109 protein-coding genes (1 of these 109 only partly in view) are annotated in these 113,543 nt (G+C 62.3%); 81 read left to right on the top strand and 28 right to left on the bottom strand.

Going from position 1 to position 113,543, the window contains the following annotated elements; genetic code table 11:
* Window positions 1-103: 103 nt before the first annotated feature.
* The 53 genes from flgB to ACI7M0_RS07840 all read left to right on the top strand — a co-directional run bounded on the left by flgB (window position 104) and on the right by ACI7M0_RS07840 (window position 53,155).
* A complete protein-coding gene (gene flgB, locus ACI7M0_RS07580; RefSeq protein WP_010955103.1) occupies window positions 104-514 on the top strand; it encodes a flagellar basal body rod protein FlgB in 411 nt (136 codons plus the stop codon).
* Between the two features lie 2 nt (window positions 515-516).
* Entirely contained in the window at window positions 517-960 is a 444-nt protein-coding gene (gene flgC / locus ACI7M0_RS07585) for a flagellar basal body rod protein FlgC (RefSeq protein ID WP_003254469.1), read from the top strand.
* Window positions 961-972: 12 nt separating this feature from the next.
* Window positions 973-1,674, top strand: coding sequence for a flagellar hook assembly protein FlgD (gene flgD, locus ACI7M0_RS07590; protein WP_003254468.1), 702 nt, complete (start codon window positions 973-975; stop codon window positions 1,672-1,674).
* 28 nt (window positions 1,675-1,702) lie between these two features.
* The gene (gene flgE, locus ACI7M0_RS07595) at window positions 1,703-3,025 is read left to right on the top strand and encodes a flagellar hook protein FlgE (RefSeq protein WP_014590122.1); all 1,323 of its coding nucleotides are present in this window, start codon (window positions 1,703-1,705) and stop codon (window positions 3,023-3,025) included.
* A 70-nt stretch (window positions 3,026-3,095) separates the two neighbouring features.
* Window positions 3,096-3,287, top strand: a complete 192-nt coding sequence (locus tag ACI7M0_RS07600) for a hypothetical protein (protein ID WP_003254464.1) — start codon at window positions 3,096-3,098, stop codon at window positions 3,285-3,287.
* A 160-nt stretch (window positions 3,288-3,447) separates the two neighbouring features.
* On the top strand, window positions 3,448-4,188 hold the full coding sequence (gene flgF, locus ACI7M0_RS07605) for a flagellar basal-body rod protein FlgF (RefSeq protein WP_010955101.1): 741 nt from the start codon (window positions 3,448-3,450) through the stop codon (window positions 4,186-4,188).
* A 47-nt stretch (window positions 4,189-4,235) separates the two neighbouring features.
* Window positions 4,236-5,021, top strand: a complete 786-nt coding sequence (flgG, locus tag ACI7M0_RS07610; RefSeq protein WP_129932589.1) for a flagellar basal-body rod protein FlgG — start codon at window positions 4,236-4,238, stop codon at window positions 5,019-5,021.
* A gap of 36 nt (window positions 5,022-5,057) precedes the next feature.
* Window positions 5,058-5,753 (top strand): flagellar basal body L-ring protein FlgH, encoded by a 696-nt coding sequence (gene flgH, locus ACI7M0_RS07615; RefSeq protein ID WP_003254461.1) that lies wholly within the window; start codon window positions 5,058-5,060, stop codon window positions 5,751-5,753.
* Window positions 5,754-5,765: 12 nt separating this feature from the next.
* The gene (locus ACI7M0_RS07620) at window positions 5,766-6,875 is read left to right on the top strand and encodes a flagellar basal body P-ring protein FlgI (RefSeq protein ID WP_004575771.1); all 1,110 of its coding nucleotides are present in this window, start codon (window positions 5,766-5,768) and stop codon (window positions 6,873-6,875) included.
* Between the two features lie 11 nt (window positions 6,876-6,886).
* Complete coding sequence (gene flgJ, locus ACI7M0_RS07625) at window positions 6,887-8,041, top strand: flagellar assembly peptidoglycan hydrolase FlgJ (protein ID WP_104961043.1); 1,155 nt, start codon at window positions 6,887-6,889, stop codon at window positions 8,039-8,041.
* A gap of 12 nt (window positions 8,042-8,053) precedes the next feature.
* On the top strand, window positions 8,054-10,096 hold the full coding sequence (gene flgK, locus ACI7M0_RS07630; protein ID WP_129932588.1) for a flagellar hook-associated protein FlgK: 2,043 nt from the start codon (window positions 8,054-8,056) through the stop codon (window positions 10,094-10,096).
* Window positions 10,097-10,109: 13 nt separating this feature from the next.
* Window positions 10,110-11,672, top strand: a complete 1,563-nt coding sequence (locus ACI7M0_RS07635) for a flagellar hook-associated protein 3 (RefSeq protein WP_129932587.1) — start codon at window positions 10,110-10,112, stop codon at window positions 11,670-11,672.
* A 499-nt stretch (window positions 11,673-12,171) separates the two neighbouring features.
* Window positions 12,172-13,101: a ketoacyl-ACP synthase III gene (locus ACI7M0_RS07640; RefSeq protein WP_003254453.1), complete on the top strand. Its 930-nt coding sequence runs from the start codon at window positions 12,172-12,174 to the stop codon at window positions 13,099-13,101.
* 392 nt (window positions 13,102-13,493) lie between these two features.
* Complete coding sequence (locus tag ACI7M0_RS07645; protein WP_129932586.1) at window positions 13,494-14,933, top strand: flagellin; 1,440 nt, start codon at window positions 13,494-13,496, stop codon at window positions 14,931-14,933.
* A 76-nt stretch (window positions 14,934-15,009) separates the two neighbouring features.
* Window positions 15,010-15,366 carry a flagellar protein FlaG gene (locus tag ACI7M0_RS07650; RefSeq protein WP_060545056.1) on the top strand — a complete coding sequence of 119 codons (357 nt, stop codon included), beginning with the start codon at window positions 15,010-15,012 and terminating at the stop codon, window positions 15,364-15,366.
* An 83-nt stretch (window positions 15,367-15,449) separates the two neighbouring features.
* Window positions 15,450-16,838 carry a flagellar filament capping protein FliD gene (gene fliD / locus ACI7M0_RS07655; RefSeq protein ID WP_129932585.1) on the top strand — a complete coding sequence of 463 codons (1,389 nt, stop codon included), beginning with the start codon at window positions 15,450-15,452 and terminating at the stop codon, window positions 16,836-16,838.
* A gap of 127 nt (window positions 16,839-16,965) precedes the next feature.
* On the top strand, window positions 16,966-17,367 hold the full coding sequence (gene fliS, locus ACI7M0_RS07660; protein WP_019438376.1) for a flagellar export chaperone FliS: 402 nt from the start codon (window positions 16,966-16,968) through the stop codon (window positions 17,365-17,367).
* Window positions 17,368-17,383: 16 nt separating this feature from the next.
* Window positions 17,384-17,677, top strand: a complete 294-nt coding sequence (locus ACI7M0_RS07665) for a hypothetical protein (protein WP_014590131.1) — start codon at window positions 17,384-17,386, stop codon at window positions 17,675-17,677.
* A 168-nt stretch (window positions 17,678-17,845) separates the two neighbouring features.
* Window positions 17,846-19,321, top strand: a complete 1,476-nt coding sequence (gene fleQ / locus ACI7M0_RS07670) for a transcriptional regulator FleQ (RefSeq protein ID WP_003254443.1) — start codon at window positions 17,846-17,848, stop codon at window positions 19,319-19,321.
* A gap of 202 nt (window positions 19,322-19,523) precedes the next feature.
* Window positions 19,524-20,741 carry a PAS domain-containing sensor histidine kinase gene (locus ACI7M0_RS07675; protein WP_064491810.1) on the top strand — a complete coding sequence of 406 codons (1,218 nt, stop codon included), beginning with the start codon at window positions 19,524-19,526 and terminating at the stop codon, window positions 20,739-20,741.
* Window positions 20,741-22,096, top strand: a complete 1,356-nt coding sequence (locus ACI7M0_RS07680; protein ID WP_129932584.1) for a sigma-54 dependent transcriptional regulator — start codon at window positions 20,741-20,743, stop codon at window positions 22,094-22,096. The genes ACI7M0_RS07675 and ACI7M0_RS07680 overlap by 1 nt, the downstream gene beginning before the upstream one ends.
* A 264-nt stretch (window positions 22,097-22,360) precedes the next feature.
* Window positions 22,361-22,693: a flagellar hook-basal body complex protein FliE gene (gene fliE / locus ACI7M0_RS07685; protein WP_003254438.1), complete on the top strand. Its 333-nt coding sequence runs from the start codon at window positions 22,361-22,363 to the stop codon at window positions 22,691-22,693.
* 15 nt (window positions 22,694-22,708) lie between these two features.
* The gene (gene fliF / locus ACI7M0_RS07690) at window positions 22,709-24,487 is read left to right on the top strand and encodes a flagellar basal-body MS-ring/collar protein FliF (RefSeq protein WP_104961049.1); all 1,779 of its coding nucleotides are present in this window, start codon (window positions 22,709-22,711) and stop codon (window positions 24,485-24,487) included.
* On the top strand, window positions 24,480-25,499 hold the full coding sequence (gene fliG / locus ACI7M0_RS07695; protein WP_003254434.1) for a flagellar motor switch protein FliG: 1,020 nt from the start codon (window positions 24,480-24,482) through the stop codon (window positions 25,497-25,499). The genes fliF and fliG overlap by 8 nt, the downstream gene beginning before the upstream one ends.
* Window positions 25,500-25,661: 162 nt before the next feature.
* Window positions 25,662-26,453: a flagellar assembly protein FliH gene (fliH, locus tag ACI7M0_RS07700; protein WP_064491807.1), complete on the top strand. Its 792-nt coding sequence runs from the start codon at window positions 25,662-25,664 to the stop codon at window positions 26,451-26,453.
* Window positions 26,443-27,798: a flagellar protein export ATPase FliI gene (gene fliI, locus ACI7M0_RS07705; protein ID WP_010955088.1), complete on the top strand. Its 1,356-nt coding sequence runs from the start codon at window positions 26,443-26,445 to the stop codon at window positions 27,796-27,798. Before fliH ends, fliI begins: the two co-directional genes overlap by 11 nt.
* Window positions 27,799-27,804: 6 nt before the next feature.
* Window positions 27,805-28,257 (top strand): flagellar export protein FliJ, encoded by a 453-nt coding sequence (gene fliJ / locus ACI7M0_RS07710; protein WP_129932583.1) that lies wholly within the window; start codon window positions 27,805-27,807, stop codon window positions 28,255-28,257.
* A gap of 309 nt (window positions 28,258-28,566) precedes the next feature.
* A complete protein-coding gene (locus tag ACI7M0_RS07715) occupies window positions 28,567-28,872 on the top strand; it encodes an STAS domain-containing protein (protein ID WP_129932582.1) in 306 nt (101 codons plus the stop codon).
* An 8-nt stretch (window positions 28,873-28,880) separates the two neighbouring features.
* Window positions 28,881-30,572 (top strand): fused response regulator/phosphatase, encoded by a 1,692-nt coding sequence (locus ACI7M0_RS07720; protein ID WP_129932581.1) that lies wholly within the window; start codon window positions 28,881-28,883, stop codon window positions 30,570-30,572.
* A 48-nt stretch (window positions 30,573-30,620) separates the two neighbouring features.
* A complete protein-coding gene (locus ACI7M0_RS07725) occupies window positions 30,621-30,968 on the top strand; it encodes an Hpt domain-containing protein (protein ID WP_004577674.1) in 348 nt (115 codons plus the stop codon).
* Between the two features lie 71 nt (window positions 30,969-31,039).
* Window positions 31,040-32,305, top strand: a complete 1,266-nt coding sequence (locus ACI7M0_RS07730) for a flagellar hook-length control protein FliK (protein ID WP_129932580.1) — start codon at window positions 31,040-31,042, stop codon at window positions 32,303-32,305.
* 218 nt (window positions 32,306-32,523) lie between these two features.
* The gene (fliL, locus tag ACI7M0_RS07735) at window positions 32,524-33,021 is read left to right on the top strand and encodes a flagellar basal body-associated protein FliL (RefSeq protein WP_064491804.1); all 498 of its coding nucleotides are present in this window, start codon (window positions 32,524-32,526) and stop codon (window positions 33,019-33,021) included.
* A gap of 9 nt (window positions 33,022-33,030) precedes the next feature.
* The gene (gene fliM / locus ACI7M0_RS07740) at window positions 33,031-33,999 is read left to right on the top strand and encodes a flagellar motor switch protein FliM (RefSeq protein ID WP_003254418.1); all 969 of its coding nucleotides are present in this window, start codon (window positions 33,031-33,033) and stop codon (window positions 33,997-33,999) included.
* A 47-nt stretch (window positions 34,000-34,046) separates the two neighbouring features.
* Window positions 34,047-34,511, top strand: a complete 465-nt coding sequence (fliN, locus tag ACI7M0_RS07745; RefSeq protein WP_003254417.1) for a flagellar motor switch protein FliN — start codon at window positions 34,047-34,049, stop codon at window positions 34,509-34,511.
* Between the two features lie 12 nt (window positions 34,512-34,523).
* Entirely contained in the window at window positions 34,524-34,958 is a 435-nt protein-coding gene (fliO, locus tag ACI7M0_RS07750) for a flagellar biosynthetic protein FliO (protein ID WP_050545952.1), read from the top strand.
* A complete protein-coding gene (gene fliP / locus ACI7M0_RS07755; RefSeq protein WP_003254415.1) occupies window positions 34,958-35,713 on the top strand; it encodes a flagellar type III secretion system pore protein FliP in 756 nt (251 codons plus the stop codon). The genes fliO and fliP overlap by 1 nt, the downstream gene beginning before the upstream one ends.
* Window positions 35,714-35,734: 21 nt before the next feature.
* Window positions 35,735-36,004, top strand: a complete 270-nt coding sequence (gene fliQ / locus ACI7M0_RS07760) for a flagellar biosynthesis protein FliQ (protein ID WP_014590156.1) — start codon at window positions 35,735-35,737, stop codon at window positions 36,002-36,004.
* 7 nt (window positions 36,005-36,011) lie between these two features.
* Window positions 36,012-36,788, top strand: a complete 777-nt coding sequence (gene fliR / locus ACI7M0_RS07765; protein ID WP_010955080.1) for a flagellar biosynthetic protein FliR — start codon at window positions 36,012-36,014, stop codon at window positions 36,786-36,788.
* 2 nt (window positions 36,789-36,790) lie between these two features.
* The gene (flhB, locus tag ACI7M0_RS07770) at window positions 36,791-37,933 is read left to right on the top strand and encodes a flagellar biosynthesis protein FlhB (RefSeq protein ID WP_104886512.1); all 1,143 of its coding nucleotides are present in this window, start codon (window positions 36,791-36,793) and stop codon (window positions 37,931-37,933) included.
* Between the two features lie 976 nt (window positions 37,934-38,909).
* On the top strand, window positions 38,910-41,039 hold the full coding sequence (flhA, locus tag ACI7M0_RS07775; RefSeq protein WP_104961056.1) for a flagellar biosynthesis protein FlhA: 2,130 nt from the start codon (window positions 38,910-38,912) through the stop codon (window positions 41,037-41,039).
* Window positions 41,040-41,050: 11 nt separating this feature from the next.
* Window positions 41,051-42,358 (top strand): flagellar biosynthesis protein FlhF, encoded by a 1,308-nt coding sequence (gene flhF, locus ACI7M0_RS07780; RefSeq protein ID WP_020191819.1) that lies wholly within the window; start codon window positions 41,051-41,053, stop codon window positions 42,356-42,358.
* 93 nt (window positions 42,359-42,451) lie between these two features.
* A complete protein-coding gene (fleN, locus tag ACI7M0_RS07785) occupies window positions 42,452-43,285 on the top strand; it encodes a flagellar synthesis regulator FleN (protein WP_003254408.1) in 834 nt (277 codons plus the stop codon).
* The gene (fliA, locus tag ACI7M0_RS07790) at window positions 43,282-44,022 is read left to right on the top strand and encodes an RNA polymerase sigma factor FliA (RefSeq protein WP_003254406.1); all 741 of its coding nucleotides are present in this window, start codon (window positions 43,282-43,284) and stop codon (window positions 44,020-44,022) included. The genes fleN and fliA overlap by 4 nt, the downstream gene beginning before the upstream one ends.
* A 107-nt stretch (window positions 44,023-44,129) precedes the next feature.
* A complete protein-coding gene (locus ACI7M0_RS07795) occupies window positions 44,130-44,504 on the top strand; it encodes a chemotaxis response regulator CheY (RefSeq protein ID WP_010955070.1) in 375 nt (124 codons plus the stop codon).
* 23 nt (window positions 44,505-44,527) lie between these two features.
* Window positions 44,528-45,316, top strand: coding sequence for a protein phosphatase CheZ (locus ACI7M0_RS07800; RefSeq protein WP_010955069.1), 789 nt, complete (start codon window positions 44,528-44,530; stop codon window positions 45,314-45,316).
* Window positions 45,317-45,328: 12 nt separating this feature from the next.
* A complete protein-coding gene (locus ACI7M0_RS07805) occupies window positions 45,329-47,572 on the top strand; it encodes a chemotaxis protein CheA (protein ID WP_104961058.1) in 2,244 nt (747 codons plus the stop codon).
* A 46-nt stretch (window positions 47,573-47,618) separates the two neighbouring features.
* Window positions 47,619-48,731 carry a chemotaxis response regulator protein-glutamate methylesterase gene (locus ACI7M0_RS07810; RefSeq protein WP_010955067.1) on the top strand — a complete coding sequence of 371 codons (1,113 nt, stop codon included), beginning with the start codon at window positions 47,619-47,621 and terminating at the stop codon, window positions 48,729-48,731.
* Window positions 48,731-49,471, top strand: a complete 741-nt coding sequence (locus ACI7M0_RS07815) for a flagellar motor protein (protein ID WP_014590163.1) — start codon at window positions 48,731-48,733, stop codon at window positions 49,469-49,471. The genes ACI7M0_RS07810 and ACI7M0_RS07815 overlap by 1 nt, the downstream gene beginning before the upstream one ends.
* Window positions 49,472-49,474: 3 nt before the next feature.
* Window positions 49,475-50,332: a flagellar motor protein MotD gene (gene motD / locus ACI7M0_RS07820; RefSeq protein ID WP_010955065.1), complete on the top strand. Its 858-nt coding sequence runs from the start codon at window positions 49,475-49,477 to the stop codon at window positions 50,330-50,332.
* Window positions 50,333-50,555: 223 nt separating this feature from the next.
* Window positions 50,556-51,344: a ParA family protein gene (locus ACI7M0_RS07825; RefSeq protein ID WP_104961060.1), complete on the top strand. Its 789-nt coding sequence runs from the start codon at window positions 50,556-50,558 to the stop codon at window positions 51,342-51,344.
* Entirely contained in the window at window positions 51,344-52,237 is an 894-nt protein-coding gene (locus tag ACI7M0_RS07830; protein ID WP_129933539.1) for a CheW domain-containing protein, read from the top strand. Before ACI7M0_RS07825 ends, ACI7M0_RS07830 begins: the two co-directional genes overlap by 1 nt.
* Window positions 52,238-52,278: 41 nt before the next feature.
* The gene (locus ACI7M0_RS07835) at window positions 52,279-52,758 is read left to right on the top strand and encodes a chemotaxis protein CheW (RefSeq protein WP_003254393.1); all 480 of its coding nucleotides are present in this window, start codon (window positions 52,279-52,281) and stop codon (window positions 52,756-52,758) included.
* A gap of 1 nt (window position 52,759) precedes the next feature.
* Window positions 52,760-53,155 carry a DUF2802 domain-containing protein gene (locus ACI7M0_RS07840; protein WP_010955062.1) on the top strand — a complete coding sequence of 132 codons (396 nt, stop codon included), beginning with the start codon at window positions 52,760-52,762 and terminating at the stop codon, window positions 53,153-53,155.
* A 106-nt stretch (window positions 53,156-53,261) separates the two neighbouring features.
* Here the strand turns inward: ACI7M0_RS07840 and ACI7M0_RS07845 are convergent, their stop codons facing one another.
* From ACI7M0_RS07845 to ACI7M0_RS07855, 3 genes are all read right to left on the bottom strand, one after another.
* Window positions 53,262-55,973 (bottom strand): dermonecrotic toxin domain-containing protein, encoded by a 2,712-nt coding sequence (locus ACI7M0_RS07845; protein ID WP_129933537.1) that lies wholly within the window; start codon window positions 55,971-55,973, stop codon window positions 53,262-53,264.
* A gap of 68 nt (window positions 55,974-56,041) precedes the next feature.
* Complete coding sequence (locus ACI7M0_RS07850; protein WP_104886507.1) at window positions 56,042-56,380, bottom strand: EscU/YscU/HrcU family type III secretion system export apparatus switch protein; 339 nt, start codon at window positions 56,378-56,380, stop codon at window positions 56,042-56,044.
* Window positions 56,377-57,933, bottom strand: a complete 1,557-nt coding sequence (locus ACI7M0_RS07855; RefSeq protein ID WP_129933535.1) for a flagellar hook-length control protein FliK — start codon at window positions 57,931-57,933, stop codon at window positions 56,377-56,379. Before ACI7M0_RS07855 ends, ACI7M0_RS07850 begins: the two co-directional genes overlap by 4 nt.
* A gap of 238 nt (window positions 57,934-58,171) precedes the next feature.
* On the opposite strand from ACI7M0_RS07855, the gene ccmA reads away from it, so the two are divergent.
* Genes ccmA through ACI7M0_RS07905 form a run of 10 tightly spaced genes read left to right on the top strand, consistent with a single transcriptional unit; the run spans window position 58,172 to window position 65,517 of the window.
* Window positions 58,172-58,804, top strand: coding sequence for a cytochrome c biogenesis heme-transporting ATPase CcmA (gene ccmA, locus ACI7M0_RS07860; protein ID WP_003254385.1), 633 nt, complete (start codon window positions 58,172-58,174; stop codon window positions 58,802-58,804).
* Window positions 58,801-59,469 (top strand): heme exporter protein CcmB, encoded by a 669-nt coding sequence (gene ccmB, locus ACI7M0_RS07865; RefSeq protein WP_012273477.1) that lies wholly within the window; start codon window positions 58,801-58,803, stop codon window positions 59,467-59,469. The genes ccmA and ccmB overlap by 4 nt, the downstream gene beginning before the upstream one ends.
* Window positions 59,470-59,515: 46 nt before the next feature.
* Window positions 59,516-60,283: a heme ABC transporter permease gene (locus ACI7M0_RS07870; protein WP_129933533.1), complete on the top strand. Its 768-nt coding sequence runs from the start codon at window positions 59,516-59,518 to the stop codon at window positions 60,281-60,283.
* Window positions 60,280-60,456, top strand: a complete 177-nt coding sequence (gene ccmD / locus ACI7M0_RS07875) for a heme exporter protein CcmD (protein ID WP_003254380.1) — start codon at window positions 60,280-60,282, stop codon at window positions 60,454-60,456. Before ACI7M0_RS07870 ends, ccmD begins: the two co-directional genes overlap by 4 nt.
* Window positions 60,453-60,908, top strand: a complete 456-nt coding sequence (ccmE, locus tag ACI7M0_RS07880) for a cytochrome c maturation protein CcmE (protein WP_014590169.1) — start codon at window positions 60,453-60,455, stop codon at window positions 60,906-60,908. The genes ccmD and ccmE overlap by 4 nt, the downstream gene beginning before the upstream one ends.
* Window positions 60,905-62,893 (top strand): heme lyase CcmF/NrfE family subunit, encoded by a 1,989-nt coding sequence (locus tag ACI7M0_RS07885; protein ID WP_010955057.1) that lies wholly within the window; start codon window positions 60,905-60,907, stop codon window positions 62,891-62,893. The genes ccmE and ACI7M0_RS07885 overlap by 4 nt, the downstream gene beginning before the upstream one ends.
* The gene (locus tag ACI7M0_RS07890; RefSeq protein ID WP_014590171.1) at window positions 62,890-63,426 is read left to right on the top strand and encodes a DsbE family thiol:disulfide interchange protein; all 537 of its coding nucleotides are present in this window, start codon (window positions 62,890-62,892) and stop codon (window positions 63,424-63,426) included. Before ACI7M0_RS07885 ends, ACI7M0_RS07890 begins: the two co-directional genes overlap by 4 nt.
* On the top strand, window positions 63,423-63,899 hold the full coding sequence (locus ACI7M0_RS07895) for a cytochrome c-type biogenesis protein (RefSeq protein WP_014590172.1): 477 nt from the start codon (window positions 63,423-63,425) through the stop codon (window positions 63,897-63,899). The genes ACI7M0_RS07890 and ACI7M0_RS07895 overlap by 4 nt, the downstream gene beginning before the upstream one ends.
* Window positions 63,892-65,088 (top strand): c-type cytochrome biogenesis protein CcmI, encoded by a 1,197-nt coding sequence (ccmI, locus tag ACI7M0_RS07900; protein ID WP_129933531.1) that lies wholly within the window; start codon window positions 63,892-63,894, stop codon window positions 65,086-65,088. Before ACI7M0_RS07895 ends, ccmI begins: the two co-directional genes overlap by 8 nt.
* Window positions 65,089-65,100: 12 nt before the next feature.
* Window positions 65,101-65,517: a hypothetical protein gene (locus ACI7M0_RS07905; RefSeq protein WP_014590174.1), complete on the top strand. Its 417-nt coding sequence runs from the start codon at window positions 65,101-65,103 to the stop codon at window positions 65,515-65,517.
* Between the two features lie 472 nt (window positions 65,518-65,989).
* On the opposite strand, the gene ACI7M0_RS07910 is transcribed toward ACI7M0_RS07905, so the two are convergent.
* Entirely contained in the window at window positions 65,990-67,291 is a 1,302-nt protein-coding gene (locus tag ACI7M0_RS07910; RefSeq protein WP_010952894.1) for an IS4-like element ISPpu8 family transposase, read from the bottom strand.
* Between the two features lie 257 nt (window positions 67,292-67,548).
* Here ACI7M0_RS07910 and ACI7M0_RS07915 point away from each other — a divergent pair, with 257 nt between their 5' ends.
* The 8 genes from ACI7M0_RS07915 (at window position 67,549) to ACI7M0_RS07950 (ending at window position 73,969) form a co-directional block, all read left to right on the top strand.
* Window positions 67,549-68,727, top strand: a complete 1,179-nt coding sequence (locus tag ACI7M0_RS07915; RefSeq protein WP_012053106.1) for an integrase core domain-containing protein — start codon at window positions 67,549-67,551, stop codon at window positions 68,725-68,727.
* A 155-nt stretch (window positions 68,728-68,882) separates the two neighbouring features.
* Window positions 68,883-69,077 (top strand): hypothetical protein, encoded by a 195-nt coding sequence (locus ACI7M0_RS07920; protein WP_405314567.1) that lies wholly within the window; start codon window positions 68,883-68,885, stop codon window positions 69,075-69,077.
* 38 nt (window positions 69,078-69,115) lie between these two features.
* Complete coding sequence (locus ACI7M0_RS07925; protein ID WP_129933325.1) at window positions 69,116-70,054, top strand: 2-hydroxyacid dehydrogenase; 939 nt, start codon at window positions 69,116-69,118, stop codon at window positions 70,052-70,054.
* Window positions 70,055-70,104: 50 nt separating this feature from the next.
* Window positions 70,105-70,893, top strand: coding sequence for a PhzF family phenazine biosynthesis protein (locus ACI7M0_RS07930; protein ID WP_010955053.1), 789 nt, complete (start codon window positions 70,105-70,107; stop codon window positions 70,891-70,893).
* Between the two features lie 67 nt (window positions 70,894-70,960).
* Window positions 70,961-71,368 (top strand): GFA family protein, encoded by a 408-nt coding sequence (locus ACI7M0_RS07935; RefSeq protein WP_004577113.1) that lies wholly within the window; start codon window positions 70,961-70,963, stop codon window positions 71,366-71,368.
* 127 nt (window positions 71,369-71,495) lie between these two features.
* Window positions 71,496-71,834, top strand: coding sequence for an FKBP-type peptidyl-prolyl cis-trans isomerase (locus ACI7M0_RS07940; protein WP_104961068.1), 339 nt, complete (start codon window positions 71,496-71,498; stop codon window positions 71,832-71,834).
* A gap of 234 nt (window positions 71,835-72,068) precedes the next feature.
* A complete protein-coding gene (locus ACI7M0_RS07945) occupies window positions 72,069-72,731 on the top strand; it encodes a histidine phosphatase family protein (RefSeq protein ID WP_064493261.1) in 663 nt (220 codons plus the stop codon).
* Window positions 72,732-72,775: 44 nt separating this feature from the next.
* Window positions 72,776-73,969, top strand: coding sequence for a D-amino acid dehydrogenase (locus ACI7M0_RS07950; protein WP_129933326.1), 1,194 nt, complete (start codon window positions 72,776-72,778; stop codon window positions 73,967-73,969).
* Between the two features lie 118 nt (window positions 73,970-74,087).
* On the opposite strand, the gene ACI7M0_RS07955 is transcribed toward ACI7M0_RS07950, so the two are convergent.
* The 3 genes from ACI7M0_RS07955 to ACI7M0_RS07965 all read right to left on the bottom strand — a co-directional run bounded on the left by ACI7M0_RS07955 (window position 74,088) and on the right by ACI7M0_RS07965 (window position 77,299).
* A complete protein-coding gene (locus tag ACI7M0_RS07955) occupies window positions 74,088-74,816 on the bottom strand; it encodes an aspartate/glutamate racemase family protein (protein ID WP_010955048.1) in 729 nt (242 codons plus the stop codon).
* A gap of 16 nt (window positions 74,817-74,832) precedes the next feature.
* Window positions 74,833-76,365, bottom strand: a complete 1,533-nt coding sequence (locus tag ACI7M0_RS07960; RefSeq protein ID WP_020193562.1) for an NCS1 family nucleobase:cation symporter-1 — start codon at window positions 76,363-76,365, stop codon at window positions 74,833-74,835.
* Between the two features lie 496 nt (window positions 76,366-76,861).
* Window positions 76,862-77,299 (bottom strand): Lrp/AsnC family transcriptional regulator, encoded by a 438-nt coding sequence (locus tag ACI7M0_RS07965; protein WP_003254357.1) that lies wholly within the window; start codon window positions 77,297-77,299, stop codon window positions 76,862-76,864.
* A gap of 133 nt (window positions 77,300-77,432) precedes the next feature.
* Here ACI7M0_RS07965 and ACI7M0_RS07970 point away from each other — a divergent pair, with 133 nt between their 5' ends.
* Window positions 77,433-78,356 carry a DMT family transporter gene (locus ACI7M0_RS07970; RefSeq protein ID WP_129933327.1) on the top strand — a complete coding sequence of 308 codons (924 nt, stop codon included), beginning with the start codon at window positions 77,433-77,435 and terminating at the stop codon, window positions 78,354-78,356.
* Window positions 78,357-78,387: 31 nt separating this feature from the next.
* Window positions 78,388-79,314, top strand: coding sequence for a class I SAM-dependent methyltransferase (locus ACI7M0_RS07975; RefSeq protein ID WP_371920365.1), 927 nt, complete (start codon window positions 78,388-78,390; stop codon window positions 79,312-79,314).
* Between the two features lie 13 nt (window positions 79,315-79,327).
* On the opposite strand, the gene ACI7M0_RS07980 is transcribed toward ACI7M0_RS07975, so the two are convergent.
* Window positions 79,328-80,326, bottom strand: a complete 999-nt coding sequence (locus ACI7M0_RS07980; RefSeq protein ID WP_020193435.1) for a sulfate ABC transporter substrate-binding protein — start codon at window positions 80,324-80,326, stop codon at window positions 79,328-79,330.
* Between the two features lie 211 nt (window positions 80,327-80,537).
* Entirely contained in the window at window positions 80,538-81,359 is an 822-nt protein-coding gene (locus ACI7M0_RS07985) for an ion transporter (protein ID WP_129933332.1), read from the bottom strand.
* 155 nt (window positions 81,360-81,514) lie between these two features.
* Between ACI7M0_RS07985 and ACI7M0_RS07990 the strand changes: the two genes are divergently transcribed.
* Entirely contained in the window at window positions 81,515-82,357 is an 843-nt protein-coding gene (locus ACI7M0_RS07990) for an RHS repeat-associated core domain-containing protein (protein ID WP_129933334.1), read from the top strand.
* Between the two features lie 7 nt (window positions 82,358-82,364).
* Here ACI7M0_RS07990 and ACI7M0_RS07995 read toward each other — a convergent pair whose 3' ends face one another.
* From ACI7M0_RS07995 to gcl, 6 genes are all read right to left on the bottom strand, one after another.
* On the bottom strand, window positions 82,365-83,231 hold the full coding sequence (locus tag ACI7M0_RS07995; RefSeq protein ID WP_129933336.1) for an urea transporter: 867 nt from the start codon (window positions 83,229-83,231) through the stop codon (window positions 82,365-82,367).
* A gap of 206 nt (window positions 83,232-83,437) precedes the next feature.
* Window positions 83,438-84,853 (bottom strand): pyruvate kinase, encoded by a 1,416-nt coding sequence (pyk, locus tag ACI7M0_RS08000; protein ID WP_129933338.1) that lies wholly within the window; start codon window positions 84,851-84,853, stop codon window positions 83,438-83,440.
* Entirely contained in the window at window positions 84,850-86,124 is a 1,275-nt protein-coding gene (locus tag ACI7M0_RS08005) for a glycerate kinase (protein ID WP_003254348.1), read from the bottom strand. Before ACI7M0_RS08005 ends, pyk begins: the two co-directional genes overlap by 4 nt.
* A gap of 233 nt (window positions 86,125-86,357) precedes the next feature.
* A complete protein-coding gene (locus ACI7M0_RS08010; RefSeq protein ID WP_064493251.1) occupies window positions 86,358-87,251 on the bottom strand; it encodes a 2-hydroxy-3-oxopropionate reductase in 894 nt (297 codons plus the stop codon).
* Window positions 87,252-87,403: 152 nt separating this feature from the next.
* Window positions 87,404-88,186 (bottom strand): hydroxypyruvate isomerase, encoded by a 783-nt coding sequence (hyi, locus tag ACI7M0_RS08015; RefSeq protein ID WP_129933340.1) that lies wholly within the window; start codon window positions 88,184-88,186, stop codon window positions 87,404-87,406.
* A gap of 54 nt (window positions 88,187-88,240) precedes the next feature.
* Window positions 88,241-90,016, bottom strand: a complete 1,776-nt coding sequence (gene gcl, locus ACI7M0_RS08020; protein WP_010955038.1) for a glyoxylate carboligase — start codon at window positions 90,014-90,016, stop codon at window positions 88,241-88,243.
* Window positions 90,017-90,273: 257 nt separating this feature from the next.
* On the opposite strand from gcl, the gene ACI7M0_RS08025 reads away from it, so the two are divergent.
* Window positions 90,274-90,714, top strand: a complete 441-nt coding sequence (locus ACI7M0_RS08025) for a heme-binding protein (RefSeq protein ID WP_010955037.1) — start codon at window positions 90,274-90,276, stop codon at window positions 90,712-90,714.
* A 120-nt stretch (window positions 90,715-90,834) separates the two neighbouring features.
* Here ACI7M0_RS08025 and ACI7M0_RS08030 read toward each other — a convergent pair whose 3' ends face one another.
* The gene (locus ACI7M0_RS08030) at window positions 90,835-91,446 is read right to left on the bottom strand and encodes a TetR/AcrR family transcriptional regulator (RefSeq protein WP_010955036.1); all 612 of its coding nucleotides are present in this window, start codon (window positions 91,444-91,446) and stop codon (window positions 90,835-90,837) included.
* Between the two features lie 132 nt (window positions 91,447-91,578).
* Here ACI7M0_RS08030 and ACI7M0_RS08035 point away from each other — a divergent pair, with 132 nt between their 5' ends.
* The gene (locus tag ACI7M0_RS08035; RefSeq protein WP_129933342.1) at window positions 91,579-92,493 is read left to right on the top strand and encodes a DUF808 domain-containing protein; all 915 of its coding nucleotides are present in this window, start codon (window positions 91,579-91,581) and stop codon (window positions 92,491-92,493) included.
* Between the two features lie 135 nt (window positions 92,494-92,628).
* On the opposite strand, the gene ACI7M0_RS08040 is transcribed toward ACI7M0_RS08035, so the two are convergent.
* The 7 genes from ACI7M0_RS08040 to puuE form a co-directional block, all read right to left on the bottom strand.
* Window positions 92,629-93,411 carry an outer membrane protein OmpK gene (locus tag ACI7M0_RS08040; RefSeq protein ID WP_003254339.1) on the bottom strand — a complete coding sequence of 261 codons (783 nt, stop codon included), beginning with the start codon at window positions 93,409-93,411 and terminating at the stop codon, window positions 92,629-92,631.
* Window positions 93,412-93,764: 353 nt separating this feature from the next.
* Complete coding sequence (locus ACI7M0_RS08045) at window positions 93,765-94,550, bottom strand: outer membrane protein OmpK (RefSeq protein ID WP_003254337.1); 786 nt, start codon at window positions 94,548-94,550, stop codon at window positions 93,765-93,767.
* Window positions 94,551-94,689: 139 nt separating this feature from the next.
* Window positions 94,690-96,045 (bottom strand): nucleobase:cation symporter-2 family protein, encoded by a 1,356-nt coding sequence (locus ACI7M0_RS08050; RefSeq protein WP_010955033.1) that lies wholly within the window; start codon window positions 96,043-96,045, stop codon window positions 94,690-94,692.
* Between the two features lie 185 nt (window positions 96,046-96,230).
* Window positions 96,231-97,559 (bottom strand): urate hydroxylase PuuD, encoded by a 1,329-nt coding sequence (locus tag ACI7M0_RS08055; protein ID WP_129933344.1) that lies wholly within the window; start codon window positions 97,557-97,559, stop codon window positions 96,231-96,233.
* Between the two features lie 44 nt (window positions 97,560-97,603).
* Window positions 97,604-98,107, bottom strand: a complete 504-nt coding sequence (locus ACI7M0_RS08060) for an ureidoglycolate lyase (RefSeq protein ID WP_003254333.1) — start codon at window positions 98,105-98,107, stop codon at window positions 97,604-97,606.
* 49 nt (window positions 98,108-98,156) lie between these two features.
* Window positions 98,157-98,672, bottom strand: a complete 516-nt coding sequence (uraD, locus tag ACI7M0_RS08065; protein ID WP_010955031.1) for a 2-oxo-4-hydroxy-4-carboxy-5-ureidoimidazoline decarboxylase — start codon at window positions 98,670-98,672, stop codon at window positions 98,157-98,159.
* A complete protein-coding gene (gene puuE / locus ACI7M0_RS08070; protein WP_020193280.1) occupies window positions 98,672-99,598 on the bottom strand; it encodes an allantoinase PuuE in 927 nt (308 codons plus the stop codon). Before puuE ends, uraD begins: the two co-directional genes overlap by 1 nt.
* 399 nt (window positions 99,599-99,997) lie before the next feature.
* Here puuE and uraH point away from each other — a divergent pair, with 399 nt between their 5' ends.
* Window positions 99,998-100,351, top strand: a complete 354-nt coding sequence (uraH, locus tag ACI7M0_RS08075) for a hydroxyisourate hydrolase (RefSeq protein ID WP_003254328.1) — start codon at window positions 99,998-100,000, stop codon at window positions 100,349-100,351.
* 820 nt (window positions 100,352-101,171) lie between these two features.
* On the opposite strand, the gene ACI7M0_RS08080 is transcribed toward uraH, so the two are convergent.
* Window positions 101,172-102,521 (bottom strand): NCS2 family permease, encoded by a 1,350-nt coding sequence (locus tag ACI7M0_RS08080; RefSeq protein ID WP_010955029.1) that lies wholly within the window; start codon window positions 102,519-102,521, stop codon window positions 101,172-101,174.
* Window positions 102,522-102,801: 280 nt separating this feature from the next.
* On the opposite strand from ACI7M0_RS08080, the gene ACI7M0_RS08085 reads away from it, so the two are divergent.
* Together ACI7M0_RS08085 and aqpZ are read left to right on the top strand one after the other, a co-directional pair.
* Complete coding sequence (locus ACI7M0_RS08085; protein ID WP_014590204.1) at window positions 102,802-103,557, top strand: GntR family transcriptional regulator; 756 nt, start codon at window positions 102,802-102,804, stop codon at window positions 103,555-103,557.
* Between the two features lie 151 nt (window positions 103,558-103,708).
* Window positions 103,709-104,407: an aquaporin Z gene (gene aqpZ / locus ACI7M0_RS08090; protein ID WP_014590205.1), complete on the top strand. Its 699-nt coding sequence runs from the start codon at window positions 103,709-103,711 to the stop codon at window positions 104,405-104,407.
* Here the strand turns inward: aqpZ and guaD are convergent.
* The 4 genes from guaD to xdhA form a co-directional block, all read right to left on the bottom strand.
* Window positions 104,404-105,708, bottom strand: a complete 1,305-nt coding sequence (guaD, locus tag ACI7M0_RS08095) for a guanine deaminase (protein ID WP_010955026.1) — start codon at window positions 105,706-105,708, stop codon at window positions 104,404-104,406. The genes aqpZ and guaD overlap by 4 nt on opposite strands.
* Window positions 105,709-105,718: 10 nt before the next feature.
* Entirely contained in the window at window positions 105,719-106,564 is an 846-nt protein-coding gene (gene xdhC, locus ACI7M0_RS08100) for a xanthine dehydrogenase accessory protein XdhC (RefSeq protein WP_064493458.1), read from the bottom strand.
* 119 nt (window positions 106,565-106,683) lie between these two features.
* A complete protein-coding gene (gene xdhB, locus ACI7M0_RS08105) occupies window positions 106,684-109,083 on the bottom strand; it encodes a xanthine dehydrogenase molybdopterin binding subunit (protein ID WP_064493457.1) in 2,400 nt (799 codons plus the stop codon).
* Window positions 109,076-110,530 carry a xanthine dehydrogenase small subunit gene (gene xdhA, locus ACI7M0_RS08110; RefSeq protein WP_129933255.1) on the bottom strand — a complete coding sequence of 485 codons (1,455 nt, stop codon included), beginning with the start codon at window positions 110,528-110,530 and terminating at the stop codon, window positions 109,076-109,078. The genes xdhB and xdhA overlap by 8 nt, the downstream gene beginning before the upstream one ends.
* A 268-nt stretch (window positions 110,531-110,798) precedes the next feature.
* Between xdhA and ACI7M0_RS08115 the strand changes: the two genes are divergently transcribed.
* Both ACI7M0_RS08115 and smc read left to right on the top strand, forming a co-directional pair.
* Window positions 110,799-111,458: a GntR family transcriptional regulator gene (locus ACI7M0_RS08115; RefSeq protein ID WP_064493455.1), complete on the top strand. Its 660-nt coding sequence runs from the start codon at window positions 110,799-110,801 to the stop codon at window positions 111,456-111,458.
* Window positions 111,459-111,461: 3 nt separating this feature from the next.
* Window positions 111,462-113,543 carry the 5' portion of a chromosome segregation protein SMC gene (gene smc / locus ACI7M0_RS08120; RefSeq protein ID WP_129933253.1) on the top strand. 1,407 nt of this gene lie beyond the right edge of the window, so the window shows 2,082 of its 3,489 coding nt (coding positions 1-2,082); the start codon lies at window positions 111,462-111,464; its stop codon lies beyond the right edge, outside the window.

Here is a 113,543-nt window from a genome sequence, read left to right on the forward strand (position 1 = left end):
TGCGCCGCAAAACCCCATAAACACGGGCTTTTCAGTGGTTGGCACAGCCCTTGCTATACCTTGCTCAACGAAATTCCGGTCAACCTCTGAAGGTTTCCCTGACATGAGCATCAGCTTCGACAAGGCGCTTGGTATTCACGAAAAGGCACTGGGCTTCCGCGCCCAGCGCGCTGAAGTGCTGGCCAACAACATCGCCAACGCCGACACGCCCAACTACAAGGCCCGTGACATGGACTTCGCCTCGGTGCTCGCAGCCGAAAGCGACAAGCAGCAGAGCGGCGGCCGCTTCAACCTTGACCGGACCAACAGCCGGCACATCGAAGCTGAGGGCCTGGCCATGGCCGATGAAACCCTCAAGTACCGCACGCCGCTGCAGCCGTCGATCGACCAGAACACCGTGGATGCGCAGATCGAGCAATCGAACTACACGGAAAACGCGATTGGCTTCCAGGCCAGCTTCACCTTGCTCAACAGTAAATTCAAAGGGCTGGTTTCCGCCCTGCGGGGAGAATGACCATGTCCCTTTCCAGTGTCTTCAACATTGCCGGTAGCGGCATGAGCGCACAGAACACGCGTCTGAACACCGTGGCGTCCAACATCGCCAACGCCGAGACCGTGTCTTCGAGCATCGACCAGACGTACCGCGCCCGCCACCCGGTGTTCGCCACCACCTTCCAGAATGCGCAGGCCGGCAGCAGCCAGTCGCTGTTCGAAGACCAGGGCGAGGCAGGGCAGGGCGTGCAGGTAAAAGGCATCGTCGAAGACCAGAGTACCCTTGAAGCACGCTACGAGCCGAACCACCCGGCGGCGAACAAGGACGGCTACGTCTACTACCCGAACGTCAATGTGGTCGAGGAGATGGCTGACATGATCTCCGCCAGCCGCGCGTTTCAGACCAACGCTGAACTGATGAACACGGCCAAGAACATGATGCAGAAAGTGCTGACCCTGGGGCAGTGATAGGAAGCCGACATGACTACCACCAATTCCACTACAGACGTCGGCAGCGCATACCTGACCTCGCTGCAGAAGCAGACGTCCAAGACTGACAGCTCTACCGGCGCCGCCGGCAGCGCGCTGGGCAAGGACGCGTTCCTGCAGTTGCTGGTCACCCAGATGCAGAACCAGAACCCGCTCGACCCGCAGGAAAACGGCGAGTTCGTGGCCCAGTTGGCGCAGTTCAGCAGCCTGGAAAGCATGCAGTCGCTGAACGACGCTGTGACCTACATCGCGGCCGGGCTGCAATCTTCCCAGGCCTTGCAGGCCTCCTCGCTGGTCGGGCGCAATGTCATTGTCCAGACCGACAAGGCCGTGGTCGATACCAGCAAGGACATGAAGGGCTCGGTCAACCTGACGTCGTCCAGTACCTCCACCTCGGTGGGGATCTACGACAAGGACGACAAGCTGGTGCGCACCATCGAACTCGGTACCCAGAAGTCTGGCAGCATCGACTTTACCTGGGATGGCCTGAACGATGACGGTGAAGTCGCGGCCGCCGGGACCTACACCTTCAAGGCCACCGCCTCGATCGATGGCAAGGCCACGGCCATGACCACCAACCTGCCGGCCTCGGTTACCAGTGTGACCATGGGTAGCAACGGTTCGGAGATGACGCTCAACCTGGCCGGGCTGGGCAGTGTTGCGCTTTCCAAAATCCAAAGCATCGGCATCTAGGGCCTGAGCAAAACGACAGGAGTTACACATGTCTTTCAATATCGGCCTTAGCGGCCTCTATGCAGCAAACAAGGCCCTGAACGTTACCGGCAACAACATTGCCAACGTTGCCACCACCGGCTTCAAGTCGTCGCGTGCCGAGTTCGCCGACCAGTACTCCAACTCCATCCGCGGCACCAGCGCGGGCAAGACCGTGATCGGCACCGGGGTAAAGACTGCCGCGGTTTCGCAGCTGTTCACGCCAGGCAACATCAATGCCACCGGCCAGGCGCTGGACATGGCTATCGATGGCAACGGCTTCTTTGCCCTGAACGACAACGGCTCGAAGATCTACACCCGTGCGGGCGCTTTCTACAGCGACAAGGCCGGTTATGTGGTGAATGCTTCGGGTGCCAACCTGCAGGGTTATGCGGTTGGCGAGGATGGCAAGATCATCCAGGGCATCCTGACTGACCTGCAGATCGATACTTCCAACCTGACGCCGAAGCCGACCAGCCTCATCACCGAGAAAATCAACCTGAACTCGGCCGCGACCTCCCCGTCGGTGACGCCCTTCGATCCCACCAATGCCAGTTCCTACAACTTCACGTTCAATACCCCGGTGTACGACAGCCAGGGTAATGAACACCAGATGAATCAGTACTTCATCAAGGACGACGCGACCAATACCTGGTCCATGCACACCACTATCGATGGCCGCAACCCGGCCAATCCGGCTTCCACCACGCCGCTGGTCAACGCCGTGCCGTTCAAGTCCGATGGTACGCTGGACAAGGATGCAATGACTGCGGGTGACGTCGCGGGCGGCCTGAGCATTGGCGAAGACAAGATCTTCCAGCTCAACGACTGGATCCCGGCGCAGAAAAACGCCGCTGGAGAGTGGTCGGCCAATGGCGCCATCGCCAACGCGGACGGTGTGAAGCTGGACATGCTGGGTGCCACCCAATACAACGCGTCGTCCGCAGAAATCGCCAAAACCCAGGATGGCTTCGCCACCGGTGAGCTGTCGGGGCTGAGCATCGACCAGAACGGCTACCTGTTTGCCAGCTTCACCAACGGCAAGGACAAGGTGATCGGCCAGGTGGCGATTGCCAACTTCGCCAACCTGCAGGGCCTGACGCCGATTGGCGGTACCAACTGGAAAGAGTCCTATGCCTCGGGCGTGCCGGTGATCGGCGCTCCGGACACCGGTACCCTCGGCCAGATTTCCGGTGGTGCACTGGAGGACTCCAACGTCGACCTGACCGGCGAGCTGGTCAACCTGATCAAGGCGCAGAGCAACTACCAGGCCAATGCCAAGACCATTTCCACTGAAAGCACCATCATGCAGACCATCATTCAGATGACCTGATGATTGTTTTTGCTGTGGTGTTTGTAATTGGGGCCGCAAAGCGGCCCCAAGAATGTGAAGGTTCATGCGAATGAAGCGGCTGTCGTTACTGGCCTTGTTCCCCCTGCTGGTGCTGGTTCTGCCGGCCCCCGCTGCCCCCGCCCCGTTCTATCAATGGCAAAGCCTGGTCACCGGCCGCTACCTGTGTTCGGCCCACAACCCGGGCAAAGGCTGGGTGCGCCACTCTGGCCCCTACAACAACGCCGCCTGCCGCGCCCATTGAGCAAGCCCTTGCCGCAGGCGGCAAACATCCGCCGACAAACTGACGGTTATTGCCCCTTGCCGCGCTGAAAGCCCCGTAAACCGGGTGTTTCAGACTTGGTTCAATTATTGCTTGGAACCTGCCCAGTGACAGCGCGGCAGCTACGCGCAGAGGAGAAACTGTGGACAAGTTGCTTTATGTGGCCATGACCGGCGCCAGCCAGAACGCGCTGGCGCAGAAGGCCCACGCCAACAACCTGGCGAACATTTCCACCAACGGTTTTCAGCGCGACCTGGAGCAGGCCCGCTCGATGCCGGTGTTCGGTGACAGCTTTCCGGCGCGTGCATTCGCCATGACCGAGCGCCCGGCCACCGACTTCAGTGAAGGCCCGTTGGTCGAAACTGGCCGCGACCTTGACGTGGCGGTGACCGGCAAAGGCTTTATCGCCGTGCAGGCGCCGGACGGCAGCGAAGCCTATGTGCGTACCGGTAGCCTGAACATCGATGCCCTCGGTGTGCTGCGTGCCGGCAATGGCATGCCGGTGATCGGCAACGGTGGCCCGATCGCCATCCCGCCGGAGCAGAAAGTGGAAGTGGGTGCCGACGGCACCATCAGCATCCGCTCCATGGGTGAAGACCCGCGGGTGATGGCCGAGGTCGACCGCATCAAACTGGTCAACCCGGACACCAAAGGCCTGACGAAGGGTCTGGACGGTCTGATCCATACCACTTCCGGCCAGCCGGCCGATGCCGACGTCAACGTGCGGGTGGTGGCTGGCTTCCTGGAAGGTAGCAATGTCAACGCTGTCGAGGAAATGACCTCGGTGCTGGCGCTGTCCCGCCAGTTCGAACTGCACGTCAAGATGATGAATACGGCCAAGGAAGGCGACGAAGCCATGGCTCGGGTTTTGCAAATCGGCTAATCACTTTTGAACGGGTGCCGTAAAACAGGCGCACGAGGAGAACTCACATGCTTCCGGCTCTTTGGGTCGCTAAAACCGGCCTGTCCGCTCAGGACACCAACCTGACGGTCATTTCCAACAACCTGGCCAACGTCTCGACCACCGGCTTCAAGCGTGATCGCGCCGAATTCGCAGACCTGCTCTACCAGATCAAGCGCCAGCCTGGTGCCCAGTCGACCCAGGACAGCGAGCTGCCCTCGGGCCTGCAGGTCGGTACCGGTGTGCGTATCGTGGGCACCCAGAAAAGCTTCGTTGCCGGCAGCCTGCAAACCACCGACAACCCGCTGGACATGGCAGTCAACGGCCGCGGTTTCTTCCAGATCCTGCAGCCGGACGGCACCGTGTCGTATACCCGTGACGGTACCTTCCACCTGAACTCCGACGGCCAGATCGTCACTAACAACGGCTACGCTCTGGAGCCTGCCATTGTCGTGCCTAACGACGCCCAGACCTTCACCGTTGGCCAGGACGGCACCGTGTCGATCACCACCGCCGGCAACCCGGCTGCACAGGTGATCGGCAACATCCAGACCGCCGACTTCATCAACCCGGCCGGCCTGCAGGCGATCGGCGACAACCTGTTCCTCGAGACCGCCGCCAGTGGCGCACCGCAGGTCGGCACCCCAGGCCTGAACGGTTTTGGCACCACCTTGCAGCAGACGCTGGAGAACTCCAACGTCAGTACCGTGGAAGAGCTGGTGAACATGATCACCACTCAGCGTGCCTATGAGATGAACTCCAAAGTCATTTCCACGGCCGACCAGATGCTGTCGTTCGTTACTCAACAGCTCTAAGCCCTGTCACTCAGCTGCGCCCGTGAGGTAAGTGTCATGAATCGTCTGTTGTCCGTTTTCGCCCTGGGGGGGGCGGTGTTGCTGGCAGGTTGCGTCGCACCGACGCCCAAGCCCAACGACCCGTACTATGCGCCGGTGTTGCCGCGCACCCCGTTGCCGGCAGCGGCCAACAACGGTTCGATCTACCAGGCCGGTTTCGAGCAGAACCTGTACAGCGACCGCAAGGCGTTCCGGGTGGGTGACATCATCACCATCACGCTCAATGAGCGCACGTCCGCCAGCAAGAACGCGGGCTCGCAGATCGCCAAGACCAGCAAGACCGACATCGGCCTGACTTCGCTGTTTGGTAGCACGCCCAACACCAATAATCCGTTCGGTGGCGGCGACCTTTCGCTGGAGGCCGGTTATAGCGGCGATCGCGCGACCAAGGGCGACAGCAAGGCCACCCAGGGCAACACGCTGACCGGTTCGATCACCGTCACCGTGGCCGAGGTGCTGCCCAACGGCATCATCGCCGTGCGCGGCGAGAAGTGGCTGACCCTGAACACCGGCGAAGAGCTGGTGCGCATTGCCGGCATGGTTCGCGCTGACGATATCGCCACCGACAACACCGTGCCGTCCACCCGTGTGGCCGACGCGCGCATCACCTACTCCGGTACCGGTTCGTTCGCCGATGCCAGCCAGCCCGGGTGGCTGGACCGCTTCTTCATCAGCCCGCTTTGGCCTTTCTGAGTACGGATGACCATGTTCAACGTGAGGCAGCTGATTGCCACAACCCTGCTTTTGTCCTGCGCCTTCGCTGCCCAGGCCGAGCGCCTGAAGGACATTGCCAGCATCTCTGGCGTACGTTCCAACCAGTTGATTGGTTACGGCCTGGTGGTGGGCCTCAATGGCACGGGTGACCAGACCACCCAGACGCCGTTCACCCTGCAAACTTTCAACAACATGCTGTCGCAATTCGGCATCAAGGTGCCGGCCGGTTCCGGCAACGTGCAGCTGAAGAACGTTGCCGCAGTGTCGGTGCATGCCGACCTGCCACCGTTCGCCAAGCCGGGCCAGGTGGTGGACATCACCGTGTCGTCGATCGGTAACTCGAAGAGCCTGCGCGGCGGCAGCCTGTTGATGACCCCGCTCAAGGGTATCGACGGCAACGTTTACGCCATTGCCCAGGGCAACCTGGTCGTAGGTGGCTTTGACGCCGAGGGCCGTGACGGCTCGAAGATCACTGTCAACGTGCCGTCGGCTGGCCGTATCCCAGGTGGTGCCAGTGTCGAGCGTGCGGTGCCGAGTGGCTTCAACCAGGGCAATACCCTGACCCTGAACCTCAATCGCCCCGACTTCACGACCGCCAAGCGCATCGTGGACAAGGTCAACGACCTGCTCGGCCCTGGCGTGGCCCAGGCCGTGGATGGTGGTTCGGTACGGGTCAGCGCGCCGATGGACCCAAGCCAGCGCGTGGATTATCTGTCGATCCTCGAAAACCTCGAAATCGACCCAGGCCAGGCGGTGGCCAAGGTCATCATCAACTCGCGTACCGGCACCATCGTCATCGGCCAGAACGTCAAGGTGTCGCCGGCGGCGGTTACCCACGGCAGCCTGACCGTGACCATCACCGAAGACCCGATCGTCAGCCAGCCGGGGGCCTTCTCCAATGGCCAGACTGCCGTGGTGCCACGCTCGCGGGTCAATGCCGAGCAGGAAGCCAAGCCGATGTTCAAGTTCGGCCCGGGCACCACGCTGGATGAAATCGTCCGCGCGGTGAACCAGGTGGGCGCAGCGCCCGGCGACCTGATGGCGATCCTCGAAGCCTTGAAGCAGGCCGGCGCCTTGCAGGCCGACCTGATCGTGATCTGAGGACGGCGCGGATGAATATCAAAAGCCAGGTATCCGGTAGTGCCGACAGCGGCGCCTATACCGACCTCAACCGCCTGAGTGCCCTCAAGCACGGCGACCGCGACAGCGAAGCCAATGTGCGCAAGGTGGCCCAGGAATTCGAGTCGCTGTTCATCAGCGAAATGCTCAAGGCCTCGCGCAAGGCCAGTGACGTGCTGGCCGACGACAACCCGATGAACACCGAAACGGTCAAGCAGTACCGCGACATGTACGACCAGCAGTTGGCCGTGAGCATGTCCCGCGAAGGTGGCGGCATCGGCTTGCAGGACGTGCTGGTGCGCCAGCTGACCAAGGGGCGCAGTGCGTCGATCAATACCAGCCCGTTCCCGCGCGTCGATAGCGGTGGCCCGGCATTGTGGGGCAACAAGGTGGCGGAGCCAGCGCATGCCATGGCCTCGTCCGCTACGCGCAACGACGTTGCTGCACTCAACGCGCGGCGCCTGGCCCTGCCCAGCAAACTCACCGACCGCCTGTTGGCCGGTATCGTACCGTCGGCGGAAACTGCCAATAACGCCGCCGTGCCTGCCCGTGACGGTCAGCCAGTCGCCAAGGCCTTCGCCGTGCCGGACAACGGCCTGCGCATTGTCGGCCGTGCCGTGGCCCAGCCACCGCTGGCGCCGAACAAGGCTTTCACCGACAGCGACGCCTTCGTCGCCACCATGCTGCCAATGGCCGAGCAGGCCGCCAGGCGCATTGGTGTCGACCCGCGCTACCTGGTGGCCCAGGCCGCGCTGGAAACCGGTTGGGGCAAGTCGGTGATGCGCAACAGCGACGGCAGCAGCAGCCACAACCTGTTCGGCATCAAAGCCACCGGCAACTGGCAAGGCGAGCAGGCGCGGGCGATCACCAGCGAATTCCGCGATGGCCAGTTCGTCAAGGAAACCGCGGCGTTCCGCAGCTACGACTCCTACCAGGACAGCTTCCACGATCTCGTTACCTTGCTGCAGAGCAATGCTCGCTATCAAGGTGCGCTGGATGCGGCCGATAACCCTGAGCAGTTTGCAAGAGAGCTGCAAAAAGCAGGTTATGCGACCGACCCGGGCTATGCGAAGAAGATCATCAGCATCGCCCAGCAAATGCAGTCAACCCCGCAATACGCCATGGCTGGCAGAACCACGAACTTATAAAAGGACTAAATCATGTCGAGCCTGATTTCCATCGGCCTGAGTGGCCTGAGTGCCAGCCAGGCGGCCTTGTCGGTAACCAGTAACAACATCGCCAACGCCGCGACCAGTGGCTACTCGCGCCAGCAGACGGTTCAGGCGGCGGGGCCTTCGCACAACATAGGCGCAGGGTTCCTGGGTACCGGGACCACGCTGGCGGATGTGCGTCGCATCTACAGCTCCTACCTGGACAACCAGTTGCAGACGGCCACCTCGTTGCAGGCAGACTCGCTGACGTTCCAGGATCAGATCACCAGCGTCGACAAGCTGCTGGCCGACCGTGACACCGGTATCAGTTCGGTCCTTACCGCCTTCTTTTCGGCGCTGCAGACTGCAGCGGCGAAGCCGGGTGACGTTGCCTCGCGTCAGCTGCTGCTGACCCAGGCGCAAACCCTGAGCAACCGTTTCAACGCGGTGAGCACCCAGCTGACCCAGCAGAACGCCACGATCAACTCCCAGCTCGACACCATGGCCGGCCAGGTGAACAAGCTCACCGCCAACATTGCCGAGTACAACAAGCAGATCACCGCCGCCAGCGCCTCCGGCAACAGCCCTAACAGCCTGCTGGATGCGCGCAGCGAAGCCGTGCGCCAGCTCAACGAGCTGGTAGGGGTGACGGTGCAGGAGCGTGATGGCAACTACGACGTGTACCTGGGCAGTGGCCAATCGCTGGTCACCGGAACCAAGGCCAACACCTTGTCGGTGGAGCCGGGTGTGGCCGACAAGAGCCAGGTTTCCCTGCGCATCAACTATGACTCGTTCAGCTCGGACGTGACCTCGGTGGTGTCCGGTGGCGCCATTGGTGGCCTGTTGCGTTATCGCCAGGACGTGCTGACGCCGTCGATGAACGAGCTTGGTCGCGTTGCCCTGGTAGTCGCCGACAGCATCAATAGCCAGCTGGGGCAGGGCCTGGATGCCAACGGCCAGTTCGGCAGCTCGCTGTTCTCCAGCATCAACAGCGCCACCGCCATTGCCCAGCGAAGCCTGGCCTCGTCGAACAACAGTGCAGGCTCCGGCAATCTGGATGTCACCATCGCCAACAGCGGTGCGCTGACCACCTACGACTACGAGGTGAAGTTCACCAGCGCCAACCAGTACAGTGTGCGCCGCTCGGACGGCACCGACATGGGCAGCTTCGACCTGAATGCCGACCCGGCACCGGTGATCGACGGTTTCAGCCTGGCGTTGAAAGGCGGCGGCCTGGCGGCCGGCGACAGCTTCAAGGTCATCCCCACCCGTGCAGCTGCCGGGAGCATTACCACGACCTTGACCGATGCCAACAAGCTGGCCTTCGCCGGCCCTGTCAGCGCGACCTCGGGCAGTGGCAACAGCGGTACTGGCACCATCACCCAGCCGACCCTGAGCGAGTCGCTGGACATCTACGGCGGTGCCGATACCGCGCTGATCCAGCAGTCGATTCGCGATTCGATGCCGGTGCGCGTGGTGTTCGATGCTGCCAGTGGCGGCTCCCAGGGCTACAAGCTGTTCGATGCCAAGGGCACCCAGATTGGTACCGGCAGCGTTGTACCCGGTACCGACAACAAATTGTCGGTGACCGTGCCGATGCTGGATGCGGCCGGCGACCCGATTCTGGATGGCAGCGGCAACCCGCGCACGTTCGCCGTCGAGACCACCATCGGCGGCAGCCCTGCGGCCAATGACAGCTTTACCCTGTCGTTCAATGCCGACGGCAAGGCCGATAACCGCAACGCAACGGCGCTGCTCGACCTGCAGACCAAATCGACGGTGAACACCGGTTCCGGCGGCGGGACCAGCTTCACTTCGGCCTACGCCTCGCTGGTCGAGCGCGTGGGTGCCAAGGCAAACCAGGCGTCCATCGACAGCACCGCGACCGAGGCGGTGCTCAAGTCCGCCAGCGAAAGCCGCAGCGCGGTGTCCGGGGTCAACCTGGATGACGAAGCGGCCAGCCTGGTCAAGTTCCAGCATTACTACACGGCGTCCTCGCAGATCATCAAGGCGGCGCAAGAAACCTTCAGCACCCTGATCAACGCTTTGTAAGGAGTAGACTATCGTGCGTATTTCCACTGCTCAGTTCTATGAGGCCAGCGCCAGTAGCTACTCCAAGAACTTCTCCAGCATGAACAAGACCAACGACCAGGTGACGTCGGGTATCCGTATCCAGACCGCTGCCGATGACCCGGTCGGTGCTGCGCGCCTGCTGCTGCTGCAACAGCAGCAATCGTTGCTGGACCAGTACAGCGGCAACATCAACACCGTGAGCAACTCGTTGCTGCAGGAGGAGAGCGTGCTCTCCACCATCAACGAGGCCATGCAGCGCGCCAGCGAGTTGGCGATCCGTGCCGGTGGCGCCGGGGTGACCGATTCTGACCGCGTGGCCATCGGCACCGAGCTGAAAGAGATCGAGGCCAACATCTTTGGCCTGCTCAACTCGCGCGATGCCAACGGCGACTACATGTTCGGAGGCTCCAAGAGCACCACGCCGCCCTATGTGCGTAACTCCGATGGCACCTATAGCTACCACGGCGACCAGACCCAGCTGAGCCTGCAGGTATCCGATACCCTGAGCCTGGCCACCAACGACACCGGTTTCAGCATCTTCGACTCGGCCAGCAACAAGAGCCGCACCCAGTCGACCCTGCTGGTGCCGGCGACTGACGACAGCGTGGTCGGGGTGTCGTCCGGTCTGCTGACCTCAAGCACCACCTACAACAACAGTTTCACGGCAGGCCAGCCCTACAAGCTGACCTTCACCAGCGCGACGCAGTACACCATCACTGACGCCAACGGTAATGACATCACCTCGGAAACGCCCACCAACGGTACCTTCGACAGCAAGACCGAAGGTGCCAACAAGATTGCCCTGCGTGGGGTGGAATTCGAAATAACCGTTACCTTGGAGGAGGGGGCCGATGCCGACGCCGCCGTGGGCGGTCGCGAGTTCTCTCTGGAAGCACGCCCGGATTCGTTCAATACCACCCGAAATGGCAGCAACACCTCCAGCGCCCAGGTCACCAGCAGTAGTGTGACTGATGAGTCCGCCTATCGCAGCACGTTCCCCAGTAATGGTGCGGTGATCAAGTTCACGGGGCCGGGTGCTTACGAGTTCTATGCCCAGCCGCTGACGGCCGACAGCAAGCCGGTCGCCAAAGGTACCTTCACGGCACCGTCGTTGACGGTGGCCGGGGTGACCTACCAGGTGTCCGGTTCGCCGGAGGCAGGCGACCAGTTTGCGGTCACGGCCAATACTCACCAGAACCAGAACGTGCTGGAAACCCTCAGCCAATTGCGGGCGGCACTGGAAACACCGGTGACCGGCGCTGGCGCGGCGAATGCGCTGAAAGATGCGGCGGCCTCGGCCATTGCAAACCTGGCCAGTGCCCGTGAGCAGGTCGATATCACCCGTGGCTCGATCGGTGCTCGCGGCAACTCGCTTGAGATTCAGCGCCAGGAGAACACCAGCCTGGGTCTGGCCAACAAGACCACCCAGAACGCCATCGGCAACACCGATATGTCGCAGGCGGCCATCACCCTGACCTTGCAGCAGGCGATGCTGGAGGCCTCTCAGCTGGCCTTTTCGCGTATTTCCCAGCTGAGCCTGTTCAACAAGCTCTGACCTGCCTGCCTGATCCTGGGGCTGCTGCGCAGCCCTATCGCGACACAAGGCCGCTCCCACAGGTCCTCCTCTCTCCTGAAGGTGGGGTATTTGGACTGCTCCCAAGGGTTGGATTGGTGTCCATCTTCTTGGGGCATTCCCGGTACTCCTCTCTTCTGTAGGTGGCGTATTCGTGGGAGCGGCCTTGCGTCGCGAAAGGGCCGCGAAGCGGCCCCATCGATATCTGCTGCGAAGCTGATCATTCGGGGTCCAGTGCCCGCCCGGTCATTCCAAAAATTCCCCAGTCCCCACACCCTCGCCACGGCTTTCGTAGCATTTCAATGTGACCAATGAGTCAAAACGCTCATCTTCCCTGTATTCTATGCAGCAGCTGTTGCAGCATTTTGTTACCGGTGCGCAGGCGAGCCCTGGCTACAACCCCTGGCGGTGACCGCTCCGGTATTTGGCGCCCTCAATTCATCGAGTGGTGGTCTTTGGCTGTTTTCATTGGGAAGCCAGAATGATTGGCATCAAAAGCATTGCGAGTTACGTGCCCACCGCTGGCCTGGACAACTACGTTCAGGGTGCGAAGTTCGGCAAGGACGAAGAGTTCATGTTCGGCAAGATCGGTGCGTCGTTCCTGCCGCGCAAGGCCGAAGAGCAAGAAACCTCCGACTTGTGCGTAGAAGCCGCCCAGGCGCTGTTCGCCAGCAACCCCGACCTTGATCCGCAATCGATCGATGCGTTGATCGTGGTCACCCAGAACGGCGACGAAGAAGGCCTGCCGCACACCGCAGCCATCGTCCAGAGCAAACTTGGCCTGTCTACCCGCGTGGCGGCGTTCGACGTGTCGCTGGGCTGCTCCGGCTATGTGTATGGCCTGTATGCGATCAAAGGCTTCATGGAGGCGGCAGGCCTGAAGAACGGCCTGCTGATCACCGCCGACCCGTATTCGAAGATCGTCGACCCGGAAGACCGCAACACCACCATGCTGTTCGGCGACGCCGCCACGGCAACCTGGATGGGTGAAAACGCGGTTTGGAACCTGGGCCAGGCGCGTTTCGGCACTGACGGTTCCGGTGCCGAGCACCTGAAAGTCAGTGACGGCAAATTCTTCATGAATGGCCGCCAGGTATTCAACTTCGCCCTGATCAAAGTGCCAGCGCACCTGCACGAGCTGCTGGATGCCAGCGGCCTGAAGTCGTCGGATATCGACGCCTTCTGCATCCACCAGGGCAGTGCGGCGATTGTCGACGCCGTGGCGCGACGCTTTGAAGAGCAACACCCGGAGAAGTTCGTCAAGGACATGCTGGAAACCGGCAATACGGTGTCCTCCAGTGTTCCGCTGCTGCTGCAGAAGCACATGCTCGATGGCAGCTGGAAGCGCGTGGCGATCAGTGGCTTTGGCGTGGGCCTGTCGTGGGGCTCGGCCATCCTGTACCGCGACTGATCCCAGTCAGCCCCTAAAAGCGCCCGGCGGCCACCGCCCGGCGCTTTTTTTCTGCCGAAAATAAATGTCTGCCTGACGCAGCCCATTGTTGGAGCGGGTTCACCCGCGAAGAAGGCAGCTCGGTCTATGGCACCGGCTTCGCCGGTGTTCGCGGGTGAACCCGCTCCTACAGACGGGATGAGGCATTCAGCCCAGTTCGAACAGTTTTTGACGCCAATAAACCGCCCTTAACCCCTTGATTTCTCAGGGCTGGCCCCATGCCAGTATTTTTTTTTTGAAAAAGCCCTCAAGCAACCCGCGCACCCGACGATAACCATTACGAAGGTTCTCTAGGCCAATCCGGCGGTTGCCAAGGCCGGAAGCCGCAGTACCCATCCAACGAGGATTTCGTCATGGCTTTAACTGTAAACACCAACATTGCGTCGATCACCACCCAGGGCAACCTGACCAAGGCGAGCAACGCCCAGACCACTTCGATGCAGCGTCTGTCCTCGGGTCTGCGCATCAACAGCGCTAAAGACGACGCTGCCGGCCTGCAGATCGCCAACCGTCTGACCAGCCAGATCAATGGCCTGGGCCAGGCTGTGAAAAACGCCAACGACGGTATCTCGATCGCCCAGACCGCTGAAGGTGCAATGCAGGCTTCGACCGACATCCTGCAGAAAATGCGTACCCTGGCCCTGTCCTCGGCTACTGGCTCGCTGAGCGCCGACGACCGTAAGTCGAACAACGACGAATACCAGGCTCTGACCGCTGAGCTGAACCGTATCTCGGAAACCACCACCTTCGGTGGCCAGAAGCTGCTGGACGGTTCCTACGGCACCAAGGCCATTCAGGTCGGCGCCAACGCCAACGAAACCATCAACCTGTCGCTGGATAACGTTTCGGCGAAGAGCATTGGTTCGCAGCAGATCAAGTCCGGCACCATCGCGCCTACCGCAACTGGTCTGGCTGCTGCTGACCTGGTTGTTACCGGTAATGGTCAGACCAAAACCGTGAACTACGCCGCTGGTGCTTCCGCCAAAGACATCGCTGCCCAGCTCAATGGTGCAATCGGTGGTCTGACTGCTGCTGCCAGCACTGAGGTCAAGCTTTCGGTGGGTGCCGCGGCTGCAACCACTCCAGCCAACTTCGATCTGACCGTTGGTGGCAGCACTGTCAGTTTCATCGGTGTGACCGATACTGCCAGCCTGGCCGACCAACTGAAGTCCAACGCCGCCAAACTGGGCATCAGCGTCAACTACGACGAGTCGACCAAGAGCCTGGAAGTCAAATCCGACACCGGTGAGAACCTGACCTTCAAATCGCAGGCTGGCGCTGACGCCATCTCTGTTGGTGCCAAAAACGGTAGCGGTGCCTATGCTGCTCTGACTGCGCTGTCGGCAACTGCTGGCGACGATGCTATCGTGACTGGTCAGGTTTCGCTTGACTCTGCGAAAGGCTACTCCATTGCTGATGGTGCTACCGGTACTGGTGCAACCGACCTGTTCGGTGCTGCCTCTGTATCCTCCACCAAGAAAACCATCGCCGATACCGATGTGACCGACGCCACCAACGCCCAGAACGCTCTGGCTGTTATTGACAAAGCAATCGGCTCCATCGACAGCGTCCGTTCGGGCCTGGGTGCTACCCAGAACCGTCTGCAAACCACCGTCGACAACCTGCAGAACATCCAGAAGAACTCCACCGCTGCCCGCTCCACCGTGCAGGACGTGGACTTCGCTTCGGAAACTGCCGAGCTGACCAAGCAGCAGACTCTGCAGCAGGCTTCGACTGCGATCCTGTCGCAGGCTAACCAGCTGCCATCGTCGGTCCTGAAACTGCTTCAGTAATTCAGGCGCTTGAGTGAAGGGTGAAAGGGCGCGTTTACGTGCCCTTTCACCCTTTTTGACATGAGGAGTTCGAAACATGGACATGAGTGTCAAGCTGAACCAGGTGTATCCAACCGTGTTACCTCAGGTGCCAGGAGCTGATCGCGAGCGGGACCCGGCTATGCCTGCCAAGGTGCAGGAAGCCGCTGCCTCCGATAATCAGCCGCACTCGCGCGAGGACCTGGAAAAAGCGGTTGGCGAAATTCGTGATTTCGTCCAGTCGAGCCAGCGCCAGCTGGACTTTTCCATTGACGATTCCACGGGCCGGATTGTAGTCAAGGTGATTGCTACCCAGTCCGGTGAGGTAATCCGGCAACTTCCGTCGGAAGCTGCGCTGAAATTGGCGCAGAGCCTCAGTGAAGCCAGCAGCCTGCTGTTCGACGGTCAGGCATAGGCTGGCATGATTTTTGTTGTTGTCGACTATTTGATGGATTTATCCGCCAAGGATCCGGCAGCTACTGAACAAGGAGAGCAATGATGGCAGGTACAACAGTCAGCGGTATTGGCTCGGGCATCGATACCCAGGCGATCGTCGATTCCCTGGTGGCCGCGCAAAAAGCGCCCAAGCAGGCCCAGATCAATACCCAAACGCTGAAGGCAACCACCACGTTGTCCTCTATTGGCAAGATTCAGTCGGCGCTGGATGCATTCCGCGGCGCTTTGACCAACATGACCGATACCAACAGCTTTGGTGGCCTGAGCCTCAAGTCTTCGGATGAAAAAGTCGCGACCGTCACCATGGGGACTGGGGCTGCGAACGGATCGTTCAAGCTGATCGTCGACAAGTTGGCGACTGCGTCAAAAGTTTCGACCAAAGTGTATGCAGATGGTGCGGGATCGGTAGTCAATAGTGGCAGTACACCGACTACGCTGACCATCAGTCAGGGCGGCAAGGACTTCGACCTCAGTGTGCCCGCCGGCGCCACATTGCAGCAGGTGCGCGACAGCATCAATAGCCAGTTTGGCGTAGCGGGCCTTAGCGCCAACGTGCTGACGGATGCCAATGGTTCTCGCCTGATCGTCACCTCGACGAAAATGGGGGAGGGCTCTGACATTACCCTTTCCGGTAATTCGGGCATCGATACCGGCTATACCGTTGTCGATGAGCCGACGGACGCCGAGTACACCCTGGACGGCATTGCCATGAAGTCCAAGACCAATGACATTACCGATGCTGTCAGTGGTCTCAATATTAAGCTGGTGGGTGTTTCACCGATAAACACTACCAGTGGCGAGCCTACGGCGACCATCCTCTCCCTGACTACCAGTTCCACAACGTTGAAGTCGGGCCTCAAAGGTTTCATCGATACCTACAACGCATTGTTGACGGTGATGAACGCCGAAACCAAGGTGACCAAGAATGCCGATGGCACCATGACGGCTGCGGCGCTGACGGGTGATGCCTCGATGCGCACATTGATGAACTCCATTCGTGAGGAACTCAATGCGGTAGCAGGCAACGGTACCTTGAAGTCGCTCGCTGCTTTTGGTGTCACTTCGGCCCAGGACGGCGGTGCGCTGAGCCTGGATGACAAGAAGTGGGACAAGGTTGCTTCCACCAACGCGGCGGACCTGACCAGTATTTTCAATGGCAAGGATGGCCTGCTGGCGCGTCTGCAAAAAGTCACCGAGCCATTCGCCAAGGCCGCAACCGGCACCCTGGCCGAGCGCTCCAAGGTTCTGAGCGAAAGCCTGACCAAACTCAAGACCGAGCAGGACACCCTGGACGCCCGCATGGAAGCCCTGCAAAAAAGTCTGCAGGACAAGTACAACAACATGGATACCCTGGTCACCCAGCTGCGCCAGCAGCAGGACTCGGTGCTGAGCACCCTCAATGCACTGAACAAGGCGAACAGCGACGATTGATCCGTGAACCTTGCATGAAGTCCGTGCAAGATGCCGGGCTTCATGTCATCGGTCGGTAAAGTTTTTCGCTGCCTGCCCGATACAAGGAATATCTCCCCTTTAAGCCTGCCCGTCACGAGGTCGCAAGATGAATCCCATGAGAGCCCTTCGTCAGTACCAGAAGGTCAATTCCCATGCCCAGATTTCCGAAGCCACGCCCCATCGCCTGGTGCAGATGCTGATGGAAGGCGGCCTCGATCGCATGGCGCAGGCCAAGGGTGCGATGGCGCGTGGCGACATTGCGGAAAAGGGCCTGATGCTGGGCAAGGCGATCGATATCATCATCGGCTTGCGCGATGGATTGTCGCCTGAAAAGAGCGAAAACCCGGAGTACGTCGAAAAGCTCGACGCCCTCTATGTCTACATGACCAATCGCCTCATGCAGGCCAATGTGGATAACGATGCCAGCATTATCGACGAAGTTGCCCAGCTGCTGATTACCGTGAAAAGTGGCTGGGACGGCATTGCCGACGCCCAGCCTGCCAGCTGATGGCAAGGAGATTACCGTGACCGCACTGCAACGCCTCGATGACACCTGCGATGCCCTGATCGGGGCCTTGGGTGAGCGTGACTGGGAAGCCATTGCCAAGCTGGATGTGGCGTGCCGCGCGTGCATCGACGAGGTGCTGGAAACCCATGCGATGGACCAGGCGTTGCTGCGCGAGAAGCTGGAAGGGGTGCTGCGGCTCTACCGTAACCTGATCGATGTGACAACCGGTGAACGCCAGGCAATTGCCGAAGAGATGATGCAGATCAATCAAGCGAAAAATGCATCGAAGGTTTACCATCTCTTCAGTTAAGATGCGCACGACTTAACAAAAGGCGCCATAAATTTGACTGTGTGGGCCTTTTTGACTTTACTAGTGGCTGTTTTCGAATTTCAGACGTCCGAACACTGACCATTCAGTCGGAATGATGTCGAGCACGCCCCTGCAGGGCGCCGATATGACTAGGGAAGTTGCTATTGCATGTGGCGTGAAACCAAGATTCTGCTGATCGATGACGACAGCGCGCGCCGCCGCGACCTTGCGGTGGTGCTGAACTTCCTCGGCGAAGAAAACCTCGCGTGTGCCAGCCATGACTGGCAGCAGGCGGTCGAGCCATTGTCCTCGAGCCGCGAAGTGCTGTGCGTGCTCATCGGCACCGTAAATGCTCCGGGCAATCTGCTTGGGTTGCTTAAGACAGTGGCTACCTGGGATGAGTTCCTTCCGGTTCTGCTTTTAGGTGAAATTTCTTCTGCCGAGCTGCCGGAAGACCTTCGCCGCCGGGTGCTTTCCAACCTGGAAATGCCGCCAAGCTACAGCCAGCTGCTTGACTCGCTGCACCGTGCCCAGGTCTACCGCGAAATGTATGATCAGGCGCGCGAGCGCGGTCGCCAGCGCGAGCCCAATCTGTTCCGTAGCCTGGTTGGCACCAGTCGTGCCATTCAGCACGTGCGGCAGATGATGCAGCAAGTGGCGGATACCGACGCCAGCGTGCTGATCCTGGGTGAGTCGGGCACCGGCAAGGAAGTGGTGGCGCGTAACCTGCACTACCATTCCAAGCGCCGCGAAGCGCCGTTCGTGCCGGTCAACTGTGGCGCGATCCCGGCTGAGCTGCTGGAAAGCGAACTGTTCGGCCACGAGAAGGGCGCCTTTACCGGGGCCATCACCAGCCGTGCCGGGCGTTTCGAGCTGGCCAACGGCGGTACCCTGTTCCTCGATGAAATTGGCGACATGCCGTTGCCGATGCAGGTCAAGCTGCTGCGTGTGCTGCAGGAGCGTACCTTCGAGCGCGTGGGCAGCAACAAGACCCAGAGCATCGACGTGCGCATCATCGCTGCGACGCACAAGAACCTCGAAACCATGATCGAGGACGGCACCTTCCGCGAAGACCTGTACTACCGCCTGAACGTGTTCCCTATCGAAATGGCGCCGTTGCGTGAGCGGGTGGAAGACATCCCGTTGCTGATGAACGAGCTGATTTCGCGCATGGAGCACGAGAAGCGCGGTTCCATTCGCTTCAATTCCGCCTCGATCATGTCGTTGTGTCGTCACGGCTGGCCGGGCAACGTGCGCGAGCTGGCCAACCTGGTCGAGCGCATGGCGATCATGCACCCGTACGGGGTCATTGGCGTGTCGGAACTGCCGAAGAAATTCCGCTATGTCGATGACGAAGACGAGCAGATGGTCGACAGCCTGCGCAGCGACCTGGAAGAGCGCGTGGCGATCAATGGCCACACACCAAACTTCAGCAACCACGCCATGCTGCCGCCCGAAGGCCTGGACCTCAAGGACTACCTGGGTAGCCTGGAGCAGGGCCTGATCCAGCAGGCGCTGGACGATGCCAACGGTATCGTTGCGCGCGCGGCTGAACGTTTGCGTATTCGCCGTACCACCCTGGTCGAGAAAATGCGCAAGTACGGCATGAGCCGCCAAGGTGGCGAGGAACAGGCGGAAGATTGAAGCCTGGCGGTTGCCTGTGCCGGCCTCTTCGCGGGCACGCCCGCTCCCACAGGATCGATACACATCTTCAATTCGGTGATATCCCTGTGGGAGCGGGCTTGCCCGCGAAGAGGCCGGTACAAATCCCTATCTCCGGCACGGCTATTGCTACACCGCTGGCAACACACCGTTTTTATGACGGTCAGCCACGCGAGAGAGCACGATGCCCCAGGCCGCCCACGTATCCCGAGCCCCCGATCAGCAGGGGCAAACCCCGGTCGCGCAGGACAGCGGCCAGGGTATCGCGCAAGCCTTTGCCCTGTTCAATCAGGTGTCCAGCCAGCTGAGCCAGTCCTACAGCCTGCTTGAAGCCCGGGTCAGTGAGCTCAAAGGTGAGCTGGCCGTGGTCAGCGCCCAGCGCATCGACGAACTGAGTGAAAAGGAACGCCTGGCCAACCGCCTGCAGAACCTGCTGGACTTGCTGCCTGGCGGGGTGATCGTGATCGATGGTCAGGGCCTGGTGCGCGAAGCCAACCCGGCCGCCTGCGAGTTGCTCGGTGAGCCTCTGATCGGCCAATTGTGGCGCCAGGTGATCGCCCGTAGCTTTGCCCCGCGCAAGGACGACGGCCACGAAGTCTCGCTGCGCGACGGTCGCCGCCTGTCGATCGCCACCCGCTCGCTGGATGCCGAGCCTGGCCAATTGGTGCTGCTCAACGACCTGACTGAAACCCGTCGCCTCCAGGACCAGCTGGCTCGCCACGAGCGGCTGTCGTCGTTGGGGCGCATGGTTGCCTCGCTGGCCCACCAGATCCGCACACCGCTATCGGCAGCCATGTTGTATGCCAGCCACCTGGCCGATAGCGAGCAAGCGCTGAGCGCGGAAACCCGCCTGCGTTTCGCCGCGACCTTGAAGGAACGCCTGCACGAGCTGGAACACCAGGTGCGCGACATGCTGGTGTTTGCCCGTGGCGAGTTGCCGCTGGGGGATCGGGTTACCCCGAAAGCGCTGTTCCAGGCCCTGCAGCAGGCGGCCCAGGCGCATGTGCAGGGGCACGCCGTGCGCTGGCAGTGCGACAGTCATCTGGGTGAGCTGCTGTGCAACCGCGACACCCTGGTCGGCGCCTTGCTCAACCTGATTGAAAATGCCCTGCAGGCCAGCGATGGCCCGGCGCGGCTGAAGGTGCACCTGTACCGCCGCGAACGTAGCTTGCACCTGTGCGTCAGCGATGCCGGCAGCGGCATCGATGCAGGCTTGCTCGGCCGTTTGGGCGAGCCGTTCCTTACCACCAAGGCAACCGGTACCGGCCTGGGCCTGGCCGTGGTCAAGGCGGTGGTGCGTGCGCACCAGGGCACGATCAACCTGCGCTCGAAAGTCGGCCGTGGTACCTGCGTGCGGGTAGAGCTGCCGTTGATCGACGGGCAATTGGCGGAGGGGGTGTAATGGCAATCAAGGTGCTGCTGGTCGAGGATGACCGCGTATTGCGCCAGGCGCTGGGCGATACCCTGGAAATCGGCGGTTTCGCCTACCAGGCAGTGGGCAGTGCCGAAGAAGCGCTGGAGGCCGTACTCGAAGACGCGTTCAGCCTGGTGGTCAGTGACGTCAACATGCCCGGTATGGACGGGCACCAGTTGCTGAGCCAGCTGCGCCGCCAGCAGCCACAGTTGCCGGTGCTGTTGATGACGGCGCATGCCGCCGTCGAGCGTGCAGTCGAGGCCATGCGCCAAGGCGCCGCCGACTACCTGGTCAAACCGTTCGAGCCCAAGGCGCTGCTCAGCCTCGTGGAGCGGCATGCCGCCGGGCGTGTGACCGGCGAAGAAGGGCCGGTGGCCTGCGAGCCGGCCAGTCGCCAGTTGCTGGAGCTGGCGGCCCGTGTGGCGCGCAGTGACTCGACCGTGCTGATTTCCGGCGAGTCTGGTACTGGCAAGGAAGTGCTGGCGCGCTACATTCACCAGCAGTCGCCGCGTGCGGCGCAACCCTTCGTGGCGATCAACTGCGCGGCGATCCCCGACAACATGCTCGAGGCCACCCTCTTTGGCCACGAGAAGGGTGCCTTCACCGGTGCTATCGCGGCTCAGGCGGGCAAGTTCGAGCAGGCCGAAGGCGGCACCCTGCTGCTCGACGAAATCTCGGAAATGCCCATGGCCTTGCAAGCCAAGCTGCTGCGTGTGCTGCAGGAGCGCGAGGTGGAGCGGGTAGGCGGGCGCAAGCCGATCAGTCTGGACATTCGGGTGCTGGCCACCACCAACCGCGACCTGGCCGGCGAGGTGGCGGCCGGGCGCTTCCGCGAAGACCTGTACTACCGCCTGTCGGTGTTCCCGCTGGCCTGGCGCCCGCTGCGTGAGCGGCCGGGCGATATCCTGCAGTTGGCCGAGCGCCTGCTGGCGCGCCATGTGGCCAAGATGAAGCATGCCCCGGTGCGCCTCTCGCCAGCGGCTCGGGCCTGCCTGCAGGCATATGCCTGGCCGGGCAACGTGCGCGAACTGGACAACGCCCTGCAGCGGGCGTTGATTCTGCAGCAGGGTGGCGTGATCGAGGCGGCGGATTTTTGTCTGGCAGGCGCCATTCCATTGTCGTCTGGCACCGAGCCATCTCTCGAGGTGGTTGCTGATGCCGGCGGCCTGGGGGATGACATGCGTCGCCACGAGTACCAGATGATCATCGACACCCTGCGCGCCGAGCGCGGCCGCCGCAAAGAGGCGGCCGAACGCCTGGGGATCAGTCCGCGGACGTTGCGCTACAAGCTGGCGCAGATGCGCGATGCCGGGTTTGACGTCGAGGCCAGCCTGTTCGGCTGACTGGCAAATCATCTGCAACTGGCGCGGACCTCTGTGGGAGCGGCCTTGCGTCGCGAATGGGGCGCGAAGCGGTCCCAGGTCTTCAGCTCCGCCGCAAAGATCGCCGGGGCCGCTCTGCGGCCCTATCGCGACGCAAGGCCGCTCCCACAGGAATTGTGTGATCTCTGGGCAAATGAGTTGCGAAGGCTGGCACCTTTGTTGCTTTAGGTAGGTCATTCGCCGCATGACTGTCAAAAAAATGCGGCCGCAGGAGAGAGAAGGGTCATGAGCCAAGGTGTTGAATTCAATCGTCTGATGTTGGACATGCGGGCCATGCAGGCCGATGCCATGTCGCTGCCCAAGGTAACTGCCGCCCCCGAGCTGGCGCCAGGGCAAAGCACCTTCGCCGACATGCTCGGGCAGGCCATCGGCAAGGTGCATGAGACGCAGCAGGCCTCGACCCAACTGGCCAACGCGTTCGAAATCGGCAAGAGCGGCGTCGACCTGACTGACGTGATGATCGCTTCGCAAAAGGCCAGCGTGTCGATGCAAGCCATGACCCAGGTACGCAACAAGCTGGTCCAGGCGTACCAGGACATCATGCAGATGCCGGTTTGAGGACGGATGTAACCCATGGCTGAAGCAGTCGTCGAAAACGCCCCCGCCAAAGCTGGCTCGCCAGCGGCCAAGCCGCCGCTGTTTGGCATGGCGTTTCTGGAAAACATCTCGCAGATGCCCATGCTGCGCCAGATCGGCCTCCTGGTCGGCCTGGCGGCCAGCGTGGCCATCGGCTTTGCCGTGGTGCTGTGGTCGCAACAACCCGATTACCGTCCGTTGTACGGCAGCCTGTCGGGCATGGACACCAAGCAGGTCATGGACACCCTGGCCGCTGCTGACATCCCCTATAACGTGGAGCCCAACTCGGGTGCCCTGCTGGTCAAGGCCGACGACCTCTCCCGTGCGCGCCTGAAACTGGCAGCCGCCGGCGTGGCGCCGAGCGACGGCAATGTCGGCTTCGAGCTGCTCGACAAGGAGCAGGGCCTGGGCACCAGCCAGTTCATGGAAGCTACCCGCTACCGCCGCAGCCTGGAAGGCGAACTGGCCCGTACCGTTTCCAGCCTCAACAACGTCAAGGCCGCGCGCGTGCACCTGGCCATCCCGAAAAGTTCGGTGTTCGTGCGTGATGAACGCAAGCCCAGCGCCTCGGTACTGGTCGAGCTGTACCCAGGCCGGGCACTGGAAGCCGGGCAGGTGATGGCCATCGTCAACCTGGTCGCTACCAGCGTGCCGGAACTGGACAAATCCCAGGTCACCGTCGTCGACCAGAAAGGCAACCTGCTGTCCGAACAGATTCAGGATTCCGCGCTGACCCAGGCCGGCAAACAGTTCGACTACAGCCGCCGGGTGGAAAGCATGCTCACCCAGCGTGTGCACAACATTCTGCAGCCGGTGTTGGGCAACGACCGCTACAAGGCCGAAGTGTCCGCCGACCTCGACTTCAGCGCGGTCGAGTCCACCTCCGAACAGTTCAACCCCGACCAGCCGGCGTTGCGCAGCGAGCAGTCGGTTGACGAACAACGTGCCAGCAGCCAAGGCCCTCAAGGCGTGCCTGGCGCGCTGAGCAACCAGCCGCCAGGCGCCGCTTCGGCACCGCAGACCACCGGTGGCGCGGCTACCCCGGCTGCCGCCATTCAGCCTGGCCAACCGCTGGTGGATGCCAACGGCCAGCAGATCATGGACCCGGCCACCGGTCAGCCGATGCTCGCGCCGTACCCGTCAGACAAACGTCAGCAGAGCACCAAGAACTTTGAGCTGGACCGTTCCATCAGCCACACTCGCCAGCAGCAGGGGCGCATGACCCGCCTGTCGGTAGCGGTGGTGGTGGACGACCAGGTCAAGATCGACCCGGCCACTGGCGATACCACGCGTGCGCCATGGGGCGCCGAGGACCTGGCGCGCTTTACCCGCCTGGTGCAGGACGCAGTTGGCTTCGATGCCAGTCGTGGCGACAGCGTGACGGTGATCAACGTGCCGTTCGCCGCCGACCGTGGCGAGGAAATCGCCGATATCGCCTTCTACCAGCAGCCGTGGTTCTGGGATATCGTCAAGCAGGTGCTGGGCGTGGTGTTCATCCTGGTGCTGGTGTTCGGCGTGCTGCGGCCAGTGCTGAACAACATTACCGGGGGCGGCAAGCAGGCTGCCCCGGACAGTGACATGGAGCTGGGCGGCATGATGGGTCTGGATGGCGAACTGGCCAACGACCGCGTCAGCCTGGGTGGCCCGACAAGCATTCTGCTGCCTAGCCCGAGCGAGGGTTACGAGGCACAGCTCAACGCAATCAAAGGCCTGGTGGCCGAAGACCCGGGCCGTGTGGCTCAGGTCGTGAAAGACTGGATCAACGCCGATGAGTGATAACCGAGCCGTTACCGCCAAGCTGAGCCGCGTCGACAAGGCGGCGATCCTCCTGCTCTCGCTGGGCGAGACCGATGCGGCCCAGGTGCTGCGGCACATGGGCCCGAAGGAAGTGCAGCGGGTGGGTGTGGCCATGGCGCAGATGGGCAATGTGCACCGTGACCAGGTCGAACAGGTGATGAGCGAGTTCGTCGACATCGTCGGCGACCAGACCAGCCTGGGCGTCGGTTCTGATGCGTACATCCGCAAGATGCTCAACCAGGCCTTGGGCGAGGACAAGGCCAACGGCCTGGTCGACCGCATCCTGCTCGGCGGCAATACCAGCGGCCTGGACAGCCTCAAGTGGATGGAACCGCGTGCCGTGGCCGACGTGATCCGCTACGAGCACCCGCAGATCCAGGCCATCGTGGTCGCCTACCTCGACCCCGACCAGGCCGGTGAAGTGCTGAGCAACTTCGACCACAAGGTGCGCCTGGACATCGTCCTGCGCGTGTCATCGCTGAACACCGTGCAACCCGCGGCGCTGAAGGAGCTGAACCAGATCCTCGAGAAGCAGTTCTCGGGCAACTCCAACGCCGCGCGCACCACCCTGGGTGGCATCAAGCGTGCTGCCGACATCATGAACTTCCTCGACAGCTCGGTGGAAGGCGCACTGATGGACGCGATCCGCGAAATCGACAGCGACCTGTCGGAGCAGATCGAAGACCTGATGTTCGTCTTCAACAACCTGGCCGACGTCGACGACCGGGGCATCCAGGCGCTGTTGCGCGAAGTGTCCTCCGACGTGTTGGTGGTGTCGCTCAAGGGCGCCGACGAGCGGGTCAAGGACAAGATCTTCAAGAACATGTCCAAACGTGCTTCGGAGCTGCTGCGCGACGATCTGGAGGCCAAAGGGCCGGTACGGGTCAGCGACGTGGAAACCGCGCAGAAAGAAATCCTCACCATTGCCCGGCGCATGGCCGAGGCCGGCGAGATCGTGCTCGGCGGCAAGGGCGCCGAGGAAATGATCTAAGGTATTCGCGATCCCATAGCCGACGCCGCCTTTTGTTGGAGCGGGTTTACCCGCGAAGGCGTCGGTCCTGGCAATCGAGGTTGTCGCTGCCGACGCATTCGCGGGTGAACCCGCTCCTACAAGGGACCGTGTCGGCCAAACATGGTTTGAGAACATGACAGCATGCCCACCAAAGAACACCACCCCAGCGACCTGATCCGTGCCCGCGACCTCGAGGGCGTGGATGTGTGGACGCTGCCAAGCTTCGACCCGGAACCGGAGCCCGAACCGGAGCCTGAGCCTGAGCCCGAGGTCATCGAGGAAGTCGAGGAAGTGCCGCTGGAAGAAGTCCAGCCACTGACCCTGGAAGAGCTCGAAGCCATCCGTCAGGAGGCTTACAACGAGGGCTTCGCAACCGGTGAGCGCGAGGGCTTCCACAGCACCCAGCTCAAGGTTCGCCAGGAGGCCGAAGAGGCCCTGAAAACCAAACTCGACAGCCTCGAGCGGCTGATGGCCAACCTGATGGAGCCGATTGCCGAGCAGGACACGCAGATCGAGAAAAGCCTGGTGCACCTGATCGCGCACATGAGCCGCCAGGTGATCGGCCGCGAGCTACGCAACGATTCCAGCCAGATCACTCAGGTGCTGCGCGAAGCGCTCAAGCTGCTGCCCATGGGCGCGGACAATATCCGCATCCACCTCAACCCGCAGGATTTCGAGCTGGCCAAGGCCCTGCGCGAACGCCATGAGGAGAACTGGCGGCTGCTGGAAGACAGCGCGCTGCTGCCGGGTGGTTGCCGCATCGAGACGGCCCACAGCCGTATCGATGCCACCATGGAAACGCGTATCGAAAAAGCGGTGGCGCAGCTGTTCGACCAGTTGCACGATCATTCCCTGCACCCGGCGGCGCCAGACATGTCGATAGACCTGGACGCGCCGGTCGAGCGTACCGTGGACAGCCCAGATGCGCCTTGAACGCACCAGCTTCGGCAAGCGCCTGGGCACTTACGCTGAGGCCATCGAGCTGCCGGCCCAGCCCATCGTCGAAGGCCGCTTGCTGCGTATGGTCGGCCTCACCCTGGAAGCCGAAGGCCTGCGTGCTGCAGTGGGCAGCCGCTGTCTGGTGATCAATGACGACAGTTACCACCCCGTGCAGGTCGAGGCCGAAGTCATGGGCTTTGCCGGGCCCAAGGTGTTTCTGATGCCGGTGGGCAGCATCGTCGGGATTGCCCCAGGGGCCCGGGTCGTCCCGCTGGATGACGGCGGCCGTCTGCCCATGGGCATGAGCATGCTGGGCCGGGTGCTCGACGGCGCCGGCCGTGCGCTGGATGGCAAGGGCGGGATGAAGGCCGAGGACTGGGTGCCGATGGACGGCCCGGTGATCAACCCGCTCAACCGCGACCCTATAAGCAAGCCGTTGGATGTGGGCATTCGCAGTATCAACGGCCTGCTTACCGTCGGCCGTGGCCAGCGGTTAGGCCTGTTCGCCGGTACCGGTGTGGGTAAATCGGTATTGCTGGGCATGATGACCCGTTTCACCGAAGCCGAAATCATCGTGGTCGGCCTGATCGGGGAGCGGGGGCGCGAGGTGAAGGAATTCATCGAGCACATCCTCGGTGAAGAGGGCCTCAAGCGCTCGGTGGTGGTGGCTTCGCCGGCCGACGATGCGCCGCTGATGCGCCTGCGCGCCGCCATGTATTGCACACGCATTGCCGAGTACTTCCGCGACAAAGGCAAGAATGTGCTGTTGCTGATGGACTCGTTGACCCGTTTCGCCCAGGCCCAGCGGGAAATTGCCCTGGCCATCGGCGAGCCGCCAGCCACCCGGGGTTACCCGCCCTCGGTGTTCGCCAAGCTGCCCAAGCTGGTGGAGCGGGCAGGCAATGGCGAACCTGGCGGTGGTTCGATCACTGCGTTCTATACCGTGCTGTCTGAAGGCGACGATCAGCAAGACCCGATCGCCGACTCGGCGCGGGGCGTGCTTGACGGCCACTTTGTACTGTCGCGTCGGCTGGCTGAGGAAGGCCATTACCCGGCCATCGACATCGAAGCGTCGATCAGCCGGGTCATGCCCCAAGTGGTCGATGCCGACCACTTGCGCCAGGCGCAGAAGTTCAAGCAACTGTGGTCGCGCCTGTCGCAAAGCCGCGACCTGATCAGCGTGGGCGCCTATGTAGCCGGCGGTGATCCGGAGACCGACCTGGCCATTGCCTTGCAATCGAAGCTGGTTGAGTTTTTGCGCCAGGGCCTGCGCGAGAACGTGGGCATGGCGCAGAGCCGCGAACAGCTGGGGGCGATTTTCACGCCCCCGGCAGGTTGATAAGCCATGGCGCTGCCCGGACGTGCCGCGCGCCTGGCGCCGGTGGTGGACATGGCCGAAGAGGCCGAGCGCAAGGCGGCTCAGCGCCTTGGCCATTTCCAGCAGCAGGTGGCCACGGCCCAGACCAAGCTGGCCGAGCTGGAGCGCTTTCGCGAGGATTACCAGCTGCAGTGGATCAACCGCGGCGGGCAAGGGGTCAATGGCAGCTGGCTGGTCAATTACCAGCGCTTTCTGGGGCAGCTGGAAACGGCCATGACCCAGCAGCGCCAGAGCCTGGTCTGGCACCAGAACAACCTCAATAACGCCCGTGGTACATGGCAGCAGGCCTATGCCCGGGTGGAAGGTTTGCGCAAGCTGGTACAGCGCTACCAGGACGAGGCCCGGCGCGCTGAAGACAAGCGCGAGCAGCGCTTGCTGGATGAGCTGTCGCAGCGCCTGCCGCGGCAAAACCAGCTATAGGTGTTCGCCGCAGGCCTTGCAGCGGAATAATTGGCCCGAAACAAATGAGAGGTCTTGCCCGCGAATGCGGTGGCGGCTGCGACGGTGTATGACCGGGTATATTGGCTGGCAGGTCCGGCCTATTCGCGGGTGAACCCGCTCCTACCACGGTATTGGGCGACACCACCGATTGATTGTAGGAGCGGGTTCACCCGCGAAGAGGCCGGCACAGGCCATCAACGCCCTGAGCCTGCATCCGCTTGCCTCCCCCACCATCGCCTGCTAAACCTTAAAGCAGTTGCATCCGCCATCATCGAAGGAATCGCTAGCATGGCAGTCGAGACTGATTTTTCGCAGGACGGGAAAAAGCTGACCATCAAGATCAAGGGGCGCTTCGATTTCGGCAAGCATCAGGAGTTTCGCGACGCCTACGAACGCCAGCCCAGGCGGCCGGATTCGGTGGTCGTCGACCTGAAGGACACCACCTACCTCGACAGCTCCGCGCTCGGCATGCTGCTGTTGCTGCGCGACCACGCGGGCGGCGACGAGTCGGATGTGCGGGTAGTGCATGCCAGCTCCGATGTGCGCAAGATTCTCGCCATCTCCAATTTCGAAAAACTCTTCAATATCAGTTGAGCGCCGACATGCCGGCCGAACAGGCGTTAACCGTGCTGGTCGCCGAAGACAGTGCTGTCGATCGCCTTCTGCTTGCGCAGATCGTGCGCCGCCAGGGGCATCAGGTATTCACCGCTGAAAACGGTGAGCAGGCGGTAGCGCTGTACCTCGAGCGGCGCCCGCAACTGGTGCTGCTGGACGCCCTGATGCCGGTCATGGATGGCTTCGAGGCGGCGCGGCAGATCAAGGCATTGGCTGGCGAAGCGCTGGTGCCGATCATTTTCCTGACGTCGCTGAATGAAGAAGAAGGCCTGGTGCGTTGCCTGGAGGCGGGGGGCGATGATTTCATGGCCAAGCCCTACAGCGCGGTGATCCTGGCTGCCAAGATTCGCGCCATGGACCGCCTGCGTCGCTTGCAGGCAACGGTACTGGAACAGCGTGACCAGATCACCCGGCATCACCATCACCTGCTTAACGAGCAGCGGGTCGCCAAGGCGGTGTTCGACAAGGTGGCCCACTCTGGTTGCCTTTCTGCGCCCAACATTCGCTACCTGCAATCGCCTTACGCGCTGTTCAATGGCGACCTGATGCTGGCGGCATTTACCCCGGCCGGCGACATGCGTGTGCTGCTTGGCGATTTCACCGGTCACGGCCTGCCGGCGGCGGTCGGCGCCATGCCGATGGCTGAGGTGTTCTACGGCATGACCGCCAAGGGCTACGGCATGGCGCAGATCCTGCGCGAGATGAATGCCAAGCTCAAGCGCATCCTGCCGGTGGATATGTTCTGCTGTGCGCTACTGCTCAACCTCAGCATGCAGCGCGGCTCGGTGGAGGTGTGGAATGGCGGTATGCCTGATGGCTATCGCCTGTCGGTGGATGGCCAAGTGCTGTCGGCACTGAGTTCGCGGCACCTGCCGCTGGGCATTCTGGCCGCTGAGCGTTTCGATGACAGCACGGAGGTGTTGCCGCTGGCACCGGGCGAGCGCCTGTTGCTGCTGTCAGACGGTGTGATCGATACCGCCGACGACCAGGAATGCCTGTTTGGCGTACAGCGCCTGCGAGCGGTGCTGGCCGACAACCGCGACCCGGTGAAGTTGTTCGATGAGCTGATGCTGGCCCTGGAGCGTTTTGGTGGGCAGCCACGCGATGACATCAGCTTGTGCGATATTCGCATGTTCACTGCCGAGGAGCGGGTGGCGGCCCCGATGATCTACTCTGATAGTGGCCGCTCCAGCCCGCTGGACTGGTCGCTGAGCTTCGAGGTGCGTGGCGAAAGCCTGAAACGCTTCAACCCTGTGCCGTACCTGGTGCAGTTGTTGCAAGAAATTCATGGCCTGCGCGCACGTACCGGCAACCTGCACAGTGTGCTTAGCGAGTTGTATTCCAATGCGCTGGAGCATGGTGTGCTGGGCCTGAACTCGCAGCTCAAGCGCGATGTGCAAGGCTTTACCGACTATTACCAGGAGCGTGCCCGGCGCCTGGGTTCGCTGACCGAAGGCTTTGTAAGCATCGATTTCAAGGTTGAACCGCATGGCGGCGGTGGGCGTCTGATGATCGAAGTGCGCGACAGCGGTGCCGGCTTCGACGTGCAGCGCGTGCTTGCGCGGCCTTCGCCGGACCAGGGGCTGAGCGGCCGCGGTCTGAATCTGGTGCGGCAGTTGGCCAGTGACGCGCGCTGGAGTGAGGGCGGGCGTTGCGCGCATGTGGAGTTCGTATGGTGAGCCACGGGTTGGCTCGGGCATAATCTGGCTTGATCAAGGAGTGAACAAGTGACTGACATGCATATTGACCACAAGGTACTCAGTGACCTGCGTGAGGTCATGGAAGATGGCTACCTGCAGTTGGTGCAGACTTTTCTGGACGACTCGGAGCGGCGTCTTGGGCAGTTGCACGCGGCCAAAAGCGCCGAGGAGCTTGGCGCGGCAGCCCACAGTTTCAAGGGCAGCAGCAGCAACATGGGCGCGGTGGCCTTGGCCAGCCTGTGTCAGCAGCTCGAAGAGCGCGCGCGGCGGCCCCCGTTGTACGGTATTGAAGACTTGATCAGCCGCATCGACATGGAATTCGTCGTGGTGCAGCACTTTTACCGTGGTGAGCAGCAACGTATTTCCGCAGGCTGATACGCGAGTTGGCGCGAGTCTTGCCTGTCTCTGCCTGAATGATTTTTTGTTTCTGGCGCGGAGACCGCTCGATGCCTGTCGCACCCAACCCTTTGCTGCAAGCCAATGCCATTGCCAAAACCTCGCGTTCGGCCACCGTGCAGGCGGACAAACCGTTGCAGGCGCTGGGTGACAAGGGCGATGCCTTTGGCCAGGTGATGGCCAGGCAGGGCCGCGACAAGGTTACCGGGCAGGACGACAAGGTCGCTCAGGCCAAGCCCAAGGACAAACCTGATGCGGCAGCTGGCGGCAAGAAAGACCCGGCTGGCAAAGCTGCAGTTGCCGATGACGGCAACAAGTTGCCAGAAGAGGATTCGGCCCAGGCCGATACGGGTGTGCGTGATGCCAGCCTGGTGGCCGGTCAGGTCACTGATGCCCAGCCTGGCGCACAACTGATCCAGGCGCAGGCCGAGGCGGTGGCGCCCGTGCTGCAGGCGGCCACGGCGCAAACCCAGGTTGCCGCGGCACTGCCTGGAGAGCCGTCCGCCGAGGAAGCCTTCGATCCGGATGCTGACCCCCTGGCCAACCTGCCGACCCTGCGCCTGGCGCTGGAGCACAGTGCCCAGGCCAAAGGTGGCACCTCTGCACATGCCCTTGATGCTGCCCAGGCTCAGGGCGAGGAAGGGCAGGCAGCCGTCAATACCTTGGCGAATCTGGTCGAGGATACCGATGGCGAAAGCGCTGAATCCGGTGGCAAGGCCTTTGGCGCCTTGCTTGAAGACGGCCTGAAAGACACCAAGAGCGCCAGCAGCGACACCCGCATCGATGATTTTGCCAACCGCCTGGCCAGCCTGACCCAGGCGGCCACGGCCAAGACCGCCAACGCCGTACCGGCCACTTCGAACCCGCTGCATCAGCCATTGCCGATGAACCAGAACGCTTGGGCCGAGGGCCTGGTCAACCGGGTCATGTACCTGTCCAGCCAGAACCTCAAGTCGGCTGATATCCAGCTGGAGCCGGCAGAACTCGGTCGCCTCGACATTCGCGTCAATGTTGCGGCGGACCAGGCCACCCAGGTCACCTTCATCAGCGGCCACGCCGGCGTACGTGACGCCCTCGACAGCCAGGTGCACCGCCTGCGCGAACTGTTTGCCCAGCAGGGGTTGGCGCAGCCGGATGTCAACGTGGCTGACCAGTCGCGCGGGCAGCAACAACAGCAGGGGCAGGCCCAGGGCAGCAACCTTTCCGGGGTGGCGGCGCGCCGGGCCGAGCAGGGTGGGGCCGAAGCGGTCGATAGCGCCCGGCCTTTGGAGCAGCAGGTGGTTGTCGGCGACAGTGCGGTCGATTACTACGCCTGATAACTGTTGGCCTGTGCTGGCTTCTTCGCGGGCGAGCCCGCTCCCACAGGAATCTCGTTGATTTCGAACCCTGTGCAGTACCTGTGGGAGCGGGCGTGCCCGCGAAGAAGCCAGCACCGCAAAACCTGCTGGAATCCATCCCCTGCAAAATCTGGCATAACACTTGCTCAAGCCAAGCCATTCTCCTTTGAACCCCCGATGGACGACGGATTATTGGCATGGCGAAGAGCGAAGCAGTCAAAGACCCCGCCACTAAAGGCAAACTCAAGCTGATCCTGCTGGCTGTCGTCGGCCTGTTGCTGGCGATCGGCCTTTCGGTGGGCGCTACCTGGTTCATCATGCACAAGAGCGAGCCGGCTCCGGCCGCCGAGGCCACCGCCAGCAACGTCAAGCCAGCGGCGATCTACGAGGCGCTGACCCCTGCCTTCGTGGTCAACTTCAACCAGAACGGCCGCCAGCGCTACATGCAGCTGAGCATCACCCTGCAGGCGCGTAACCAGGCCGACTTGGATGCCCTCAAGGTGCACATGCCGGTGATCCGCAACAACCTGGTGATGATGTTCTCCGGGCAAGGGTTCGACACCCTCGCCAGCAGCCCGGTAGGGCAGGAGATGCTGCGCCAGAAGGCCACCGCGGTGGTCCAGGAAGTGGCGCAGAAGGAAGTCGGCAAGCCGGTCATCGACCAGTTGCTGTTCACCAATTTCGTATTGCAGTAGGAGTCCGCAATGGCCGTACAGGACCTGCTGTCCCAGGATGAAATCGATGCCCTGTTGCACGGTGTCGACGACGGGCTGGTGCAGACCGAGAGTGCATCCGAGCCTGGCAGTATCAAAAGCTACGACCTGACCAGTCAGGACCGTATCGTGCGGGGTCGCATGCCGACCCTGGAAATGATCAACGAGCGCTTCGCCCGCTATACCCGTATCAGCATGTTCAACCTGCTGCGCCGCTCCGCTGACGTGGCCGTGGGTGGCGTGCAGGTCATGAAGTTCGGCGAATACGTGCACTCGCTGTACGTGCCCACCAGCCTCAACCTGGTCAAGATCAAGCCGCTGCGCGGCACTTCGCTGTTCATCCTCGACGCCAAGCTGGTGTTCAAGCTGGTGGACAATTTCTTTGGCGGCGATGGCCGCCACGCCAAGATCGAAGGGCGTGAGTTCACCCCGACCGAACTGCGTGTGGTGCGCATGGTGCTGGACCAGTGTTTCGTCGACCTGAAGGAAGCCTGGCAGGCGATCATGCCGGTCAGCTTCGAGTACATGAACTCCGAGGTCAACCCGGCCATGGCCAACATTGTCGGCCCCAGCGAAGCGGTGGTGGTGTCCACCTTCCACATCGAACTGGACGGTGGCGGCGGCGATCTGCACGTGACCATGCCGTACTCGATGATCGAGCCGGTGCGGGAAATGCTCGATGCCGGTTTCCAGTCGGACCTGGACGACCAGGACGAGCGCTGGGTCAAGGCCCTGCGCGAGGACGTGCTGGATGTGGCCGTGCCAATGACCGCCACGGTCGCCCGACGCCAGCTGAAGCTGCGCGACATCCTGCACATGCAGCCGGGTGACGTGATCCCGGTCGAGCTGCCCGAGCACCTGGTGCTGCGCGCTAACGGGGTGCCAGCGTTCAAGGCGCGGCTGGGCTCGCACAAGGGCAACCTGGCCCTGCAGATCATCGACCCGATCGAACGCCGCTGACGGTGTGCCGGTCGCTTATAACGAATTGAATGCCTGTCGAGGAAATCATGGCTAACGAAAACGAGATCACCTCCCCGGAGGACCAGGCACTGGCCGATGAGTGGGCCGCAGCGTTGGAAGAAACCGGTTCTGCCGGCCAGGCCGACATCGATGCGCTGCTGGGCGGGGACACCGGCAGCAGCGGCCCGGGCCGCCTGCCGATGGAAGAATTCGCCAGCTCGCCGAAGCCGAACGAAAATGTCAGCCTCGAAGGCCCGAACCTGGACGTGATCCTGGACATCCCGGTGAACATTTCCATGGAAGTGGGCAGCACCGAGATCAACATCCGCAACCTGCTGCAGCTCAACCAGGGCTCGGTGATCGAGCTCGACCGCCTGGCCGGCGAGCCGCTCGACGTGCTGGTCAACGGCACGCTGATCGCCCATGGCGAAGTGGTCGTGGTCAACGAAAAGTTCGGCATCCGCCTGACCGACGTGATCAGCCCCAGCGAACGTATCAAGAAGCTGCGCTGAGTGAAGGGCACGATGCGCGCCATCGCTGCGGCAGCGGTGCTGTTCGCCAGCCACGCCTGCCTGGCTGCGGCCACGCCAGCAGCCACCCCGGCGGCTCAACCTGGCAGTCTTGGCGGGCAGCTGGCGCAGATGGTCTTGGGCCTGCTGCTGGTGGTGGGCCTGATCTTCTTTCTGGCCTGGCTGCTGCGGCGCCTGCAGAGCACCGCAGTGAAGGGCGGGCAGGTGATCGAGATTGTCGGCAGCCGTGCCATCGGCCCGCGTGACCGCCTGCTGCTGGTGCAGGTGGGCAAGGAGCAGATCCTGATCGGCCATACCCCGGGCAGTATCGAAGCGCTGCACGTACTGGCCGAACCCGTGGAAGTGCCGGCAAGCGTCCGTCAGGCGACGCCGGAGTTTGCCCAGCGGCTGATGGAGCTGATGGGCAAGGACCCTAAGGACAACAAGTGATGAGCGGCGCGCTGCGTACGTTGTTGACTCTGGCGCTGCTGCTGGCTGCGCCGCTGGCCCTGGCCGCCGACCCGCTGTCGATCCCGGCCATCACCCTGTCCAACACCCCGGACGGGCAACAGGAATATTCGGTCAGCCTGCAAATCCTGCTGATCATGACCGCGCTGAGCTTCATCCCGGCGTTCGTCATCCTGATGACCAGCTTTACCCGCATCATCATCGTGTTCTCGATCCTGCGCCAGGCCCTGGGCCTGCAGCAGACCCCGTCCAACCAGTTGCTGACCGGCATGGCGCTGTTCCTGACCATGTTCATCATGGCGCCGGTGTTCGATCGGGTGAACCAGGACGCGCTGCAGCCTTACCTGAAGGAGCAGATGACTGCCCAGCAGGCGATCGACAAGGCCCAGGGGCCGCTCAAGGACTTCATGCTGGCGCAAACCCGGCAAAGCGACCTTGACCTGTTCATGCGGTTGTCCAAGCGTACCGACATCGCCGGCCCCGACCAGGTGCCGCTGACGATCCTGGTGCCGGCGTTCGTCACTTCCGAGTTGAAGACGGCGTTCCAGATCGGTTTCATGATCTTCATCCCGTTCCTGATCATCGACATGGTCGTGGCCAGTGTGCTGATGGCCATGGGTATGATGATGCTGTCGCCGCTGATCATCTCGCTACCGTTCAAGATCATGCTGTTCGTGCTGGTCGACGGTTGGGCGTTGATCATGGGCACCCTGGCCAGCAGTTTCGGCGGCGTCTGACGCCGTCAAGGAGAGCCGCCGATGACACCTGAAGTCGCTGTCGACCTGTTTCGTGATGCCCTGTGGCTGACCACCCTCATGGTCGCCGTGCTGGTGGTGCCGAGCCTGTTGGTGGGCCTGGTGGTGGCGATGTTCCAGGCTGCCACGCAGATCAACGAACAGACCTTGAGCTTTTTGCCGCGCCTGCTGGTGATGCTGATCACGCTGATCATCGCCGGGCCGTGGCTGGTGCAGAAGTTCATGGAGTACTTCACCACCCTTTACACCAACATCCCGCAGCTCATTGGTTGACGCGGCGATGCTGGAGCTGACCGACACGCAGATTGGCACCTGGGTCGCCACCTTCATCCTGCCGTTGTTCAGGGTGACTGCGGTGCTGATGACCATGCCGATCTTCGGTACCCGCATGTTGCCGGCGCGGATTCGCCTGTACGTGGCGGTGGCGGTGACCGTGGTGATCGTGCCGGCATTGCCGCCGCTGCCCGAGTTCGACCCGTTGAGCCTGCGCGGTATGCTGCTGTGCGCCGAGCAGATCATCGTTGGTGCGCTGTTTGGCCTGGCCTTGCAGTTGCTGTTTCAGGCTTTCGTGGTTGCCGGGCAAATCGTCGCGGTACAGATGGGTATGGCGTTCGCGTCGATGGTCGACCCCGCCAACGGGGTCAACGTCACGGTAATCAGTCAGTTCATGACCATGCTGGTGAGTGTGTTGTTCCTGTTGATGAACGGCCACTTGGTGGTGTTCGAGGTACTGACCGAAAGTTTTACCACCTTGCCGGTGGGGAGTGCGCTGGTGGTCAATCACTTCTGGGAGCTGGCCGGGCGCATGGGCTGGGTGTTCGGTGCCGGCCTGCTGTTGATTCTGCCGGTGATCGCTGCGCTGCTGGTGGTGAACATTGCCTTTGGCGTAATGACCCGCGCCGCGCCACAGCTGAACATTTTCTCCATCGGCTTCCCGCTGACCTTGGTCATGGGCATGTTCATCTTCTGGGTCGGCCTGGCCGATGTCCTGTCCCACTATCAGGCATTGGCCAGCGAAACGCTGCAATGGCTGCGTGAGCTGGCGAGGGTGCGCTGAGCATGGCAGAAAGCGAGAGCGGTCAGGACAAGACAGAAGACCCCACCGAAAAGCGCAAGCGCGACGCCCGCGAGAAGGGCGAGGTCGCCCGCTCCAAGGAGCTGAACACGGTGGCGGTGACCCTGGCGGGTGCCGGTGGCCTGCTGGCGTTTGGCGGCCACGTGGCCGAGACATTGCTTGCGTTGATGCGCATGAACTTCAGTTTGACCCGTGACATCATCGTCGATGAACGGGCCATGGGTGCCTTCCTGCTGGCCTCGGGCAAGATGGCCATATGGGCGGTGCAGCCGGTGCTGATCCTGCTGTTCGTGGTTTCCTTCGTGGCGCCCATCGCGCTTAGCGGCTTCTTGTTCTCGGGTAGCTTGCTGCAGCCCAAATTCAGCCGCATGAACCCGCTGGCGGGGATCAAGCGCATGTTCTCGATGCAGGCCCTGACTGAATTGCTCAAGGCGCTGGCCAAGTTTTTCGTGATTCTGGTGGTGGCGGTGGTGGTGCTCTCCGGTGATCGCCAGGCCTTGCTGTCGATTGCCAATGAGCCGCTGGAGCAGGCGATCATCCATAGCTTGCAGGTGGTGGGCTGGAGTGCCTTGTGGATGTCAGCCGGGCTGTTGCTGATTGCCGCGGCAGATGTGCCGTTCCAGCTGTACCAGACGCACAAGAAAATGAAGATGACCAAGCAGGAAGTGCGCGACGAGTACAAGGACAGCGAGGGCAAGCCCGAAGTCAAGCAACGTATTCGCCAACTGCAGCGCGAGGTGTCGCAGCGGCGCATGATGGCGGCGGTGCCGGATGCAGACGTGATCATCACCAACCCGACGCATTATGCGGTGGCTTTGCAATACGACCCGGAGAAAGGCGGTGCGGCGCCGTTGCTGCTGGCCAAGGGTAGCGATTTCATGGCGTTGAAGATTCGTGAAATTGGCGTGGAGCACAACATTCAGATCCTCGAATCGCCGGCGCTGGCGCGGGCGATTTATTACTCCACCGAACTTGAGCAGGAGATCCCGGCGGGGCTGTACCTGGCGGTGGCGCAGGTGCTGGCGTATGTGTTCCAGATTCGCCAATACCGCGCCGGCAAGGGCAAGCGCCCAGAGCCGCTGAAGGACGACCTGCCGATCCCGCCGGACCTGCGCCGCGACAGTTGATCTTGTGTCACGGCTTCTGGCCCTTTCGCGGGTAAACCCGCTCCTACCACGGTGGTGGACACATGTCGGTGGTTGGGCACAGGCCGCGTGTAGGAGCGGGTTCACCCGCGAAAGGGCCGGGCCTGCTGGCCAATTTCCACCCGCCGCTCACCGTTGCCGCCGCTACCGTATTCGCGGGTAAACCCGCTCCTACGCCGGATCGGGGGTGGACACAGGTCGGTGGTTGGGCACAGGCCGCGTGTAGGAGCGGGTTCACCCGCGAAAGGGCCGGGCCTGCTGGCCAATTTCCACCCGCCGTTCACCGTTGCCGCCGCTACCGTATTCGCGGGTAAACCCGCTCCTACGCCGGATCGGGGGTGGACACATGTCGGTGGTTGGGCACAGGCCGCGTGTAGGAGCGGGTTCACCCGCGAAAGGGCCGGACCTGCTGGCCAATTACCACACGCCGTTCACCGTTGCCGCCGCTACCGTATTCGCGGGTAAACCCGCTCCTACGCCGGATCGGGGGTGGACACAGGTCGGTGGTTGGGCACAGGCCGCGTGTAGGAGCGGGTTCACCCGCGAAAGGGCCGGGCCTGCTGGCCAATTTCCACCCGCCGTTCACCGTTGCCGCCGCTACCGTATTCGCGGGTAAACCCGCTCCTACGCCGGATCGGGGTGGACACATGTCGGTGGTTGGGCACAGGCCGCGTGTAGGAGCGGGTTCACCCGCGAAAGGGCCGGGCCTGCTGGCCAATTTCCACCCGCCGTTCACCGTTGCCGCCGCTACCGTATTCGCGGGTAAACCCGCTCCTACACCTATCGGGGGTGGACACACATTGGTGTTTGGGCACAGCCCGTCGTAGGAGCGGGTTTACCCGCGAAAGGGCCGGTACCAGCAACATAAATCTCTCGCCGAGCAAAGTTGGAAAGCTTCTTGCAAAGCCACGCCCAGGCGCCCCCTGGGCGTCAAAGTTTTGCATCAAGAGGACTCGCGGTGGATCGCACTCAGTTAATCAGCAACGCCCGCAACAACCTGGCCGGGCTCGGCCGGGGCAACCTGGGTGTGCCGCTGTTGCTGCTGGTGATGTTGGCAATGATGATGTTGCCGATACCGCCGTTCCTGCTCGACGTGTTCTTCACCTTCAACATCGCCCTGTCGATCGTGGTGCTGCTGGTCTGTGTATACGCCTTGCGCCCGCTCGACTTTGCCGCGTTCCCGACCATCCTGCTGGTGGCCACGTTGTTGCGCCTGGCCCTGAACGTCGCGTCCACCCGTGTGGTCATGCTGCATGGCCAGGAGGGCCATGGCGCTGCCGGTAAAGTGATCCAGGCCTTCGGTGAGGTGGTGATCGGCGGTAACTACGTGGTCGGTGCCGTGGTATTCGCCATCCTCATGATCATCAACTTCGTGGTGGTGACCAAGGGTGCCGGGCGTATCTCGGAAGTGAGTGCGCGTTTCACCCTCGACGCCATGCCTGGCAAGCAGATGGCCATCGACGCCGACCTCAATGCCGGCCTGATCGACCAGGCCCAGGCTAAGCACCGCCGTGCCGAGGTGGCGCAGGAGGCCGAGTTCTACGGTTCGATGGACGGTGCCAGCAAGTTCGTGCGCGGCGACGCCATCGCTGGCTTGCTGATCCTGTTCATCAACCTGATCGGCGGCATATTGATCGGCATGATGCAGCACGGTATGAGTTTCACGGAGGCCGGCAAGGTGTACGCCTTGTTGACCATCGGTGACGGTTTGGTGGCGCAATTGCCATCACTGCTGTTGTCCACTGCCGCCGCGATCATGGTGACCCGCGCGTCGGGTTCCGAGGACATGGGCAAGCTGATCAATCGGCAGATGTTCGATTCGCCCAAGGCCCTGGCGGTGTCTGGCGCGTTGATGATCGTCATGGGGCTGGTGCCGGGCATGCCGCACATTGCCTTCCTCAGCCTCGGCCTGATGGCTGCCGGCGGCGCCTACCTGGTGTGGAAGAAGCAGCAGCAGGCCAAGGTCAAAGCCCAGCAAGAGGCGCAGCGCCAGCAGGACCTGCTGCCCTCGCCACAGCGCGCGCTGGAAACCAAGGAGCTGGGTTGGGACGACGTCACCCCCATCGACATGATCGGCCTAGAGGTCGGCTATCGGCTGATCCCGCTGGTCGATCGCAACCAGGGCGGCCAGCTGCTGGCGCGGATCAAGGGCGTGCGCAAGAAGCTGTCGCAGGACCTGGGTTTCCTGATGCCCACCGTGCACATTCGTGACAACCTCGACCTGCAACCCAGCGCGTACCGCCTGACCCTGATGGGGGTGATTCTGGCCGAGGCGGAGATCTATCCGGACCGCGAACTGGCGATCAACCCTGGGCAGGTGTTTGGCACCCTCAACGGTATTGCCGCGCGCGACCCGGCGTTTGGCCTGGAGGCGGTGTGGATCGACGTCGGCCAGCGCTCACAGGCGCAGTCGCTGGGTTACACCGTGGTCGATGCCAGCACCGTGGTGGCCACCCACCTCAACCAGATCCTGCAGAAGCACTGCCACGAGCTGATCGGCCACGAAGAGGTTCAGCAGCTGCTGCAGGTGCTGGCCAAGGCATCGCCTAAACTTGCAGAAGAGTTGGTCCCGGGCGTCATTTCCTTGTCGGGGCTGCTCAAGGTGCTGCAAGCCCTGTTGTCGGAACAGGTGCCAGTGCGCGATATTCGCAGTATTGCCGAGGCCATCGCGAACAACGCGGGCAAGAGTCAAGATACCGCCGCGCTGGTGGCGGTGGTGCGCGTCGGATTGTGTCGCGCCATCGTGCAAAGCATTGTCGGCGTTGAGTCGGAGCTACCAGTGATTACCCTGGAGCCAAGGTTGGAACAGATTTTGCTGAATAGTCTGCAAAGGGCCGGGCAGGGTCAGGAAGACGGTGTTCTTCTGGAACCTAGCATGGCCGAGAAGCTGCAACGTTCGCTGATCGAGGCGGCCCAGCGCCAGGAAATGCAGGGTCAGCCGGCCATTCTGCTGGTCGCCGGCCCGATCCGCGCCATGTTGTCGCGTTTCGGTCGCCTGGCTGTACCGAATTTGCATGTTCTGGCGTATCAGGAAATACCTGACAACAAGCAAGTCACCATCGTTGCCACCGTGGGCCCTAACGGCTGAGGTAGGGGATAATGCAAGTTAAGCGATTTTTCGCCGCCGATATGCGTCAGGCCATGAAACTGGTCCGTGACGAGCTGGGCGCCGATGCCGCGATCATTGGCAACCGCCGCATTGCCGGTGGTGTCGAGCTGACGGCCGCGCTGGACTACAAGCTGTCCGCCCTGGCCCCGCGTGTGCCCAACGCCGAGCTGGAAGAAGAGCTGCGCAAGACCCATACGCGCATTGCCACTGCCCAGGCCGAGCTGGACCAGCGCCAGGACAGCAGCGACAACAACCGCCAATTGTTCGCCGGGCAATCTTTGACCGCTGCCGAACCGTTGATCGAGCCGCACGTCGAGGCCCCGGAGGCTGCCGCCGTACCGGCTGCTGCGCCGGTTGACCCACGCCTGTTCGATGCCATGCGCTCGGAGCTATCGGGCCTGCGCGAGCTGCTGGAGGTGCAACTCGGCTCGCTGGCCTGGAATCAGCTGCAGGGCAGCAAGCCGCAGCAGGCCAACCTTTGGCGCCGCCTGCAGCGTATTGGCCTGTCCGGGCCGATCGCCCGCGAGCTGCTGGACCTGACCGCCGAGATCGAAGAGCCGCGCCAGGCCTGGCGCATGCTGTTGGCTCACTTGGCGCGGATGATCGAAGTGCCTGAAGTCGAGCCGATCGAAGAGGGCGGGGTGATCGCCATGGTCGGCCCGGCGGGCATGGGCAAGACCACCACCCTGGCCAAGCTGGCCGCGCGCTACGTGCTCAAGTACGGCGCGCAGAACCTGGCGCTGGTGAGCATGGACAGCTTCCGTATCGGCGCTCAGGAACAGCTCAAGACCCTGGGCCGCATCCTCAACGTGCCGGTGACTTACGTCGACCCGGGCCAGTCGCTGGCAGCAGCGCTGGAACCACTGCTGCGCAAGCGTGTTGTGCTGATCGATACTGCCGGCCTGCAAGCCAGCGACCCTGCGCTGCGCATGCAGCTGGAAACCTTGGCCGGACGTGGCATTGCCGCGAAGAACTACCTGGTGCTGGCCACCACCAGCCAGAAGCAGGTGCTGACCGCCGCCTACCACAGCTACAAGCGCTGTGGCCTGGCCGGCTGCATCCTGACCAAACTCGATGAAACGGCAAGCCTTGGCGATGTGTTGAGCCTTGCCATCAGTCATGAACTGCCAGTGGCCTATCTTACCGATGGCCCACGCATTCCTGACGACCTGCACCTGCCGCGGGGCCACCAGTTGGTCACGCGGGCGGTGAATGTGCAGCAGCAGGACGAGCCCAGCGAAGAGGCCATGGCCGACATGTTCGCTGATCTCTATCACAACCCACGGCGAGCGGGTTGACCATGAAGCGTGTGCAAAGTCGCTATGCCAAGGGGCACGCAGAATTGCCCTACGTGTGGCCTGAGTCCCAGCGAGACAAGGTAAAGAACAGACATGGGTAGCATGCATCCCGTACAGGTGATCGCCGTGACCGGTGGCAAAGGTGGCGTCGGCAAGACTAACGTTTCAGTGAACTTGTCCCTGGCGCTGGCCGAGCTTGGCCGCAGGGTCATGCTGCTGGACGCCGACCTGGGCCTGGCCAATGTCGACGTGTTGCTGGGCCTTACCCCCAAACGTACCCTCGCCGATGTGATTGAAGGGCGTTGCGAGCTGCGTGACGTGATGCTGCAGGGCCCCGGCGGTGTGCGTATCGTACCGGCAGCCTCGGGCACCCAGAGCATGGTGCATCTGGCCCCGGCCCAGCATGCCGGGTTGATCCAGGCGTTCAGCGAGATCGGCGACAACCTCGATGTGTTGGTGATCGATACCGCTGCGGGTATCGGTGACTCGGTGGTCAGCTTCGTTCGCGCCGCCCAGGAAGTGCTGCTGGTGGTGTGTGATGAACCTACCTCGATTACCGACGCCTACGCGTTGATCAAGCTGCTCAATCGCGACTATGGCATGAACCGTTTCCGCGTGTTGGCCAACATGGCGCAGAGCCCGCAGGAAGGGCGCAACCTGTTTGCCAAGCTGACCAAGGTCACCGACCGCTTCCTTGACGTTGCCCTGCAGTACGTGGGTGCCGTGCCGTACGACGAGTGCGTGCGCAAGGCGGTGCAGAAGCAGCGTGCCGTCTACGAAGCCTTCCCTCGCTCCAAGTGCGCGCTGGCCTTCAAGGCGATTGCCCAGAAGGTCGACAGCTGGCCGTTGCCGGCCAATCCGCGCGGCCATCTGGAGTTCTTTGTCGAGCGCTTGGTGCAACCCACCAGCGCGGGACCCGTACTATGAACGCCAGCGGCTTCAAGATGTACAGCCGGGCGGCGAAGGACGCCCAGTACGAGCTGATCGAACGCTACGCGCCGCTGGTCAAGCGCATCGCCTACCACCTGTTGGCGCGCTTGCCGGCCAACGTGCAGGTCGAGGACCTGATCCAGGCCGGCATGATCGGCCTGCTGGAAGTGGCCAACAAATACGACGCCAGCAAGGGCGCCAGCTTTGAGACCTACGCCGGCATCCGCATCCGCGGGGCCATGCTGGACGAAGTGCGCAAAGGCGACTGGGCGCCGCGTTCGGTACACCGCAACACCCGTATGGTCAGTGATGCCATGCGTGCGGTTGAAGCCAGAACAGGCCGTGACGCTAAAGATCATGAAGTTGCTGCCGAACTCCAATTGAGTCTCGATGATTACTACGGGATCTTGAACGATACCCTGGGCAGCCGCCTGTTCAGCTTCGACGACCTGTTGCAGGACGGCGAGCACGAAGGGCTGCATGAGGATGGCGCCAGTGGCCAGGTCGAACCTGCGCGCGGCCTGGAGGAGGAGCGCTTCCAGGCTGCCCTGACCGAGGCTATCGCCAACCTGCCGGAGCGTGAGCGCCTGGTGCTGGCGCTGTACTACGACGAAGAGCTGAACCTCAAGGAAATCGGTGAGGTGCTGGGTGTCAGCGAGTCGCGGGTCAGCCAGTTGCACAGCCAGTGTGCCGCGCGCCTGCGCAGCCGCCTGGGGGAATGGCGGGCGCGTTGAGCCCACTATCGTTGCAGTCGTTTTCCACGTTGTACCGAATTGAATGAGTGCGTGCTCGGTAGGCCGAGCGCGTTTGAGACTGCTTGGAGGTCTAATTGGACAAGAACATGAAAATCCTCATCGTTGACGACTTTTCGACGATGCGGCGGATCATCAAGAACCTGTTGCGTGACCTGGGTTTCACCAACACCGACGAAGCCGATGACGGCACCACGGCGTTGCCGATGCTGGAAAACGGTCACTACGACTTCCTGGTGACCGACTGGAACATGCCGGGCATGTCCGGCATCGACCTGCTGCGTAAAGTGCGTGCCAGCGACAAGCTGAAAAGCATGCCGGTCTTGATGGTGACCGCTGAAGCCAAGCGCGACCAGATCATTGAAGCGGCCCAGGCCGGCGTCAATGGTTACGTGGTCAAGCCGTTCACCGCTCAGGTGCTCAAAGAGAAGATCGAGAAGATCTTCGAACGCGTCAACGGCTGAGTCACGTCAGGGGGGGGCGCGTCATGGATTCATCACAAACGTCTTTGGGCGAGTTCGAGTCGACCCTGAAGAAGCATGCCCAGGAGTTGGTCGAAAGCCTGGAGCGGGGCCGTTTCGGCGAGGCGGTGCAGTTGATTCACGAACTGAACCAGACCCGCGACCGCGGCCTGTACCAGGAAGTCGGCAAGCTGACTCGCGAGCTGCACAGTGCCATCGTCAGTTTCCAGATCGACCCCACCATGCCGCAGGCAGAAGAGGTGTCGCAGATTACCGACGCCACCGAGCGCCTGTCGTATGTGGTCAAGCTGACCGAGGGCGCGGCCAACCGCACCATGGACCTGGTCGAGGAAAGCACACCGGTGCTCAATGAGCTGGCCAACGAGGCCAAGGCCCTGAGCACCGACTGGCAGCGCTTCATGCGCCGCGAAGTGGCTGCGCCGGAATTTCGTGATCTGGTCAAGCGAGTCGACAGTTTCCTGACGCACAGCGCCGAGGGTAACCGCAAGGTTTCCGGGCACCTCAACGACATTTTGCTGGCCCAGGACTATCAGGACCTGACCGGCCAGGTGATCAAGCGCGTCACCACACTGGTGACCGAGGTGGAAAGCAACCTGCTCAAACTGGTGCTGATGGCCAGCCAGGTCGACCGCTTTGCCGGTATAAAACATGACCACGATCAATTGCGTGCAGAAAAAGATCGAGAAAAACATCCGACTCGGGGTGAAGGTCCGCAGATTCATGCCGATAAGCGTGAAGACGTCGTGTCCGGTCAGGACGATGTCGATGATCTGCTGTCCAGCCTTGGTTTTTAAGGAGCACGTTTGATGAGCTTCGGCGCCGATGAAGAAATCCTCCAGGATTTCCTGGTAGAGGCCGGCGAAATACTTGAGCAATTGTCCGAGCAACTGGTCGAGCTGGAAAGCCGACCTGACGATGCCGACCTGCTCAATGCGATCTTTCGCGGTTTCCACACTGTAAAAGGGGGCGCCGGCTTCCTTCAGCTGAACGAGCTGGTGGAGTGCTGCCATATCGCCGAGAACGTGTTCGACGTCCTGCGCAAAGGTGAGCGCCGGGTCGATGCGGAACTGATGGATGTGGTGCTCGAGGCACTGGATACGGTCAACAGCATGTTCGGCCAGGTGCGCGAGCGTGCCGAAGTGACACCGGCCACCCCCGCACTGCTGGCAGCGCTGTCGCGCCTGGCCGAACCTGGCGCAGCTGAAGCTGTTGCAGCGCCCGCACCGGCACCGGTTGCCGACGTGGTGGCTGCAGCGCCGGCCGAGGCCGAGGAGCAACACCAGGACATCACTGACAGTGAGTTCGAGCAGTTGCTCGATTCGCTCGATGCGATCAAGGCGCAAGCGGCGGCCGACGAGCAGATGCAGGGCGAGACTGTCAGCGGTGCTGGTGATGAAATCACCGACGCCGAGTTCGAATCGCTGCTCGACCAGTTGCACGGCAAGGGCCAGTTCAATGCCGAGGTCGCCGCGCCGCCGGTTGCGATCAGCAGCGAAGCGGTCAGTGATGAGATCACCGACGCCGAATTCGAATCGCTGCTCGACCAGTTGCATGGCAAGGGCACCTTCCAGGCTGGCGCCTTGCCAGCCGCCCAGGCACCAGCGCCTGCCGCACCCGACAACAGTGCCGCCAGCGATGAAATCAGCGAGCACGAGTTCGAAGCCCTGCTGGACCAGTTGCACGGCAAGGGCAAGTTCGGTGGCGATGTTGCCGCTGTAGAAGCCCCGGCTGCTGTCCAGGCGCAAGCGCCTGCTGCCGCCAAGGCCGAAAGCCAGCCGGTGGCCAAGCCCGCTGCCGCGCCAGCGCCTTCGCCGGCCAGCAAACCTGCCGCGGCGCCTCGCGCGCCGGCCCCGGCCGCCGAAAAGCACGCCGCCAGCGAAGCGGAAACCACCGTGCGCGTCGACACCGCGCGCCTGGACGAGATCATGAACATGGTCGGCGAACTGGTGCTGGTGCGTAACCGCCTGGTGCGCCTGGGCCTGAACAGCGGCGACGAGGCCATGTCCAAGGCCGTGTCCAACCTTGACGTGGTCACCGCCGACCTGCAGACCGCGGTGATGAAAACCCGTATGCAGCCGATCAAGAAGGTCTTCGGCCGCTTCCCGCGCCTGGTCCGCGACTTGGCGCGCCAGTTGAAGAAAGAGATCAATCTGGAGCTGGTCGGCGAAGAGACCGACCTTGACAAGAACCTCGTAGAAGCCTTGGCCGACCCGCTGGTGCACTTGGTGCGCAATGCGGTCGACCACGGTATCGAGATGCCCGACGAGCGTGAAGCGTCTGGCAAGGCGCGTACCGGCCGCGTAGTGCTGTCGGCCGAACAGGAAGGCGACCACATCCTGCTGTCGATCTCGGACGACGGCAAGGGCATGGACCCGAACATCCTGCGTGCCAAGGCCGTGGAAAAGGGCCTGATGGACAAGGACGCCGCCGAGCGCCTGAGCGAGTCGGACTGCTACAACCTGATCTTCGCCCCTGGCTTCTCGACCAAGACCGAGATTTCCGATGTGTCCGGGCGTGGCGTGGGCATGGACGTGGTGAAAACCAAGATCTCCCAGCTCAACGGCTCGATCAACATTTTCTCGGCCAAGGGCCAAGGCTCCAAGATCGTCATCAAGGTGCCGCTGACCCTGGCGATCATGCCCACCCTGATGGTGATGCTGGGCAACCAGGCGTTTGCCTTCCCGCTGGTCAACGTCAACGAGATCTTCCACCTCGACCTGTCGCGTACCAACGTGGTCGACGGCCAGGAAGTGGTGATCGTGCGCGACAAGGCGCTGCCGCTGTTCTACCTCAAGCGCTGGCTGGTCCAGGGCCAGGTGCACGAAGAGCAGCACGAGGGCCACGTGGTGATTCTGTCGGTCGGCACCCAGCGCATCGGTTTTGTCGTTGATCAGCTGGTGGGCCAGGAAGAAGTGGTCATCAAGCCGCTGGGCAAGATGCTGCAAGGCACCCCGGGCATGTCCGGGGCCACCATTACCGGCGACGGTCGCATCGCGTTGATTCTCGACGTCCCGAGCATGCTCAAGCGTTACGCCGCGCGGCGTATTTGATTTCGGTGGCGCGCCCTGGCGGGTTGCGCCGCCTAATGGAGTGTTTATGGCAGTCAAGGTCCTGGTGGTGGATGATTCTGGTTTCTTCCGCCGCCGTGTCTCGGAAATCCTCTCGGCGGATCCAACGATCCAGGTAGTGGGTACCGCGACCAACGGCAAGGAAGCAATCGACCAGGCGCTGGCGCTCAAGCCCGATGTGATCACCATGGACTACGAAATGCCCATGATGGATGGCATTACCGCCGTGCGGCACATCATGCAGCGCTGCCCGACGCCCGTGTTGATGTTCTCGTCGCTGACCCATGAAGGCGCCCGCGTCACCCTCGACGCGCTGGATGCCGGCGCAGTGGACTACCTGCCGAAAAACTTCGAGGACATCTCGCGCAACCCTGACAAGGTCAAGCAGTTGCTGTGCGAGAAGGTGCACACCATTTCGCGCAGTAACCGCCGGATCGGCAGCTATGCCAGAACGGCGCCGGTCGCCGCGCCAGCGCCGGCCAGCACCTTTACCAGCCAGGCGCAGACGCGCCCGGCAGCGCCTGCCCGTGCAGCGGCCCCGACGCCGGCGGCCTCGCAGTCGCCGGCACCCAAGCGCAAACCCTACAAACTGGTGGCCATCGGTACCTCCACGGGGGGGCCGGTGGCGCTGCAGCGGGTACTGACCCAGCTGCCGGCCAATTTCCCGGCGCCGATCGTGTTGATCCAGCACATGCCGGCGGCCTTCACCAAAGCGTTTGCCGAACGCCTGGACAAGCTATGCCGCATCAGCGTCAAGGAAGCAGAAGACGGCGACATGCTGCGCCCGGGCCTGGCCCTGCTGGCCCCCGGTGGCAAGCAGATGATGATCGATGGCCGCGGCACGGTGAAGATCCTGCCCGGCGACGAGCGCCTGAACTACAAACCGTGCGTGGACATCACCTTCGGTTCGGCGGCCAAGTCGTACGGTGACAAGGTGTTGTCGGTGGTGCTCACCGGCATGGGCGCCGATGGCCGCGAGGGCGCGCGCCTGCTCAAGCAGGGGGGCAGCACGGTGTGGGCCCAGGATGAAGCCAGCTGCGTGATTTATGGCATGCCCATGGCCATCGTCAAGGCGAACCTAGCGGATGCCGTGTACAGCCTGGACGAAATCGGCAAGCACCTGGTGGAGGCGTGCGTCTGATGGACGTCCTCAGCCTGATCGGTCTGATCCTGGCTTTCGTTGCCATTGTCGGTGGCAACTTCCTTGAAGGCGGTCATGTCGGTGCTCTGGTCAATGGCCCGGCGGCTCTGATCGTGCTGGGAGGCACCCTGGCGGCGGCGCTGTTGCAGTCGCCGCTGTCGTCGTTCAAGCGCGCCTTGCAGATTTTGCGTTGGATCCTGTTTCCTCCGCGGGTCGACCTGGCGGGCGGCATCGACCGCGTGGTGAACTGGAGCCTGACCGCTCGCAAAGAAGGCCTGCTGGGCCTGGAAGGGGTAGCGGACAGCGAGCCCGACCCCTATGCGCGCAAGGGCCTGCAACTGCTGGTGGATGGCGCCGAGCCGGAAGCCATCCGCAGCATCCTCGAGGTCGACCTCCTTACCCAGGAGGGCCGTGACATCCAGGCAGCCAAGGTATTCGAAAGCATGGGCGGCTATGCGCCGACCATCGGCATCATCGGTGCGGTCATGGGCCTTATCCATGTGATGGGCAATCTGGCCGACCCGTCGCAACTGGGCAATGGCATTGCCGTGGCTTTTGTCGCGACCATTTACGGTGTGGCCAGTGCCAACCTTGTGCTATTGCCGGTCGCCAGCAAGCTCAAGGCCATCGTCATGCGCCAGTCGCGCTACCGCGAAATGCTGCTCGAAGGCCTGCTGTCGATTGCCGAAGGTGAAAACCCGCGCTCGATCGAGCTGAAGCTGCAAGGCTTCATGGAGTAACCCATGCGTCGCCGTCGTCATACCGAGGAACACGAAAACCACGAGCGCTGGCTGGTGTCGTACGCCGACTTCATCACGTTGCTGTTCGCCTTCTTCGTGGTGATGTATTCCATTTCCTCGATCAACGAGGGCAAGTACAAGGTTATTTCCCAGGCCTTGCTCGGGGTATTCAACGACCCCGAGCGCAGCATGAAGCCGATCCCGATTGGCGATGAGCAGCCGCTGAGCGTGCGCCCGGCCGAACCGCTGGTCAAAGACAGCGAGCAGACCGAAGCGGGCCTGGCGGCGACCAATGTCGACCCGTTGAAAACCATCAGCGATGACGTGCGCGATGCCTTCGGCGACCTGATCAACAGCGACCAGATGACCGTGCGCGGCAACGAGCTATGGATCGAGATCGAGCTCAACTCGTCGCTGCTGTTTGGCAGTGGTGACGCGATGCCCAGTGACAAGGCGTTTGCGATCATCGAGAAGGTGGCCAGCATCCTCAAGCCGTTCGCCAACCCGGTGCACGTCGAAGGCTTCACCGACAACCTGCCGATCCGCACCGCGCAGTACCCCACCAACTGGGAGTTGTCCTCGGCGCGCGCGGCCAGCATCGTGCGGCTGCTGGCCATGGAGGGCGTCAACCCGGCACGCATGGCTTCGGTGGGCTATGGCGAGTACCAGCCGGTGGCCAGCAACGATACCGCCGAAGGGCGCGCACGCAACCGCCGGGTGGTGCTGGTGATTTCCCGTAACCTGGAAGTGCGCCGCAGCCTGACCGGCTCGGGCAGCGCCAATGCCACACCGGATGCCGCATTGCGCCGGGCTGGCACACAAAGTGCACCGGCAATACAAGCAACGGTAGCGAGGCCGTGATACGTCAATTCCCCGTCGCTGATACGAACACGATTTTGAATGTGCCGCCGTCCTCTGTGGCAGCGGGCATGCCCGCGAAGCCAGCGACTCGGTGAATGGCACCGGCTACGCCGGTGTTCGCGGGCTTGCCCGCTCCCACAGAGGGGCGTGCGAGCTTTGAAGTTTTGCGCATGACGGTTGTTTCTACAGTGTCCCTGCCAAATCAATAGATAGAGTTTGCTTGATGAGAGTCTGGGCAGTAGCCAATCAAAAAGGTGGTGTCGGCAAGACCACCACTACCATTGCCCTGGCCGGCTTGCTGGCCGAGGCCGGCAAGCGCGTGGTCGTCGTCGACCTCGACCCGCACGGCTCGATGACCAGCTACTTCGGGCACAACCCGGATGCCCTGGAGCACAGCTGCTACGACCTGTTCCTGCACAAGGGCACGGTGCCCGAAGGCTTGCCCGGGCAACTGCTGCTGCCCACCAGCGATGAGCGCATTTCGCTGTTGCCGTCGAGTACCGCGCTGGCGGTGCTGGAGCGCCAGTCGCCAGGGCAGAATGGCCTGGGCCTGGTAATCGCCAAGAGTCTGGCGCAGCTGTGGCAGGATTTCGACTATGCCCTGATCGACAGCCCACCCTTGCTGGGTGTGCTGATGGTCAATGCCCTGGCCGCCAGCCAGCAGCTGGTGATCCCGGTGCAAACCGAATTCCTTGCGGTGAAGGGCCTGGAACGCATGGTCGGCACCTTGGCCATGGTCAACCGTTCGCGCAAGCAGGCGCTGCCGTACCAGATCGTACCGACCCTGTTCGACCGTCGTACCCAGGCGTCGCTGGGCACCCTCAAGCTGCTGCGTGACACCTACGGGCAGCATGTATGGCAGGGCTACATTCCGGTGGATACGCGCCTGCGCGATGCCAGTCGCAAGGGCGTCACGCCTTCGCAGTTCGACAGCAAGAGCCGCGGGTTGGTCGCCTACAGGGCGCTGCTCAAGCACCTGCTCACCTACAAGAACGCAGTGCAGGTAGCCTGATGACTCAAACCCGGCAAACCAGCACCCGGCCCCAGATGGCCCTGCAATCGTACCTGGACGGCTTGCTGCAGGAGGCCACCGAGGCCGAAGACCTGAGCGAGCAGCCGGCAGTGGCGGATGAATTCGCCGAGGCGGTGCGCGAGGAGCAGGCACGCGATGCCCGACAGCCAGCCCGGCCTGAGCCCGCCGAAGCCGCCGCCAGCTTTGCCCCGCGGCCATTCGCCGAACCCCGGCTGGCGGTACTGCCCAGCGTGATGCCGGTGGAAGCCCCGGTGGTGACGGTGGTCGAGCAGGAGATCGTGGCCGAAGCCAGCATCCCGGTACTGATCGAAGAACAAACCGTGGAACCGGCTGTGCCGCTGGTCGATGTGCATCTGCCGGCGCCCAACCTGCCCGTACCCCCGGCCACTGTCGACGGTCGTCCGGTGTGGGCGGCCGAGCCGTTCGAATGCCTGCTGTTCGACGTTGCCGGCCTGACCCTGGCGGTGCCGCTGGTGTGCCTGGGCTCGATCTACACCCTGGCTGGCCAGGAGCTGACACCACTGTTCGGCCAGCCCGACTGGTTCCTCGGCATCCTGACCTGCCAGGCCGGCAACCTGAAGGTGCTGGACACTGCGCATTGGGTAATGCCCGACCGCTACCGCGATGATTTTCGCCAGGGCCTGCAATACGTGATTTCGGTGCAGGGCTATGAATGGGGGCTGGCGGTGCATCAGGTCAGCCGCTCGCTGCGCCTGGACCCGTCGGAGATCAAGTGGCGCAGCCAGCGTGGCCAGCGCCCGTGGCTGGCCGGCACCGTAATCGAACACATGTGCGCACTGCTCGACGTCGCCGCACTGGCCGAGCTGATCGCCAGCGGTGCGGTCAAGCAGATGCACGCCAAACAGAAATGACACAGAACATACCGCCAACGGCGGATTTTGAGGGTAGGGGAATGAAAAAGTCGTCTGCACAAGGTTCCGAAGATCCGATCCTGCAGTGGGTTACCTTCCGTCTGGACAACGAGTCCTACGGCATCAATGTGATGCAGGTGCAGGAAGTCCTGCGCTACACCGAGATTGCCCCGGTGCCGGGTGCGCCGAGCTACGTGCTGGGCATCATCAACTTGCGCGGCAACGTGGTGACGGTGATCGACACGCGTCAGCGTTTTGGCCTGATGCCGACCGAAGTGACCGACAACACCCGTATCGTCATCATCGAAGCCGACAAGCAAGTGGTCGGCATCCTGGTCGACAGCGTGGCCGAAGTGGTTTACCTGCGCCAGTCCGAAATCGAAACCGCGCCGAACGTGGGTAACGAAGAGTCGGCCAAGTTCATTCAAGGCGTGTGCAACAAGAATGGCGAACTGCTGATCCTGGTCGAACTGGACAAGATGATGACCGAGGAAGAGTGGTCCGAGCTGGAGAACATCTGAGTTGATCCTAGAGGTTGCTGTCATCTTCCTGGCGCTGGCCTGGGCGCTGAGCCTGTGGTTTTTCCTCAACTACAGCAAGCGCCAGCGCGAGCTGGCTGCGCAGCAGGCCGAGGGCGATGCGCTGCGTGACCAGCGCATCAAGGACTTGGCCAAGCGTCTGGATGACTACCAGAACGGCACGGTGCGCATGGGTGAGGCCATCCATGAGCTGCGTGCGGCGGTGGCCACCCTGCCGGACCGGCTGGAGCGCCTCGAGCAGCGCGACCCCAGCAACGTTACTTTCAGCCAGGCGGCCAAGCTGGTGGGGATGGGGGCGAGTATCGATGAGTTGACCCAGAGCTGCGGCTTGACCCAGGCCGAGGCGGAGTTGATGAGCAAGGTGTACCGGGCTCCTTGACGGGGTACCCTCGGCAGCAGGTTCGTCGCCTGGGAAATCGAGCGGCGCCCATGCTCCGCTCGATCTGAAAGGTGTCGCCAGGCCCGTTCAGTATCCGCTGTTCATTTCAATTGCGAACCCAGGAGTGATTGCCGCCCACGCCGGCGAACCGGTTCAGGGGCAGCAGTTGCTTCAGGGCTGTATTGGCTTGCGAAGGGTTGATGAATGGATAGGTGTTGACGCGTGGCATGGTGTGCAGGTTGATGATCTGGCGCAGGGTCCGCAACCCGGGTAGATGGCGATCGACCACTTCAGTGAGCAGTGCCGGCCCGGTTAGGTAGCTGAGCGTGTTGGCATAGCGGTAGAAACCGCTCGGGTCCTGTTCCAGGCTCGGTCGGCTTTCGTAGAAGTCTGCATGGGTCTGGAAACGTGCGAGCATTTCATCGGAGATCGCATCCAGCAGTGGGTTGCCTGGGTGGCTACCAATGAGGCTGGTGTTGTACAGGCAATTCATGCTCATTTTCTCGTTGGACATCGGCGGTGGCAGCAGCAGCCCATCGGGTGGGGTGCGCAGCTCGACCTGATCGATCGTTTCGCCCTTGCCGTCCGGCAGCAGGAAGTCGTCCACGTCCATGTACAGCCCACCCTCATGGTGCAGCATCCGGTAGCGCAGCACATCGGTCGCAGACGCGTAATTGGTGGCGATGCCACCGTTGCCATCCAGCGCTGCCTCGTACTGCGCGTAATAGCGGCTCTGGCGGAAGGCCCGGAAGAAGCCTTGCTCTTCAAGCGGCAATACCTGCAGCCCTGGCGCCCGGGCTGCCAATAGCCTTGCGTTCTGTTCGTAGGCGGTAGGCGAAGCCTTCGACAGAAACAGGCGCATGCTGTATTCACTGTCGCTCAGGCGCGCGGCGTTGGCGGCAAGGTTGGCCAGCAATGGCTCGCTAATGACTTTGTCGCCGACCCAGAGGCTGGAGATAAGTTTGGGGATGGGGGCGCTGTCCGGGGCCGGTGTCGGAATGGTGACTGGCAGTGGCAGGTCGACACCCAGCGCGCGCAAGGTGCGGGTGCGCATGGCGTCGGTGACTGGGCGCTGCCTGTCGAGCGCCACAAGGTCACGGCTCCCAGGCACTGCGATGTAGGCTTGCGGCTCGACCTCGTTGACGGTTTCCCTGATGATGAATGCGTCGTGCTCCAGGTCATAGACCACGCGTGCATTGTAGGTTTCGATGCTGCATTCCAGGTCGTCCAGTTCGCCATCGTAGTGTGGCAAGCGTATCACCGCGCCGGCAACAGCCGGGTCGCCTTCGTCAAGCGGTGTAATCGGCTCGTGGTGGTGGAAGTACTCCGCGCCTTCTGGCTCTGGAAGCCGCGGTGGACTGGTCGGGCTCAACGGATAGCCGAGCTGCTCGTTGACCTCGCGCGGCATGACAAAACCATCGCTTTTGAACTCGAACAGGGCCTTGATGCCTGCGCTGCCCTCCGTTGCCAGCGGTACGGCGTTGAACAACCCCCAGGCGATGTCGCCAACCCCGTCCTGTTTGGCTTTCAGGCTGTGGCCGTTGATCACCTGATCCAGGCCCAGGCCCAACTGGGCAATGCCACCGACCGCCAGCAGTGGCGCCAGCCCCGGCACCACCAGGCACAGTGGCGCCAGCAGGTTGAGCGTGTTGGCGAGGTAGCCACGCCATTTGGCTTTGGTAACCTGGCTATCGGTGGTGATGACAAAATCGGCGTCGTCGTAGCTGCGCTGGCGCTGGCGCTCGGTCAGGGCTGCGAACATATCCCCGGTCAGTTTGGGGTTGTATTTGCCAGGTTTGTAGTTCACGTAGGTTCTGGGGGGCCAGACGCCATCATCGTTGAAATAACCGTGTTCAGGCGGCAGCCGGTGCCGGTCCGGATAGTCGCCAAGGCCCTCGAGCGCGGTGTCCAGGCCACTGAAATCGAGGCCCTGGGGGCGGTCGGCGAGCCTGAAGTGTTGCTTTAGCGCTTCGCGTCGGGCGGGGTCCTTGCACTGATCGCCCACCCAGTCCTTGAGCAGGTTCTCGCTGGCGAATTCGAGCAAGGGCGAGCTGTTACCTGGCATGTACAGCAGGGTCAGATCGCTGTGGGGGGCATTGATGTACAGCAGGTCGGTGGCCGCATAGCCATAGATGCTCAGCGTGCTGACCCGTATCTTGAAGCGCTGCGGCATCATGCCGGCGGCTTGCCATGCCAGCTCCCTGGCGGCATCGCTCAGGCGCCCCTGGCTGACCTGGGCGTTGCAGGCGGCGATGAAATTGAGCTTGCTGGCCAGGCGGTGAGTGTCCTGATGCTCCCGCCAGTAAGCGTCGAGCATGGCTTTGAACGGCTGGTGAAAGTCCAGCGCTTCGATGAACCGCTGGAAGGCTTCAGCCGGAACCTGAATGTGGGTCGAGGCATCGTAACGGGCGGGGGACGATCGCTGGAACAGGCCGTTATACACCTCGAAGGCGGCGCCCTGATGGCCAAAGCCCAGCGTTGGCAGGCGATCGACCAGCTTCAACGGCCCTTGGGGGAAGGTGCCTGCCCAAGGGTTGGCGAACAGTGCGCCGATGAGGTTGTTATCGGACTCCCCTTGCCAGTTGCCCAGCAGCGCCTGGGTCATGCTCTGGGTCTGCTGGACCGCTGCCACATACCCTTGGTCATCCGGCCGGTAGTGCAGGGTGACCACATCGACGCGATCGGGGTCGATATGCACACCTTGCCCGGCAAGCCACTGCCGGATCAAGCGATGGGCTTCGCGGTCCGGGCGTGGGATGTTGGCCAGATGGTCTACTACGAACTGCACGCCTTTGGCGTTGATTCTGCTGTCGATCATGACGGTACACCTTGTACGTGGGAGGCCGACAAGGTTGGGCGCATGGAGGGGGAGGGGGTGGTAGATAGTTACTGGCCAGTGCCGGGCAGCGGGGGCAATGGTGGGGTGATATCGCGCTCTGCCGGGCGCGGATCATCGAAGCCGGCGGGTACCTTGCCGCGCAGGTGCCAGGCGAAGGCGATGATCTCGGCAATGGTCAGGTACAGCGCCTCGGGTATTTGCTCGCCCAGCTCCAGCCGCGCCAGCAGCCGCACCAGCTCGGCGTTTTCGTAGATCGGCACTTCGTGTTCGCGGGCGAGCGCAAGGATGGCCTCGGCCAGGTCCTCGTCGCCCTTGGCGGTGAGGGTCGGTGCCTGATGGCCGTCGTAGTTCAGCGCTATGGCTTGGCGTGGTGTCGTATCGTTCATGCGGTTTCGTCCACCCAGCGTTGTTCCATCCGTGTGCGTGGCCCCTGCGGCGGGATGCCCGGGTGGCACTCCAGGTCGCCGACTTCCAGGCCCCGGGCCAGCAGGCGCGCGCGCAGCGCGCCAAGCTGGGTGTCGATCAACCGCGCGGTCTGCTCGCGCTCCGCCCATAGCTGCCCGCTCAGGCGGCCCTCGCTCAGTTGTGCCTGCACTTGCATGGGGCCGAGCGGGGACAGGTCGAAGGCCAGCTCGATGCGCCACAGGGCTTGTCGAGGGTCTTGGGCTTCATGTTGGCGGTCGGCCTGTTGTTGTGGGGTTTCTTCGCGCTGCAGTTTGACTTGCAGCGGGATGAAGTCCTGGCCGTGGCGGATCGGCACTTCAGTTTGCCAGGTGGTCTGCAGGTTGCCGTTTTCCAGCGTGCCGGTTTGTTGCAGGCTGCTCATGGCGTGGCTCTGCAAGCGTGAAACGGCAGCGGCAGCCAGGCGCAGCAGCTGTTGCAGGTCGCCTTCCTCTTCCAGGGCCTTGAGCAGGCGCGACGGTAATGGGAACGCGCCCGGCTGCGGCTTGGGGCTGACCCGCTCGAGCATGCCCAGTGCGCTGCGCGCCAAAGCCGGCATAGTCACGGCCAGGCTGGCGGGGTTGAGATTGGCAGTGCTTGCCGGGAGGGCAGGGGCCTGGGCCATCAGCCGCAGCAAATGCGCCTTGAGGTCGGTGGCGACGCTGGCGGTGGACCCGCTCAGCAGCTTCGCTTCGAGAAAGCTGCCGCTGTTGTTCAGGGCCTGGGCCACTGCCTTGGCGTCGCCCAGTTGTCGGGCGTCCGGCAGGCCGGCCAGCAGGCGTTCGGCGCTGGCGCGCAGGTCGCCATCGACGCCTGGGTCGCGGGTGAGCTGTTGCAGGGCGTTGAGCAGGCCGGGTAGCGAGGCTTGGCGGTTTTGCTGGGTCAGCAGCTGTTGGGCAATGCTGAGTTGGTCCTGCCTGCCGCTGAGCGGCACGAAGCGCAATGACTGATCACCCTGCACCAGGGCGCTGAGCAGGCTGCCAATGGCCAGCGGGCGCGGGCTGTCGATGCTCAGTGTGGCACCGGCCTGGTTGCTGTTGAGCAGGCTGACCAGCGCCCGGTACACGGCCGGTTGGCCGGGTGCCTGGGCCAGCAGCTGGTTGGTCAGGACCTTGCCTTGCAGCAAGGTGCCGACCGGCACCTTGCTGGTGTCCAGCTGGGTGAGGGTGGCGACCTGGCTGGCGCTGGCCTGTTGCAGCATGATCGCCAGGCGGTTGCTTTCGGTCTGACTGACGGTGATCTGGCTGCCTTGTGGCAGCGGCTGGCTGGCGTTGGCCTGAAGCTGGGTCTGGACGCCGTTGGCCTGCATCAGCCGTAGCACCAGCTGAAAGTCCTGGCCCGTCTGGCGCAACGATAAAACCTCGGCTTGCGCGGTTTCGCCAGGAGCCAGCAACCCAGGCTGCGCCTGGATCAGGCGCAGCAGATCGCCGGTCATGCCCGCCTTCATGGCTTGGCTGTTGATCGCGGTTTGTGCGCCGAGACTATTGATTTCAGTCATGATTGTATACAACCTGTCGAGCCCGGCCTCTTGGCAGCGCGGCGGCGCGTGTAATAATGCCGCGCGCCTGTGGTTGCCAGTATAACGGCAGCGCGCGGGGCGACTTGAGACACAAGGGCTTTGGAGCGGTGTTGGCTGCTTCGCGGGTGAACCCGCTCCTACAGGGTTCTGTAGGAGCGGGTTCACCCGCGAAGCAGGCGACGCCGCCCCAATGCCCTACTAAAGATAAGGCGAAACCGTGACCCTTCACCTCCAAGCCGCAGGCCTGGCCTGCGAGCGCGACTGGCGCCTGCTGTTCGAACAGCTCGATTTCGAGCTGGGCGCCGGCGACATGCTGCAGATCAGTGGCCCCAACGGCAGCGGCAAGACCAGCCTGTTGCGCCTGCTGGCCGGGCTGATGCAGCCGACGGCCGGGCAGATTCTGCTGGGTGGCAAGCCCCTGGCAGAACAGCGTCATGCCCTGGCCAGCGCCCTGCTGTGGATTGGCCACGCCGCCGGCATCAAGGACTTGCTCACCGCCGAGGAGAATCTCACCTGGCTGTGCGCCCTGCACCAGCCGGCCAGCCGCGAGGCAATCTGGGCGGCGCTGGAGGCTGTCGGCCTGCGCGGTTTCGAAGACGTCCCCTGCCATACCCTGTCGGCCGGTCAGCAGCGCCGTGTGGCCCTGGCCCGGCTGCACCTGGCTTGTCCGCCGCTATGGATTCTCGACGAGCCGTTCACCGCGCTCGACAAGCAAGGCGTGGCGCAGCTTGAAGCGCACCTGGCAGCCCACTGCGAGCAGGGCGGGACGGTGGTGCTGACGACTCATCACACACTGGAACGCAAGCCCTCCGGTTATCGAGAATTGAACCTGGGGCAATGGGCTGCATGAGCGTATTCATTTTGTTGCTGCGCCGCGAAGCGCGCCTGCTGTTCCGTCGCCCGGCCGAACTGGCCAACCCGTTGGTGTTCTTCGCCATTGTCGTGGCCCTGTTCCCGCTGGCGGTCGGCCCGGAAAGCCAATTGTTGCAAACCTTGTCGCCGGGCCTGGTCTGGGTGGCAGCGTTGCTGGCCGTGTTGTTGTCGCTGGACGGCCTGTTCCGCAGCGATTTCGAAGACGGCTCGCTGGAGCAATGGGTGCTGTCGCCGCACCCACTGGCACTGCTGGTGCTGGCCAAGGTGCTGGCGCACTGGATCTTTTCCGGGCTGGCGCTGGTATTGTTGGCGCCACTGCTGGCACTGATGCTGGGGCTGCCAAGCCATTGCCTGCCGGTGCTGCTCGGTTCGCTGCTGCTGGGTACGCCGGTATTGAGCTTGCTGGGCGCGGTAGGTGCGGCGCTGACAGTCGGCCTTAAACGCGGAGGTTTGTTACTGGCGTTGCTGATTCTGCCGTTGTATATCCCTGTATTGATCCTGGGCAGTGGTGCGTTGCAAGCGGCGTTGCAAAATATGCCGGCAACCGGCCATCTGCTCTGGCTCGCCAGCCTGACGGCCCTGGCCGTTACCCTGGCACCCTTTGCGATAGCGGCCGGCCTGAAGATCAGCGTCGGCGAATAACGAGTCCCGGGCTCTCAAGCCCGGCAAATACCCTGGATGTACCCTGATGAAAATAAGCTGGACGTGGTTCCACAAGCTGGGCTCCCCGAAATGGTTCTATGCCATCAGCGGCCGCATGCTGCCGTGGCTGGCCGGTACTGCCGTGTTCCTGCTGCTGGTCGGCATCACCTGGGGCCTGGCCTTCGCCCCCCAGGACTACCAGCAGGGCAACAGCTTCCGCATCATCTATATCCATGTGCCGGCGGCGATGCTGGCGCAGTCCTGCTATGTGCTATTGGCGGTGGCCGGGGTGGTTGGGCTGGTGTGGAAGATGAAACTGGCCGACGTCGCCCTGCAGTGTGCCGCGCCCATTGGCGCCTGGATGACCGCCGTGGCGCTGGTTACCGGCGCCATCTGGGGCAAGCCGACCTGGGGCAGCTGGTGGGTGTGGGATGCCCGCCTTACGTCCATGCTCATCCTGCTGTTCCTGTACTTCGGCATTATTGCGCTGGGCCAGGCGATCAGTAATCGTGACAGTGCGGCCAAGGCCTGTGCGGTGCTTGCGATTGTCGGTGTGGTGAATATCCCGATCATCAAGTATTCGGTGGAGTGGTGGAACACCCTGCACCAGGGGGCCACCTTCACCCTTACCGAAAAGCCGGCGATGCCGGCCGAAATGTGGCTGCCGCTGTTGTGCACGGCGCTGGGTTTCTACTGTTTCTTCGGCGCCGTACTGCTGCTGCGCATGCGCCTTGAAGTGCTCAAGCGCGAAGCACGCGCCAGTTGGGTCAGGGACGAAGTATTGAACAGCCTGGGGCGGAGGGCCGCACAATGAGCTTTGCCACCTTCGGTGACTTTCTCGCCATGGGCCACCATGGCCTGTACGTGTGGTCGGCCTATGGCATCTGCCTGGCGGTGCTGGCGCTGAACGTTGGTGCGCCACTGCTGGCCCGTCGCCGCTATTTGCAAGAAGAGGCGCGCCGTTTGCGCCGGGAGAACAACCAGTGAATCCGCAGCGCAAGAAACGCCTGTTGCTCATCGTCGGCCTGCTGGTCGGCGTCGGGGTTGCCGTCGGCTTTGCCTTGAGCGCATTGCAGCAAAACATCAACCTGTTCTATACACCGACCCAGATCGCCAACGGCGAAGCCCCGCTGGACACGCGCATCCGCGCTGGCGGCATGGTCGAGAAAGGCTCGGTGCAGCGCTCGGCCGACTCGCTGGACGTGCGTTTCGTGGTAACCGACTTCAACAAGTCGGTACCCATCACCTACCGCGGCATCCTCCCCGACCTGTTCCGCGAAGGGCAGGGTATCGTCGCCCTTGGCAAGCTCAACACCGAAGGTGTGGTGGTAGCCGATGAGGTGCTGGCCAAGCACGACGAGAAATACATGCCGCCCGAAGTCACCAAGGCCCTGAAGGAAAGCGGCCAGGCCGCTACCGGCGGGGAGACGAAGCCATGAACGCAGCACTGGTAGTCCCCGAACTGGGCCAGTTGGCGATGATTCTGGCCATCTGCTTTGCCGTCGTGCAGGCCAGTGTGCCGTTGCTTGGCGCGTGGCGTGGCGACAGCCTGTGGATGAGCCTGGCGCGGCCGGCAGCGTGGGGGCAGTTCGCCTTCCTGGCGTTTGCCTTTGCCTGCCTGACCCATGCCTTCATGACAGACAATTTCTCGGTCGCCTATGTGGCCAGCAATTCCAACAGCGCCTTGCCCTGGTACTACAAGTTCAGTGCGGTGTGGGGCGCCCATGAGGGTTCGTTGCTGCTTTGGGCGCTGATCCTCGGCGGCTGGACCTTTGCCGTGTCGGTGTTCTCCCGGCAGTTGCCGCAGGTGATGCTGGCCCGCGTGCTGGCGGTAATGGGCATGATCAGCGTGGGCTTCCTGAGCTTCCTGATCATTACTTCCAACCCGTTCCAGCGCCTGCTGCCGCAGGTGCCGACCGATGGCCGTGACCTCAACCCGCTGTTGCAGGACTTTGGCCTGATCGTGCATCCGCCGATGCTGTACATGGGCTACGTGGGCTTCTCGGTGGCCTTCGCGTTCGCGATTGCCGCCTTGCTCGGCGGCCGGCTGGACGCTGCCTGGGCGCGCTGGTCGCGGCCGTGGACCATCGTCGCCTGGGCGTTCCTGGGTGTTGGCATCACCTTGGGGTCGTGGTGGGCCTACTACGAACTGGGCTGGGGTGGCTGGTGGTTCTGGGACCCGGTGGAAAACGCCTCGTTCATGCCTTGGCTGGTGGGCACCGCACTGATCCACTCGCTGGCGGTGACCGAGAAACGCGGGGTGTTCAAGAGCTGGACCGTGCTGCTGGCAATTGCCGCATTCTCGCTGAGCCTGCTGGGTACCTTCCTGGTGCGTTCCGGGGTGCTGACCTCGGTGCACGCGTTTGCCGCCGACCCGTCGCGGGGCATCTTCATCCTGTTTTTCCTGCTGTTCGTGGTCGGCGGGTCGCTCACCCTGTTCGCCCTGCGCGCACCGGTGGTCAAGAGCCAGGTCGGTTTCGCCCTGTGGTCGCGTGAAACGCTGCTGCTGGCCAACAACCTGGTGCTGGTGGTCGCGGCTTCGATGATTCTGCTTGGTACCCTGTACCCATTGGTGCTCGATGCCCTGACCGGGGCCAAGCTGTCGGTCGGCCCACCCTACTTCGACGCCTTGTTCCTGCCGCTGATGGCGCTGCTGATGGTGGTGCTGAGCGTGGGCGTGGTGGTGCGCTGGAAGGACACCCCGGGCAAATGGCTGGTCAGCATGATGACCCCGGTATTGATCGGCAGTGCCATCCTTGCCCCGGTTGCCGGCTTTATCGTCGACGACTTCGATTGGCCGACGCTGACGGCCTTCGCCCTGGCCGCCTGGGTAGTGCTTGGCGGGCTGCGTGACATTTTCGACAAGACCCGCCACAAGGGCCTGGTCAAAGGCCTGCCGGGCCTGGGCCGCAGCTACTGGGGCATGCAACTGGCGCACCTGGGCCTGGCGGTGTGTGCGCTGGGCGTGGTGCTGTCCAGCAACAACAGCGCCGAGCGCGACCTGCGCATGGCGCCGGGCGAAAGCGTGGAGCTGGGTGGCTACCACTTCCTGTTCCAGGGCGCCAAGCACTTCGAGGGGCCGAACTTCATCTCTGACAAGGGCACCATCGTGGTCAGCCGCGAGGGCCGTGAAGTGACCACACTGTACCCGGAGAAGCGCCTGTACACCGTGCAGCAGTCGATGATGACCGAAGCAGGCATCGACGCCGGCTTTACCCGCGACCTGTACGTCGCGCTTGGCGAGCCACTGGAGAATGGCGCCTGGGCTGTGCGCGTACATATTAAGCCTTACGTCCGCTGGATCTGGCTGGGCGGTCTGCTGACCGGCCTGGGCGGGTTGCTGGCGGCCCTCGACCGGCGCTACCGCGTCAAGGTCAAGACCCGGGTGCGTGATGTCCTGGGCGTGTCTGGAGCAGCTGCATGAAGCGTTGGATCATGGTAGTGCCCCTTGCAGTGTTCCTGCTGGTGGCGGTGTTCCTCTACAAGGGGCTTTTCCTCAAGCCCGACGAGCTGCCTTCGGCAATGATCGGCAAACCGTTCCCGGCGTTTTCCCTGGCGTCGACACAGGGGGACCGCACCCTGACTCAGGCCGACTTGCAGGGGCGCCCGGCACTGGTCAACGTGTGGGCCACCTGGTGCCCGTCGTGCAAGGTCGAGCACCCGTACCTGAACCAGCTGGCACAGCAGGGTGTGGTGATCCATGGGGTCAACTACAAGGATGACAACGCCGCCGCGCAGAAGTGGTTGGCCGAGTTCCACAACCCCTATCAGCTGGATATTCGTGACGAGCAGGGCAGCCTGGGCCTGGACCTTGGGGTGTATGGGGCGCCGGAAACCTTCCTGATCGATGCCAAGGGCATCATCCGCTACAAGCACGTAGGCATCGTCGATGCCACGGTCTGGCGTGAACAGCTGGCGCCGTTGTACCAGGGCCTGATCGACGAGGCCAAGCCATGAGGCGTTGGCTGGCAGCTGCGGTGCTGGGCATGAGCCTGGCCGGTGTGGCCAAGGCGGCTATCGACACCTACCAGTTTCGCGACGAGGCCGAGCGCGAGCGTTACCAACAGTTGACCAAGGAACTGCGCTGCCCCAAGTGCCAGAACCAGGATATTGCCGACTCCAACGCGCCGATTGCTGCCGACCTGCGCCGAGAAATCTTCCGCATGCTCGGCGAAGGCCAGAGCAACCAGCAGATCATCGACTTCATGGTCGACCGCTATGGCGACTTCGTGCGCTACAAGCCGGCGCTCAGCGGGCGTACCTGGCTGCTGTGGTTTGGCCCGGGGATCTTGCTGGCCGGTGGCTTCGTGGTGCTGGCGGTGATCGTACGCCGGCGCCGTGCTACGGCCGCGCAAGGCGCCGATGAGTTGTCTGCCGAAGAACGCGAGCGTCTCGCCAAACTGCTGGAAAAAGAACAGACCCATGATTGAATTCTGGCTTAGCGCGGGCCTTCTGCTGCTCGCTGCCCTCAGCTTTTTGCTGCTCCCGATCCTGCGTGGCCGCCGTCGCCAGCAGGAAGAAGACCGCACGGCCTTGAACGTGGCCCTTTATCAGGAACGTGTCGCCGAACTGGCGGCCCAGCAAGCCGCCGGTGTGCTCGATGAGGCGCAGATGGCCAAGGGCCGGGACGAGGCTGCCCGCGAGCTGCTGGCCGATACCGAAGGTGCCGAGGCCCCGCGCCAGGGGCATTTGGGCAAGGCCCTGCCGCTGCTGGCTGCGGTACTGGTGCCGCTGATGGCGCTGGGGCTGTACCTGCATTTTGGGGCGGCCGACAAGGTGGCGCTGACCCAGGAGTTTGCCGAGGCACCCAAGTCGATGGAAGAAATGACTACGCGCCTTGAGCGCGTGGTGCAGGCCCAGCCGGATTCGGCCGAGGCCATGTATTTCCTTGGCCGGGCCTACATGGCCGAGCAGCGCCCGGCCGATGCCGCGCGTACGTTCGAACGGGCCGTGGCCTTGGCTGGCCGCCAGCCCGAGCTGCTGGGGCAGTGGGCCCAGGCCCAGTACTTTGCCGCCAACAAGCAGTGGAGCCCGCAATTGCAGGCGTTGACTGACGAAGCGTTGAAGGCTGATCCCAACGAGGTGACCAGCCTGGGCCTGCGCGGTATTGCTGCGTTTGAAGGCGAGCGTTATCAGGAAGCCATCGACTACTGGAAGCGTTTGCTGGCGCAGTTGCCAGAAGGTGATGCATCGCGAGCGGCGTTGCAGGGTGGTATCGACCGCGCCGCCGAGCGCTTGGGTGGGGTGCCAGCAGAGGCGACCGAGCCTGCACCTGTGGCGGCTCGCCTGAAAGTGCGGGTGGAACTGGCGGCTGCCTTGAAGGACAAGGTCAAGCCGGACGACACGGTGTTTATCTTCGCTCGCGCCAGCAATGGCCCGCCGATGCCGCTGGCGGCCAAGCGGGTGACCGTGGCGCAGTTGCCGATCGAGGTGGAATTGTCTGATGCTGATGCGATGATGCCGCAGATGAAACTGTCGCAGTATGCCGAAGTCCAACTGGTTGCACGTGTTTCACGCGCGGGTCAGCCTACCCAGGGTGAGTGGGTTGGCCGGGGTGCTCCGTTGTCTAGCGCCACCCAGGCTACCCAGCGCCTGACCATCGACACTCCAGACCAGTAAGAGAGCAATGCCATGCACAGCACCGTCCGCCTGACCCTGATTACCCTGGCCTTGGGTTTGTCTGCGTGTACGGTGCATGAGCCGTACGAGCAGCCTGCGCCACCGATCGAGCGTGTGCCGCCGTCGGGGCCGGTGGTCAAGCCCTTGCCGGGCAGGCAGCCTGCCACTCAGCCGAGCAAGCCGGCGGCGATACCCAAGCCCATGCCGCGCACCTCGGCCAGCTTTGCGCCACCGCCTGGCGGGGCAAGCCACTGGGATCCCAAGCTGGGTGTATATGTATTGGAGAAGCAGCCCAATACCTTCTACCGGCAGCGTACCTACTATCGGTTTGATAACGGCTGGAGCTGGTCGTTGAGCCCGAATGGGCCTTGGCAGGAAACTGACAGCAGTGGTGTACCAGGTGGGTTAGGGCGGGCGTTCGCACAGTAACGCTATTTCTGTATCTGCTGCTTCTGCTTCTGCTTTTGCTTTTGCTTGTAAGCGCGCGGTAGTTCAGGCGACGCAGATTGCGACTTCAGGAGGCCGAGCGCAGGGCTTGCGAAGGGAGGTGACGGGCATGGATGCCCGTCAAGCGCTGAGGCCCCATGGATGGGGCCTGCAGCGCGTACTCCCGGGAGCAAGACCGTAGCGAGGGAACCCCGGAGCGTAGCGCAGGGGCCGGATGATAGGAGCCAGCGTTTTTTGGTTACTTTTTGTCGCGTTTGACAAAAAGTGACCCGCCGTAAGGGCGGAAAGGTGACTATGCGCCACCTGCGTGAATGAATACCTACTCGATGTGAGTGCCCACATCCAAGAAGCAAGAAGCAAGAAGCAAGATGCGAACTCGTCTGTTTTGACTCAGCGAACCGTCCGTTTGCGATGGCGACGCTGACTCACCTTTTCGCCCTTACGGCCATCCCTTTCAAGGTCTTTTGGTTTTGGCGGCCTTGATGACCCGATCCGTCGAAACATGAGCATGTACAGCCGTCCCTTGCACCCAGGCCTTCGCTTTGAGCACCTTGGGGCCTCGTGGGCTTTTCGCAACCTGTCTGGGCTGGATGTTTCTGGCCAGCTCCAGCAGGCGCTGAGCCAGGTTTTCCATCGGAACAACGGGCATGTACTCGGATGGCAGGGCAATCTGCATGCCTTCGTAACCCCCTCTGATCTGCACCGCCAAGTGATAGATCGAGGCTTCCCAATTCTCGGGCAAGGCATCGCGGTGAGCCTGTTCAACACTTCGCTTGAGCAAGGCCAGAACGTTGTATGCCAGCACGGCAGTGGTGAATCCAAGCAAGGCGGCTCGCGGACTGCCGAGGGTTTCAATTTCACTTTCCAGAATTGCTTCCAACCGCTGGAACATCCCTTCAATACTCCAGCGGCGCCGATAGAAGTCTGCGATCTGTTGCGCACTGATGCTCTCGGGCAGGTTGCTCCAGAACATCAAGCTGTTATCACCTGAGTCGTTTGGTGAATGAAGCGTTAACTCGACACGTCGCCAACGGTGCCCGCCTTTTACTTCGATGGATTGCTCGCGCACAGTGCCTGTGGCGACGGGCATCGGTGCTTGCCACTCACCTTCCTGGATCAAGCGTGGATGCTTGGCCTGCTGGCGAATGACAAATGATGTCTTCACCTGTTCGCACGCCTCCATTACAGGCAGCGTGCAGTAGAGACGGTCAGCGATCCAAACCTGATTGGTCTTTGCTTCAGCCAGCAACGGCAAAACACAAACTCGTTCGCTTGCGTAGGCGTCCTCGCACGGCTGGAGGTCAATTACCTGATCCAGGTCGGGGTCGTAAACCACCACCGAAAACCCGGGGCGAGCCGCTCCGCGCTCTTGGCGCAGCGCGCCAAGACGCTTTTCGGTAGAGGCCAAGTGGCTGCCATCGACCACCCGAACTTGCCAATCAGGAAGCATGGCTGAGCAGCCCAACTCATGGATTGTCGGCGCCAAGCGCTGCGCGCAGCCTGTCACCAGAGCACGCAACAGGGCAGGTTCGGTTCGACTGATCTTGTCGTACAGAGCTGCCAGGCTGACGGGAAGGTCGTCCAGTTGTCTTGCCGCAGCATGCAGCGATGGCTTCAAGCCCAATGAAACAAGCGACATCAACTTGATAATGGTCGAGAACAGCAGCTCGCGAGAATACTGCCGTTGGCGGTGCTCCTCGAAAACCTGATCGACCCACTCCGGCGCAATGGCCTGCTCCAAGGCAAGTTTGGCCATTACGCTGGCGGGTGCTTTTTTCTCGAATCGCGCTAGTACATCAGCCCACATCGCTCGGGTCTTCCTGACTGGATTTCAGCGAATTCTACCGAAGACCTTGAAAGGGATGGCCCTTACGGCGAGTCACTTTTTGTCAAACGCGACAAAAAGTAACCAAAAAACGCTGCGGGTATGACTCACCCACATAGGTTACAAATCAGTTCACGCACATAGGTAACAGTCTTTAACTGGCAAGGTCGGTTTTCGAGGATCTGACCATGCCTTGGCGAGAGCTGAAACCTATGGACCTGAAAATGCTTTTCATCGCGGATTACCTGCAAGGGCCGCCCAGCTTCAGCGCCCTGTGCCAGGCCTACGAGATCAGCCGTAAGACCGGCTACAAATGGGTCGAGCGATATGAGAAAGAGGGGCCTTCGGGGCTGGAAGAACGCAGCCGCCGCCGGTTGACGCAGAACTGGGTCGTCCCCGCTGCAGTTCGCGAAGCCATCATCGAACTGCGCAGTCGAGGCGAAACGGAACCTGGTCCGAAAAAGATCCAGGCTGCGCTGCAGGAGCGCTTCCCTGATCAGGCGCCACCTTCTAAGACAGCGATTTACAACATCCTCAAGAAGGCCGAGTTGGTCAACCCACGCCGTTTACGTCAGCGTGTAGCGGTCTACCCCAAGCCACTGGAGAAGGCAGAGTCGCCTAACCAGCTGTTCAGTGCTGACTACAAGGGCCAATTTCTGACAGGCGCAGGCGTCTGGTGCTATCCACTAACGATCATGGATCACGCCAGCCGCTTCCTGCTCGCCTGCCACAGCATGCCTAATACCAACCTTCTGGAAACGCAGGCCGTTTTCACCCAGGTGTTTCGGGAAAATGGCCTGCCTGAGCGTATTCGTACCGATAACGGTGTGCCGTTTGCCAGTAAAGGACGTGCAGGACTTTCTCAGCTGTCCATCTGGTGGCTGCGTCTAGGCATCATTCCTGAGCGCATTGCACCTGGAAGGCCTGAGCAAAATGGCCGCCACGAACGCATGCATCGGACACTCAAAAGCACGCTGCCATCACCGCCGGCAGTGGCCTGGGAAGCTCAACAGCGGCATTTTGATCGCTTTCGACAACACTACAATTACGAGCGCTTGCATGAAGCACTGAAACAGAAAACACCGGCGTCTTGCTACCAGCCCTCACCACGCCCATTCCCTGAAAAACTTCCTGAGATGACCTACCCCAGCCATGTCGAGAGTTTACCGGCGGATAGCTGCGGCATCATTAACCGCCGTGGCCTGAGGATCTACGTAGGTTACGTGCTCAAGCACCAGACCATTGGGCTGGAGCAAGTCGGAGATGGCATTTGGGATGTTATTTTCGGTCCCATCATCCTTGGTAGAGTCGATGTGCGGGATGCCACTGATGGTTATGTAACACTTAAGGTGTTGTCACCTATGTGAGTGAACTTTTGTGTAACCCATGTGGGTGACCCGTACACTGCGCTCCCATCATCCGGCCCCTGCGCTGCGCTCCGGGGTCCCCTCACTCCGGCCTTGCTCCCGGCAGGACCGCGCCGAAGGCCCCATCCTGGGGCCTCAGCGCTTGACGGGCATCCATGCCCGTCACCTCCCTCCGCAAGGCCTGCGTTCGGCCTCCTGAAGTCGCGAAGATCAAGATCAAGATCAAGATCAAGATCAAGATCAAGATCAAGATCAAGATCAAGATCAAGATCAAGATCAAGATCAACAGCAACAGCAACAGCACAGTACAGTTTTGCCTTGTTATTTCCATTGACTGTACTGGCCGGTGACTCCGCATAATGACGCCTCTAATTCACCCGGAGGTGGCATGAGCAAGACAGTCCTGGTACTGGTGGAAACCGTCGACGATTACCTGCCCATGCTGGAGCAGGCCGGTTACCACCTGATCCGTGCCCCTTCGCCGCAACTGCGCGCCGATGCCATTCATCGCCACGCCGAAGAAATCGATGCGGTACTCACCCGTGGGCCGCTGGGGCTATCCGCCGCCGAAATTGACGCATTACCCAGATTGCAGATCATCTGCGTGATCGGCGCCGGCTACGAGCAGGTCGACCTGGCCGCCGCCGCCGCACGCGGCATAACCGTCACCAATGGCGCCGGGGCCAATGCCGCAGCCGTCGCCGACCACACCCTGGCCCTGCTGCTGGCGCTGCTGCGCGACATCCCCCGTGCCGATGCCAGCACGCGGCGCGGTGAATGGAACCGGGTGATCAGCCCCTCGGTGAGTGGCAAGCGCCTGGGCATTCTCGGCCTTGGCGCAGTAGGGCTGGCGATCGCCAAGCGGGCCCACTTGGGCTTCGACATGCACGTCAGCTACCACAGCCGCACAGCACGCCAGGATGTGCCCTATGCCTGGTACGACAGCCCCCGACACTTGGCTGAAGCCGTCGACATTCTGGTGGTGGCCACCCCCGGTGGCGCCAACACCCGGCATCTGGTTGATGCCCACGTCCTTCAGGCCCTGGGGGCTGACGGCTATCTGGTGAACATCGCCCGTGCCAGCGTGGTCGACACCCAGGCCCTGATTGCTGCATTGCAGCGTGGCCAGCTGGCTGGCGCCGCGCTGGATGTATTCGATGACGAGCCGACAGTGCCCGATGCACTCAAGGCCTTGCCCAACACCGTGCTCACACCCCACGTGGCTGGCCAATCGCCAGAAGCCGCGCGCGACACGGTGGACTTGGTGCTGCGCAACCTGCAGGCGTTCTTTGCCGGTGAGCCAGTTTTGACCCCGGTACGCCCGTAACCTTTTCCAGATATCTGCCCGGCAGCGCCCGGGCAACAAGGAGTGTGTGCATGCAACTCGAAATATTCCAGGTCGATGCCTTTTCCACTGAACCGTTCGGTGGCAACCCGGCCGCAGTGATCCCGCTGGACAGCTGGCTGCCGGACGATGTGCTGCAGCGCATCGCTGAAGAAAACAACCTGTCAGAAACAGCCTACTTCGTGCGCAAAGGCGAAACGTTCGACCTGCGTTGGTTCACCCCCACCGTGGAAGTCGACCTGTGCGGCCATGCTACCTTGGCCTCGGCTTACGTGCTGTTCGAGCAACTGGGTGAGCAGGCGCAAGTGCTTCGCTTCAATACCCGCAGTGGCGAGTTGCGCGTCAGCCGTGGCGCTGATGGCCTGCTGGCCATGGACTTCCCCGCCAAACAACCCGTAGCGGTCGACATGCCAGCGGGCCTTTTGCAGGCGCTGGGCTTGAGCCAGGCGAAGGCGGTGTACCTTAGCGACGATTATGTCGTGGTGATCGATGACGCCATGCTGCTCGAAACGTTGAAACCAGACTTTGTTGCGCTGTCGGCCTTCGACGTCCGTGGCATTGCCGTGACCGCGGCAGGGCGTGGCTTTGACTTCGTCACCCGCTGGTTCGGCCCGCGGGTTGGTGTGAATGAAGACCCGGTAACCGGTTCGGCACACACCTCGCTGGCGCCGTTGTGGGCCCAAAGGCTGGGCAAGAACGTGCTGAGCTGCGAGCAGGGCGGGGCACGCAAAGGGCAGTTGCAGTGCGAAGTGCCGGGCAATGGCCGCGTGATTATCAGTGGGCGGGCGGCGTTGTACCTGCGGGGCAATGTGTACATCTAGTACGGCGTGCGATGCCCTGGCGGGCTTCTATAATTGCAGGCCCATCTTTCCGTTCAAGGAGCCACCCATGGCCCTGGAAAAACACGGCACCTGCCTGTGCGGCGACACGCGGCTGACGGTCACCGTCGACAATACCCATATCAGCGCTTGTCATTGCAGCATGTGCCGCAAGTGGACCGGCGGCCCGCTGCTGGTGGTCCACTGCAGCAAGCCTCCGCTGATCGAGGGGCGTGCGCCGAGCGTCTATGATTCGTCCGACTGGGCCCAGCGTGCTTTCTGTGGCCGCTGTGGTACGCACCTGTACTACCGGCTCAAGGCCAACGACTTCCATGCCGTGCCGGTCGGCCTGCTCGATGGCGACCAAGCCTGGGATTTCGACCTGCAGATCTTCGTCGAAGAGAAACCCGCGTGGTACTGCTTCGCCAATCAGACCAAGGAGCTGTCCGGCCAAGAGGTGTTCGAGCAGAACAGCTGATTCAACGTCATATCTGTACGGAGGCATTCCGTCGGCGAATGCCTCCGTACAATTCTGCGTGAACTTGCCAAACCGGTGCATTCCTGAGAAAAGGGCGGTTTTGTTTTTCAGCGTTTGGAGTGTACCCGTGAGCCAAGAACTGCAGATCATCGACCTGGTCGAGGGAGACGGCAAAGCCGCCGTCAAAGGTGCCCTGATCACCACCCAGTACACCGGCTGGCTGGCCGATGGCAGCGAGTTCGACTCGTCCTGGTCGCGCGGTAAGCCGTTCCAGTGCGTGATCGGTACCGGCAGGGTAATCAAAGGCTGGGACCTAGGCCTGATGGGCATGCGCGTTGGCGGCAAGCGCAAGCTGCAGGTACCGGCACACCTGGGGTATGGCGAACGCAGCGTAGGGAAGATCCCGCCGAATTCGGACCTGACCTTCGAGATCGAACTGCTGGAAGTGCTCACGCGGGATGATTGAGTGTTCGCGTTGCAACCCGAGGTTCTTGCACCTTACACAATTGCGCAACACCCAGCCCCTAACTTAGGCCTTGCCTAGGGAACGGCAATCACCTCCAGGGAGGAACCAAACGGGTTCGGGGCACTCTGACCCTCACGCGTTGCCAAGGATGGCATTCACTGCACGGGCGCCCTGCAACTGGCCGGGTGATGTGGCGGGTAAACCCGATTTTCTCTGCCACACGAGCCTGCCTTGATGAAGTTGCCAACATTCTTTCGCCGTCGCCGTCACTTGCTGCTGAGCCTGGTGCTCACTGCCATCGCCGCGCCGTTGGCGCTGGAGGCTGTCGAAAGCCGGGCACAACCGGTGGATGGCACCCAGACCCTTGTGTTTCTGCGTCATGGCGAGAAGCCGGGCGAGGGGCTCGGGCAGTTGAACTGCCAAGGCCTCAACCGTGCGCTGGACCTGGCCACTGTACTGCCCGAGCGCTTCGGCAAGGCCGACTATGTGTTTGCCGCCAACCCCACGCGGCATGTCGAGGAAGGCAGCCGGGACGAAAGCTACAGCTATATCCGCCCATTGATGACCATCACCCCCAGTGCCATCCGCCTCGGCTTGCCGGTGAATATCGACTACGGCGCCAACGACACCGCTGAACTGGCCGATGAGTTGCTGAGCGACAAATACCGCAATGCGACCATCTACACGGCCTGGTCCCACGGCTACCTGCCGGAACTGATCAACACCGTGGCCGGCAAGGCCCTGGGGGAGGAGCGGGTGATCACCGAGGACTGGAGCGGCGAAGACTTCGACACCCTCTACGTATTGACCCTGACCTGGCGCGATGGCAAAGCCAGCCTGCTGAGCCGCAATGTGCGCCAGGGCCTGAATGACGGTGCGCATAGCTGCCCGACCTGATCCGCTGGTACTGTTTGGCAAGGAAGCCGGAACAGGGATGAGCGATGAAGCAGCGGGTAACAGTGATCGGTGGTGGAGTGGTGGGCCTGGCGACGGCTTACGCGCTGGTGCGGGAAGGGTGGTCGGTTGACCTGATCGAGGCACGCGACAGCCTGGCGTCGGCCACCAGCTTCGCCAATGGCGGGCAATTGTCCTATCGCTATGTAGCGCCGCTGGCTGATGCCGGGGTGCCGTGGCAGGCGCTGGGCTGGCTGTTGCAGGGCGAGTCGCCATTGCGCCTGCGCTTGCGCATGGATCCGGCCCAGTGGCGCTGGCTGCTGGCATTCACCCTGGCTTGCCGGCGTAGCGTCAATCGCCGTAATGCCGGGCACTTGCTTGAGCTGGCGCTGTACAGCCAGGCCGTTCTGGCGCAGTGGCGCGAAGACCATAACCTGGGGGATTTCGCCTGGCGGCGCAATGGCAAGCTGGTGGCTTTTCGCAGTGAACGGGCCTTTGCCCAAGGCCGGGAACAGTTGACGGACCCGGCCAGTCAGCAGGTGCTGGCGGCTGCCGAGCTGCGCGGGCTGGAGCCTGCCCTGGATGGCGCACCGTTTGTGGGTGGCGTGTTCACGGCTGGCGAAGAGGTTGGCGATTGCCACGTGTTTTGCTTGCGGCTGGAAGCGCTGTTGCGCGCGTCGGGCCAGTGCCGTTTCCTGCTTGGCCGGCCGGTGACGCAATTGGTTCAGCGCCAGGGCCAGGTCGTGGCACTGCAACTGGGCGATCAGCAGCTGGACGTGGAGCAGTTGGTGCTGTGTGCCGGGCATCGCGGCCCAGGCTTGGCATTACCGGGGGTGCAGATACCGGTTTACCCGTTGAAGGGCTACAGCCTGACCGCACCGATCAGCGCCGGGCACCTGCCCCCGGAGGTGAGCCTTACCGACTATGAGCGCAAGATTGTCTATGCACGCCTGGGGCAGCAGCTGCGGGTAGCGGCGATGGTGGACATTGTCGGCTTCGACGAGTCGGTGGACATGCGCCGTTTGCAGAGCATGCGGCGGCTGGCGCTGGAGACGCTGCCAAGGGCGGCGGATTATGGCCAGGCGGTGGAGTGGGCGGGGATGCGACCAGCGACACCGACCGGGGTGCCGATCATAGGTGGGACGGTGTACCGCAACCTGTGGCTGAACCTGGGGCATGGGGCGTTGGGATTCACCTTGGCCTGTGGCAGTGCGCAGCGTCTGGCCAGGATGATGCGTTAAGCGGGCCGGCCTCTTCGCGGCTAAAGCCGCTCCTACGAGGACCCCACGGTATTCAGGCTTGTGCTGGTCCGGTAGGAGCGGCTTCAGCCGCGAAGAGGCCGGTACAGGCGAAGGATGTCTAGCGGCCGAAGCGCATCGGCCAGCCCACCACTTTCTTCGCCCGTGGCGTCGCATAGGTGCGCACTTTGGACGTGCTCAAACCCATGCGCACCAGCGATTCGGCAATGGTCACCGCTGCACTCACACCATCCACCACCGGCACGCCGGTGCGTTGGCGAATCTGCTCGTCCAGCCCGGCCATGCCGCCACAACCCAGGCAGATCACCTCGGCCTTGTCGTCGCGCACGGCGCGTTCGGCCTGCTCGACAATCGCCTCCACGGCCCGCAGCGGGTCGGCTTCCAGTTCCAGCACCGCCAGCCCGCTGGCTCGCACCGAGGCGCAGCGGTCATACAGGCCCGAGAGCTTCAGGCGGTCCTCGATCAGTGGCACGGTGCGGTCGAGCGTGGTTACTACGGAATAGGCGTGGCCCAGGTACATTGCCGTGCTGGCGGCGGCGTCGGTAATGTCCACCACAGGCACGTTGAGCAGTTCCTGCAGGCCTTCGCGGCCATGTTCGCCATAACCGGCCTGGATCACGGCATCGTAGGGCCCTTCAAAGGCCAGGACCCGGTCCATCACCGCGATGGCCGCCAGGTAGCTTTCGAAGTTGCCCTCCACCGATTCGGCGCCGAACCAGGGTGTGAGGCCGACGATTTCGGTACCGGGTGCGGCCACCGCACGGGCCTGTTCGGCAATGGCGTGGGTGATGGCTTCGGTGGTGTTGACGTTGGCGATCAGAATGCGCATGGGCAGTCCTCCCTGACTAATGGCTGCTGTGGTCGACGGCGATGCACTCGCCGCTGACGTCGTGGTAATGGCGGTTACGTGGCGCGATCAACAGGTACAGGGCGGCGGCGATGCCGGCACCGATCAGCCAGGAGAACGGCGCGATACCCTGGAAGTTGGGCACCAGGGCCAGCACGATGGCCAGCAGTGCGGCCGGCACGAAGGCGGCCACGGCGCGCAGGTTGATGCCCTTGCTGTAGTGATAGGCGCCGGCCGGGTGCTCGGTATACAGCTCCGGCACGTTGATGCAGCCTTTGCGCAGCAACCAGTAGTCGGACATGATCACGCCGTACAGCGGGCCGAGCAGGGCGCCCAGGCCCGACAGGAAGTACACGATCACCAGCGGGCTGTTGTACAGGTTCCAGGGCAGGATCAGCACCGCCAGGGTGGCGCTGATCAGCCCGGCACGGCGGAAGTTCAGGTGGCGCGGCGCCAGGTTGCTGAGTACGAAGGCCGGGGCGACGAAGTTGGCCATGATGTTCACCGCTACGGTGACGATCAGGAAGGCCAGGCAGCCGAGCACCAGGAATGGCGTGCTGGGTATGGCGGCAACGATCTGCGTCGGGCTGTCGATGATCTGACCGTTGATCTGGAATTGCGCGCCGCACAGCACCACGGTGATCACGGCGAATACCAGGATGTTTACCGGCAGGCCCCAGAAGTTGCCGACGCGGATGGTCTTGCGGCAAGGCGAGGAGCGGGCGAAGTCACAGAAGTTCAGCACCAGGGTGCCGTAGATCGCCAGCCACAGTGCGCCGCCGGCAAAGATGTTGCGCCACATCTCGTAGCCGGTCAGCGGGGTTGCCACCGACCAGGCAATGCGCGCGTCGGCCTTGAAGTACATGAACACCGCCAGTGCGGCGACGGTCAGCAGGATCACTGGCCCGGCAAAGGCCTCGTAACGGCGCACCATCTCCATGCCGTAGGCCAGGATCACCAGCTGCACCAGCCAGATCGACACGAAACACACCCAGCCCAGGCTGGACAGGCCGAGGATGCTGTCATGGTCGTAGGCTGCCAGTTGCGGCCACACGGCGGTGAGCAGCACCCGCAGCACCACCGATGCCAGGTAGGTCTGGATGCCGAACCAGGCGATGGCGATGACGGCACGGATCAAAGCCGGGATCTGCGCGCCATGGATGCCGAAGGCAATGCGGCTGATGACTGGGAACGGTACCCCGGTTTTCTGCCCCATGTAACCCGACAGGTTCATGAAGAAGTACACCAGTGCCGCGCCGATGGCCAGCGACAGCAGAATTTGCCAGCCACCCAGGCCGAGGGCGAACAAGCCCATGGCGAACGAATAGTTGGCGATATTGTGCACATCGTTTGTCCACAACGCGAAGATGCTGTAGCCGCCCCAGCGACGGCCTTCCATACGCGTTGGCGCCAGGTCGCGGTTATGCAGGCGCGGGCTGAGAACAAGGTCCGGCTGGTGGCCGGCAAGCGTGGACGCGGGGTGTGTGCTGGCGACGGATAGTTCAGGGGCAAGGTCGAGGCTGCTACTCATTCCGGCGGGCTCCTGATGCACATGGACTGCGATGAGCGGGCATGCGCACGGGCTCGCCATCTCGTCGGTGCAGCGTTGGCATCACAGGGTTGTGGGCGCGGCGGCTGACATTGGGTCGGCGTCGCGGATTCTTGTGTATCTATGTTTTGTTTAAGTTGTATACAAAACACGAACACACAAAAGCGAGTTCCATGCCAAGGGAAGAGCAGGTTTCAACAGGCGATGATTTCGAACTTATCTTGTTAAACGGTAAGTTAATGAAATACAGAGAATATAAGCTGACCAAATGAACAAGTTATATTTTTTGAAAGATTGATTAGTTGATCATTTGGTCAAAATATAAGGTGGAAAGTGTGTAACGAATTGGGGCGCTACTGAAGAAAGTGCACACAAAAATGGCACCTATGGTTACGTTTTTGTGTACAAAAAATAGTCAGCTTTTCCTGTGCTGGCCTCTTCGCGGGCACGCCTGCGAGGAGGCCAGTACAGGGGCCGATCAATCCATTGGCGGCAACCGCCGCTTGACCGGAGTCTTCTTGATGATCGCGGTATTGGTCTCAGCCAGCACATTCATGAGGTCGAGCAGCGTGTCCAGCTGCTCCATCGAGCGCACATGCAGTCGGGCGACGAAGCAGTCTTCGCCAATGACCTTGTCGCATTCGGTGAACTCAGGGATGGCAATGATCTGGCGCTCCACTTCTTGCAGCTTCCCCGGCAACGGACGGATGCGCACGATCGCCTGCAACTGGTAGCCAAAGGCGCGCGGGTCGACCTCCACGGTGTAGCCGCGCAGCACGCCACGCTCTTCCAGCCGGCGCAGGCGCTCGCTGACGCTAGGTGCGGACAGCCCGCTGACCTGCGCCAGAGCCTTGAGCGAGCGGCGCGAGTCCTCCATCAGTGCGTTGATCAATAATTGGTCAATGGCATCGGTCATGCTCACCTCATCAGGTAATTCGTGTTATCTGCCTTGATAGTAAAGGCAGGTTGGCGAAAATGCCTTGGTTATCCGCTGGATGGCCAGGCTGCCGCCTTTGCATACTGTGGCCATTATCAAAGGGAGGTTTGAGATGGACAGTTCATTGCGCCGCGGCTCGCTGGAAATGGTCGCCGCCATGCTGATTTCCGGGACCATTGGCTGGTTCGTGCTGGTGTCCGGCCAGCCGGTGCTGGATGTGGTGTTCTGGCGCTGCGTGTTCGGTGCCGTGACCTTGCTGGCGATTTGCGCCGCGTTTGGCTTTCTGCGCCCAGGCGTGATCAGCCGCACGGCATTTTTGCTGGCGATTGCCAGCGGGGTGGCCATTGTCGGCAACTGGCTGCTGTTGTTCGCTTCGTACGCACGGGCGTCGATTGCCATCGGCACGGCGGTGTACAACGTGCAGCCGTTCATGCTGGTGGGGCTGGCGGCGCTGTTTCTGGGCGAAAAGATCACCTTGGCCAAGGTGACCTGGCTGAGTGTGGCGTTCCTCGGCATGCTGGCCATCGTCAGTGCCCATGGCGCTGGGCAAAGTAATGGCGAGGACTATCTGCTGGGGATTGCCCTGGCGCTGGGGGCGGCGTTTCTGTATGCAATCGCGGCCTTGATCATCAAGCGCCTGAGTGGCACGCCCCCGCACCTGATTGCGTTGATTCAGGTAACCACGGGTGTGTTGCTGCTGGCGCCATGTGTCACGCTTGGCGGGTTGCCGGTCGAAGTGCCGGCGTTGGCCAGCTTGTTGACACTGGGGATGGTGCACACCGGCCTGATGTATGTGCTGTTGTACAGCGCCATCCAGCGTTTGCCCACGGCCTTGACCGGTGCGCTGTCGTTCATTTACCCGATTGCGGCAATTCTGGTGGACTGGGTGGCGTTCGGGCACCGCCTGGTGCCGCTGCAGTGGCTGGGCGTGGGGTTGATCCTGCTGGCGGCAGCGGGCATGCAGCAGGGGTGGTGGTTCCGATCGGCGCAGCATCCTGTAGGCGCGGGTTTACCCGCGAAGAGGCCCGCAAGGTAGAATGCCGCTTTTTGCCAGCCTGCGATCCGCCATGACCTCGCCCATCGACACCCTTGAGCAACACCTGCTTGCCGCCCTTGACCCTGCACCACGGGAAACCCGCCGCCTGTTTCACGGCCGCGGCCGCTGCTGGCAGGGCCTGGAGCAGGTTACCGTCGACTGGCTGCAGGGCGTGCTGTCGGTCGCCTTGTTCCGTGAGCCGCCCGAGGGCCAGCTCGCCGAACTGGAAGCCATGTTGCGCAGCTTGGCCGCGCGCCCGCAGTGGACTGGGCAGGCAGTCATCATCCAGCACCGCTACCTGCCCGACAGCCCGGGCCAGTGGCTGCTGGGCGAGCCGTGCCAGCAGCGCGAAGTGATCGAGGACGGCCTGACCTACCTGCTGGACCTGGGCGTGCGGCAAAACAATGGCCTGTTTCTCGACATGCGCTATGGCCGCCGCTGGGTGCGCGAGCAGGCGGCGGGCAAGCGCGTGCTGAACCTGTTCGCTTATACCTGCGGCTTTTCCGTGGCAGCGATTGCCGGTGGCGCTGAGCAGGTGGTGAACCTGGACATGGCCAAATCGGCCCTGTCGCGGGGCCGGGACAACCATCGCCTCAATGGCCACGATGCATCACGGGTGGCGTACCTGGGGCATGAACTGTTCAAGTCGTGGGGCAAGGTGCGCAAGTACGGGCCTTATGACCTGATCATCATCGACCCGCCAACCTTCCAGCGTGGCAGCTTTGTGCTGACCCAGGATTACGCAAAGATCCTGCGGCGTTTGCCGGAGTTGTTGAGCGAAGGCGGGACGGTGCTGGCGTGTGTCAACGACCCGGGGATCGGGCCGGAATTCCTGATCGAGGGAATGGCAGAGCAGGCGCCTTCGCTGGCTTATGTCGAGCGCCTGGAAAACCCGCCGGAGTTTCCGGACGTTGACCCGGCGGGGGGGCTGAAGGCCTTGGTGTTCCGCCGGGTTTGATGTTGCTTGTGCGTTACTGACCGGTATAGATCTGGTCAAACACCCCACCATCATTGAAGTGGGTCTTCTGCACGGTACGCCAGTCACCGAAGGTTTTCTCCACCGACAGGAAGTCCACTTTCGGGAAGCGGTCGGTGTACTTGGCCAGGACCGTCGCATCACGCGGGCGCAGGTAGTTGTTGGCGGCGATCTCCTGGGCTGCTGGTGACCACAGGTACTTCAGGTATTCCTCGGCCACGGCCTGGGTGCCTTTCCTGGCCACCACCTTGTCGACCACCGTCACCGGTGGCTCGGCTTCGGCCGATACGCTTGGGTAGACCACTTCGAACTGATCGCGGCCGAACTCGCGGGCGATCATCTCGGCTTCGTTCTCGAAGGTGACCAGCACGTCACCGATCTGGTTGGTCATGAACGTGGTGGTGGCGGCACGGCCACCGGTGTCCAGCACGGGTGCCTGCTTGAACAGCTTGCCGACGAAGTCACGGGCTTTGCTTTCATCGCCGCCTTGCTTGAGTACGTAGCCCCAGGCCGACAGGTAGGTATAGCGGCCATTACCCGAGGTTTTCGGGTTGGGCACGATCACCTGTACACCGTCCTTGAGCAGGTCGGGCCAGTCTTTCAGGGCTTTCGGGTTGCCCTTGCGCACGATGAACACAGTGGCCGAGGTGAACGGCGCGCTGTTGTTCGGCAGGCGGGTGACCCAGTTGTCGGGCACCAGCTTGCCGTTGTCTGCCAGGGCGTTGATGTCGGTGGCCATGTTCATGGTGATGACATCGGCCGGCAGGCCATCGATCACCGCACGGGCCTGCTTGCTCGAGCCGCCGAAGGACATCTGCACGTTGACCTTCTCATTGTGCTCGGCTTCCCAGTGCTTCTGGAAGGCCGGGTTGTAGTCCTTGTAAAAGTCGCGCATCACGTCGTAGGAAACGTTGAGCAGGGTGGGGGCGGCCTGGGCGAGGTTGCCCAGGGCCAGGCCTGCGGCGAGCAGCGAGGCGGTGAAGAGTTTTTTCACGTTGCTTCCTTGTTCTTGAAGGGTATTGGGGCAGATTGCCAGCGACTATAACGGGTGGGTTTATACGGGTTAAAGAACAAAAAATGCTTTGGTTATGCTTCTGCCTGTGCCGGCCTCTTCGCGGGTAAACCCGCTCCTACGGGGGACCGCGCACGGTCCGGGCCTGTTGGTAGGAGCGGGTTTACCCGCGAAGAGGCCGGCGCAGGCGCTTTCACGCTCTCGGAAACAACCCATTCCCACAGCGAGAACAGAACGCCGCCCCCTGCTCGTGGGTCTTCTTGTGGCAGGTCGGGCAATCATGCTGCAGCTGCTCCCCACGCATGGCATTGGCCAGCTCGGCGGTAAAGATGCCGGTCGGCACGGCAATGATCGAGTAACCGGTAATCATCACCAGCGACGACAGCACCTGCCCCAGCGGGGTCTTCGGCACGATGTCGCCAAAGCCCACGGTGGTCAGGGTAACGATGGCCCAGTAGATGCCTTTGGGGATGCTGGTAAAGCCATGCTCAGGCCCTTCGATCACGTACATCAGCGTGCCGAACACGGTCACCAGCGTCGATACCGTCACCAGGAACACGATGATCTTCTGCTTGCTGCCGCGTAGCGCCTCCATCAGGTAATGGGCCTGCTTGAGGTACGGGCTGAGCTTGAGTACACGGAAGATCCGCAGCATCCGGATGACCCGGATGATGAGCAGGTACTGGGCGTCGCTGTAGTACAGCGCGAGGATCCCCGGCACGATCGCCAGTAAATCGACCAGGCCGTAGAAACTGAAGGCATAGCGTAACGGCTTGGGCGAGCAGTACAGGCGGGTGATGTATTCGGCCAGGAAGATCGCGGTAAAGCCCCACTCGATGCCGGCCAGCAGGCCGGCGTAGCCTTGGTGCACCTCGTCGATGCTGTCGAGAATGACGGTGACCAGGCTGGCCAGGATGATCAGCAGGAGGATCTTGTCGAAGCGGCGACCGGCTACGGTGTCGGTCTGGAAGACCATGATGTAGAGGCGTTCGCGCAGGGATTGCGGGGTGGACATGGGGCTCAGGTTCCGCGATCTGAAAAAGGCAAGCCTAGAGGGTCTGGGTCGATGACGGGAAGGGGAGAATGGTCTACCTGACAAAAATGATAGTTTTCCGCTGCTGCGGCAGGAACCATCATGGGTATCAGATCGATTGAAAAGGAGCGAGCAGAATGCCTGAAATTCCTACTTCGCCACAGCGTGCAAGCGAGGCCTTGCTGTCGCAGGGTGATGGTGTCAGTAATATCCACGTCGAGCGAAGTTTGCGCCAACGGCAATGGTCTTTCGGGCCTTATGGACAGCTTCCCCCACAAGGGGCCGTCGGCGGGCTGCGGTTTGTGGGGCAGTGGTTCGACCCCGTAGTTCAGGGTTATCTGCTGGGTAACGGGCATCGATTGTATAGCCCAGCCATTATGCGGTTCCTGAGTCCTGACGGCTTGAGCCCCTTTGGTGCGGGTGGGATCAATGCCTATGCATACTGCTCTGGCGATCCGGTCAATTTCCACGATCCTTCCGGCCAAGTTGTTACCAAAACTGGACTTACCAAACAGTTGAATAGTTTAAACCTATCGAAGGAGCCGCTGAGGAATTTTCTCAAGCCGCTGGCTTTGCCCGAAAATTCCAAGGAAACGCGATTGGTATATAAACTGAAGAACCACCAATTTGAAACGTACGTGTTCAAGCAGAAGAGCAAATCTGAAATCCAGACGGCCAAGCAGAAGGCAAACAGGATCATTGGAGAACGAGGCGAGAACAGTTCGGGCTTTTGGGAATACGCCAATTCCGAAACGTTTTATCGGCATAACGATTTATTTATTCCAGGGCGGCATCTTCCCGAGGAAGCGGTCGAGGGGCTTCTGGCGGCTGGTTTTGAGACATTCAAGTTCACCGAAAACAGTTTCGTTGAGCTCATGGTACCTGGCGGGTGGCAGTCCGGCTCGCAGGACGGGGGCAACATTTACAGCGCGGAGCCGACCCGTGCAGGGCCCAGCATCAGAAGTACACAACCGCGCTAAGTGGCCTTCACAAACGTTGCGTGAGGTTGTGATGCGATCGATGTTGAGCCTGCACGGTGTCAAGGACCCAGCAGGCGACGACGAAGGGCGCGGTCAGACCAGCTACCGGCAACAGTTTGAACAGCGGTTGCAGCAGCAGGGCCAGGGCGATTGCCAGCAACGTCACCCATGGTTTTTCCCCCTGGCGGCTGAACGCTAATGCAGCCAGCGCGGCATTGAATCCATACAAACCCAGCCACGCCCCCTGTGCCTGATCGGCGAGCAGCGCCACACCGCCGCCAATGGCCGAGCCGATCACCGCCCACATCGCCGCATAGGGGTTGGCGATGAACATGCCGACGATGATCAGCAACCCGGCCAAGGGCTGGTCGAGCAGGAAGATCTGGCCTATGCCGCGGGCCAACGCATACAGCGGGTCGGCTTCGACGAAGCCGCTGGGCGAGGGGCTGGCGATTAGCAGTGTGGCCCAGCCGAGCATGACGAAGGGGGCGGTGTAGGCGACCAGCAACTTGCCGCCGCGCTTGCGCCACTGGTGGGTGATGATGCTGGACAGGCCGCCGGCGGCGATGATCAGGGGGGGCAATATGGCCGACCAGGGCAGCACGGCGCTGATCAGGATGCCGATCAGTACGCCGTTGTAGCAGTACAGCCCGGCCTGGCGGTCGGCACGGTCATAGCCGCGTGCCTGGGCGGTGAGCAGGCCGGCCAGGGCGCCAAGCAGCGCGCCGCCGACCAGGTTGGGTGCGGTCAGCAGGATGGCCAGCAGGCAGCACAGGCCGCACAGGGGGTTGCGCAGCAGCAGCACCTGGCTGAAGCCGTTGAGTAACGCCGTGGCCCAGTCGGGGCACGGGTTGACGAAATTTTTGGTGTACATGGGGCAGTCAGTGAGGTTGATGGGGGAGCGGTGGGCCTCTTTGGGCCTCGGTTTTCCGCGATCGGGTAGAGCGGTATTCGGGGAGGGCTTTGCCCTCCAATCGCGACACAAGGCCGCTCCCACAGGGATTGCATTCCCTTGTGCCAGCGTGGCCCTGTGGGAGCGGCCTTGTGTCGCGAAAGGGGCGCAACGCGCCCCCGGCAATCTCAGATCAAAGTCTCGATCCGCAGCGTGTTAGTCGTACCCGGCTTGCCGAAAGGCACGCCAGCGGTGATCAGCAGCGTGTCGCCACGGCTGGCCATGCCTTGCGCCTGGGCAATCTCCAGAGCGGTGGAAACCACCTCGTCGACCTGACGCAGGCGGTCGTTGACCACCGAATGCACGCCCCAGGCCACGCTGAGGCGGCGCGCGGTGTTCAGGTTCGGCGTCAGGTTGAGGATCGGTGCCCGTGGCCGCTCGCGTGCAGCCCGCAATGTCGAGGCGCCCGACTCGCTGTAGTTGACCAGCACTGCCACCGGCAGGATGCCGCTGATGCGGCGGATGGCGCAGCTGATGGCATCCGACACGGTCGCTTCGGCCTTTGGCCGGCCGACGTCGAGCTGGGCCTGGTAGTCCGGGCCATTCTCCACCTGGCGGATGATCTTGCTCATCATCTGCACAGCTTCCAGCGGGTAATCGCCCGAGGCCGTCTCGGCCGACAGCATCACAGCGTCGGCACCTTCAGCCACGGCGTTGGCCACGTCGGTGACTTCGGCACGGGTTGGCGCTGGCGAGAAACGCATGGATTCGAGCATCTGCGTGGCCACCACCACGGGTTTGCCCAGCTGGCGGCAGGTGCCGATGATGCTTTTCTGGATCTGCGGCACGCTTTCGGCCGGTACTTCCACGCCCAGGTCACCACGGGCCACCATTATCGCGTCTGCCAGCTCGGCGATGGCTTGCAGCTGCTCGACTGCCGATGGCTTCTCGATCTTGGCCATCAGGTAGGCGCGGTCACCGATCAGCTGGCGCGCTTCGACGATGTCTTCCGGGCGCTGAACGAACGACAGGGCGACCCAGTCCACACCCAGCTCCAGGCCAAAGGCCAGGTCGCGGCGGTCTTTTTCGGTGAGCGGGGAGAGGTCGAGCACCGCTTGCGGTACGTTGACGCCCTTGCGGTCGGAAAGCTCGCCACCGTTCAGCACCTCGGTGTCGATGGCGTCGCTGTGCTTGTCGGTCACCCGCAGGCGCAGCTTGCCGTCGTCCAGCAGCAGGTCCATGCCGGGTTCGAGGGCGGCGATGATTTCGGGGTGCGGCAGGTTGACCCGGCGGCTGTCGCCCGGGGTTTTGTCCAGGTCCAGGCGCAGGGACTGCCCGCGCTGCAACTGCACCTTGCCTTCGGCGAAGCGGCCAACGCGCAGCTTCGGTCCTTGCAGGTCCATGAGGATGCCCAGCGGGTAGTTCAGCTGTTGCTCGACTTCGCGGATCCACTGGTAGCGCAGGGCGTGGTCGGCATGCTCGCCATGGCTGAAGTTGAGGCGGAAGATGTTCACCCCGGCTTCGACCAGCTGGCGGATATCGTCGATGCCGTTGATCGCAGGGCCAAGGGTGGCGAGGATCTTTACTTTTTTATCAGGCGTCATGATTGGGCAGTCTCGAGGATCAGGATGGCGCGGAAGTCGTTGACGTTGGTGCGGGTCGGTTCGGTGACGATCAGCGCATCCAGCGCGGCGAAGTAGCCGTAGCCGTTGTTGTTGTCCAGCTCGTCGCTGGCCGACAGGCCCAAGGCTTCGGCGCTGGCGTAGCTGGCCGGGGTCATGAAGGCACCGGCGTTTTCTTCCGAGCCATCGATGCCGTCGGTGTCACCGGCCAGGGCGTACACGCCCGGCAGGCCTTTCAGGCTTTCGGTGAGGCTGAGCAGGAACTCGGCGTTACGCCCGCCACGGCCATTGCCGCGCACGGTCACGGTGGTTTCGCCACCCGACAGGATCACGCAGGGCGCTTTGAGCGGCTGGCCGTGCTGAACGATTTGCCGGGCGATACCGGCATGCACCTTGGCCACTTCGCGCGATTCACCTTCCAGGTCGCCGAGGATCAGCGGGCTGAAACCGGCCTGACGGGCTTTGACCGCGGCAGCCTCCAGCGACTGCTGGGGTTTGGCGATCAACTGGAAGTGGCTGCGGGCCAGGGCCGGGTCATCGGCCTTGACGGTTTCCGAGGCCGGGTTGTTCAGCCAGTCGATGACCGCTTTGGGCGCTTCGATGTTGTAGCGTTTGAGGATGGCCAGGGCGTCGGCCGAGGTGCTCGGGTCGGCCACGGTGGGGCCGGAGGCGATTACCGTGGCGAGGTCGCCCGGTACATCGGAAATGGCATAGGTGTAGACCGTGGCCGGCCAGCAGGCCTTGGCCAGGCGCCCGCCCTTGATCGCCGAGAGGTGCTTGCGCACGCAGTTCATCTCGCCGATGGTGGCGCCGGATTTCAGCAGTGCCTTGTTGATCTGCTGCTTGTCGGCCAGGGTCAGGCCTTCGGCAGGCAGGGCCAGCAGCGCCGAGCCACCGCCAGACAGCAGGAAGATGACGCGGTCTTCTTCGTTGAGGTTGCTGACCAGTTCCAGCACGCGCTTGGCCACCGCCAGGCCGGCAGCGTCCGGGACCGGGTGGGCGGCTTCGACCACCTCGATCTTCTGGCAGTTGGCGCCGTGGCCGTAACGGGTCACGACCAGGCCGGAGACTTCGCCCTGCCAGCTTTTCTCGACCACTTCGGCCATGGCGGCTGCGGCCTTGCCGGCGCCGATGACGATAACCCGGCCGCTGCGATCGGCGGGCAGGTAGGGTTCGAGGACTTGACGGGGGTGGGCGGCGGCGATGGCTGTGTCGAACAGCTCGCGGAGAAGTTTTTGCGGATCGACCGACATGGCAGGCTCCCAATTATTGTTTTTCTACAGAATCAAAAACGCCCCTGGAACTGCCTCCGTGCAGGCCGAACCAGGGGCGGGTGTTGCTCGGGGTCACCCCTGAGCCTGTGGTCGCAGGTTCAGCGGTGTTGGCTTCTTCGCGGGCTTGCCCGCTCCCACAGGTACTGCACAGGTTTCGAGGGTGGTGCGATCCCTGTGGGAGCGGGCGTGCCCGCGAAGAGGCCGGTAAGGTCTTACTTGTCGCCGCGGATCGAGAAGTTGGCCATGTGCTCCAGGCCTTTGATCAGCGCCGAGTGGTCCCAGTTGCCGCCGCCCAGTGCCTGGCAGGTGTTGAACACTTGCTGGGCATTGGAGGTGTTGGGCAGGTTGATGCCCAGTTCCTTGGCGCCTTGCAGGGCCAGGTTCAGGTCCTTCTGGTGCAGGTTGATGCGGAAGCCTGGGTCGAAGGTGCCCTTGATCATGCGCTCGGCGTGCACTTCGAGGATTTTCGACGAAGCAAAGCCGCCCATCAGTGCTTCGCGCACCTTGGCAGGGTCGGCGCCGTTCTTGGCGGCGAACAGCAGGGCTTCGGCCACGGCCTGGATGTTCAGGGCGACAATGATCTGGTTGGCGACCTTGGCGGTCTGGCCGTCACCGTTGCCACCGACGCGGGTGATGTTCTTGCCCATGGCTTCGAACAGCGGCAGGGTGCGCTCGAAGGCGTTCGGGCAGCCACCGACCATGATGCTCAGGGTCGCCGCCTTGGCGCCGACTTCACCACCGGACACCGGGGCGTCCAGGTAGGCGGCACCGGTAGCCTTGATCTTCTCGGCGAAGGCTTTGGTGGCGGTTGGCGAGATCGAGCTCATGTCGATCACCACCTTGTTCGGGCCAACGCCTTCGGCCACGCCGTTTTCACCGAACAGGACGCTTTCGACCTGCGGGGTGTCGGGGACCATGACGATGATGAATTCGGCTTCCTGGGCAACCTCTTTCGGGTTGGCCAGGGCCACGGCACCGGCAGCGATCAGGTCGGCTGGCGCGGCGTCGTGGTGGGTGGAAATGAACAGGCTGTGACCTGCCTTTTGCAGGTTCTGAGCCATGGGCTTGCCCATGATGCCGGTGCCGATGAAACCGATTTTAGCCATGAGAAATTACCTCTTTGTAATTGTGATATCTCAAGCAAGCTTTGGCCCCCTGTGGGAGCGGGCTCGCCCGCGAAGCAGACAACTCGGTGGATGGCACCGGCTTTGCCGGTGTTCGCGGGCGAGCCCGCTCCCACAGGGTCCCGAGTTGTTCCTCAGATTGCGTTATGGGTTTTCAGCCAGCCCAGGCCCGCTTCGGTGGTGGTCAGCGGCTTGTACTCCGCGCCCACCCAGCCCTGGTAGCCGATGCGGTCCAGGTGTTCGAACAGGAAGCGGTAGTTGATCTCGCCGGTGCCTGGTTCATTGCGGCCTGGGTTGTCGGCCAGCTGGATGTGGTTGATCAGCTTCAGGTTGGCTTCCATGGTGCGAGCCAGGTCACCTTCCATGATCTGCATGTGGTAGATGTCGTACTGCAGGAACAGGTTGTCGCTGCCCACTTCGGCCTGGATTTCCAGCGCCTGCTGGGTGGTGTTCAGGTAGAAGCCGGGGATGTCGCGGGTGTTGATCATTTCCATGACCAGACGGATTCCGGCGGCTTTCAGCTTGTCAGCGGCGTAGCGCAGATTCTCGACGAAGGTCTTGCGCACGGTGGCGCAGTCCGGACCTTGTGGGCGGATGCCGGCCAGGGCGTTGACCTGGGTATTGCCCAGTACCTTGGCGTACTCGATGGCCTTGTCGACACCGGCACGGAACTCTTCGATGCGGTCGGGGTGGCAGGTGATACCGCGCTCACCTTTGGCCCAGTCGCCGGCCGGCAGGTTGAACAGCACCTGGGTCAGGCCGTTGGCCTCCAGCTGCTGCTTGATTTCAGCTGCGCTGAAGTCATAGGGGAAGAGGTATTCGACGCCGCTGAAGCCAGCGTCGGCGGCAGCCTTGAAGCGGGCCAGGAAGTCCTGTTCGGTGAACAGCATGGACAGGTTGGCAGCGAAGCGAGGCATGAGTTGTCTCCTTGCGATGAAGGCCCCCAGGGCGTGCCTGGGGGCGTCAGGCGATCAGTCCAGCAGCGAGATGGCGGTTGGCGCGTCGTTGCCGACCAGGGCCAGGTCTTCGAACTCGTTGACCGCGTTGATCTCGGTGCCCATGGAAATGTTGGTCACACGCTCGAGAATCACTTCAACCACCACCGGCACGCGGAACTCTTCGGCCATCTTCTGTGCCTTGATCAGGGCAGGGGCGATTTCTGCTGGCTCGAACACACGGATGGCCTTGCAACCCAGGCCTTCGACCACAGCGACGTGATCGACACCGTAGGTGGCAGCGTCGGTCGAGTTGATGTTCTCGAACGCCAGTTGTACACAGTAATCCATGTCGAAGCCACGCTGCGCCTGGCGGATCAGGCCCAGGTAGGCGTTGTTCACCAGTACGTGGACGTACGGCAGGTTGAACTGCGCACCTACCGCCAGTTCTTCGATCATGAACTGGAAGTCGTAGTCACCCGACAGCGCGACAACCTTGCGCTTCGGATCGGCTTTGACCACGCCCAGCGCGGCAGGGATGGTCCAGCCCAGCGGGCCGGCCTGGCCGCAGTTGATCCAGTGGCGAGGCTTGTACACATGCAGGAACTGTGCGCCGGCAATCTGCGACAGACCGATGGTGCTGACGTAGCAGGTGTCCTTGCCGAATACCTGGTTCATTTCTTCGTAGACGCGCTGCGGCTTGACCGGCACGTTGTCGAAGTGGGTCTTGCGCTGCAGGCTCGACTTGCGCTCCTGGCACTCTTCCAGCCAGGCCTTGCGGCACTTGAGCTTACCGGCGGCTTTCCACTCGCGGGCCACTTCCAGGAACACGTCCAGTGCCTTGCCAGCATCGGAAACAATGCCCAGGTCCGGGGTGAACACGCGGCCGATCTGGGTCGGTTCGATGTCGACGTGTACGAACTTGCGGCCTTCGGTGTAGACATCGACGGAACCGGTGTGGCGGTTGGCCCAGCGGTTACCGATACCGAATACCAGGTCGGACTTCAGCAGGGTTGCGTTGCCATAGCGGTGCGAGGTCTGCAGGCCGACCATACCAACCATCTGTGCGTGGTCGTCCGGGATGGTGCCCCAGCCCATCAGGGTCGGGATTACCGGTACGCCGGTCAGTTCGGCGAATTCGACCAGCTTGTCGCTGGCGTCGGCGTTGATGATGCCGCCACCGGCTACCAGCAGTGGGCGCTCGGCGTCATTGAGCAGGGCCAGGGCTTTTTCGGCCTGTACGCGAGTGGCGGACGGCTTGTGCACGGGCAGCGGTTCGTAGGCGTCGATGTCGAATTCGATTTCGGCCATCTGCACGTCGAACGGCAGGTCGATCAGCACCGGGCCTGGGCGGCCGGTACGCATTTCGTAGAAGGCCTTCTGGAAGGCGTAAGGCACCTGGCCTGGCTCCAGAACGGTGGTCGCCCACTTGGTCACCGGCTTGACGATGTTGGTGATGTCGACAGCCTGGAAGTCTTCCTTGTGCAGGCGGGCACGTGGCGCCTGGCCAGTGATGCACAGAATCGGGATGGAGTCGGCCGAGGCACTGTACAGGCCGGTGACCATGTCGGTGCCGGCAGGGCCGGACGTGCCGATGCACACACCGATGTTGCCCGGGTTGGCGCGGGTGTAGCCCTCGGCCATGTGCGAGGCACCTTCGACGTGACGAGCGAGGACGTGATCGATGCCACCGACTTTCTTCAGGGCCGAATACAACGGGTTGATGGCAGCCCCCGGGATGCCGAACGCGGTATCTACACCTTCACGGCGCATGACCAGAACGGCTGCATCGATTGCTCTCATTTTGCTCATGGTTTGTGCCTCATCGATTTTGTAATTGTATACAACTTGCTTTGCGACAGAGTGTATTCACGCCTGGCGGCTCAGGTCAATGGGTTTTCATCGACTAAGCTGGCTTTCGTCAGAGCGCCCGTGAAAACGAGGGTTTGCGTCATCGCATACGATCGTTTCAAAATATTGTATACAAAAATATCTCTCGTTGTGTTCTATTTGTTTGATCGGTTTTCAACTGCCCTCAGGGCTTCTCACAACAAGAAGAGGACCTTTCCATGAACGTTCTGAACCTGAAAGTCGCTGTCAGCCTGGTAAATGCCGCGCTGGTGGCGGGCCGCAAGATCAATGCCGCGCCGCTGACCGTGGCGGTGCTGGATGCCGGCGGGCACCTGCTGGCGCTGCAGCGTGAGGATGGCGCCAGCCTGATTCGTCCTGAAGTGGCCACTGGCAAAGCCTGGGGCGCGATTGCCCTGGGCAAGGGGTCGCGCTTGCTGGCGCTGGATGCGCAGCAGCGGCCGGCTTTTTTTGCCGCGTTGAACGGCATGGGTGAGCGGCCGGTGGTGCCGGCGCCAGGTGGGGTGCTGATTCGTGATCAGGACGGCAAGGTGCTGGGCGCCGTGGGGATCAGCGGCGATACCTCGGATATCGACGAGCAGTGTGCGATCAGTGCGATCGAGGAGGTGGGGTTGCGGGCAGATGCCGGGGTAGCGGCCTAAATCTCTATTGCCTGTTCTGGCCCATTCGCGGGCAAGCCCGCTCCTACAGGGACTCCACAACCTTCAGGCATGTGGATCCTCTGGGAGCGGGCTTGCCCGCGAATGGCCCTTCGATATGGTTCAGGCTGCCTCAGGCTCACAACCTTTCAAGACCATACGAATGATGGTCTCGGCCGCCGCGTCATAATCACTGTCGGCCAACTTGGCCTTGCCGGTCACCGCAGAAATCTGCCAGTCGAAGTCGGCATAGGTCTGGGTCGCTGCCCAGATGCTGAACATCAGATGATGCGCGTCCACATGGGCGATCTGCCCGCGGTCGATCCAGCGCTGGATGCACTCGATGTTGTGTCGGGCCTGTTCGTTCAACTGCTCGACCTGGTTCGGAGACAGGTGCGGCGCGCCATGCATGATCTCGCTGGCGAACACCTTGGACGCATGGGGCAGATCACGCGAAATGCGAATCTTCGAACGAATGTACGCACTCAGCACTTCCTTCGGGTCGCCGTCTGCATTGAACGGCGTGGATGCCTGCATGATCGGCGCGATGATGCTTTCAAGGACCTCGCGGTAGAGATTGTCCTTGGACTTGAAGTAGTAATACACGTTCGGCTTGGGCAGGCCGGCCTTGGCCGCGATATCGCTGGTCTTGGTGGCGGCGAAGCCCTTGTCGGCGAATTCCTCGCTGGCTGCGCGCAGGATCAATTCCTTGTTGCGCTCGCGAATGGTGCTCATGGTCAGGGATCTTCCTCGTGTCTGGCCACCTCTAAGAGGGATCGGGCATGGTAGCACCGGCCTCGACGGGCGCTCAAGGCAGCGGCTTTGGGCTAGAATCCGGCACATTGACTTATTTGGATACAAGCAAACATGGCAGGAAGCAGTCTACTGGTACTGATCGACGACATCGCCACGCTGCTGGATGACGTCTCGCTAATGACCAAAGTCGCGGCGAAAAAGACAGCGGGTGTGCTGGGTGACGACCTGGCGCTGAATGCCCAGCAGGTCACCGGCGTGCGTGCCGATCGCGAACTTCCGGTCGTCTGGGCGGTGGCCAAGGGGTCGTTCGTCAACAAGGCGATCCTGGTACCGGCCGCGTTGCTGATCAGTGCGTTCATACCCTGGGCGGTTACGCCGTTGTTGATGTTGGGTGGCGCGTTTCTGTGCTTCGAGGGTTTCGAGAAGCTGGCGCACAAGTTCTTGCACAGCAAGGAAGAGGATGAGGCACAGCACGAGGCGCGCAAGGAGGCCGTTGCCGATCCCAGCGTTGACCTGGTGGCTTTTGAAAAAGCCAAGATCAAGGGGGCGGTGCGTACCGACTTCATCCTGTCGGCAGAAATCATCGCCATTACCTTGGGTATCGTGGCTGACTCGCCGCTGACCCAGCAGATCATCGTGCTGTCGGGCATTGCGGTGGTGATGACCATTGGTGTGTATGGGTTGGTAGGCGGGATCGTCAAGCTTGACGACCTTGGGCTGTGGATGGCCCGCAAAACCTCCAGGCTGACTCAGGCAGTGGGTAACGGCATCCTGCGGGCGGCGCCGTACATGATGAAAAGCCTGTCGGTGATTGGTACTGCGGCGATGTTCCTGGTTGGCGGTGGGATCCTGGTGCATGGCATCGAGCCGCTGCATCATGCCATCGAGGCGTTCAGCGAAGGGCGTGGCGGGGCGCTGACCGGGGCGTTGCTCAACGCTGGGGTCGGGGTTGTGGCCGGTGCCATGGTGCTGGCGGTGGTCAGTGCTGCGGGGAAGTTGTGGCGGGCGCTCAGACCTGCCAATTGAGGCGCCTGGCCGGGGCTTTGCCCCGGTTCGCGCGTGAACCCGCCCCTACCAGGTACCGCGTTTGCCTTGCACCCGGCGCGTCCCCTGTAGGAGCGGGTTTACCCGCGAATGGGCCGCAAAGCGGCCCCGCTCAGGTCAGAAGTGAACCTTGACCAAGAAGCTCATGGTGTTCTGGTCGGTAGTGAAGGCATCGCTGTCCTTGATGCCGTACTTGTTCTTCCAGTAGTCATACTCCACACCCACGTACAGCTGTTTCTCACCCAGGTGCAATGCCTTGCCCAGGTCGTACTTGATCTGCGGGTTGAAGTGCAGGTTGGCCTGGTAGGTGCCGCGGCGGTTCTCGTCGTTGTCCACCACCCAGTCCATGAAGCCGTCGATCAGCACGTCGGAATCTCCGACCGGAATGGTGTACGACCACACAGGGGTGATCTGCCACACGTTGTCGCCAGCGCGGCTGCCGTCGGTGGTGCGGTTGTAGAAGTTCAGCTGGAAGTAGTCGAAGCCCGGGATGGCCAGGTCGAAGCCCGGGCCGATCAGGTAGGACTCGGTGTCACCCTCGCCAAACTCGTAGGTCATTGCCAGCAGCACGTCCTTGACCGGGCCAAACTCGATCTTCTGGTCGAAAATCTTGCCGAACGACAGGCGTGGGCTGATCTCACCGTAGTAGGTGTTCGGGCCGTTGCCGGCGTCTTTCTGGCCCTGGTAGAAGATCTTGTCGACGAAAATGAAGTTGTCGCCGTACTTCCAGCCATCTGCGTGCTCGAAGGTGACGGTTTGCTGAATCGCCGGGTTTACCTTGAAGTTCTTGCCCCACAGGTAGGTCAGGCTGTTGTTCTGCCATTGCAGCAGGTCGCCGCCGAAGGTGGTGCCGCAGGCCAGCAGGCCGCCGGCAAGGATCAGGCTCTTGATAGTACGCATTGCGAGTGTCGCTCCCTTGATTGATCTGTTGTCAGCGCTCGGTGTCGGCGCTTTTTTTGTCTTTTGAGTCAGCTTTTTTCGATAGGCCACAGCTGTTTGGCAAGGGTTGGGCCAACTTTTCCGGGTTGGCAAAACCTTCCTGCTCGACTTCGTTCTGAACGGATGAAAAGGGTATTTCAGGCTGGCAACACGTTGGCCAACCGCCCGAATTCATTGACTGAGCGGTCAGTAAACGCAGGCAGAATCCGTTCTGCCCTGATCGAGGGGGCGCGCAGATTACTGGCTTGCGCGCCGCGCCTCAAGTGCTCCGTCCTGGAGCGGGGTGATTCAAACTTGTGCGTTTGGTCAACTTCCTAGAAGTGCACCTTGATCAGCGCACTGGCGACGCTCTGGTTGCTGTCCAGGTTGCCACGGCTGTCAATGCCGTACTTGTCTTTCCAGTAGCTGTATTCAAAGCCGACGTAGAGCTGCTTGGCGCCCAGGTTCAGCGCCTTGCCCAGGTCGTATTTGACCTGCGGGTTGAAGTGCAGGTTGGCGTGATAGGTGCCACGACGGGTCTGGTCGTTGTCGGTAACCCAGTCCATGTAACCGTCGATCAGAATGTCTGACCGGCCTACGGGGAGGGTGTAAGACCAGCCGGGGGTAATCTGCCAGACGTTGTCACCGGGGCGGCTGCCTTCGGTGTTACGCACGTAGAAATTGAGGGTGAAATAGTTGAAGCCGGGGATGTTCAAGTCGAAGCCGGGGCCGATCAGGTAGGCCTCGTTGTCGCCTTCACCGCGCTCGTAGGTCATGGCCAGCAGCACGTCCTTGATCGGACCGAAGGCAAGCTTGCGGTCGAAGATCTTGCCCAATGACAGGCGTGGGCTGAACTCGCCGTAGTAGGTGGTCACACCTTTGCCGGGGTCGGCCTTGCCGTTGTAGAAGATCTTGTCGACGAACATGAAGGTGTCGCCGTACTTCCATTTGTTGGCGTGCTCGAAGGTGATGGTCTGCTGGATATCAGGGTTGACCTTGAAGTCCTTGCCGTACAGGTAGGTCAGGCTTTCGCCGTGCCATTGCAGCCATTCGCCTGCGTGCGAGGGTAGGGTGGCCAGCAGGCTGCTGCCCAACAACAGGGACGTGGTGATGCGCTTCATGTTGTGATTCCCGGACTTATTGTTTTTGTTGGCGTTTTTTTGGCGCGCAGGCGCCCCGGGCGACCCATTCCGGCGGGTCGACGGCGTAGCGGTTACTGCAGAGGTGAACGAGGGGCGGCCATGCACCGCCCCCCTTGGCTCAATGCTGGTGACAGACGTCGTTGTGCATTGCGCGGTCGGCACCGCCAAGGATGTTGAACAGTACGTTCAACACCAGGGCACAGACCGTGGCCATGGCGATACCGCTGTGGGTGATGGGCTCCATCCACTGTGGCATCTGGGCAAAGAACTCCGGACGCACCACGGGGATCAACCCGAAGCCGACGCTCACGGCAACCAACAGCTGGTTGCGGCGGTCGCCGATGTCCGCCTCCTGAAGAATCTTGATCCCGGTGGCAGTGACCATGCCGAACATGGCGATGGACGCGCCGCCCAGTACTGCGGGCGGGATCGAGGCAATCAGGAAGGCCGCCTTGGGCAGCAGGCTGAGCAGGATCAGCAGTGCACCAGCCACGATGGTGACGTAGCGGCAGCGCACCCCGGTCATTTGCACCAGGCCGATGTTCTGGGCGAACGAGGAGTGGGTGAAGGTGTTGAAGAAGCCCGCAATGAACGACGCACCGGCATCGCACAGCAGGCCGCGACGCAGCATGCCAGGGGTTACTTCACGATCAGTCACCTTGCCCAAGGCCAGGAACATGCCGGTGGACTCGACGAAGATAATCACCACTACCAGGCACATGGACAGGATCGGCGCCAGGCTGAAAGTCGGCATGCCGAAGTGCAGTGGGGTGACCACCTGCAACCAAGGTGCTTCATTCAGGCCCGACAGGTCGACCATGCCGATGGAGCCGGCCAGGATGTAGCCAAGGCCCATGCCCACCAGTACCGACACGTTTACCCAGAAACCGCGCATGAAGCGGTTGATCAGCAGGATCACGGCCAGTACCAGGCCGGCCACCAGCAGGTAGATCGGCGAGCCGAACGTTTCTGCTTCATGGCCGCCACCGGCCCAGTTGACAGCCACCGGGAACAGCGACAGGCCAATCGAGGTGATCACCGTACCGGTGACCAGCGGTGGGAAGAAGCGGACAACCTTGGACATGAACGGCGCGATCAGCATGCCGAAGAACCCGGCAGCGATGGTCGCGCCGAAGATCCCCTGCAGGCCTACGCCGGGCATGCCGGCCATGGCCACCATGCTACCGACGGCAGCGAAACTGGCACCCATCATCACCGGCATGCGGATGCCCACCGGGCCGATACCGAACGACTGGATGATGGTAGCGACGCCAGCGACCAGCAGGTCGGCGTTGATCAGGAAAGCGACTTCTTCACGGGACAACCCGGCGGCCTGGCCAATGATCAACGGCACGGCGATCGCGCCACCGTACATCAGCAGAACGTGTTGCAGGCCAACCAGGATCAGTTGGAACAGGGGCAAGGGTTCGCGCGGCGGCGCAATGGGGATATACGCCTTGCGTGACTCGGACATGCAGCACCTCGAGTTTTGTTTTTATTCTCGGATCCAAGCGGCAGGCTTCATGCCTGCACGCTCGATGCTTGCTTGTTGCGTAACACATGGAGCTTGAGGCTGGGGCTATCGGCCTCTTCGCGGGCAAGCCCGCTCCTACAGGGGAAGGTGATTCCCTTGGGGGCGGGTTGCCTGGCGAGGTGCTGTCAGTTGACTTGGGCGCCTTTGGCGATCCATTCGCCGACGAGCTTGCGCTCTTCGGTTGTCATCTGGGTGATGTTGCCCAGCGGCATGATCTGGCTGGCAACCGCTTGCGCCTGAATGCGCGCGGCCTGGGCCTGGATCTGCTGCGGAGTGTCGAACATCACGCCGGCAGGGGCGGTGCTGAACAGTGGGCTGGTCGGCTTGGACGAGTGGCACACGGTGCAGCGTTCCTGGATGACATTATGGATCTTGTCGAAGTCGCCACCACCGGCCTGGGCAGCGGCCTGGGCCGGTGCTTGCGCTGGTGCGGTGGGTGCTTCGGCAGCCTTGGCGGCGTCCTCGGCACGCTGCTCGGCAGCGGTCTTGCCGCCTACCGCAGTTGCCGGCAGCGGTTGGTACTCGATCTTCGCTGCGGCTTGCTCAGGGCTTACGGCCATCGGTTTCGGGCCGGTAACGTAAGCCAGGCAGATCATCGCCAGAGCGCCGACGGGCAGGGTCCAGGCGTACTTGTTGCTGTCGTGGCGGGTGTTGAAGTAGTGGCGGATCAGAACCGCGGCTACTGCGATACCGGCCAGGATCAGCCAGTTGTACTGGCTACCGTAGGTGCTCGGGAAATGGTTGCTGATCATGATGAACAGCACCGGCAGGGTGAAGTAGTTGTTGTGACGCGAGCGCAGCAGGCCCTTGGCCGGCAGGACCGGGTCGGGCGTCTGGTTGTTCTCGATCGCCGCCACCAGCTGGCGTTGGGCCGGCATGATGATGCGGAACACGTTACCGACCATGATGGTGCCGATGATCGCGCCGGTGTGCAGGTAGGCACCACGGCCGCTGAACACCAGGCTGAAGCCCCAGCAGGCAGCGATGATCAGCACGAACAGCACACCACCGAGCAGCGCTGGCTTCTTGCCCAGGGGCGAGTCGCACAGGAAGTCGTAGATGAACCAGCCCGCGATCAGCGAACCGATACCGATGGCCACGCCTTCGGCACCGCTCAGGGTGCTGCCAGGTGCCAGCAGGTACAGGGTCGGGTTCCAGTAGAACACCACGCACAGCAGGGCGATACCGGACATCCAGGTGAAGTAGGCTTCCCATTTGAACCAGTGCAGGTTCTCGGGCATTTTCGGGGGGGCGAGCTTGTATTTCTCCAGGTGGTAGATACCACCGCCGTGAATCGCCCAGAGATCACCTGACAACCCATCGCGCGGGTTGCTTCGGTTCAGGTGGTTCTCCAGCCAGACGAAGTAGAACGATGCACCGATCCAGGCGACGCCGGTGATCATGTGAACCCAGCGAATGCTCAGGTTCAGCCATTCGTGAAGGTGTGCTTCCACAGTATGTACCTCTGCCAGTCACCGAGAAGATGACTGACCTTTTCTTATTGGTGGGGATTGAGGATCAGCATCTGTTCCTCGGTGAAGTAATGCTCATCGCAGTTGTTGCCAGAACCACTGCGATCAACCACCAGGAAATCATCCCGCTTTTCGATCGTCAGCACCGGGTGGTGCCAGACGCCGCGATGGTAATTAACGCCCTGCCTGCCATTACTGCGGAAGGCTCGGACCAAGCCTGATACAGGTGCATCGCCAACGGGCGCGACCACGATCAGAAAGGGGTTGCCGAGCAGCGGGATGAAAGCCTGGCTGCCCAGCGGATGGCGTTCCAGCATGCGCACGGTCAGCGGCATGTCCTGCGCGTCGGCGCGGAAGATGCTGATGATCGCCTTGTCTTCAGGCTCGGCGGTTTCGACCGTGGCGAGCTTGTGAAAGCGCATGGTCGAGCCGTTGTTGATCATGAAGTGGTCGCTGCCGTCGGTTTCGATCACGTCTCCGAACTGGGCGAAGGCTTCTTTGGTCAAGGGCTCGATCATCAGGGTGCGCATGCGTTTATCTCTTCTATTGTTCGTTTTCTGAATAAGGTTCGGCTGTTGCTTACAGCTGCAGCAGGCGGAACAGGGCGATCAGGTTGATCTGCGCCAGGGCTTCCTTGAATTCGGCATCGGCATCGTTGTGGATGCGCTTTTCAAAGGCGGCGAGAATCTGGTGCCGGTTGCTGCCCTTCACCGCCATGATGAACGGGAACTGAAACTTGGCTTTATAGGCATCGTTCAGCTCGGTGAAACGGGCGAACTCCTCGGCGGTGCACTGGTGAATGCCGGCGCCGGCCTGTTCGTTGGTGCTCGATTCGGTCAGCTCGCCCTGGATGGCGGCCTTGCCGGCCAGGTCCGGGTGAGCGTTGATCAGCGCCAGCTGGTCGGCGTGGTTGGCGCTGAGCAGGATGTCGCTCATGCGCTGGTGCAGCGCCTCGATCTCATCCAGCTCGCCCAGTTGGCCCAGGTCGTAGGCTTTTTCGGCAACCCACGGCGAGTGCTCGTAGATGTCGGCGAAGGCCTTGACGAAGGCGTCACGGTCCAGGGTGGATGGTTTGAGGGTATTGAAGGCGGTCATCAGGCGTTCTCATTCTTGTACGGGTGGGTGGCGTGCCAGTGGCGGGCGATATCCACGCGACGGGCGAACCAGACCTGGTCATGACTTTTTGCGTAATCGACGAAGCGCTTGAGTGCAGCCAGGCGTGCCGGGCGGCCGACCAGGCGGCAATGCAGGCCGATGGAAAGCATTTTCGGTGCTTCGGCGCCTTCGGCGTACAGCACATCAAAGGCGTCTTTCAGGTACTGGAAGAACTGCTCGCCGCAGTTGAAGCCCTGTACCTGGGTGAAGCGCATGTCGTTGGTGTCCAGGGTGTAGGGGATCACCAGGTGCGGTTTGCCGGTGGGGTTGTTCGGCTCCCAGTAGGGCAGGTCGTCGTCGTAGGTGTCGCTGTCATAGAGGAAACCACCTTCCTCCATCACCAGGCGGCGGGTGTTCGGGCCGGTACGGCCGGTGTACCAGCCCAGCGGGCGCTCGCCGGTGAGTTCGGTGAGGATACGGATGGCTTCGAGCATGTGCTCGCGCTCCTGGGCCTCGTCCATGTTCTGGTAGTCGATCCAGCGGTAGCCGTGGCTGCAGATCTCGTGGCCGGCTTCGACCATGGCGCGGATCACGTCGGGGTGGCGCTGGGCGGCCATGGCCACGGCGAAGATGGTGAGTGGCACGCCGCTGTCCTTGAACAGCTTCAGCAGACGCCATACACCGGCACGGCTGCCGTATTCATACAGCGACTCCATGCTCATGTTGCGCTGGCCCTGCAGGGGTTGGGCAGCGACCATCTCGGACAGGAAGGCTTCGGATTCCTTGTCACCGTGCAGGATGTTGCGTTCGCCACCTTCCTCGTAATTGAGGACGAAAGACAGCGCGATGCGGGCGTTGCCCGGCCATTGCGGGTGAGGAGGGTTGTTGCCGTAACCGATCAGGTCGCGAGGGTAATCAGCGCTCACTGCAGTCTTCCTTCTTGTGCGTTAGTGCGGGGGGTGGGCGGGCCGCGTCGGTATGTCGCACCACCGGATGGGCTGATTGTATACAACTTCTGAAATCTTTTGTAAGCCTGTTTTTCCGCATTTCTTCCCTTTTGTCGCCTGACAGCGACGTGGAAATACAGTGCAAGAAACCTGCCTGTTTGGTCAGCTAATGAGGTTGGCATCGTTATGGTGCGTGTATTTGCGACCGATGGGTCGTTTATGGGCAGCAAATGGAGGGTGTGACAGAGGGGATCAAAAAATTGTGTACAATCCTTGGGCGGAATGTCTTAATAACGTCATTCCCGCCTGCCGCAGGCGCTAAGCTGGTGCGATGGCTGAGTATTTTTTGCCCACAGATTGAACAAGAGGCGACACGCAATGGGACGTTTGACCACACACGTACTGGATGCCGCGCATGGCTGCCCGGGTAGCTCGATCAAGGTCGAGCTGTACCGCGTCGAAGGCCAGCAACTGGAGCTGGTGAACACCGCCCTGACCAACAGCGATGGCCGCGTCGACGCGCCGCTGCTGCAGGGGGACGATTACCGCACTGGCGTTTACCAGTTGCAGTTCAGCGCTGGGGATTACTACCGCGCCCGTGGCGTGCAATTGCCGGCCCAGGCGTTTCTGGATGTTGTCGTGCTGCGCTTTGGCATCGACGAGTCGCAGGAGCACTACCATGTGCCGCTGCTGATTTCGCCGTACAGCTATTCGACCTATCGTGGAAGCTAGTTGGTCGCTAGAAGAATCTTCGTAGGTCCTTTGGCCCGCTCTCACACTGGCGGGCTTTTTTTCGTCTGCTGCCTCTTCGCGGGTGAACCCGCTCCTACGGCGGGCTGGACTCCAACTGTCCACCACCGTTGTAGGAGCGGGTTTACCCGCGAATACGGTGGTGGCGGCAACGGTGAGCGGCGGGTGGGGATTGGCCAGCAGGGCCGGCCTCTTCGCGGGTGAACCCGCTCCTACGACGGGCTGTATCCAACTGTCCACCACCGTTGTAGGAGCGGGTTTACCCGCGAATACGGTGGCGGCAGCAACGGTGAACGGCGGGTGGGGATTGGCCAGCAGGGCCGGCCTCTTCGCGGGTGAACCCGCTCCTACGACGGGCTGTATCCAACTGTCCACCACCGTGGTAGGAGCGGGTTTACCCGCGAATACGGTGGCGGCAGCAACGGTGAACGGCGGGTGGGGATTGGCCAGCAGGGCCGGCCTCTTCGCGGGTGAACCCGCTCCTACAGCGGGCTGTATCCAACTGTCCACCCCGTGATAGGAGCGGGTTTACCCGCGAATACGGTGGCGGCAGCAACGGTGAACGGCGGGTGGAGATTGGCCAGCAGGGCCGGCCTCTTCGCGGGTGAACCCGCTCCTACGGCGGGCTGTATCCAACTGTCCACCACCGTTGTAGAAGCGGGTTTACCCGCGAATACGGTGGCGGCAGCAACGGTGAACGGCGGGTGGGGATTGGCCGGCAGGGCCGGCCTCTTCGCGGGTGAACCCGCTCCTACGACGGGCTGTATCCAACTGTCCACCCCCGGGGTAGAAGCGCCCTCGGTCAGAGGAACACGAACTTGGCAATGAAGATCGCGCACAGCACCCACAGGCTGGCCGAGATTTCCTTGTATTTGCCGGTACCCGCCTTCAATGCCACATAGCTGATGAAGCCCAGGGCAATACCATCGGCGACCGAGAACGTCAGCGGCATCATGATCACCGTGACGATCGCCGGAATGCTGTCGGTGGCCTCATCCCAATGGATATGCGCCATGCTGCCCATCATCAGCATTGCAACATAGATCAGTGCACCTGCTGTCGCATAGGCCGGAATCATCCCGGCCAGCGGTGCGAAGAACATCGCGGCGATGAACAGCAGGCCTACCACCACAGCCGTCAGGCCAGTTCGGCCACCTGCGGCAACCCCCGCTGCACTCTCCACATAGCTGGTCACCGGTGGTACACCGACCACCGCGCCGAACACACTCGAGGCACTGTCAGCCTTCAACGCCTTCGACAGGTTCTCGATCCGCCCGTCCGGCGCCACCAGGTTGGCCCGTTGCGCGACGCCCATCAGGGTGCCGGCAGTGTCGAACATGTGCACGAAGAGGAACGCCAGCACCACGCTGATCATGCTGACGTTGAACACGCCAGCCACGTCCATGGCCATCCAGGTGGGCGCCAGGCTCGGCGGCATCGACATCACCCCGCCAAATTTGACCAGGCCCAGGCCCCAGCCGGCCAGGGTGACACCCATGATGCTGATCAGGATCGCGCCGAATACCCGCTTGTAGCTGAGGATGGCGATCAGCAGGAAGCACACGGCCGCCAGCAGCGGCCCCGGCTCATGCAGCGAGCCCAGCTTGATCAGGGTGGCAGGGCTGTCGACGATGATGCCTGCAGTCTTCAGGCCGATCAGCCCGAGAAACAATCCGACGCCGGCCCCCATGGCATGGCGCAGGCTGACCGGGATGCTGTTGAGCAGCCATTCGCGCACTTTCGACAAGGTCAGGAACATGAACAGCACGCCGGAGACGAATACCGCCCCCAGCGCCGTTTCCCAGTTGTAGCCCATGGTGCCGACCACGGTGTAGGTAAAGAAGGCATTGAGCCCCATGCCCGGCGCCAGGCCCACCGGCCAGTTGGCGTACAGGCCCATCAGCAGGCAGCCCAGCGCGGCGGCGATGCAGGTGGCGACGAAAGCGGCACCATGGTCGATGCCGGCGTCGGCCATGATGTTGGGGTTGACGAAGATGATGTAGGCCATGGTGATGAAGGTGGTCACCCCAGCGATCATTTCGGTTCTGACGGTGCTGCCGTGTTGCTTGAGTTTGAAAATCCGCTCCAGCCAGCTCGTTTCGAGCGGTGGGGCAAGATCCAGCGTAGGGGCTTCGGATTTGCGGCTTTCCACAGCGAGTACTCCTCAAGTCGTTCTTGTTGTTATGGAGCCAGTTTCCTGAGCGATGCACTTGGCGGCTCCGCGGGAAGGCAGACGTCTGACCGTTTGTTGACTTATGGGTCAAGAAGTTGCTCGGTGGATTATGCTTTTGTGTACAAATAAAGCAAATAATGTTTTATGTTTTGTATGCGCAATGTGTCGTACAACGGCTATATAGGTAAAACGCCCCCTGCGGAATCGCCTCAGCCTGTGTACAATGGCGCCATACTTTCTCTTCGTGCCTCGAGAGCCCATGAACGAACAGCTGCAACCTCTGAAGAAACCTGCACGAGTCGGCAAGGCCGGCCGCAGCGGTACCCAGGACGACATCGTCTACGCGCATATTTTCGAGGCGATCCTCGAGCAGCGTCTGGCTCCGGGCACCAAGTTGAGCGAGGAAGCGCTGGGCGAGATCTTTGGCGTCAGCCGCACCATCATCCGCCGCGCCTTGTCGCGCCTGGCCCACGAAAGCGTGGTGCTGCTGCGACCGAACCGCGGCGCGGTGGTGGCCAGCCCGACCGTCGAAGAGGCGCGCCAGGTGTTCTTCTCGCGGCGCATGGTCGAACGCGCCATCACCGAGCTGGCGGTGCAGCATGCCACCCCCGAGCAGCTCAACGAGCTGCGGCAGATGGTGCGCGAAGAGCGCGACAGCTTCTCGCGCGGTGACCGGGGTGCCGGTATCCGCCTTTCCGGTGAGTTCCACCTCAAGCTGGCCGAAGCGGCGGGCAATGCACCGCTGGTGAGTTTCCAGCGCAGCCTGGTCTCGCAGACTTCGCTGATCATTGCCCAGTACGAAAGCGGCAACCGCTCCCACTGCTCTTACGATGAACACATGCAGCTCATCGATGCCATCGAGGCACGCGATGCCGAACAGGCGGTGAGCCTGATGATGCATCACATGGACCACATCGACAGCAAGCTGAACCTGGACGAGGAGAGCGCCTCGGACGATTTGCATGCCGTGTTCTCGCATCTGTTGAAAAAACCCAAGGTTTCCGTCAAGGGTTGATCGTTTGCCTGCGTGATCGAGGGGCTGCAAGGCAGCCCTTCCAGCCACTACTGGCCATAACCCAAAGGTCTGCTAAATTCTTGTGAGCAAACCTTCATCAAGCAGTTGGGCTTGCGCATTCGTTGCGTTCAACTTCTTGAGGAATGGATTCATGAGCATGTCCCTGGGTAAACGCATGGGGGCCGAACTGATCGGCACCTTCTGGCTGGTCCTTGGTGGCTGTGGCAGTGCGGTACTCGCAGCCAGTTCCCCTCTCGGCATCGGTGTGCTCGGTGTCGCCTTCGCCTTCGGCCTCACCGTACTGACCATGGCCTTCGCCATCGGCCATATTTCTGGTTGCCATCTAAACCCTGCCGTATCGTTCGGGCTGGTGGTGGGCGGGCGCTTCCCGGCAAAAGAGCTGCTGCCTTATGTGATCGCCCAGGTGATCGGTGCCATCCTGGCGGCCGGTGTGATCTACCTCATCGCCAGCGGCAAGGCCGGTTTCGAGCTGTCTGCGGGGTTGGCTTCAAACGGCTACGCCGACCACTCGCCCGGTGGCTATACGCTGGGTGCAGGCTTTGTCAGTGAAGTGGTGATGACGGCGATGTTCCTGGTGGTCATCATGGGGGCGACCGACGCCCGCGCACCGGCAGGTTTTGCACCCATCGCCATCGGCCTGGCCCTGACCCTGATCCACCTGATCTCGATCCCGGTGACCAATACCTCGGTCAACCCCGCGCGAAGCACGGGGCCGGCCTTGTTCGTCGGTGGCTGGGCCCTGCAGCAGCTGTGGCTATTCTGGGTGGCGCCGCTGATCGGTGCTGCTATCGGCGGCGCGCTGTATCGGGGCCTGGCGAAAGAACCTTAACGCTGGTGCACGCAGCGCCCGGCGGCGTAGGTTTCACGTACGGTACGGTCATCGCCCAGGGTGGTGAGCACGAACAAGGTTTCTTCGATGCTGTTGGACTGCTGGATGCGGTAGTCCAGCAGTGGCGTGGCCTTGTAGTCCAGCACCACGAAGTCGGCATCGTTGCCCGGGCGCAGGCTACCGATACGGTCGTCCAGGCGTAGCGCGCGGGCGCCGCCGAGGGTGGCCAGGTACAGCGATTTGTACGGATGCAGACGCGCGCCTTGCAGCTGCATCACCTTGTATGCCTCGTTCAGGGTGTTCAGCAGAGAGAAGCTGGTGCCGGCGCCAACGTCGGTACCCAGGCCCACGTTGACCCCGAACCGCTCGGCCTGGGGCAGGTTGAACAGGCCGCTGCCGAGGAACAGGTTGGAGGTGGGGCAGAAGGCCACAGCCGAGCCGGTTTCGGCCAGGCGCTGGCACTCTTCGTCGCACAGGTGCACGCCGTGGGCAAACACCGAGCGCTCGCCCAGCAGCTCGAAGTGATCGTAGACGTCCAGATAACCCTTCTGCTCGGGGAACAGCGATTTGACCCAGTCGATTTCCTTGAGGTTTTCCGACAGGTGCGTGTGCATGTACACGCCCGGGTGCTCCTTGAGCAATTGGCCGGCCAGGGTCAATTGTTCCGGCGTGCTGGTTGGGGCGAACCGCGGGGTAACGGCATAATGCAGGCGGCCCTTGCCATGCCAGCGCTCGATCAGTGCCTTGCTTTCGGCATAGCCCGATTCGGCGGTGTCGGTCAGGTAGTCCGGCGCGTTGCGGTCCATCATCACCTTGCCGGCGATCAGGCGCAGGTCCAGGCGTTCAGCCTCTTCGAACAGGGCATTCACCGACTCCGGGTGCACGCTGCCGAATACCAGCGCAGTGGTGGTGCCGTTGCGCAGCAGTTCCTTGAGGAAGATCTTCGCCACCTGGTCGGCGTGGCCTTTGTCGGCGAACTGTTTTTCGCAGGGGAAGGTGTAGGTATTGAGCCAATCCAGCAGCTGCTCGCCGTAGGAACCGATCATGCCGGTCTGCGGGAAGTGGATGTGGGTATCGATGAAGCCCGGGGTGATCAGCGCGTCCTGGTAGTGCTCGACCGGGATGCCGGCATCCAGCGTCGGCAGCAGTTCACTGGCGTGCCCCACGGCGCTGATGCGGCCATCGTCGACCACCAGCAGGCCGTCTTCGTAGTATTCATGGGAAGCCTCCAGGCCCACCTCGGCCGGGTCGGCAATGCTGTGCAGGATGGCGGCACGGTAGGCTTTGCGGGTAACGGTCATAACACACTCGTCAAATGGCTTGGCTGCGCCGGGAGGGCGGCAGCAACTGGGCAATGGGGCCGGCATTGGCGGCAGCGTCGTGCTGGCCGAAGCAGGCGTTGTAAGTGGCAATGATTTCACCGGCGATGGACACGGCGATCTCGATGGGCAGCTTGCCTTTGACCTCGGCCAGGCCCATCGGGCAGCGCATGCGGGCCATCACGGCCTCGTCGAAGCCTCGTTCGCGCAGGCGGTGCTCGAACTTGACCCGTTTGGTCTTCGAGCCGATCAGGCCGAACCAGGTGAAATCGTTGCGCTTGAGAATGGCGGCAGTCAGTTCCAGGTCGAGCTGGTGGTTGTGGGTCATGACGATGCAGTAGCTGCCGGGCGGCAGGTCTGCGATTTCGTCGACCGGTTCCTCACTGACGACCTTGGTCACCCCATTGGGGATGAGTTCGGGGAATTCCTGTTCACGCGAGTCGATCCAGCGCACCCGGCAGGGGAGCGCGGCGAGCAAGGGTACCAGAGCCCTGCCGACATGGCCCGCGCCGAACACGGCGATCTGCGCCTGCACCGCGGCCATCGGCTCGAACAGCAGCACGGTGGCGCCGCCGCAACACTGGCCCAGGCTGGCACCGAGGCTGAAGCGCTCCAGGTGCGGGGTGGTGCGCTGCTCTTCGAGCATTTGCCGGGCGATGTGCAGCGCCTTGTATTCCAGGTGGCCGCCGCCGATGGTGTCGAACAGGCCGCTGGCGCTGACCACCATCTTCGAGCCTGCGTTGCGCGGGGTAGAGCCGCGCTCTTCGATGATGGTCACCAGCACGCAAGCTTCGCCACGGGACTGGTGGTCGGCGAGGGCGTTGATCCATTGGTGCATGATGCAACCTCTCTAAGCCATGCTGCCGACCCTTGTAGGAGCGGGTTTACCCGCGAATGTAGCGCTGGAGCTGATATCGCATTCGCGGGTAAACCCGCTCCTACAAGGGCCTTGCGTTGTCAGGGGGTGATGGTTTCCAGTTCCCGTTCGCGCGACTGTGTTTCAGCCACTGCCTTGCGCATCTGCTCGCAGCCCCAAAGCACCCGCTCCGGCGTTGCCGGCGCATCCACCTGCGGCTGCACGCGGTAATCGGCCAGGCTGGCCACGGCATCCTTGATTGCACACCAGGCAGCAATGCCGAGCATGAACGGGGGCTCGCCCACGGCCTTGGAGTGGAACACGGTGTCTTCCGGGTTCTTGCGGTTCTCCACCAGCTTCACTCGCAGGTCCAGTGGCATGTCGGCCACGGCCGGGATCTTGTAGCTGGCCGGGCCGTTGGTCATCAGCTTGCCTTTGGCGTTCCACACCAGCTCTTCGGTGGTCAGCCAGCCCATGCCCTGGATGAAACCGCCCTCCACCTGGCCGATGTCGATCGCAGGGTTCAGCGAATCGCCCACGTCATGCAGGATGTCGGCGCGCAACATCTTGTATTCGCCGGTCAGCGTGTCGACGATCACTTCCACGCAGGCAGCGCCAAAGGCGAAGTAGTAGAACGGCCGGCCGCGGGCCTGGCTGCGGTCGTAGAAGATCTTCGGCGTGCGGTAGAACCCGGTGCTGGACAGCGACACCTGGGCGAAGTAGGCCTGCTGCACCAGTTGCTCGAAGCTGACGATCTGGTCGCGCACCCGCACATGGCCGTTGCGGAACTCGACGTCTTCCTCGGTCACCTGATAGTGCCGTGCGGCAAACTCGGTCAGGCGTTTCTTGAGGATTTCGGCGGCGTTCTGCGCCGCCTTGCCGTTCAGGTCGGCGCCGCTGGAAGCAGCCGTAGGCGAGGTGTTAGGCACCTTGTCGGTGTTGGTAGCGGTGATCTGGATGCGGCTGAAATCCACCTGGAAGATCTGCGCCACCACCTGGGCCACCTTGGTGTTCAGGCCCTGGCCCATTTCGGTGCCGCCGTGGTTCAGGTGAATGCTGCCGTCGGTGTAGATATGGATCAGTGCACCGGCCTGGTTGAGGAAGGTGGCGGTGAACGAAATGCCGAACTTGACCGGTGTCAGTGCCAGGCCTTTCTTCAGGATCGGGCTGTTGGCGTTGAAGCGGCGGATCGACTCGCGTCGCTCGGCGTAGTCGCTGCTGGCCTCCAGCTCGGCGGTCATCTCTTCGAGCATGTTGTGCTCGACGGTCTGGTAGTAGTGGGTGACGTTGCGTTCGGTCTTGCCGTAATAGTTGGCCTTGCGCACGGCCAGCGGGTCGCGGCCCAGATGACGGGCGATATGGTCCATCACCTGCTCGATGGCGACCATGCCCTGTGGGCCGCCAAAGCCGCGGTAGGCGGTGTTGGAGGCGGTGTTGGTCTTGCAGCGGTGGCCGTGGACGGTGGCATCGCCCAGGTAGTAAGCGTTGTCGGAGTGGAACATGGCACGGTCGACGATCGAACCGGACAGGTCGGGCGAATAGCCACAGTTGCCAGCCAGGTCGAAATTGATACCGTGCAGCCGGCCGTTGTCGTCGAAGCCCACGTCATACTCGACGTAGAACGGGTGGCGCTTGCCGGTCATGGTCATGTCTTCGACCCGGGGCAGGCGCATCTTGGTTGGCTGGCCGGTCAGGCGCGCAATGACCGCGCACAAGCATGCCGGGCTGGCGGCCTGGGTTTCCTTGCCGCCAAAACCGCCGCCCATGCGGCGCATGTCCAGCACCACCTTGTTCATCGGCACGTCGAGTACTTCGGCGACCAGTTTCTGCACTTCGGTGGGGTTCTGGGTGGAGCAGTAGACGATCATGCCGCCGTCTTCGGTAGGCATGACCGAGGAAATCTGCGTTTCCAGGTAGAAGTGCTCCTGGCCGCCGATGTGCAGGGTGCCCTGAATGCGATGCGGGGCGCTGGCCAGGGCGGCAGCCGAATCGCCGCGCTGATGGGTGTGGCTATCGAGCACGAAGTGCTTCTTGCGCAGCGCCTCGACCACGTCCAGCACCGGCTCCAAGTCTTCGTACTCGACGATGGCGGCCATGGCCGCTTTGCGTGCGGTTTCAAGATCGCGGGCAGCGACAGCGAGCACCGGCTGGCCGAAGAACTCGACCTTGTCGATGGCCAGCAGCGGGTCGCCGGCCACCACCGGGCCGATGTCCTTCAGGCCGGGGATGTCTTCGTGGGTGATGGCGATACGCACACCCTCGAAGGCATAGCACGGCGTGGTGTCGATGCGCAGGATGCGCGCATGGGCGCGGTCGGCGGTACGCGCATATACATGCAACTGGTTAGGGAATTCCAGGCGATCGTCAATGTACAGCGCCTCCCCCGATACATGCTTGTCGGCGCTGTCGTGCTTGACGCTGCGGCCGACCCCGGTGGTCAGGTCCTGGCTGAACAGTTCGGCCATCTCGGCCTGGCTCTTGGCTACGTGATGGTTAGACATAAGCGGTCACCCGGGTTTCGATGTGCGGTGTTTGCTGTTCGATGAAATACTTGCGCAGCAGGTTCTGCGCGGTCAGCAGGCGGTATTCCTTGCTGGCGCGGAAGTCGCTTAGCGGGGTGAAGTCCTCGGCCAGGGCCTGGCAGGCGCGCTCGATGGCAGCCTGGTCCCACGGCTTGCCGCGCAGCGCCGCCTCACAGGCGCGGGCGCGCTTGGGAATCGCCGCCATGCCGCCGAAGGCGATACGCACACCGCTGACCACACCGTCTTCGATGCTGAGGTTGAAGGCTGCGCACACGGCGGAGATGTCGTCGTCCAGGCGCTTGGACACTTTATAGGCGCGGAACGTCCAGTCACTGGTGGCGCGCGGCACGATGATCTTCTCGATGAACTCGCTGTCCTGGCGAGCCGTGATGCGGTAGTCGATGAAGTAGTCTTCCAGCGGCATAACCCGTTGGCGTTCACCCTGGCGCAGCACCACCTGCGCGTCCAGGGCGATCAGCAGGGGTGGCGAGTCGCCGATTGGCGAGGCGTTGCCGATGTTGCCGCCGAGGGTGCCCTGGTTGCGGATCTGCAGCGAGGCAAAGCGGTGCAGCAGTGCCCCGAAGTCAGGGTACTCCTCGTTCAGCGCGGCGTAGCAGTCAGTCAGTGGCGTGGCGGCGCCGATCTCCAGGTGGCTGGCGGTTTTCTCGATGCGCTTGAGTTCTGCCACATGGCCGACGTAGATCATCACCGGCAAGGTCTTGTGGAACTGGGTGACTTCCAGCGCCAGGTCGGTACCACCGGCCAGCAGTCGCGCTTCGGGGTGCGAGCTGTACAGGTCGGCCAGATCCGCCACGGTCAGCGGCACCAGGCAGCGCTTGTCGCCGCTGTTCAGCTCGCCGGTCTGGGTCGGGGCAATGGCCTTGAGGCGGCTGATGGTTTGCGCCTGCTGGGTATCGAACTGGTCGCGGCAGGGCTGGTGGCAGCTCTGCTCGGCGGCGTCGAGGATCGGCCGGTAACCGGTGCAGCGGCACAGGTTGCCAGCCAGGGCTTCCTGGGCCTGATGCAGGTCGGGGCCGCTGCTGTTCTTTTGCAGGGCAAACAGTGACATGACGAAGCCGGGCGTGCAGAAGCCGCATTGCGATCCGTGGCAGTCTGCCATCGCTTGTTGAACGCTGTGCAGTTGGCCCTGTTGTTTGAGCCCCTCGACGCTGATCAGTTGCTTGCCGTGCAGCGACGACACAAAGGTCAGGCACGAATTGAGGCTGCGGTAGCGCAGGCTGTCGTTACCCAGGTCGTCCTGGATCAGTTCGCCGACCACCACGGTGCAAGCGCCGCAGTCTCCACTGGCGCAGCCCTCCTTGGTGCCGGTTTTGCCCAGGTGCTCGCGCAGGTACTGCAGCACCGTCATGTTAGGGTCCAGGGCGTGCTCACTACGCAGCTCCTGGTTGACGAGAAACTGGATCACGGGGAAGGCCTCGCAATGGTTTTATTGTTGTTGGGCGGACTCTAAGCAAGACCTGTCTAGCAGGTCAATATTTTTTTGACTCAAGGGTCAAGAAAATGCACATGTCCATGCCCAGCCGCACACACTGCCTCTATTACAAGCATAGATCGCGCCGGGCGCGCGGCTGTCTGACAGGTCAAATAAACCACCTGGCCCCTCTGCGCGATTACCGCCCAAGTACGCTACAATTCGCCCCTTGTGCCCAGTTCAATGATTTTGAAGGAAAACCATGACGTTCAAGGCCCCGGACAGCCTCTCCGAGCAGATTGCCGATTATCTGGCCGAACGCATCATCCGCGGCGAGCTGGCGCCAGGCGAACGTATCCAGGAGCAGAAAGTTACCCAGGCGCTCAACGTCAGCCGCGGCTCGGTGCGCGAAGCACTGCTGATCCTCGAGCGCCGCCATCTGGTGGCGATCCTGCCGCGCCGGGGTGCCCATGTGACCGTGCTGGACGAGCGCAGCGTTCGCAGCCTGTGCTCGCTGATGGGCGAGTTTTACATCCTGCTGGGCAATGCGGTTGCGCAAAAATGGCGCACCGAAGCCGACCTGCGCCCGTTTCTGGAAATCCAGCAGCGGCTGCAGCGTGCCCATGACCAGCTCGACATCAAGACCTTCGTCGCCGACAGTTTTGCGGTCATGCGTGCGGCCTATCCGTTCGCCGACAACCCGTTCCTGCAGGAAACCGTGGAAAACCTGCAGCCGGCCATGAGCCGTGCCTATTACCTGTCGCTGGACCAGCGCCAGGCCAACATGATCGACTATCTCGACCTGTTCGCCCGCTTGCTCGAAGCCGTGGTCTCGCGTGACCTGCCGCGCATTCGCGAGGTGCTCACCGCCTATGGCCAGCGCAGCTGCGAACTGGTGCTGGCGGCACTGGCCAGAGGCTGACCGATGCGCCTGAAGTGCATTCGCCTGGCCGGGTTCAAGTCGTTCGTCGACCCGACCACGGTCAACTTCCCCAGCAACATGGCGGCGGTGGTTGGGCCAAACGGCTGCGGCAAGTCCAATATCATCGACGCGGTGCGTTGGGTGATGGGCGAGAGTTCGGCGAAGAACCTGCGCGGCGAGTCGATGACCGACGTCATCTTCAACGGCTCCAGTGGCCGCAAGCCGGTCAGCCAGGCCAGTATCGAGCTGGTGTTCGACAACAGCGAAACCACCCTGGTCGGCGAGTATGCCGCCTACGCCGAGATTTCGATCCGCCGCAAGGTTACCCGCGACGGGCAGAACAGCTATTACCTCAACGGCACCAAATGCCGCCGGCGTGACATCACGGATATTTTCCTCGGGACGGGGCTGGGGCCGCGCAGCTACTCGATCATCGAGCAGGGCATGATCTCCAAGCTGATCGAGGCCAAGCCCGAGGAGCTGCGCAACTTCATCGAGGAAGCGGCTGGCATTTCCAAATACAAGGAGCGCCGCCGCGAAACCGAGAACCGCATCCGCCGCACCCAGGAAAACCTGGCGCGCCTGACCGACCTGCGCGAAGAGCTCGAGCGCCAGCTGGAACGTCTGCACCGCCAGGCCCAGGCGGCCGAAAAGTACCGTGAGTACAAGGCTCAGGAGCGGCAGATGAAAGCGCGCCTGTCTGCCTTGCGCTGGCGAGACCTGGACGAACAAGTACGCCAGCGCGAATCGGTGATCGGCGATCAGGACGTTTCTCACGAGGCACTGGTGGCCGAGCAGCGCAATGCCGATGCCAGTATCGAACGCCTGCGCGACGGTCATCACGAACTGTCCGAACGCTTCAACCAGGTGCAGGGTCGTTTCTACTCGGTTGCCGGTGACATCGCCCGGGTCGAGCAGAGCATTCAGCACGGCCAGCAGCGCCTGCGGCAGTTGCAGGACGACTTCAAGGAAGCCGAGCGCACACGCCTGGAAACCGAATCGCACCTGGGGCACGACCGTACCCTGCTGGCGACTTTGGGCGAAGAGCTGGCCATGCTCGAACCCGAGCAGGAAATGACCCTGGCTGCTGCCGAGGAAGCCGCTGCCGCGCTTGAAGAGGCCGAGCTGGGCATGCACGGCTGGCAGGAACAGTGGGACAGCTTCAACAGCCGCTCCGCCGAACCGCGCCGCCAGGCCGAAGTGCAGCAGGCGCGCCTGCAGCAGCTGGAAACCAGCCTTGAGCGCCAGGCCGAGCGCCAGCGTAAGTTGGTCGAGGAGCGCGAGCAACTGGGCAGCGACCCGCAGGATGCCGCCATGCTCGAACTGGCCGAGCAACTGGCCAGCAGCGAAATGCTGCTGGAAGAACTGCAGCTCTCCGAAGAGCAGGTGATCGAGCGCCTGGAAAGCGCGCGCGAGCAACTGCAGCAGGCCACCCAGGCGCAACAGCAGGCACAGGGCGACCTGCAGCGCCTGGGTGGGCGCCTGGCCTCGCTTGAAGCCTTGCAGCAGGCCGCCCTGGAGCCGGGCGCAGGTGCTGCGCAATGGCTGCACGGCCAAGGGCTGGAGCAACAGCCGCGGCTGGCCGAAGGCTTGCGGGTGGAGCCGGGTTGGGAGCTGGCGGTAGAGACGGTGCTTGGCGCCGATCTGCAGGCTGTGCTGGTGGACGATTTCAACGACCTCGATTTTGCCGGCCTGGAACAGGGTGAGCTGCGCTTGCTGCTGGCCCTCGGCGCGGGGGCGACCTTGCCCGGCAGCTTGCTGGAGAAGGTCGAGGGCCGTATCGACCTGACGCCCTGGCTGGGCCAGGTCAGGCCTGTGGAAGACCTGGCTCAGGCACTGGAGCAGCGCGGGGCGCTCGGCGAAGGGCAGAGCCTGGTCAGTCGCGATGGCTACTGGGTCGGCCGGCACTTCCTGCGGGTACGCCGGGGTGGCGAGGCCGAAGGCGGCGTGCTGGCGCGCGGCCAGGAAATCGAACGCCTGGGCCAGGAACAACTGGAACAGGAAGCGGCGCTGGAGCAACTCGATCAACAGTTGCAGGCCCTGCGCGAGCAGCAACTGGACCTGGAGGAGCAGCGCGAACAGTTG

The sequence above is a fragment of the Pseudomonas sp. 10(2024) genome, assembly GCF_045164175.1.
Lineage (GTDB): Bacteria > Pseudomonadota > Gammaproteobacteria > Pseudomonadales > Pseudomonadaceae > Aquipseudomonas > Aquipseudomonas alloputida.

Excerpts from the sequence above, each read along its gene's own strand:
- flgB (WP_010955103.1), top strand. The coding sequence starts at position 104 with ATGAGCATCAGCTTCGACAAGGCGCTTGGTATTCACGAAAAGGCACTG.
- flgC (WP_003254469.1), top strand. The coding sequence starts at position 517 with ATGTCCCTTTCCAGTGTCTTCAACATTGCCGGTAGCGGCATGAGCGCA.
- flgD (WP_003254468.1), top strand. The coding sequence starts at position 973 with ATGACTACCACCAATTCCACTACAGACGTCGGCAGCGCATACCTGACC.
- flgE (WP_014590122.1), top strand. The coding sequence starts at position 1,703 with ATGTCTTTCAATATCGGCCTTAGCGGCCTCTATGCAGCAAACAAGGCC.
- ACI7M0_RS07600 (WP_003254464.1), top strand. The coding sequence starts at position 3,096 with ATGAAGCGGCTGTCGTTACTGGCCTTGTTCCCCCTGCTGGTGCTGGTT.
- flgG (WP_129932589.1), top strand. The coding sequence starts at position 4,236 with ATGCTTCCGGCTCTTTGGGTCGCTAAAACCGGCCTGTCCGCTCAGGAC.
- flgH (WP_003254461.1), top strand. The coding sequence starts at position 5,058 with ATGAATCGTCTGTTGTCCGTTTTCGCCCTGGGGGGGGCGGTGTTGCTG.
- ACI7M0_RS07620 (WP_004575771.1), top strand. The coding sequence starts at position 5,766 with ATGTTCAACGTGAGGCAGCTGATTGCCACAACCCTGCTTTTGTCCTGC.
- flgJ (WP_104961043.1), top strand. The coding sequence starts at position 6,887 with ATGAATATCAAAAGCCAGGTATCCGGTAGTGCCGACAGCGGCGCCTAT.
- flgK (WP_129932588.1), top strand. The coding sequence starts at position 8,054 with ATGTCGAGCCTGATTTCCATCGGCCTGAGTGGCCTGAGTGCCAGCCAG.
- ACI7M0_RS07640 (WP_003254453.1), top strand. The coding sequence starts at position 12,172 with ATGATTGGCATCAAAAGCATTGCGAGTTACGTGCCCACCGCTGGCCTG.
- ACI7M0_RS07645 (WP_129932586.1), top strand. The coding sequence starts at position 13,494 with ATGGCTTTAACTGTAAACACCAACATTGCGTCGATCACCACCCAGGGC.
- ACI7M0_RS07650 (WP_060545056.1), top strand. The coding sequence starts at position 15,010 with ATGGACATGAGTGTCAAGCTGAACCAGGTGTATCCAACCGTGTTACCT.
- fliD (WP_129932585.1), top strand. The coding sequence starts at position 15,450 with ATGGCAGGTACAACAGTCAGCGGTATTGGCTCGGGCATCGATACCCAG.
- fliS (WP_019438376.1), top strand. The coding sequence starts at position 16,966 with ATGAATCCCATGAGAGCCCTTCGTCAGTACCAGAAGGTCAATTCCCAT.
- fleQ (WP_003254443.1), top strand. The coding sequence starts at position 17,846 with ATGTGGCGTGAAACCAAGATTCTGCTGATCGATGACGACAGCGCGCGC.
- ACI7M0_RS07675 (WP_064491810.1), top strand. The coding sequence starts at position 19,524 with ATGCCCCAGGCCGCCCACGTATCCCGAGCCCCCGATCAGCAGGGGCAA.
- ACI7M0_RS07680 (WP_129932584.1), top strand. The coding sequence starts at position 20,741 with ATGGCAATCAAGGTGCTGCTGGTCGAGGATGACCGCGTATTGCGCCAG.
- fliE (WP_003254438.1), top strand. The coding sequence starts at position 22,361 with ATGAGCCAAGGTGTTGAATTCAATCGTCTGATGTTGGACATGCGGGCC.
- fliF (WP_104961049.1), top strand. The coding sequence starts at position 22,709 with ATGGCTGAAGCAGTCGTCGAAAACGCCCCCGCCAAAGCTGGCTCGCCA.
- fliG (WP_003254434.1), top strand. The coding sequence starts at position 24,480 with ATGAGTGATAACCGAGCCGTTACCGCCAAGCTGAGCCGCGTCGACAAG.
- fliH (WP_064491807.1), top strand. The coding sequence starts at position 25,662 with ATGCCCACCAAAGAACACCACCCCAGCGACCTGATCCGTGCCCGCGAC.
- fliI (WP_010955088.1), top strand. The coding sequence starts at position 26,443 with ATGCGCCTTGAACGCACCAGCTTCGGCAAGCGCCTGGGCACTTACGCT.
- fliJ (WP_129932583.1), top strand. The coding sequence starts at position 27,805 with ATGGCGCTGCCCGGACGTGCCGCGCGCCTGGCGCCGGTGGTGGACATG.
- ACI7M0_RS07715 (WP_129932582.1), top strand. The coding sequence starts at position 28,567 with ATGGCAGTCGAGACTGATTTTTCGCAGGACGGGAAAAAGCTGACCATC.
- ACI7M0_RS07720 (WP_129932581.1), top strand. The coding sequence starts at position 28,881 with ATGCCGGCCGAACAGGCGTTAACCGTGCTGGTCGCCGAAGACAGTGCT.
- ACI7M0_RS07730 (WP_129932580.1), top strand. The coding sequence starts at position 31,040 with ATGCCTGTCGCACCCAACCCTTTGCTGCAAGCCAATGCCATTGCCAAA.
- fliL (WP_064491804.1), top strand. The coding sequence starts at position 32,524 with ATGGCGAAGAGCGAAGCAGTCAAAGACCCCGCCACTAAAGGCAAACTC.
- fliM (WP_003254418.1), top strand. The coding sequence starts at position 33,031 with ATGGCCGTACAGGACCTGCTGTCCCAGGATGAAATCGATGCCCTGTTG.
- fliN (WP_003254417.1), top strand. The coding sequence starts at position 34,047 with ATGGCTAACGAAAACGAGATCACCTCCCCGGAGGACCAGGCACTGGCC.
- fliO (WP_050545952.1), top strand. The coding sequence starts at position 34,524 with ATGCGCGCCATCGCTGCGGCAGCGGTGCTGTTCGCCAGCCACGCCTGC.
- fliP (WP_003254415.1), top strand. The coding sequence starts at position 34,958 with ATGAGCGGCGCGCTGCGTACGTTGTTGACTCTGGCGCTGCTGCTGGCT.
- fliQ (WP_014590156.1), top strand. The coding sequence starts at position 35,735 with ATGACACCTGAAGTCGCTGTCGACCTGTTTCGTGATGCCCTGTGGCTG.
- fliR (WP_010955080.1), top strand. The coding sequence starts at position 36,012 with ATGCTGGAGCTGACCGACACGCAGATTGGCACCTGGGTCGCCACCTTC.
- flhB (WP_104886512.1), top strand. The coding sequence starts at position 36,791 with ATGGCAGAAAGCGAGAGCGGTCAGGACAAGACAGAAGACCCCACCGAA.
- flhF (WP_020191819.1), top strand. The coding sequence starts at position 41,051 with ATGCAAGTTAAGCGATTTTTCGCCGCCGATATGCGTCAGGCCATGAAA.
- fleN (WP_003254408.1), top strand. The coding sequence starts at position 42,452 with ATGGGTAGCATGCATCCCGTACAGGTGATCGCCGTGACCGGTGGCAAA.
- fliA (WP_003254406.1), top strand. The coding sequence starts at position 43,282 with ATGAACGCCAGCGGCTTCAAGATGTACAGCCGGGCGGCGAAGGACGCC.
- ACI7M0_RS07795 (WP_010955070.1), top strand. The coding sequence starts at position 44,130 with ATGAAAATCCTCATCGTTGACGACTTTTCGACGATGCGGCGGATCATC.
- ACI7M0_RS07800 (WP_010955069.1), top strand. The coding sequence starts at position 44,528 with ATGGATTCATCACAAACGTCTTTGGGCGAGTTCGAGTCGACCCTGAAG.
- ACI7M0_RS07805 (WP_104961058.1), top strand. The coding sequence starts at position 45,329 with ATGAGCTTCGGCGCCGATGAAGAAATCCTCCAGGATTTCCTGGTAGAG.
- ACI7M0_RS07810 (WP_010955067.1), top strand. The coding sequence starts at position 47,619 with ATGGCAGTCAAGGTCCTGGTGGTGGATGATTCTGGTTTCTTCCGCCGC.
- ACI7M0_RS07815 (WP_014590163.1), top strand. The coding sequence starts at position 48,731 with ATGGACGTCCTCAGCCTGATCGGTCTGATCCTGGCTTTCGTTGCCATT.
- motD (WP_010955065.1), top strand. The coding sequence starts at position 49,475 with ATGCGTCGCCGTCGTCATACCGAGGAACACGAAAACCACGAGCGCTGG.
- ACI7M0_RS07825 (WP_104961060.1), top strand. The coding sequence starts at position 50,556 with ATGAGAGTCTGGGCAGTAGCCAATCAAAAAGGTGGTGTCGGCAAGACC.
- ACI7M0_RS07830 (WP_129933539.1), top strand. The coding sequence starts at position 51,344 with ATGACTCAAACCCGGCAAACCAGCACCCGGCCCCAGATGGCCCTGCAA.
- ACI7M0_RS07835 (WP_003254393.1), top strand. The coding sequence starts at position 52,279 with ATGAAAAAGTCGTCTGCACAAGGTTCCGAAGATCCGATCCTGCAGTGG.
- ACI7M0_RS07845 (WP_129933537.1), bottom strand. The coding sequence starts at position 55,973 with ATGATCGACAGCAGAATCAACGCCAAAGGCGTGCAGTTCGTAGTAGAC.
- ACI7M0_RS07850 (WP_104886507.1), bottom strand. The coding sequence starts at position 56,380 with ATGAACGATACGACACCACGCCAAGCCATAGCGCTGAACTACGACGGC.
- ACI7M0_RS07855 (WP_129933535.1), bottom strand. The coding sequence starts at position 57,933 with ATGACTGAAATCAATAGTCTCGGCGCACAAACCGCGATCAACAGCCAA.
- ccmB (WP_012273477.1), top strand. The coding sequence starts at position 58,801 with ATGAGCGTATTCATTTTGTTGCTGCGCCGCGAAGCGCGCCTGCTGTTC.
- ACI7M0_RS07870 (WP_129933533.1), top strand. The coding sequence starts at position 59,516 with ATGAAAATAAGCTGGACGTGGTTCCACAAGCTGGGCTCCCCGAAATGG.
- ccmD (WP_003254380.1), top strand. The coding sequence starts at position 60,280 with ATGAGCTTTGCCACCTTCGGTGACTTTCTCGCCATGGGCCACCATGGC.
- ACI7M0_RS07885 (WP_010955057.1), top strand. The coding sequence starts at position 60,905 with ATGAACGCAGCACTGGTAGTCCCCGAACTGGGCCAGTTGGCGATGATT.
- ACI7M0_RS07890 (WP_014590171.1), top strand. The coding sequence starts at position 62,890 with ATGAAGCGTTGGATCATGGTAGTGCCCCTTGCAGTGTTCCTGCTGGTG.
- ACI7M0_RS07895 (WP_014590172.1), top strand. The coding sequence starts at position 63,423 with ATGAGGCGTTGGCTGGCAGCTGCGGTGCTGGGCATGAGCCTGGCCGGT.
- ccmI (WP_129933531.1), top strand. The coding sequence starts at position 63,892 with ATGATTGAATTCTGGCTTAGCGCGGGCCTTCTGCTGCTCGCTGCCCTC.
- ACI7M0_RS07905 (WP_014590174.1), top strand. The coding sequence starts at position 65,101 with ATGCACAGCACCGTCCGCCTGACCCTGATTACCCTGGCCTTGGGTTTG.
- ACI7M0_RS07910 (WP_010952894.1), bottom strand. The coding sequence starts at position 67,291 with ATGGCCAAACTTGCCTTGGAGCAGGCCATTGCGCCGGAGTGGGTCGAT.
- ACI7M0_RS07915 (WP_012053106.1), top strand. The coding sequence starts at position 67,549 with ATGCCTTGGCGAGAGCTGAAACCTATGGACCTGAAAATGCTTTTCATC.
- ACI7M0_RS07920 (WP_405314567.1), top strand. The coding sequence starts at position 68,883 with ATGCCCGTCACCTCCCTCCGCAAGGCCTGCGTTCGGCCTCCTGAAGTC.
- ACI7M0_RS07925 (WP_129933325.1), top strand. The coding sequence starts at position 69,116 with ATGAGCAAGACAGTCCTGGTACTGGTGGAAACCGTCGACGATTACCTG.
- ACI7M0_RS07930 (WP_010955053.1), top strand. The coding sequence starts at position 70,105 with ATGCAACTCGAAATATTCCAGGTCGATGCCTTTTCCACTGAACCGTTC.
- ACI7M0_RS07935 (WP_004577113.1), top strand. The coding sequence starts at position 70,961 with ATGGCCCTGGAAAAACACGGCACCTGCCTGTGCGGCGACACGCGGCTG.
- ACI7M0_RS07945 (WP_064493261.1), top strand. The coding sequence starts at position 72,069 with ATGAAGTTGCCAACATTCTTTCGCCGTCGCCGTCACTTGCTGCTGAGC.
- ACI7M0_RS07950 (WP_129933326.1), top strand. The coding sequence starts at position 72,776 with ATGAAGCAGCGGGTAACAGTGATCGGTGGTGGAGTGGTGGGCCTGGCG.
- ACI7M0_RS07955 (WP_010955048.1), bottom strand. The coding sequence starts at position 74,816 with ATGCGCATTCTGATCGCCAACGTCAACACCACCGAAGCCATCACCCAC.
- ACI7M0_RS07960 (WP_020193562.1), bottom strand. The coding sequence starts at position 76,365 with ATGAGTAGCAGCCTCGACCTTGCCCCTGAACTATCCGTCGCCAGCACA.
- ACI7M0_RS07965 (WP_003254357.1), bottom strand. The coding sequence starts at position 77,299 with ATGACCGATGCCATTGACCAATTATTGATCAACGCACTGATGGAGGAC.
- ACI7M0_RS07970 (WP_129933327.1), top strand. The coding sequence starts at position 77,433 with ATGGACAGTTCATTGCGCCGCGGCTCGCTGGAAATGGTCGCCGCCATG.
- ACI7M0_RS07975 (WP_371920365.1), top strand. The coding sequence starts at position 78,388 with ATGACCTCGCCCATCGACACCCTTGAGCAACACCTGCTTGCCGCCCTT.
- ACI7M0_RS07985 (WP_129933332.1), bottom strand. The coding sequence starts at position 81,359 with ATGTCCACCCCGCAATCCCTGCGCGAACGCCTCTACATCATGGTCTTC.
- ACI7M0_RS07990 (WP_129933334.1), top strand. The coding sequence starts at position 81,515 with ATGCCTGAAATTCCTACTTCGCCACAGCGTGCAAGCGAGGCCTTGCTG.
- ACI7M0_RS07995 (WP_129933336.1), bottom strand. The coding sequence starts at position 83,231 with ATGTACACCAAAAATTTCGTCAACCCGTGCCCCGACTGGGCCACGGCG.
- pyk (WP_129933338.1), bottom strand. The coding sequence starts at position 84,853 with ATGACGCCTGATAAAAAAGTAAAGATCCTCGCCACCCTTGGCCCTGCG.
- ACI7M0_RS08005 (WP_003254348.1), bottom strand. The coding sequence starts at position 86,124 with ATGTCGGTCGATCCGCAAAAACTTCTCCGCGAGCTGTTCGACACAGCC.
- ACI7M0_RS08010 (WP_064493251.1), bottom strand. The coding sequence starts at position 87,251 with ATGGCTAAAATCGGTTTCATCGGCACCGGCATCATGGGCAAGCCCATG.
- hyi (WP_129933340.1), bottom strand. The coding sequence starts at position 88,186 with ATGCCTCGCTTCGCTGCCAACCTGTCCATGCTGTTCACCGAACAGGAC.
- gcl (WP_010955038.1), bottom strand. The coding sequence starts at position 90,016 with ATGAGCAAAATGAGAGCAATCGATGCAGCCGTTCTGGTCATGCGCCGT.
- ACI7M0_RS08025 (WP_010955037.1), top strand. The coding sequence starts at position 90,274 with ATGAACGTTCTGAACCTGAAAGTCGCTGTCAGCCTGGTAAATGCCGCG.
- ACI7M0_RS08030 (WP_010955036.1), bottom strand. The coding sequence starts at position 91,446 with ATGAGCACCATTCGCGAGCGCAACAAGGAATTGATCCTGCGCGCAGCC.
- ACI7M0_RS08035 (WP_129933342.1), top strand. The coding sequence starts at position 91,579 with ATGGCAGGAAGCAGTCTACTGGTACTGATCGACGACATCGCCACGCTG.
- ACI7M0_RS08040 (WP_003254339.1), bottom strand. The coding sequence starts at position 93,411 with ATGCGTACTATCAAGAGCCTGATCCTTGCCGGCGGCCTGCTGGCCTGC.
- ACI7M0_RS08045 (WP_003254337.1), bottom strand. The coding sequence starts at position 94,550 with ATGAAGCGCATCACCACGTCCCTGTTGTTGGGCAGCAGCCTGCTGGCC.
- ACI7M0_RS08050 (WP_010955033.1), bottom strand. The coding sequence starts at position 96,045 with ATGTCCGAGTCACGCAAGGCGTATATCCCCATTGCGCCGCCGCGCGAA.
- ACI7M0_RS08060 (WP_003254333.1), bottom strand. The coding sequence starts at position 98,107 with ATGCGCACCCTGATGATCGAGCCCTTGACCAAAGAAGCCTTCGCCCAG.
- uraD (WP_010955031.1), bottom strand. The coding sequence starts at position 98,672 with ATGACCGCCTTCAATACCCTCAAACCATCCACCCTGGACCGTGACGCC.
- uraH (WP_003254328.1), top strand. The coding sequence starts at position 99,998 with ATGGGACGTTTGACCACACACGTACTGGATGCCGCGCATGGCTGCCCG.
- ACI7M0_RS08085 (WP_014590204.1), top strand. The coding sequence starts at position 102,802 with ATGAACGAACAGCTGCAACCTCTGAAGAAACCTGCACGAGTCGGCAAG.
- aqpZ (WP_014590205.1), top strand. The coding sequence starts at position 103,709 with ATGAGCATGTCCCTGGGTAAACGCATGGGGGCCGAACTGATCGGCACC.
- guaD (WP_010955026.1), bottom strand. The coding sequence starts at position 105,708 with ATGACCGTTACCCGCAAAGCCTACCGTGCCGCCATCCTGCACAGCATT.
- xdhC (WP_064493458.1), bottom strand. The coding sequence starts at position 106,564 with ATGCACCAATGGATCAACGCCCTCGCCGACCACCAGTCCCGTGGCGAA.
- xdhB (WP_064493457.1), bottom strand. The coding sequence starts at position 109,083 with ATGTCTAACCATCACGTAGCCAAGAGCCAGGCCGAGATGGCCGAACTG.
- ACI7M0_RS08115 (WP_064493455.1), top strand. The coding sequence starts at position 110,799 with ATGACGTTCAAGGCCCCGGACAGCCTCTCCGAGCAGATTGCCGATTAT.